The 80,839-nt window shown below is 41.4% G+C and carries 80 protein-coding genes and 3 pseudogenes (1 of these 83 running past the window's edge); 37 read left to right on the top strand and 46 right to left on the bottom strand.

Going from position 1 to position 80,839, the window contains the following annotated elements:
- Window positions 1-901: 901 nt before the first annotated feature.
- Both CDC33_RS28100 and CDC33_RS28095 read left to right on the top strand, forming a co-directional pair.
- Window positions 902-1,318, top strand: a complete 417-nt coding sequence (locus tag CDC33_RS28100; RefSeq protein WP_109011724.1) for a hypothetical protein — start codon at window positions 902-904, stop codon at window positions 1,316-1,318.
- A 214-nt stretch (window positions 1,319-1,532) separates the two neighbouring features.
- Window positions 1,533-1,766, top strand: coding sequence for a DUF3134 domain-containing protein (locus tag CDC33_RS28095; RefSeq protein WP_109011723.1), 234 nt, complete (start codon window positions 1,533-1,535; stop codon window positions 1,764-1,766).
- A gap of 219 nt (window positions 1,767-1,985) precedes the next feature.
- Here CDC33_RS28095 and mltA read toward each other — a convergent pair whose 3' ends face one another.
- Together mltA and CDC33_RS28085 are read right to left on the bottom strand one after the other, a co-directional pair.
- The gene (gene mltA / locus CDC33_RS28090; RefSeq protein ID WP_181374158.1) at window positions 1,986-3,254 is read right to left on the bottom strand and encodes a murein transglycosylase A; all 1,269 of its coding nucleotides are present in this window, start codon (window positions 3,252-3,254) and stop codon (window positions 1,986-1,988) included.
- Window positions 3,255-3,378: 124 nt separating this feature from the next.
- Window positions 3,379-4,725, bottom strand: coding sequence for a proton extrusion protein PcxA (locus CDC33_RS28085; protein WP_109011722.1), 1,347 nt, complete (start codon window positions 4,723-4,725; stop codon window positions 3,379-3,381).
- 87 nt (window positions 4,726-4,812) lie between these two features.
- Between CDC33_RS28085 and CDC33_RS28080 the strand changes: the two genes are divergently transcribed.
- Window positions 4,813-6,969 (top strand): PD-(D/E)XK nuclease family protein, encoded by a 2,157-nt coding sequence (locus CDC33_RS28080; RefSeq protein WP_109011721.1) that lies wholly within the window; start codon window positions 4,813-4,815, stop codon window positions 6,967-6,969.
- Between the two features lie 629 nt (window positions 6,970-7,598).
- Here the strand turns inward: CDC33_RS28080 and CDC33_RS28070 are convergent.
- The 3 genes and pseudogenes from CDC33_RS28070 to CDC33_RS28060 all read right to left on the bottom strand — a co-directional run.
- Window positions 7,599-8,033: pseudogene (locus CDC33_RS28070) on the bottom strand (YidH family protein); the annotation flags it as partial.
- Between the two features lie 139 nt (window positions 8,034-8,172).
- On the bottom strand, window positions 8,173-9,174 hold the full coding sequence (locus CDC33_RS28065; RefSeq protein ID WP_109011718.1) for a hypothetical protein: 1,002 nt from the start codon (window positions 9,172-9,174) through the stop codon (window positions 8,173-8,175).
- 15 nt (window positions 9,175-9,189) lie between these two features.
- Entirely contained in the window at window positions 9,190-10,692 is a 1,503-nt protein-coding gene (locus tag CDC33_RS28060) for an MBOAT family O-acyltransferase (protein WP_109011717.1), read from the bottom strand.
- Window positions 10,693-10,914: 222 nt separating this feature from the next.
- Here CDC33_RS28060 and msrA point away from each other — a divergent pair, with 222 nt between their 5' ends.
- Window positions 10,915-11,583, top strand: a complete 669-nt coding sequence (gene msrA, locus CDC33_RS28055) for a peptide-methionine (S)-S-oxide reductase MsrA (protein WP_109011716.1) — start codon at window positions 10,915-10,917, stop codon at window positions 11,581-11,583.
- Window positions 11,584-11,768: 185 nt separating this feature from the next.
- Here msrA and CDC33_RS28050 read toward each other — a convergent pair whose 3' ends face one another.
- The 5 genes from CDC33_RS28050 to pedR form a co-directional block, all read right to left on the bottom strand.
- Complete coding sequence (locus CDC33_RS28050) at window positions 11,769-12,962, bottom strand: serine/threonine protein kinase (RefSeq protein WP_109011715.1); 1,194 nt, start codon at window positions 12,960-12,962, stop codon at window positions 11,769-11,771.
- 38 nt (window positions 12,963-13,000) lie between these two features.
- A complete protein-coding gene (gene rfbB / locus CDC33_RS28045; protein WP_109011714.1) occupies window positions 13,001-14,095 on the bottom strand; it encodes a dTDP-glucose 4,6-dehydratase in 1,095 nt (364 codons plus the stop codon).
- Window positions 14,096-14,146: 51 nt separating this feature from the next.
- Complete coding sequence (locus CDC33_RS28040) at window positions 14,147-15,142, bottom strand: glycosyltransferase (RefSeq protein WP_109011713.1); 996 nt, start codon at window positions 15,140-15,142, stop codon at window positions 14,147-14,149.
- Between the two features lie 90 nt (window positions 15,143-15,232).
- A complete protein-coding gene (locus CDC33_RS28035) occupies window positions 15,233-15,934 on the bottom strand; it encodes a DUF6391 domain-containing protein (protein WP_109011712.1) in 702 nt (233 codons plus the stop codon).
- A 474-nt stretch (window positions 15,935-16,408) separates the two neighbouring features.
- Window positions 16,409-16,672, bottom strand: a complete 264-nt coding sequence (pedR, locus tag CDC33_RS28030) for a photosynthetic electron transport-dependent transcriptional regulator PedR (protein ID WP_109011711.1) — start codon at window positions 16,670-16,672, stop codon at window positions 16,409-16,411.
- A 364-nt stretch (window positions 16,673-17,036) separates the two neighbouring features.
- Between pedR and CDC33_RS28025 the strand changes: the two genes are divergently transcribed.
- Entirely contained in the window at window positions 17,037-18,014 is a 978-nt protein-coding gene (locus CDC33_RS28025; protein WP_109011710.1) for a carbohydrate kinase family protein, read from the top strand.
- Here the strand turns inward: CDC33_RS28025 and CDC33_RS41735 are convergent.
- The 4 genes from CDC33_RS41735 to CDC33_RS28010 form a co-directional block, all read right to left on the bottom strand.
- Window positions 18,011-18,214 carry a hypothetical protein gene (locus CDC33_RS41735; protein WP_369694366.1) on the bottom strand — a complete coding sequence of 68 codons (204 nt, stop codon included), beginning with the start codon at window positions 18,212-18,214 and terminating at the stop codon, window positions 18,011-18,013. The genes CDC33_RS28025 and CDC33_RS41735 overlap by 4 nt on opposite strands.
- Window positions 18,207-18,695, bottom strand: coding sequence for a hypothetical protein (locus tag CDC33_RS28020; protein WP_369694365.1), 489 nt, complete (start codon window positions 18,693-18,695; stop codon window positions 18,207-18,209). Before CDC33_RS28020 ends, CDC33_RS41735 begins: the two co-directional genes overlap by 8 nt.
- 327 nt (window positions 18,696-19,022) lie before the next feature.
- Window positions 19,023-19,376 (bottom strand): hypothetical protein, encoded by a 354-nt coding sequence (locus CDC33_RS40680; protein ID WP_244919369.1) that lies wholly within the window; start codon window positions 19,374-19,376, stop codon window positions 19,023-19,025.
- Window positions 19,377-19,440: 64 nt separating this feature from the next.
- A complete protein-coding gene (locus tag CDC33_RS28010) occupies window positions 19,441-20,121 on the bottom strand; it encodes a polysaccharide deacetylase family protein (protein ID WP_109011709.1) in 681 nt (226 codons plus the stop codon).
- Between the two features lie 290 nt (window positions 20,122-20,411).
- On the opposite strand from CDC33_RS28010, the gene CDC33_RS28005 reads away from it, so the two are divergent.
- From CDC33_RS28005 to CDC33_RS27995, 3 genes are all read left to right on the top strand, one after another.
- Window positions 20,412-21,314, top strand: coding sequence for an RnfABCDGE type electron transport complex subunit D (locus CDC33_RS28005; RefSeq protein ID WP_109011708.1), 903 nt, complete (start codon window positions 20,412-20,414; stop codon window positions 21,312-21,314).
- Between the two features lie 3 nt (window positions 21,315-21,317).
- Complete coding sequence (locus CDC33_RS28000; protein WP_109011707.1) at window positions 21,318-22,706, top strand: DUF2330 domain-containing protein; 1,389 nt, start codon at window positions 21,318-21,320, stop codon at window positions 22,704-22,706.
- A 168-nt stretch (window positions 22,707-22,874) separates the two neighbouring features.
- Complete coding sequence (locus tag CDC33_RS27995) at window positions 22,875-23,525, top strand: hypothetical protein (protein WP_109011706.1); 651 nt, start codon at window positions 22,875-22,877, stop codon at window positions 23,523-23,525.
- 114 nt (window positions 23,526-23,639) lie between these two features.
- On the opposite strand, the gene CDC33_RS27990 is transcribed toward CDC33_RS27995, so the two are convergent.
- Window positions 23,640-24,578 (bottom strand): alpha/beta fold hydrolase, encoded by a 939-nt coding sequence (locus CDC33_RS27990; protein ID WP_109011705.1) that lies wholly within the window; start codon window positions 24,576-24,578, stop codon window positions 23,640-23,642.
- 107 nt (window positions 24,579-24,685) lie between these two features.
- Between CDC33_RS27990 and CDC33_RS27985 the strand changes: the two genes are divergently transcribed.
- From CDC33_RS27985 to CDC33_RS27970, 4 genes are all read left to right on the top strand, one after another.
- Entirely contained in the window at window positions 24,686-25,570 is an 885-nt protein-coding gene (locus CDC33_RS27985; protein WP_109011704.1) for a shikimate dehydrogenase, read from the top strand.
- A 149-nt stretch (window positions 25,571-25,719) separates the two neighbouring features.
- Entirely contained in the window at window positions 25,720-25,950 is a 231-nt protein-coding gene (locus CDC33_RS27980; protein ID WP_109011703.1) for a DUF433 domain-containing protein, read from the top strand.
- Complete coding sequence (locus CDC33_RS27975; protein WP_181374156.1) at window positions 25,947-26,336, top strand: DUF5615 family PIN-like protein; 390 nt, start codon at window positions 25,947-25,949, stop codon at window positions 26,334-26,336. The genes CDC33_RS27980 and CDC33_RS27975 overlap by 4 nt, the downstream gene beginning before the upstream one ends.
- A gap of 171 nt (window positions 26,337-26,507) precedes the next feature.
- Window positions 26,508-27,710 (top strand): alpha/beta hydrolase, encoded by a 1,203-nt coding sequence (locus CDC33_RS27970; RefSeq protein WP_109011702.1) that lies wholly within the window; start codon window positions 26,508-26,510, stop codon window positions 27,708-27,710.
- Between the two features lie 313 nt (window positions 27,711-28,023).
- Here CDC33_RS27970 and CDC33_RS27965 read toward each other — a convergent pair whose 3' ends face one another.
- Window positions 28,024-28,635: a hypothetical protein gene (locus tag CDC33_RS27965; RefSeq protein ID WP_109011701.1), complete on the bottom strand. Its 612-nt coding sequence runs from the start codon at window positions 28,633-28,635 to the stop codon at window positions 28,024-28,026.
- A gap of 134 nt (window positions 28,636-28,769) precedes the next feature.
- Here CDC33_RS27965 and CDC33_RS27960 point away from each other — a divergent pair, with 134 nt between their 5' ends.
- Together CDC33_RS27960 and CDC33_RS42005 are read left to right on the top strand one after the other, a co-directional pair.
- Window positions 28,770-29,201: a biotin carboxylase gene (locus CDC33_RS27960; RefSeq protein WP_109011700.1), complete on the top strand. Its 432-nt coding sequence runs from the start codon at window positions 28,770-28,772 to the stop codon at window positions 29,199-29,201.
- A 24-nt stretch (window positions 29,202-29,225) separates the two neighbouring features.
- Window positions 29,226-29,285 (top strand): annotated as a pseudogene (locus CDC33_RS42005) (hypothetical protein); the annotation flags it as partial.
- A gap of 65 nt (window positions 29,286-29,350) precedes the next feature.
- Here the strand turns inward: CDC33_RS42005 and ccmS are convergent.
- Both ccmS and CDC33_RS27950 read right to left on the bottom strand, forming a co-directional pair.
- Entirely contained in the window at window positions 29,351-29,779 is a 429-nt protein-coding gene (gene ccmS, locus CDC33_RS27955) for a beta-carboxysome assembly chaperone CcmS (RefSeq protein ID WP_109011699.1), read from the bottom strand.
- Window positions 29,780-29,806: 27 nt separating this feature from the next.
- The gene (locus CDC33_RS27950; RefSeq protein WP_109011698.1) at window positions 29,807-31,615 is read right to left on the bottom strand and encodes an ABC transporter ATP-binding protein; all 1,809 of its coding nucleotides are present in this window, start codon (window positions 31,613-31,615) and stop codon (window positions 29,807-29,809) included.
- 657 nt (window positions 31,616-32,272) lie between these two features.
- Between CDC33_RS27950 and CDC33_RS27945 the strand changes: the two genes are divergently transcribed.
- The 3 genes from CDC33_RS27945 to rbsK all read left to right on the top strand — a co-directional run bounded on the left by CDC33_RS27945 (window position 32,273) and on the right by rbsK (window position 36,526).
- A complete protein-coding gene (locus CDC33_RS27945) occupies window positions 32,273-33,961 on the top strand; it encodes a SulP family inorganic anion transporter (protein ID WP_109011697.1) in 1,689 nt (562 codons plus the stop codon).
- 255 nt (window positions 33,962-34,216) lie between these two features.
- Window positions 34,217-35,524, top strand: coding sequence for an Nramp family divalent metal transporter (locus tag CDC33_RS27940; RefSeq protein WP_109011696.1), 1,308 nt, complete (start codon window positions 34,217-34,219; stop codon window positions 35,522-35,524).
- A gap of 84 nt (window positions 35,525-35,608) precedes the next feature.
- Entirely contained in the window at window positions 35,609-36,526 is a 918-nt protein-coding gene (gene rbsK, locus CDC33_RS27935; RefSeq protein WP_109011695.1) for a ribokinase, read from the top strand.
- Between the two features lie 313 nt (window positions 36,527-36,839).
- Here rbsK and CDC33_RS27930 read toward each other — a convergent pair whose 3' ends face one another.
- Window positions 36,840-37,991 (bottom strand): hypothetical protein, encoded by a 1,152-nt coding sequence (locus CDC33_RS27930; protein WP_109011694.1) that lies wholly within the window; start codon window positions 37,989-37,991, stop codon window positions 36,840-36,842.
- 64 nt (window positions 37,992-38,055) lie between these two features.
- Entirely contained in the window at window positions 38,056-39,543 is a 1,488-nt protein-coding gene (locus CDC33_RS27925; RefSeq protein WP_109011693.1) for a galactose oxidase early set domain-containing protein, read from the bottom strand.
- 780 nt (window positions 39,544-40,323) lie between these two features.
- Here CDC33_RS27925 and CDC33_RS27920 point away from each other — a divergent pair.
- The 4 genes from CDC33_RS27920 to CDC33_RS27905 all read left to right on the top strand — a co-directional run bounded on the left by CDC33_RS27920 (window position 40,324) and on the right by CDC33_RS27905 (window position 44,164).
- Window positions 40,324-41,379, top strand: coding sequence for a glutathione S-transferase family protein (locus tag CDC33_RS27920; protein ID WP_219930069.1), 1,056 nt, complete (start codon window positions 40,324-40,326; stop codon window positions 41,377-41,379).
- Between the two features lie 51 nt (window positions 41,380-41,430).
- On the top strand, window positions 41,431-42,315 hold the full coding sequence (locus CDC33_RS27915; protein WP_109011691.1) for an aspartoacylase: 885 nt from the start codon (window positions 41,431-41,433) through the stop codon (window positions 42,313-42,315).
- Window positions 42,316-42,610: 295 nt separating this feature from the next.
- Window positions 42,611-43,594 (top strand): polysaccharide deacetylase family protein, encoded by a 984-nt coding sequence (locus tag CDC33_RS27910; protein WP_109011690.1) that lies wholly within the window; start codon window positions 42,611-42,613, stop codon window positions 43,592-43,594.
- A gap of 330 nt (window positions 43,595-43,924) precedes the next feature.
- Complete coding sequence (locus CDC33_RS27905; protein WP_109011689.1) at window positions 43,925-44,164, top strand: hypothetical protein; 240 nt, start codon at window positions 43,925-43,927, stop codon at window positions 44,162-44,164.
- 62 nt (window positions 44,165-44,226) lie between these two features.
- Here the strand turns inward: CDC33_RS27905 and CDC33_RS37960 are convergent, their stop codons facing one another.
- The gene (locus tag CDC33_RS37960; RefSeq protein WP_146195865.1) at window positions 44,227-44,421 is read right to left on the bottom strand and encodes a hypothetical protein; all 195 of its coding nucleotides are present in this window, start codon (window positions 44,419-44,421) and stop codon (window positions 44,227-44,229) included.
- Window positions 44,422-44,592: 171 nt separating this feature from the next.
- Here CDC33_RS37960 and CDC33_RS27900 point away from each other — a divergent pair, with 171 nt between their 5' ends.
- The 7 genes from CDC33_RS27900 (at window position 44,593) to CDC33_RS27875 (ending at window position 48,566) form a co-directional block, all read left to right on the top strand.
- The gene (locus tag CDC33_RS27900) at window positions 44,593-44,844 is read left to right on the top strand and encodes a DUF2281 domain-containing protein (protein ID WP_244919368.1); all 252 of its coding nucleotides are present in this window, start codon (window positions 44,593-44,595) and stop codon (window positions 44,842-44,844) included.
- Window positions 44,841-45,263: a type II toxin-antitoxin system VapC family toxin gene (locus CDC33_RS27895; protein ID WP_109011687.1), complete on the top strand. Its 423-nt coding sequence runs from the start codon at window positions 44,841-44,843 to the stop codon at window positions 45,261-45,263. The genes CDC33_RS27900 and CDC33_RS27895 overlap by 4 nt, the downstream gene beginning before the upstream one ends.
- A 284-nt stretch (window positions 45,264-45,547) precedes the next feature.
- Entirely contained in the window at window positions 45,548-45,700 is a 153-nt protein-coding gene (locus CDC33_RS39160; RefSeq protein ID WP_181374154.1) for a hypothetical protein, read from the top strand.
- Between the two features lie 75 nt (window positions 45,701-45,775).
- Window positions 45,776-46,156, top strand: a complete 381-nt coding sequence (locus tag CDC33_RS27890; RefSeq protein ID WP_109011686.1) for a hypothetical protein — start codon at window positions 45,776-45,778, stop codon at window positions 46,154-46,156.
- 121 nt (window positions 46,157-46,277) lie between these two features.
- Window positions 46,278-47,876 (top strand): Hsp70 family protein, encoded by a 1,599-nt coding sequence (locus CDC33_RS27885; protein ID WP_109011685.1) that lies wholly within the window; start codon window positions 46,278-46,280, stop codon window positions 47,874-47,876.
- Window positions 47,877-47,881: 5 nt separating this feature from the next.
- Window positions 47,882-48,181 carry a type II toxin-antitoxin system HigB family toxin gene (locus tag CDC33_RS27880; RefSeq protein ID WP_109011684.1) on the top strand — a complete coding sequence of 100 codons (300 nt, stop codon included), beginning with the start codon at window positions 47,882-47,884 and terminating at the stop codon, window positions 48,179-48,181.
- Window positions 48,165-48,566, top strand: a complete 402-nt coding sequence (locus CDC33_RS27875; RefSeq protein ID WP_109011683.1) for a helix-turn-helix domain-containing protein — start codon at window positions 48,165-48,167, stop codon at window positions 48,564-48,566. The genes CDC33_RS27880 and CDC33_RS27875 overlap by 17 nt, the downstream gene beginning before the upstream one ends.
- Window positions 48,567-48,611: 45 nt before the next feature.
- Here the strand turns inward: CDC33_RS27875 and CDC33_RS27870 are convergent, their stop codons facing one another.
- Entirely contained in the window at window positions 48,612-49,175 is a 564-nt protein-coding gene (locus CDC33_RS27870) for a Uma2 family endonuclease (RefSeq protein ID WP_109012736.1), read from the bottom strand.
- 82 nt (window positions 49,176-49,257) lie between these two features.
- On the opposite strand from CDC33_RS27870, the gene CDC33_RS27865 reads away from it, so the two are divergent.
- Window positions 49,258-49,545 (top strand): recombinase family protein, encoded by a 288-nt coding sequence (locus CDC33_RS27865; protein WP_109011682.1) that lies wholly within the window; start codon window positions 49,258-49,260, stop codon window positions 49,543-49,545.
- Complete coding sequence (locus tag CDC33_RS27860) at window positions 49,478-50,029, top strand: IS200/IS605 family accessory protein TnpB-related protein (protein ID WP_369694400.1); 552 nt, start codon at window positions 49,478-49,480, stop codon at window positions 50,027-50,029. The genes CDC33_RS27865 and CDC33_RS27860 overlap by 68 nt, the downstream gene beginning before the upstream one ends.
- Before the next feature lie 121 nt (window positions 50,030-50,150).
- On the opposite strand, the gene CDC33_RS27855 is transcribed toward CDC33_RS27860, so the two are convergent.
- The 3 genes from CDC33_RS27855 to CDC33_RS27845 form a co-directional block, all read right to left on the bottom strand.
- Window positions 50,151-50,690, bottom strand: coding sequence for a L,D-transpeptidase (locus CDC33_RS27855; RefSeq protein WP_181374153.1), 540 nt, complete (start codon window positions 50,688-50,690; stop codon window positions 50,151-50,153).
- Window positions 50,691-51,246: 556 nt separating this feature from the next.
- Window positions 51,247-51,759, bottom strand: coding sequence for a L,D-transpeptidase (locus CDC33_RS27850; protein ID WP_109011681.1), 513 nt, complete (start codon window positions 51,757-51,759; stop codon window positions 51,247-51,249).
- A gap of 113 nt (window positions 51,760-51,872) precedes the next feature.
- Window positions 51,873-52,505 carry a bifunctional 4-hydroxy-2-oxoglutarate aldolase/2-dehydro-3-deoxy-phosphogluconate aldolase gene (locus CDC33_RS27845; protein ID WP_109011680.1) on the bottom strand — a complete coding sequence of 211 codons (633 nt, stop codon included), beginning with the start codon at window positions 52,503-52,505 and terminating at the stop codon, window positions 51,873-51,875.
- Between the two features lie 531 nt (window positions 52,506-53,036).
- On the opposite strand from CDC33_RS27845, the gene CDC33_RS27840 reads away from it, so the two are divergent.
- Complete coding sequence (locus CDC33_RS27840) at window positions 53,037-53,309, top strand: GlsB/YeaQ/YmgE family stress response membrane protein (protein ID WP_109011679.1); 273 nt, start codon at window positions 53,037-53,039, stop codon at window positions 53,307-53,309.
- A gap of 272 nt (window positions 53,310-53,581) precedes the next feature.
- Here the strand turns inward: CDC33_RS27840 and CDC33_RS27835 are convergent, their stop codons facing one another.
- Window positions 53,582-55,693, bottom strand: coding sequence for a M3 family metallopeptidase (locus CDC33_RS27835; protein ID WP_109011678.1), 2,112 nt, complete (start codon window positions 55,691-55,693; stop codon window positions 53,582-53,584).
- 477 nt (window positions 55,694-56,170) lie between these two features.
- Between CDC33_RS27835 and CDC33_RS27830 the strand changes: the two genes are divergently transcribed.
- Together CDC33_RS27830 and CDC33_RS27825 are read left to right on the top strand one after the other, a co-directional pair.
- Complete coding sequence (locus tag CDC33_RS27830; RefSeq protein WP_109011677.1) at window positions 56,171-57,127, top strand: hypothetical protein; 957 nt, start codon at window positions 56,171-56,173, stop codon at window positions 57,125-57,127.
- Window positions 57,128-57,247: 120 nt separating this feature from the next.
- A pseudogene (locus CDC33_RS27825) lies at window positions 57,248-57,499 on the top strand (DUF4351 domain-containing protein); the annotation flags it as partial.
- A gap of 162 nt (window positions 57,500-57,661) precedes the next feature.
- Here CDC33_RS27825 and CDC33_RS27820 read toward each other — a convergent pair.
- Window positions 57,662-59,482: an ABC transporter ATP-binding protein gene (locus CDC33_RS27820; protein ID WP_109011675.1), complete on the bottom strand. Its 1,821-nt coding sequence runs from the start codon at window positions 59,480-59,482 to the stop codon at window positions 57,662-57,664.
- A gap of 87 nt (window positions 59,483-59,569) precedes the next feature.
- The gene (locus tag CDC33_RS27815) at window positions 59,570-60,370 is read right to left on the bottom strand and encodes a DUF6816 family protein (RefSeq protein ID WP_109011674.1); all 801 of its coding nucleotides are present in this window, start codon (window positions 60,368-60,370) and stop codon (window positions 59,570-59,572) included.
- Window positions 60,371-60,488: 118 nt separating this feature from the next.
- On the opposite strand from CDC33_RS27815, the gene CDC33_RS27810 reads away from it, so the two are divergent.
- A complete protein-coding gene (locus CDC33_RS27810) occupies window positions 60,489-60,827 on the top strand; it encodes a carbon dioxide-concentrating mechanism protein CcmK (RefSeq protein WP_109011673.1) in 339 nt (112 codons plus the stop codon).
- Window positions 60,828-60,829: 2 nt separating this feature from the next.
- Here the strand turns inward: CDC33_RS27810 and CDC33_RS27805 are convergent, their stop codons facing one another.
- The 5 genes from CDC33_RS27805 to ffh all read right to left on the bottom strand — a co-directional run bounded on the left by CDC33_RS27805 (window position 60,830) and on the right by ffh (window position 64,988).
- The gene (locus CDC33_RS27805; protein ID WP_109011672.1) at window positions 60,830-61,234 is read right to left on the bottom strand and encodes a ChuX/HutX family heme-like substrate-binding protein; all 405 of its coding nucleotides are present in this window, start codon (window positions 61,232-61,234) and stop codon (window positions 60,830-60,832) included.
- A 105-nt stretch (window positions 61,235-61,339) separates the two neighbouring features.
- On the bottom strand, window positions 61,340-62,293 hold the full coding sequence (locus tag CDC33_RS27800) for a PhoH family protein (protein ID WP_109011671.1): 954 nt from the start codon (window positions 62,291-62,293) through the stop codon (window positions 61,340-61,342).
- A gap of 434 nt (window positions 62,294-62,727) precedes the next feature.
- Window positions 62,728-63,168: a KH domain-containing protein gene (locus tag CDC33_RS27795; RefSeq protein WP_109011670.1), complete on the bottom strand. Its 441-nt coding sequence runs from the start codon at window positions 63,166-63,168 to the stop codon at window positions 62,728-62,730.
- Entirely contained in the window at window positions 63,125-63,391 is a 267-nt protein-coding gene (rpsP, locus tag CDC33_RS27790) for a 30S ribosomal protein S16 (RefSeq protein ID WP_109011669.1), read from the bottom strand. The genes CDC33_RS27795 and rpsP overlap by 44 nt, the downstream gene beginning before the upstream one ends.
- Window positions 63,392-63,521: 130 nt before the next feature.
- Window positions 63,522-64,988, bottom strand: coding sequence for a signal recognition particle protein (gene ffh / locus CDC33_RS27785; protein WP_109011668.1), 1,467 nt, complete (start codon window positions 64,986-64,988; stop codon window positions 63,522-63,524).
- 215 nt (window positions 64,989-65,203) lie between these two features.
- On the opposite strand from ffh, the gene CDC33_RS27780 reads away from it, so the two are divergent.
- Both CDC33_RS27780 and CDC33_RS27775 read left to right on the top strand, forming a co-directional pair.
- Window positions 65,204-65,833, top strand: a complete 630-nt coding sequence (locus CDC33_RS27780) for a Uma2 family endonuclease (protein ID WP_109011667.1) — start codon at window positions 65,204-65,206, stop codon at window positions 65,831-65,833.
- Between the two features lie 28 nt (window positions 65,834-65,861).
- Window positions 65,862-66,506, top strand: a complete 645-nt coding sequence (locus CDC33_RS27775; RefSeq protein ID WP_109011666.1) for a DsbA family protein — start codon at window positions 65,862-65,864, stop codon at window positions 66,504-66,506.
- 7 nt (window positions 66,507-66,513) lie between these two features.
- Here the strand turns inward: CDC33_RS27775 and CDC33_RS27770 are convergent, their stop codons facing one another.
- From CDC33_RS27770 to CDC33_RS27760, 3 genes are read right to left on the bottom strand one after another with little or no spacing between them, the layout of a single operon-like run.
- Window positions 66,514-66,987, bottom strand: coding sequence for a hypothetical protein (locus tag CDC33_RS27770; RefSeq protein ID WP_181374152.1), 474 nt, complete (start codon window positions 66,985-66,987; stop codon window positions 66,514-66,516).
- 53 nt (window positions 66,988-67,040) lie between these two features.
- A complete protein-coding gene (locus tag CDC33_RS27765; protein WP_109011665.1) occupies window positions 67,041-68,423 on the bottom strand; it encodes an aminopeptidase P family protein in 1,383 nt (460 codons plus the stop codon).
- A gap of 51 nt (window positions 68,424-68,474) precedes the next feature.
- Window positions 68,475-68,726 carry a hypothetical protein gene (locus CDC33_RS27760; protein WP_109011664.1) on the bottom strand — a complete coding sequence of 84 codons (252 nt, stop codon included), beginning with the start codon at window positions 68,724-68,726 and terminating at the stop codon, window positions 68,475-68,477.
- 221 nt (window positions 68,727-68,947) lie between these two features.
- On the opposite strand from CDC33_RS27760, the gene CDC33_RS27755 reads away from it, so the two are divergent.
- Window positions 68,948-69,748: a PhzF family phenazine biosynthesis protein gene (locus CDC33_RS27755; RefSeq protein ID WP_109011663.1), complete on the top strand. Its 801-nt coding sequence runs from the start codon at window positions 68,948-68,950 to the stop codon at window positions 69,746-69,748.
- Between the two features lie 8 nt (window positions 69,749-69,756).
- Here CDC33_RS27755 and CDC33_RS27750 read toward each other — a convergent pair whose 3' ends face one another.
- The 10 genes from CDC33_RS27750 to CDC33_RS27705 all read right to left on the bottom strand — a co-directional run.
- Entirely contained in the window at window positions 69,757-69,936 is a 180-nt protein-coding gene (locus CDC33_RS27750) for a DUF29 domain-containing protein (RefSeq protein WP_146195864.1), read from the bottom strand.
- Between the two features lie 345 nt (window positions 69,937-70,281).
- Window positions 70,282-71,673: a PP2C family protein-serine/threonine phosphatase gene (locus CDC33_RS27745; RefSeq protein WP_109011661.1), complete on the bottom strand. Its 1,392-nt coding sequence runs from the start codon at window positions 71,671-71,673 to the stop codon at window positions 70,282-70,284.
- A gap of 1,038 nt (window positions 71,674-72,711) precedes the next feature.
- Window positions 72,712-74,376, bottom strand: a complete 1,665-nt coding sequence (gene ftsY, locus CDC33_RS27740; RefSeq protein WP_109011660.1) for a signal recognition particle-docking protein FtsY — start codon at window positions 74,374-74,376, stop codon at window positions 72,712-72,714.
- A 169-nt stretch (window positions 74,377-74,545) separates the two neighbouring features.
- Window positions 74,546-75,187, bottom strand: a complete 642-nt coding sequence (gene nusB, locus CDC33_RS27735) for a transcription antitermination factor NusB (protein WP_109011659.1) — start codon at window positions 75,185-75,187, stop codon at window positions 74,546-74,548.
- 181 nt (window positions 75,188-75,368) lie between these two features.
- Window positions 75,369-76,133, bottom strand: a complete 765-nt coding sequence (locus CDC33_RS27730) for a DUF502 domain-containing protein (protein WP_109012733.1) — start codon at window positions 76,131-76,133, stop codon at window positions 75,369-75,371.
- A 493-nt stretch (window positions 76,134-76,626) separates the two neighbouring features.
- Entirely contained in the window at window positions 76,627-77,535 is a 909-nt protein-coding gene (locus CDC33_RS27725; RefSeq protein WP_109011658.1) for a glycosyltransferase family 2 protein, read from the bottom strand.
- Window positions 77,536-77,649: 114 nt separating this feature from the next.
- Window positions 77,650-78,492: a hormogonium polysaccharide biosynthesis protein HpsJ gene (gene hpsJ-B, locus CDC33_RS27720; protein ID WP_109011657.1), complete on the bottom strand. Its 843-nt coding sequence runs from the start codon at window positions 78,490-78,492 to the stop codon at window positions 77,650-77,652.
- Between the two features lie 700 nt (window positions 78,493-79,192).
- Entirely contained in the window at window positions 79,193-79,840 is a 648-nt protein-coding gene (locus CDC33_RS27715; RefSeq protein WP_109011656.1) for a TIGR04282 family arsenosugar biosynthesis glycosyltransferase, read from the bottom strand.
- Window positions 79,841-79,872: 32 nt separating this feature from the next.
- Complete coding sequence (locus CDC33_RS27710) at window positions 79,873-80,439, bottom strand: pilus assembly FimT family protein (RefSeq protein WP_109011655.1); 567 nt, start codon at window positions 80,437-80,439, stop codon at window positions 79,873-79,875.
- Window positions 80,405-80,839, bottom strand: partial view of a glycosyltransferase gene (locus CDC33_RS27705; protein WP_109011654.1) — the 3' portion only. 648 nt of this gene lie beyond the right edge of the window; 435 of the gene's 1,083 nt are visible here — the last part of the coding sequence; its start codon lies beyond the right edge, outside the window; the stop codon is at window positions 80,405-80,407. Before CDC33_RS27705 ends, CDC33_RS27710 begins: the two co-directional genes overlap by 35 nt.

The raw sequence follows: 80,839 nt of genomic DNA, 5'->3' as shown, positions 1-80,839 counted from the left end.
TTTGTTATTTCGGGGTACTCATTTGTTATTTCAGCATGTCCATAACGCACCCTACGAAACTACTAGAATTGAAATACAGTGCTGGTAATACTTGTCTGAACTACCCTAGCCTGCGGGGAGGTTAGCTCAAGCGTAGCTTTGGCGGGGGTGGGGTTTTGCGTATTATGCTTAATTGCCCGAACATTATATTATCTACGATAGGCTTGTCTGCGATAGGCTTTTGCGATCGCAATTAGGACTTACGCAAAAATTGCTAAAAAGCTTAATTTCTCGAACCGCCAAGACGCCAAGAGCGCCGAGAATTCGTAGAGTGTGCGTAAGTCCTAGCAATGACTATATTATCCTTTACATATAAATATACTTAGTAAAATTAAAGATTTTTAATAAGTATATTTACCAAGCTAAAAATCGCAATTGCATACAATTCTGCCGTTATTGGTGACGGAGTATGTATCGATTAGAGGAGTTAAAAAGAGTTCAACGGTCAACTATGTTATGATTAACTATGTTGAGAAATATTTTCGGTCATGTGACTGACTATATAGACGCCTCCCCGAATCTAAATCTCTACACCCTTTGATTCTGGAGGTGTCTACACCATTTCATTCTAAAAGTGTTTTATGTCAGTTTATATTGCTGTATTGGAATACATTGGGTGAAACTGGTATCGCAAGGCGGAAGTCAAAAGTCAAAATGCTTTAATTTTGGGCTTCCTGGCTGTTTGGAATGGTAGGTTTATTTCCGCCGACCTGTATTAGAATGCTACTTATTTAAGCTAAATTTATATCTCCGACTTATTAAAGAAGTTGGGGATGTGGGCAGCAATTTTTACTTAAGTAAGTGGGATTGGACAGTAAAGTGTATCACAAACCCAGACAACATACGAATAATACTTGAACTTATGCCAACGGATATAATTACCCGTCCTGAATCGCTGACAGAAGATTGCTTTTTTACTTATGCCCTTGGGACTGATTTGCATGATACTAATTCGACTGCCCAATATTTACGCAGAATCAGGAAAGAAGATAAACCCTATATCGACATAGCTGTTTCTCCCAGACCGGGTTATCGATTTGAGGTCTGCCTTATCCCTGTTGAAGGGTTCGCTAAAGAAACAATATTAACAAAAGATGGGTTCGCCAAAGCTTTAGCGATTATTTGTGCTGTCTCTAACAAAGCTAGGAAGCGATTCCCCTCAGGAAATGGACAAGAAATTGTCCGGTGTCAATTTAGCAACTTAGCTGATGCAGTCGCTGTAGCGAACAGATTGTCTGCATTACCATCTGATATGTATGAAACTCTCGCCAAGGTATGAAATACCTTGTGAGTTCGCGTCCCCTTGAAGATTTATTATTAGAACTGACGCGCAGACATTTTAATGGTAAGTAATTAGACGGACAAGAGAATAAAAAACTCAATGGTTCGTATTTAATCTGTTGAGAAAAGACCTGTGATACAAGGCTTTTGACCCTAGTGGACAATTTTCCTGTTTTTACACAGTGACCCATAATTCAAAGTGAGTTTTTTTTATGCCTACAAGTCCTTTGCGTGAAGAACCTCGTAACCAGCGAGCGCCTGTAATTCGTACAAGTAATGAGTTTATTCTCTTGGAATGGTTAAAGTCAACTGGTCGTCTAATAGAACGGGAACATCAAGAATCTGAGTATTTAAATGAAGTAGAAGAAATTTCAGAAATGATAGACCTTGACGATATCCCTTACGATCATGACGATGATGATGGTGACATGGATATCGAAGCGTAATTCGTAATTCGTAGTTACCCTAAGCGTTTCATTGATTTGGAATGTGTACTTTATTAAGCCAAAAGGTTAAGAATCCCGACTTCTTTAAAGAAGTTGGGATTTTTAGTATTAAAATGCGAGTGTATTAGACATCTCCAGAAATTAATTATGCGTTACCTGAAACCCTTGTAGAGACGTTGCAATGCAACGTCTCTACAATCATTTTCACCAGATGTCTATTTAATTTTTAGACTTGAGTAATAGATAAAATAATTGTCCATTACTGACTGTAACACCAGCGCGATCGCCTGCTAATTTCCCAGTACCTAAAAAATAATCTACCCTACCTGCACCTTTAATTGCACCTCCGGTATCTTGGTCAAGAACATAGCGACTAACGATGCGCTCCTCCATTTTTCCGGTAGGATTAACGAAGGGAATGGAAGCGCGAATCAACGCTAAAGCACCAGGGGGCATAAGAGATTTATCTGTAGCGATAGAACGCTCTGCTGTTAATGGTACGTTAATAGAACCTTGGGCTGGTTCACCATGATTTTCTTGAAAAAAAACAAAACTGCGATCGCGCGGAATATAAATATTTAATTCTTGGGGATGCTTTTGGAAATAGTCAAGAATAATTGGCATAGTTATACCTTCTAGCGGTAATTTGCCATCATTCACTAATTCTCGCCCAATACTTTTGTAATTATAAGCAGTGTGACCAGCATAGCCGATTGTTGTTTGAGTACCATCAGGAAGCTGAAGTCTGGCTGAACCTTCAATTTGAGCTAGATATGGTTCGAGGCGATCGCGAAACCAAAATAGCTCTAATCCTCGTAATTTTCCTTTTGCGCTTTGTAAACCATCTGCTCCTTCTAGTTCTTCACGGGTAGGATGAGGCTTAGACCAGGAGTTGAAATCAGGAGGTAATCGATAAACAGGATAACGGTATTCTGGTGTGGGGACGCGACTGGCTGGATAAAGCGGTTCATAATAGGCGGTGAATAAAACAGAACCTTTGGTGTCTTTACCAACTGACTGGTAAAGAACAAATTCTCGCTCAATGGCTTGATGTAATTCTGTTGCAGAATTAGTTGTTAGTAGGAGTTCGCGGAATCTTTTCAAGCTTTTGATAACGCGATCGCGCCTAATCTCAGCTACAGGATAGTTTTGATAAGCAGCCGCAGCATTAGCCGTTTGCAGGTATTGGAGACTACGAGCGATCGCACTCATCAGCGCCTTTTTGTCTGGTATTTCTCCATAGAGAACTTCATCCAAACAAGAGGTATCACCTTGACAACAAGTTATTGGTAACCTCTGAATTAATGGTGATTTTTGGTTTTCAGCAGTCAAGGAAACTGGTATATCCCACTTTTTCACGCGACATTCAGGCGGACTAAGTTCCTGATGCGCTAAAGGTTGCATACGCACCAGGAAAAGTGACAAAACTAAGGGTAAGCTGATAGCGATAACTTTATTAAACTTTCCTAACTCAGCAATTGCTTCCATCAAAATTCAAATTTTTCATATTATCCCACTTCCCTCAAACTCAAAAATAAAACCGCAAATCGAGAGTCATTAGTCATTCATTCTCTGTACAATGCCCAATGCCCAATGCCCCATCCCCAATACCTTATTCATTCATATTCCGGTAAGTTGCAACTGCTGAAGGCGATATCCGATTCAAATATCGGAAGATCCAATATTTAAATATAGTATCTAAAATCACTGGAAATGTCGCAATAAATAAGAAGATAAAATCTCGATTTGCTGGTAATCCCCAATGACGCGATACACCTTCTAGAAGTACTTCCCAGCCATGAGGAGAGTGGAAACCTACAAATATATCGGTAAACAAAATAATGATAAATGCTTTAGCACTATCACTAAGTCCATAGACAATCCGATCAAAGAAATCTTTAATCACAGCAATAGAAGACTTGCTGACGAGTAAAAGCCAGATAAAAGCACCCACCGAAAAAATATCTGCAAAAACATTTTTGATAGCATTAGAGCTTTCATAACGGAATTCTTCAGCAAGCTCAACCGCCCTCTTCTTCATTTCAACTTCTATCTGTTCAGGCAACAGTGGCGGGGCATTTCTAATAAAATTTTCAAACTGGAGCTTTTCTTCAAATCTTTGTAATTCTCCAAGGGCTTCCTCTTCCATTTCGGAATTGAGGAATATTTGCATTTGCTCAGTGTTTCTAAACTTCTCAATAAATGGCCCTACTACAAAAGCTTTTGCTATTTGATGCGTCAAAAGTGGTACGATAATTAATAGTAAAATAAACCTAATAGATATTATTGTTCTTCTTTGAGCTTGACGAAAGCTTTGGATTACTTCTTGTTCCGAATTAGGATCTAATTCAACTTGCAAACGAGTGATAGTGCTTAAAATAGAGCGGGGTAAAACCCCTGTTGTATCAATTTTACCCTTTGGTTTTGCTTTTGTCTCCCAATCTTTAGTTGTTATTTTCGGTGGCAACGTTGGATTATTGACGATTAGCGATTTGTCGTCAGATATTACAGATTCAACTGGTAAATTTGGAGGTTGAACCACTAAAACGTTGGAACTTTTTTGAGCGGAAAGTGTTGTGTATTTGGATATAACTTGATCGATAAAGTTAAGCCTTTCCAAAACCAAAGAAGGGCTGAGATACTCTATACCTGTTTTTTCGGCAGCTTTTTGATTCTCTTCATTTAAAAACCAACGGCTTGCTTTCAACTCTGTAAGCCGCATCCTCACAGTTTTTAATAGCTTTTTTAGGTCTGACTCAAAATAATCCATCACGCTATTACTGTACATGGCTGAGTCAATGTCTATTTTATTACCACTGAAATGCTTGTCTTCTATTTCCTTAATCTTTAATGCTGCATCGTAAGCTTGATTTAAAGAACGTTCAGGAGTTTGTAAGTACCATCGGTAAGTATCAAGTAAAAAAGAATAGATTTTTTGGCTAAAAACAGAGTTTTTCATTGGAGACAATCATCCAGCATTATTTGGTAACTATTAACCTTAAGTTAACGCACGAGGTATACTAGCAAATCTACAAGGAGAAAGTTTGTGGTTTCTCATTCGGTTTGGATTGTTGGCACTAGCCGCAGTGGTAAGACAGCTCGCTTGGTAGAGCAATTTTGTAGTTGGGTACAACCTGAGAAGCAATACACTGAATCATTTTATACTAAGAAATCAGGACGTAAAAAAGGCGTTCATACACCCGAATTTTTATATCTTAAACAAACAGAGCCAGGAGTTTTAGTCTTAGCTGCTAATGATGATAATCGTCGAGAATTGGGGGATATAATTATTACATCTACCTTGGGGAAATATCCGGTGCGTGCCAAGACACCGCTAGGTTTTTTTCAGGATGAAGTTATTTTATTTTGGCCATTGCTAATTAACTCTTTGAGCCTGAAGGCACAGTTTCCAGTAAGATTGCGCCCAGAAACGGAGCAAGAGTTAGCAACCAAACTTTGGCGTCCCCAATTAGACGAAGAAATTTTACGTGTTGCAGGAGTGAATGAATCTCGCTTGGTGCGTCGCATTCTAGACTTATTGCAATTAGCAGCTTATAGTGGTATACCTTGCGAAGATATTGCCCAGATTTTGACAAGGGGTCTGGGGGAAAATCCTACAACTTTAGAACCGGAATTTCTCGCCTCTTTGCTTCTAGATTGGCGTAACTGGTGTTTAGAGAGGGGGTTACTAAGTTATGGGATTATTACTGAACTGTATAGTCAGCATTTATTAAGCGATCGCAATTACCAGCAGCACCTAACTAAACGCTATCAGGCGGTATTGGCAGATGATGTAGATGATTATCCTAGCGTAGCGCGTCTTTTGTTTGAGTTACTCTTAGATCAAGGTGCAGTCGGGGCATTTAGTTACAATCCCGATGGTGCAGTCCGATTGGGATTGGGAGCAGATCCCAACTACCTAGAAGGATTAGCAGAACGTTGTCGGGTAGAAATCTTGACCGGGCCCCCTCCAGAGTCCCTTGGTGAGCAAGCTAACCAGATGGTGGAATTACTCACAGAACCAATGGTACTGTTGAGTTTACCAAAAACCGTGCATTCAATTCAAACTACCTCCCGCGCCCAATTATTGCGGCAAACAGCAGAGGTAATTGCTGATGCCATCCAATCACAGCAAATAGAACCAGAAGAAGTGGCGATTATTGCACCAGGTTTAGATGCGATCGCTCGTTATACTCTAGTAGAAATCCTCGTTAAGCAAAACATCCAGGTAGAATCGTTGAATGACCAACGTCCGTTAATTAGTTCACCCGTCATTCGCGCATTACTTACCATGCTGGCACTAGTTTATCCCGGCTTGGGACGCTTAGTAGATCGGGATGCTGTAGCAGAAATGTTGGTTGTGTTGAGTAGGAAACAACAACCATCAGAAGACGCGATGAATCGGGTATATACAAATATTGATCCGGTTCGCGCTGGTTTGATTGCAGATTACTGCTTTGTACCCCATCCCGATCGCCCCAACTTGCTACCAGTGTCAGCCTTCGAGCGCTGGGATAGAATCGGCTATGCAGCAACTACAGCATATAATGAGATATTACAGTGGTTAGAACAGCAGCGATCGCAACAAGAACTGCGGTTAATTCCCAGTCCCATTTCCCTCTTAGACAGGGCAATTCAACGCTTTTTGTGGAATGGTAGTAATCTCCCCTACGAACAACTAGCAGCATTGCGGGAATTATTAGAAACCGCTCAACATTACTGGGAAATTGACACCAGACTACGACAAATTAGCCCAACAGAGACAACACCTCACACAACTCTTATCGAATTCATTCAATTACTGCGACGTGGGACTATTACCGCTAATCCTTATCCTGTGCGTCCCATTGGTGGAGCGAGAAAAGCTGTCACCTTAGCAACTATATTTCAATATCGATCTAGTAGGCGATCGCACCGTTGGCATTTTTGGCTAGATGCTGGTTCACCTCTATGGGCAAAAGGTGGTGCAGCAACTTTGTTCGGTGCGCCGTTTTTCCTGCGAGACAGATTAGGCGAACCTTGGACAGCAGAAGATGAGAAATTGGCAGAAGAACAACGATTGCAAAGAATTTTGACAGATTTACTCTCTCGTGTATCCGAGAGAGTTTATTTGTGTCACAGCGATTTAGCCGTGAATGGACAAGAGCAATTAGGGCCACTATTACCCTTAGTGAATGCTTGTGTAACGCATTCCGTTACATAAAACTTATTTAAAGTTTTCTAAATTCGCATATTCATACGCCAATACGGTTCGGATAAGGTTTTTTGATGACACGCCCTAGATCCAAAGACGCGATAAATCGCCGTCTCTACAAAGGACTGATTCTTGTAAAGACGGCGATTTATCGCGTCTCTTGCCTTAACGGAACCGTATTGATTCATACGCTAATTTAGAAGTTAATTGTTATCTTTTTCGTCCAAAGTTCAATAGTGGGGAACATTTATTATTTCTTTTTTACGACCAAAATTTAAAATTTATTTGTAAGTTAAGATTGACTCAATATCATTTTATCAATCATATCTAATATATCCGTGTTTATAGTCATATCAAACTTGCTGGCAAATAATTTTTCTGAGTTTCTAATTTTATCAAAATCATTTTTTTCTAAAATTTTGGGGTGAAGGGTATTAGCATTAGACCACTCTAGATCCGTCAAGCAAGTGTTAATAATTTTATCTTTAAATGGTGAATTTACAATTAGGATCTGGTAAAACAATTCATCTGGACAATTATCTAATGAGCTATTTCAAAAACAAAAATATTTGTTTATATAGATGTTTATATAGAGTAGTAATTGTCCCCTTGTTAACATTGGCGTTTGGGGTTAATCTTTGCAAATTTCGGGACTGTGGTTGAATTGGAACAGGAGAACGAAAAGGCACATTATCACGCTTTAAGAGCAAAGGAATACTGAGAAGTCCCAAAATAATTACAACTCCGGTCATTATCCAAACCATTAACCTATTTGGTTTATAATCTGCTCGTTCAATTTGCCAGAAAACTTGATTGTATCGCCACGCAGCTAACGCAACAGTCAAAATTCCAAAAATTACCAAAGCCAAACCCAAGTTTTCCGAATTGGATAATGGATTTACCGGAGGTTCTTGTTGAGTAATAGCAATATTCAACTGGCGCAGAAATATACCAAATCGCGCGATCGCAAAACCAAAGCTAATCAAAGCAATAGAAGTGCGTAGCCAAGCAAGAAAAGTGCGTTCGTTTGCTTGATGCTCCCTTTGACGATCAATTTTTGGTATTTTATCCATGAGTATCTTCTGACGCCAATTTATCCTTGAAAAGTATTTATTACATTGATAAATAGCACAGACTAGCGCCAGAACGAAAATCAAGACGTATATGTAAAAGTCAAAACAATCATATTCAAACAAACTCAAACTCTGTTTTTTACCACCGTTTTCCCTGTTTTTGCTTATACAAATACTCTTTTAGCTTACTTTTATGAAACTGCTGATATTCATTTAGATTATATTGATGGATACGAATTCCAGGACTTGATAGCTTTCCTTCAAGAACTTGTGCTATTTGATTATTCACATCTGGATAGTAGTGACTACCATCATAAGTATTATATGTGACTGTGGTCATCTCTGAAGGATATGAGAAATCGTATGTTATGTCGTAACTTTTGGAAGCTTCATAAATTGCCTCTAATTCGCAGTTTAGCAAGCCACGAGCATAGCTTTCATTGAAAAGCTTCCAAACTGATATTGGTGGCACATATCCAATAATTTTAGCATTTGGGAATATATGTCGTATTTGTTTGTAATAAGCAATGCGAGAAAAGTCACATTTCTCTTGAGTTTTTTTATCTATAAACTCAGGTTTGTATTTAGGGGCATTATCAAAAACTTTACCTTGAAAATCTTGATCGTAGAATCTAATCTCTGTATTTAGCCTAAAAATTGTTTTCAAGGACAACTGCAAAGTGTCTAGAGAGAATAGATAAGCCTGATAGGCAGGTTTTGGTTTTGCTACCTCAACGTTATTTTTAAGTGCTGTCTTTTTATCAAAAGTGAAATTGTAAGAGTCTATCCCCACATATATTTTTTGAGGATTAACCCCTTTCTCTTTAACGTATTCGGCATATTTAACAAATTCCTCAGCTGTTCCAGCACTGAAAGAATAATTGAAACAAACATTATTCTTGAGTGCCTTACTATTTAACAGAGTGACACGAGAGCTACCAAAAATGAGGCAATCATACTTTTGCTTATCACTATGCAACAATAGATTAGTTTTGGTCAGCCTTTCATTATAGGGAACATTTATTGGATTTAACTTGTTCCCTTGAGTGTACCAGAGTGGGTCAACAGCTACATTTACTACTCCAATAAAGGAGATAAGTGTACTTACCATTGTCAAGTAGGTTTTTAAATAAGCAAGCATCAGCTTTGATTCTCCCTAGAACTGAAAATACAAAAACTCACTAACTTTGGTAAGGTGCAACAGCGCAATTACAGTTAAAACTGAAACGACTAAGGCATAAGTTTGATTCGGTTGCCACTGTAATCTAGACCAAAAAAGGCTATTAGATGAAAGTTTTTTTAATTTTTCATAATTGAAGACTGGCTCATACTTGCCCATCCATTCCTGAACATTAGGTGTCAACCAGACGATCGCAAGTAAAATAGAAATATCAATTATTGCTTTTTTTAAGCCTGATTCAAGAATTTGAGTAGTGAATAATAAGCCATTTAATCCAATCATGCCTTTGACAATTATGAATGCCGTAGCCATGTTTTCTGCTCTGAAAAATACCCATCCGATGACAACTGCGAGAAATGTTATAAACCAACCTAGTTTTAGACTCAGCCAGTTATCTGTTTTTAAATCATACTTTTTTTGGAAAACATTCCATTCATGATTAATACTTAGATAAGCTCCATGCAATCCACCCCAAAAGACAAATTGCCAACCTTCACCGTGCCAAATTCCTCCCAGCAGCATGGTTATCATTAAATTCAAACTACGTCTAATCTCACCTTTGCGATTACCACCTAAAGGAATGTATAAGTAATCTCGAAGAAAGTTAGAAAGAGTGATGTGCCACCTACGCCAGAAGTCGCTAATACTGGTAGCTTTATAAGGTGAGAAAAAGTTAACTGGTAACTTAATCCCGAACATCCTAGCTATCCCAATCGCCATGTCAGAATAACCAGAAAAATCAAAGTACAGTTGCAACGTGTAGGCTAGCGCACCCACCCAAGATTCTAAAAATGTGGGGAAGATACCAGCAGCAGCAGTATTAAATACTGGGCTTGCATAAGCAGCAATGTTATCTGCAAAAACAACTTTCTTAAATAATCCCAAACTGAAAATGGTAATACCTACTGCCATATTCTCTAAGTTAAACCTACACACAGCTTTGTCAGCGAACTGTGGCATGATCTCTGAGTGGTGAACAATAGGGCCAGAAATTAGTTTAGGAAAAAAGGTGATAAATAAGCAGTAGTCTACAAATTTAGTGTCTTTCGCTTCCTCACGGTAAGAATCAACCAAGTAGGTAATTTGCTGGAAAGTAAAAAAGGATATCCCTAATGGCAGGATAATATTTTGTAAATTAAAGTTTATACCTAATATATCGGCTGCACTTGAAACAAAAAAATTAGCGTACTTGAAGCAACAAAGGATAATTAAATTAGCTGTTATTCCTAAAACAAGCAGTGTCTTTTTTCTGATTGGTGAGTTTAATTGGTTGAGTGTATAACCTATAAAAAAATTTAAGCCTATTGAAACTAGAAGCAATAGTAAGTATCTTGGATTCCACCAACCATAGAAAAATAAAGAAGCAGTCACTAACCAGGTGATTGCTAAACGGTGATAACCATATTTACCAAGAAAGAAAAATATGAAAAGAGTAATTGGCAAAAATAGAAATATAAACTCTAGGCTGTTAAATAACATACATGATTTTTTTGTGGTCGAAGAAAATAATACGATTACATGTATTACCAGCACACAAGTTTTATATATATATTTACTAAAATTAATAAAAAGTTACAAAAAAGCCACCGACAAACAGTTCAGTCAGAATGACTGCGCTGGGAATTCCGAGAAAACCCCAAGCGATCGCGAGAATCTTTACAATAGTAAATAAGGTAAAGATATATATCAGAGTCAAAATCAATGGCACTATTCGGATTTGGCAAAAAGGCAGTTATGCCCACACCTGAGGAAGCTTTGCCAGGAAGGGCACAGTCTATGTCAGTACCCGCAGCTCATTATGTAAATAAGAATCCCTTACAACCTCCTTATCCCGATGGATTAGAGAAGGCAATTTTTGGCTTGGGCTGTTTTTGGGGTGCAGAACGCAAATTCTGGCAACTTAAAGGTGTTTACACCACCGCAGTGGGTTACGCTGCTGGGTTCACACCCAACCCCACTTATGAAGAGGTATGTAGTGGGCGAACCGGCCACAATGAAGTGGTGTTAGTTGTGTTTGATCCCAAAGTAATCAGTTATGCTGAACTACTCAAAATCTTTTGGGAAAGCCACAATCCTACCCAAGGGATGCGCCAAGGTAATGATGCTGGCACTCAATACCGTTCGGGAATTTATGTATATTCCGAAAGTCAAAAACAGCTAGCAGAAGCATCGCGGGAAGCTTATCAGCAAGCCCTCAACGGTGCTGGTTATGGCAAGATTACTACAGAAATCTTGGATGCACCTGAATTTTACTACGCTGAAGCTTACCACCAGCAATACCTGGCTAAAAATCCCAACGGGTATTGTGGTTTAGGAGGAACAAATGTTTCTTGTCCCGTGGGTGTAGTTGAATCGCAAGTTAGTAGTTAGAAGGAGCTAGGGGGAGTGGGGAGTAGGTAGGAGTCACGACATAAGGCGGCTTTGGGCATGGGAAAGAGGACTTGGGGACAAGGAGAATTGGGGACGAGGGGAAAGACTTGTTGGAAGTTCTAAACTTTTGTCACCTTGTCACCTTGTCCCCTTGTCCCCTCTGCTCCCTCATTCCCCATTCCCCACTAAAATGCAGCTTGGAGTAAAGCGATCGCTCGAACCCATAACATAATACTAATCGGCCCTCCAATTACAATACCAGCGATCGCCCAGCCTCTTTGATGCGCTTTGAATTGTTCAATACTGTTCCACCGTCTACTTTTCCAAGCCCATTCATTGCCTTTTGCACCGAATGCGATCGCCAGAAACCACGAAAAGTTTGGTATAAAACAGAACACTCCACACCACACTTGATTCGGCCACATCCACAACCAAGGCATGAGAAATGCGCCCCAGTTCCAACCGAGAATTTCCTCTGGGACTGTTTCATTGTGATTATTTATCCCACATCCAGAATTGTTGATTATTTCTTTTAGCGGAACTAGCTGATTCTTGTTTGCGGATTTAATAGCCAAACGAGATTTGAGAACATTCAGTGCTTCGCGGGCATTAGTAAATCGTTGTTCTGGAGCAGGTTCTATCAACTTTTGTAGCCAATTGAGAAAACTAGGACTCAAGTTAACTCGGTCTGCAAATTGCAACCGCAAATCCTGTTGAGGTAAATCACAAGGGGAAGTTCCTGTTAACAAATGAATCAAAGTTGCTCCCAGTGCATAGAGGTCTGAAGCCGCAACTGCTCGACCACCAAATTGTTCCATTGGGGCATAACCATAAGTACCGACAACAGTGAAAGTAACGCCCTCTCTTGCTGCTTTATCCTGAACTGCACCAAAATCAACTAAATAAATCCGATTATCTTCGCCCCAGATTAAATTACTCGGTTTAATATCTCTATGCAACACCCCTGGATTCAACTCATGTAGATAGATGAGAATATTTAAAACCTCAACAGCAATTTTTCTAGCTCGCTTTTCACTAAACCTTTCGCCAATAGCAAGTTTTTCCTTGAGCGACTCACCAGGAATGTATTCTTGTATTAAGCCAAACCAGAGTGTGCGATCGTCGATACAAAAATAATCTATATATCGAGGGATGCGGGGATGATTTAGCTGTTTAAGAATTTGTGCTTCCCTCTCAAAAAGCTTCAGGTCATCCCACTGGACAGTACCACCAAAGGCCAAAAGTTTGACCACAACGGTCGAATTTTGGTCATCAGAGGCTTGTAAATCCTTGGCTAGCCAAGTTTGACGAATTCCATTGTTGCCAAGTTGGCGTTGGATTTGATAACGGTCTTGTAATATCTGTTCTGGTTGCAGCATTTGACACCTGCTGGCAATTTACTCTGATTCCCTTATATTCAAGGATAGTCATTATTTAGAAAAATTGTGGGAGCCAGATAATTTTTGCGATAGTAAGCTTGATATTCCGCAGACAGCAGAGGTTCCCACCAATCACGATGATTAAGATACCATTCAACTGTTAAACGTAAACCCTCAGCAATTGTTACTGAAGGTGTCCAACCAAGTTGAGTTTTAATCTTGTTTGCATTAATTGCATATCTCCTGTCGTGTCCTGGTCTATCCTTAACAAAAGTAATTAATTGCTCTGCTGGACGCACTGGTAAATTAGGTGCTAATTCATCCATCATCTGACACAAAAGCTGCACCAGGTTGAGATTTTCCACCTCATTGTTGCCACCAATATTGTATGTTTCCCCTGGTTGACCGTGATTGATTACCACATCTAAAGCACGACAATGATCGCCCACATAAAGCCAATCACGCACATTTTTACCATCACCATAAACAGGTAATGGTTTACCTATTAAAGTGTTGATGCACATCAAAGGAATTAGTTTTTCAGGAAACTGATAAGGGCCGTAATTATTAGAACAATTTGTGATAATTGTCGGGAGGTTGTAAGTATGGTAATAAGCACGCACTAAGTGATCGCTACCAGCTTTCGAGGCTGAGTAGGGACTATTGGGAGCGTAAGGTGTCGTTTCACAAAAAGCTGCATCATCTGGGCCCAAACTACCGTAAACTTCATCAGTAGAAACGTGTAGAAAACGATAATCAGATGGCTGTGCTTTTGCTTCCCAATGTTGCCGAAAAGCTTCTAGCAGCGTGAAAGTTCCTACCACATTAGTTTGTACAAAAGCAGCCGGCCCAAGAATTGAACGATCAACATGAGATTCAGCAGCAAAATGGGCGATGGTATCTATATTTTCGGTTAATAATAACTCGTCTATGAGCGTGCGATCGCAAATATCCCCCTCTACAAACCGAAAATTCTTTCTTCCCTCAACCAGCGCCAAATTCAGACGATTTCCCGCGTAGGTAAGCGCATCCAACACCACCACCCGGTCATCTGGATAAACGTGACACCAATGATGCACAAAATTTGCCCCAATAAACCCCGCACCCCCAGTAACTAATAACCGCCGACTCATTCCATTTCCTCTCTTCTCTCTGTGATCTGTGCGTCTCTGCGGTTTTTTCTATTACTTAAAATATTTCTTCTTCAGCTTCCCATATATTTTCTGAGCAAGTAATTTTGCCACACGTATTTTCGTCAAACTCTTAATATTAGATGGCTGCTGTATCTTATGGTCAAAAAACTCATTTAACTCATCCAAAATAACTTGGAAACGCTTAATAATATTTTCAGTTCGATATTCAGCTAAAAATTCTTCAGATAAACTAAAAACTACTGAAGAATCAATCACCTTCAGAATACGTTGGACATCATATTCTTGTGAATATCCAGCAATTTTATAGCAATTAAATCCAGGGTCTAAGTAATCAGCCAGTCCACCGTTTACACTAGAAAATACTTGACAACCACAGGCAAGAGCTTCCATTGGTTGTAGACCAAACCCTTCGCTTACACGCTGTTGCGTCCAGTAATCAGCCGAATCATATAGGTAAACCTTAGCTCGGTTGAATAGTCCAGGTAAATCCTTTATGTATGAATCAACAACCAATACTTTACAACGTTTTTGTAACGCTGGAATCAATTCTTTAATTAAATACTCAGAAGATTTCCGAGTTTGAACTAAAACATCAATATCCCGTTCCAGCCCTAAATTTTGAAACTCGTCAGAAATTTGATTCGGCAAATAATAAATCAGAGAGTTTGGCGATTTTTCTCCCCAATATCCCATTGTATAGCGGCTAACAGTGATGATCGGAATACTTGCGGGTAGCCTAAATGGATAACCTGCACTATGTGCATGGTAAACAACATTGTATTGCTTAAGTTTAGCTACAAGTTGAGCTATATCAAATCCCCAACTGATGACAAAAATTACATCACTTAAATTTTTCTCTTTTAGCAAATCATCAATAAAAAGCTTACCTTTTTCTCGTTGACGGTAAGTTACAACATCAGCACTACAGAACTGCTGAACCAAATTAAGTGCTTTTAATTCAGCCCAAAGACCACCACAGGCAAATTTGCCATCTGTACCAGGGAGTAAGAAGTAAACTTTTCTCATAATTTTTTAAGAGAGTGGGGAGTAGGGAGTGGGGGAGACAAGGGAGAAAATTTTACCCTGTCCCTTTTATCTTCCTTGTCTTCCTCATTCTTACTCTTGCCAGCCCACTTTAACAAAATGTGCATGACGCCCCCAAACGTCGCGTGTACGAATAATATTGTCAATTGTTAGGTTAAAAGGAATGGCTGTTGTTAGGTAACGCTGTGCCATAGAACCTAAATCAGGTGCGAGTTCGGCGGCTGTCGTTGCTGCTAAACCCAAACCAATAAGTTGCTCGATTGGTCGAAATGGTAGTAATAGATGCACACCTACAGCTAGTCCAGCTGTCAAAAGCATTGCTACTGATAAATTTGTCCCGCAACGGGGATGTACAGCCAAATCCCATTCTCCACTGGTGAGGCGATGTCGAGCAAGTATGACCGCACGCCGCAAATCACTAATATTCACCTCACCATAGAGATAGAATCCCTGCTCAGTAGACAAACCGCTTAATAGTTCGTTATCTAGTTGAACGTTAGTAGGTTCACCTTGGGCAGGATAGGCACTTTTTGATTCGCTAAGAACCCAAACAGTAGCGTGTTCTAAGGCGTGAACTTGCCGTATCATCAAAATTTCTTTCAAACCTGGAATAAACGATAGCTGTCTGAGTAAGTCGGCATCTTGTGTGGGTTGCACAAACTCTGAAAATCGGTCTTCAAGACTCGGAATTTTCTCAGATACAGGTGTCGTAAAATCAAAGTTCAAAAATTTAAAGGGAGACGAGCTACCCTCAAAAGAAGCGGAAGTATTCATTGGAACACTGCTCCCAAAGCCGATGGGGCAACATAGATTTCTTTCAAATGTAACGCTTGCACCACTGAATTGTTGCTAATTTTTGTGGATGATTTTTGAGTTTGGGCATGGGGCATTGGGGATTAATAATTCTTCTTCCCCTGCTCCCTCATCTCCCCTGCTCCCTCATCTCCCCTGCTCCCTCATCTCCCCTGCTCCCTCATCTCCCCTGCTCCCTCATCTCCCCTGCTCCCTCATCTCCCCATTCCCCATTTCTACCCTGCTTAATAAGAAATTCTGATCTTTTATAGTTTCCGAGTCCGACGGTCAGCTGGCTCCACTAACATAAACTCCGGCTGAGTGAAGGACTCGGAACTTTTGGTAGAGTGTTCACACTGAAAACTTAGGCGTGAAGAGGGAAATAATCAGTAAACCTTAAGATTGGTTTGTCATTATACCAGACCAAAGCAATTACCTTGCTACTAAATAAATCGTTTATTCGATCTGCTTAGGAAGAGTACAGCAATTGACATCATTCAAACAGACTTTGCCCCACTGTAAAGCCCAGCGAACAAGAGCTACTCGATTTTCTGTCTCGGTCTTGGTAAGAATATTACTGATATGGTTATCAACTGTACGCTTGCTAATCTCCAGTTTTCCTGCAATCTCTTGGTTAGTTAAGCCAGCAGCTACTAAGTCGATAATTTGCAGTTCTCTGTCTGACAGACTAACGGGGGTCTCAGACTTGCCACCAGCCATGACTATTTCTATCCTCCCTTGGTATATGTACTTAATCACTCTTTCTAATTCTAGAAGATTCTTTTGTTGGGAGGGGTTTCAAGTTTTAGCAGTAATCCAATTGTCAATATTTTCTTTGGATTTAAAATTAGCAAAAATATAAATCATATCATTAAATAAGTAACTTATTATACTAATAAAATTATAGCTTCCTGGTGTTAACACTTATGAGATTTAAGCGATATTTATAAGCATATAGATGTTATGGAGTAGTAAAAATTGCCATTTAATTCTATGAAGGGCTGGCGACAGATTAGCGAAAATTGTTGTAGATTTTATACTGTAAATTACTAATCCAAAATCGAAATCTAAAATCTAAAATAAAATGAGCAATCCCCGTGTTTTGTGTCTCGGTGAAGTTTTGTTTGATTGTTTAGCCGATCAATTAGGGCTAAAGCTGGAAGAAGTAAAATCCTGGACTCCGTATCCCGGAGGAGCACCAGCTAACGTAGCCTGTGCTTTAGTCAAGTTAGGGACGCCAGCAGGATTTATCGGAGCCGTTGGTGAAGATGAACCAGGGAATGCACTGGTCAAGCTATTACAAGATATAGGTGTAGAGACGACGGGGGTACAACGCCATCCTACAGCACCAACGCGGCAAGTTTATGTTACACGGGATCTCGCAGGCGATCGCACCTTCGCCGGATTTGGTCAGTATGACACCGCAGAGTTTGCCGATACTCGCCTGCAAGCTAAACAATTGCCAAGTTCGCTGTTTGAAGACGCAGATTTTCTGGTTTTGGGTACTTTGGAATTAGCCTATCCTGAAAGTGAGGTGGCAATTCACCGCGCCCTAGAGTTAGCAGAACATTACGACCTGAAGATTGTGCTGGATGTGAACTGGCGTCCTGTATTTTGGGACGAGCCAAACATCGCTCATCAAAAAATTCCAGAATTATTTAAGCGAGTCGATTTCCTAAAACTCTCTAAAGAAGAAGCTGAATGGTTATTTGAAACCGCAGATCCCGGAGCTATCACTTACCGTCTAGCTTCAATTGAAGGGGTACTAGTAACAGATGGCGAAAACGGTTGCGCCTACTGTCTGGGTGAGAACGAAGGCAAATTACCCTCGTTTTCCATCCCTGTAGTTGATACAACTGGCGCAGGCGATAGCTTTTTAGCAGGATTCATCCACCAGTTGAGTCAGCATGGCATCCACAGCTTAAGGGATGCAGAAACCGCAAAACGTATCGTTACTTATGCCAGTGCTGTTGGGGCGCTAACTACTATTAAACCAGGTGCGATCGCTTCTCAACCAACAGATGCTGAAGTTCAAGCTTTTCTAGCCTCTCATCAACTTTAAGAACTAGCATAAGCCATTGGGATATCAGCCACCAAAGACTGATACTCCCGACTAGAAAATGGACGAAAATCCTCATGCCATTCTGCGGTCATATTGCACAATAAACGTAGTTGAAGTGTTGTGGGTACTGGGTTCACGCGCTCAACTTTTACTTTTAGAAGTTCTGAATTTTTGTTCTTGAGTTTAAAAACATCATCCACAATATACCGGGAAATATAAGAGTTCACCCGTTTGTAATTGATTAATCCGTTCAGTTGCACAAGCAGGAAGGTGTCGCAGTCCATGTGCAAAAAAATGGATATGGTATAAACCATTCTCATCTGGTTCTGGACAGGGGAAAACTTCAAAATAATCTGTTACCTTGCGTCCACCACTCCGAGAAAGAACGCTAATTGGATCGTCTTCTCCTTCTGGAATATTTAGCGATTCAATATAATCTTTGTAGTCAGGGCGAGAACGTCGCATTAATCGATTAGAAAACAAGGGGAATAGTTCAAATGATACGTATTCTTTGTTCAAGTCTGGAAAGGAATATAATAGCTGAAAATTATGTTCAGTTTGAGCTTTAATAGCACCTTGCGTATATACAAACTGATATTTTTTTCCGTCAAATGTTAAGCGACCAATGGGAAGCCAAGCGCGACTTTTAGGATCTTGCCAAGCTAAAAAAAGTGTTTTCATAGTAGGGTGTCCAGCAGCTTAGTTTGATTTAACTCCAATATCTTTTGTGCAAATTCAATTGCTGTTTGCGATATGCGATTAGATGGAATACACTCAAAAAGCTCTAACGTATCATTGCTTGACACACTTGCTAGATTATTTAACCATACCCTGGCTGCATCTGGATACCGTTGTTGCGCTTCACAAAATGCATTAAAAGTCTTGAGAGTTTTTTTATCACCAACTCTAGCATACAACGCAGAATTACATTTTTCTATATACGCTTGGACAGAAAAGCCAGCGTCTTTTGTTGTTAGTCTGTTTTTTCTTTTAGAATCAGGCTCGTTCCTACCGAGACAGGTCTTTAGAATCTTGTGGATAATTAGATACTATCCGAGCCAGAATTTCATTACCAAGGGTCAGGATTCCACCTTTTTGAGATGGTAAAAATGACGGTGAAATGATGCCATTGTCGTCATTGTATACCGCCAGTTCATAATCAGCATGAGGTAGCCCAAGCAATTCGCATAACTCGGCTGCAATCTTCTCTGCCCAATCTTCTCCTGTGTTTGGTCTAGCTTTCTTAAATAGACAACGACCTAGATCCTGATGACGAAACCAAAACTTTTCTTTTGTTCCCAAATCCTCATCAGCCTCTGGGGCATCTAGGGGAACCTCAATGAGAGGAAACTGCTCTGGCATAATTTATGAGAAAGCCTGATTTAGAGCCAATTATTAACTTTATCTATGCTTAAATGTGTAACAATCAATGGTTAGTTTTAGCTTGCTGCCATAGAGTATTAACAGTCACAAACTCATAGCCTTGTTGTAGTAGTTGCGGAATGAGAATTTGAATTGTGGCAGCAACATCTTGTCCACCGCAAGCACCATCATGTAAAACAATCAGCGAACCATTTTTAACCTGCTGCATAATTCGCTCTACTACAGTGGTTACACCTGGTCGCACCCAATCTTCTGGTACAACACTCCACATAACCGGACGGTAATTACACTGAGAGAATAGTTTTAAAGTAGCAGGCGTAAATAAACCATTGGGGGGGCGGACATCTCGCACTTGTTGAGGTTGCAGGTTGCAGGCATTGTAGATGGCAACTTGGGTTTTTTCTAAACTGTCCTTCAGATCATTTGGGGAAAGCATGGCAAAAGAGCGATGATCGTAGCCATGCAATCCGATCCAGTGTCCGCGATCGCTAACGGCTTTGGCAATGGCTGGTGAACGGTTGACACAAACACCCAACCAAAAAAAACTTGCTGTAATCTTGTAACGATCTAACACTGCCAATACTTCCGGTGTGTATTGAGGATGCGGCCCATCATCGAATGTGAGGGCGATCGCTTTTGTATTGGGATTTCCGGCCCAAAGGCAGTTGGGAAAACTCGGCTGGAGAATGCGGTAGAAAATTGGGAACAGGGGAGCTAGTTGCATAAAGTTTTTTCTTTTTTGCGTAATCTTGCATAAAAACACTGATTACTTAATGTTGATAACTGTTAAACATGGGAACCATAGCTTAAATCGCTTATATCTAGAACTTACTGTACAAACAGAGAGTTCCAGATATAAGCTCTCCTTATAGTTTCAACCATCATGATCGCTTGGGTATGGCAATCACTACCCAAAATCATATTTTGTAAAAAATCTCTAAGAGCAATACTTTTTGACCTGGTACTCGTCTAAATTCAGGAAAAATCTATGAATAAACACTGCATGAAAAGTTAATGTTGTTCAAAGATATACGAGATTATCAAATTTCATTTCTGGGCTTGTTCCTAGTCGTGGGAATCAGTACACGAGACTGGACATTGCGACCAGACTTGATTGGGGTATTGATTGCTACTTGTCTATTAACCCAATCGATATTGTCATTTGTCATTAGTCATTGGTCATTGGCTAATAACATAGACGCCCCAGGCAGGTTAGGACAAATTACAAATCTTCGCAGTGCTTTAATTACCTCATTGGGACTCAGTTTACTGTTGCGGGCTGACCACTGGACGACAATGGTAATAGCTGCAATAACTGCGATCGCTAGTAAATTTCTCTTCAAATTCGGTGATAAGCATTTCTTCAACCCTGCTAATTTTGGCATCATTTCCGCCTTAGTTCTCACCTCCGATGCTTGGGTTTCGCCGGGACAGTGGGGTGAGGAGTGGTGGTATGCGCTGTTATTTGCTGGGACTGGCGGCATGGTTTTGCAGCGCATTGGTCGCTGGGACACCACAGCCGCTTTTTTAGGTAGCTATTCCTTACTAGAAGCAATTCGCAATCTCTGGCTGGGTTGGACTTGGGATGTTTACTGGCATCGGTTGATGAGCGGCTCGTTATTGTTGTTCGCTTTATTTATGATTACAGATCCGCGATCGATTCCCAATTCAAGAATTGGGCGGGTAGTTTGGGCAGCTTGCATCGCTGGATTAACTTTCATCCTGCGGAATTATTTCTTTATTCCTACCGCAGTCTTCTGGGCACTATTTATCCTTGCCCCATTGAGCATTCTGCTAGATATTCTCTGGTTAGCCCCTCAATTTTCTTGGCAAGAGAGAAAAACAAGTGTAGAGACGTTGCATTGCAACGTCTCTACAGACATCATCGACCTCAAGATTAAAAATATAGAGGTATAAAAAATGAAGATTTTTCGCTTTTTAACGCCATTACTGTTGACAATTGTCGCAGTATTTTGTTTTGCACCCGCAGCTTGGGCATTTTGTGGATTTTATGTAGCCAAAGCTGATACGAAGCTGTATAACAAAGCTTCTCAAGTAGTGATAGCACGGAATGGCGATCGCACCGTCCTAACAATGGCAAATGACTATCAAGGGGAAGTCAAAGATTTTGCGATCGTAGTACCAGTACCAACGGTGCTGCAAAAAGACCAAGTTCGCGTTGCCCTACCCAGCATTATCGAGCGCCTAGATGCTTTTAGTGCACCGCGATTGGTAGAATATTTTGACCCAGATCCTTGTGCCCCGCTACCACTATTTAATAGAGGCCTATCTTTAAATGTACAAACAGCAGCAATAAATAAGGCGGCACCTCAGATAAGCGATCGCAGTTTGGGTGTGACGGTAGAAGCGCGTTTCAATGTGGGCGAATACGACATCGTGATCCTCAGTGCAAAAGAATCTGGGGGACTGGAAACTTGGCTGACACAAAATGGCTACAAAATCCCTCAAGGAGCAAAACAATTACTTCAGCCCTATATCCGTTCCTCAATGAAATTCTTTGTTGCTAAAGTCAACTTGGATAAATTCGAGGAATCAGGCTACCAACTCCTGCGTCCGCTACAAATTTCTTATCAATCACCCAAGTTCATGCTGCCAATTCGTTTAGGCATGATTAATGCTACGACAGAGCAGGATTTAATTGTCTATATCCTCTCACCTCAAGGAGAGGCACAAATCACTAACTATCGGACGGTGAAAATCCCCTCCAACGTCAATCTTCCCGTGTTTATCAAAAATGAATTTGGTGAATTCTACAAATCCCTGTTCCAAACCGCTTACACCAAAGAAGGCAAGAGAGTCGGCTTTTTGGAATATGCTTGGGACATGGGTAGTTGCGATCCTTGTTCTGCCGATCCCCTTACCCAAGAGGAACTCACGGAAGCAGGCGTATTTTGGCTAAATGATAATTCTCTAACTAAGCAAACTAAGGTTACACCAATCCGCAGGTTTGTTCCTCCCCCTTTTAACAGTAACGTCTTCATCTCCCGTCTGCATGTCCGCTACACCCGCGACACATTCCCTGAAGACTTGATGTTCCTATCAACTGCCAACCGGGAATTATTCCAAGGGCGTTATGTTTTGCAATATCCATTTGAAGGGGAACTGAAGTGTGAAGCAGGTAAGAAGTACAAACAGTCTTTGCCCAAGCGTTTTGAAGAAGAAGCGCAGACTCTAGCTAGGTTAACCAACGGGAATATCCAAGATATTCGCAAAAAAATGAAGCTGAGTGTTGGAGACCTCACATACACCTGGTTGGAAAATGTCCAGTCCTGGTTTGGATTAGATTGAGAGGAGTAGGGAACGGGGAATGAGGGAACAGGGGAAGAAGAACTATGATTATTGACCAATGCCCAATGCCCCATGCCCCATTCCCAATGAATAAATCTTGACGAAAATTCTTTAGACTGTTGTTATACGCAATACTAAGATATTCTTGCTTTCTTCGCCAAGATTCTCATGGTTCAATTCGATGAACAGCTACGCTACTTGGTTAGCGAAGCCTGTGAACACCCATCTGGAAGTCCTCAGCGTCAAAAGCTGCTCACGCAAATTATTCGCTTGAGTGCAAGTAGACTCTGGAGAGAAAGTACCCCTTATTATCAAGATGCACTACAACAAACTTGGTTGTATTTTTGCCGTAATGTTTGTGAAGGTTTGACAGGTCAAACCTATGACCCCACCTATGGGAGTGTTATCACCTGGCTAAATGCTTACTTAAAACGGAGACTACAAGACTTTTACATTAACCAGAACCGGGAACAAGCCATAACAATCCCTCTTTGGGTTCGTCAGTCAACATCGGGTGGAACAAGTGAAACCATTGATCCTGTAGATAACCTCCCTGCTACCCCCCAACTACCTCCCATTCTGGAAGACTTGGAGATATGGGCTAAGACAGATTCTGAAGGAGAACTGTGCGGTACTTACATTAAAGGGCGTCCAGATGTGAATTGTCAGGTATTAATTCTCAAACGCTTACCCCCAGAAGTTAGCTGGAAAGAATTATCTGAAGAATTTGGGCTGTCAATTCCGACATTAAGCAGTTTTTATCAGCGCCAGTGTTTACCACGTTTGCGAAAATTCGCCGAATTACAGGGATTGTTATAAAAATACGTTGTTTCAGGCTTTTCTTAATTATCCGGCGATGCCTACGGCGGTAAACTACGCAAATAGACCATTTTGTAAGGGCACAGCATTGCTGCACCCTTACCAAAGATGTAGTCACTTAGTAATAGACAAAACCCAATCGCCTAAAAGTTGGTTTACTTTATCGGGTATTTCATCATGGGGACAATGACCGGCTGTTAGGAAATGTTCTCTAAGTTCAGGATAATATTGACGAAACTTCTGGGAACGTTCTCTAGCATTCATCCAAGGGTCAGCTTCTCCCCACAACATCAGTAATGGACAAGTTAATTGCTTTAGTAGCAGATCAACTTTTTCCCCTTGAGGAGTGCTAAAGACTGACACAAATACTTCCATTGCACCAGGATCGTAAGCAGGGCGAGCAATTTCTTCTACTAACTGATCTGTAATGGCACTTTTGTCAAGATAAACTTTTTCTAGAGTTTGGCGAATTACCCAACCTTGGCGCACGTATTGAAATAACAAAAACTGGGCTAAAGGTTGTTGAAAAATCCACTTAGTGCCGTCACCAAGAAGTTTCTGCAAAGTAGCGGGTTGTTTGGGAGGCTGAATTTCTGATTGTAAAGCTTCCGGCTCAGATGTCGCCTGGTTTTCGCTAAAAGGCCCTGCACTATTGAGCAAAACTAAACCAGCCGCACTGTCGGGACGTTGTGCTGCGACACACAAGCAAGCATAGCCACCAAGGGAATTACCTGCTAATACTGCTTTTTGACCAATTACTTCACTGATAAAATCATGGAGTTGGTCGCGCCATAAGTCGGCACTATACTGCAATTTCGGTTTTGCCGATCGCCCAAATCCTAAAAGGTCGATCGCAAATACTTCAAAATCTTGACACAATCCTGTGATATTCTTGCGCCAGTGGTCTGTGGAAGCACCAAATCCATGTACCAAAAGCAAGGGCGGACGTTGCGCTTGCTTCTCTCCCACACGCACGTAGTAAACGTTGTGCCCGCGCCACTGCCAATATTTACCAGGAATTGGGGTTGTAGAGGGGGCTGTAGTTGCCTGCATGATTCAAAGAATTGTTAAGTAGCTTTTAATAATTGTAGGCTAGTCCAAGGAGTGGGGGAGCAGGGGAAACTGGGGGGAAATCACTAATGACTAATAACTAATAACTAATGACTAAAGAAAGATTAATTACAGGCAAAACTAAGCTATTAGGGGTAATTGGACATCCGGTGGAGCATTCGCTCTCGCCAGCAATGCATAATGCTGCGATCGCTCATTTAGGATTAGATTATGTTTATCTTCCCTTTCCTATAGCACCAGAGAATTTAGAAATAGCGATCGCAGGTTTCGCAGCTATTGGTATTGTCGGTTTTAATGTGACAATACCTCATAAACAGGCAATTATGCCTTTGCTGTCAGAAATTACCCCTGTTGCTCAAGCTATAGGCGCAGTGAATACTGTTAGTCGCCAAAATAATCAATGGGTGGGGACAAACACAGATATAGAAGGATTTATCGCTCCTTTGCAGACAACGTATCAGCAAGATTGGAGTCAAAAGGTAGCAGTGATTTTAGGCAATGGTGGCGCAGCGAGAGCAGTTGTAGTAGGTTGTCACCAACTAGGTTTGGCGAAAATTCATGTTGTCGGGCGTAATGTGCAGAGATTACAGGAATTTGGCAACAGTTGGAATAATTCACCCATAAGTGAAAATCTACAAGTTCATCAATGGGAAGAATTGCCAAAGCTAATTCCCCAAGCTAATCTGCTGGTAAACACAACCCCTATAGGTATGTATCCCAAGGTTAATGAGTCGCCTTTGAGTGTAGAGGAAATAACGAATTTACCAAAGGGTGCGATCGCTTACGATTTAATATATATTCCGAAACCGACGCAATTTCTAAAGCAGGCTCAAAAACAAGGTGCAATTGCGATCGATGGATTAGAAATGCTAGTTCAACAAGGAGTAGCAGCATTAAAAATTTGGTTGCAGCAGGAAATAGTGCCTGTAGAAGTGATGCGCGAAGCGTTGCAAAACCACTTAGGTTTAGGTTGATGGATAAATAATTATCCTGAGCTTGTCAGGTCAAATTCGATTGGCAGTCAGTCAGCCTGGAAGGTGGAGAAAGTTCGATAATGAATTTGATTGAAGCAGTCATTTTTGGTTTCTCAATCCAATAAAATAGTTCCCGCTCTTTAACAGCCATGCAAAATCTCACCAGAATTACCCGCAATCCACAAGTGATGGGAGGCAAACCCTGCATCCGTGGAATGCGTGTTACCGTTGGTACTCTTGTCGGCTTAATGGCATCTGGACACAGTAATAGCGACATCCTCAAGGCATATCCTTACCTCGAAGAAGCCGATATTTATGAAGCGCTTGCCTATGCTGCATGGCGAGTTGAAGAGATTGAAGTCCCGCTCCAAAGTGCATGAAAATTTTGATTGATATGAATCTTTCCCCTGATTGGGTTGGGGTTTTTGAGAAGTACAATATCTCCTCTATGCACTGGTCTTGTGTTGGCGACCCTCGTGAGAAAGATTCGGTAATTATGGAGTGGGCAAGAACTAATGGTTATATCGTATTTACCCATGATTTAGATTTCGGCTCCCTGCTAGCTGCAACAGGTGCTGATACTCCAAGTGTCATTCAGGTTCGCACCCAGGATATTTTACCGAACAGGATCGAACAGTTAGTCATTTCAGCCCTGAACCAGTTTCAGTCCTTACTGGAGTCAGGCGCATTTAGGACTTACGCAAAAATTGCTAAAAAGCTTAATTTCTCGAACCGCCAAGACGCCAAGAGCGCCGAGAATTCGTAGAGTGTGCGTAAGTCCTAGCATTGATCACTGTTGACCAAGCTCAATCTAGGGTACGTATTTTACCGATTAGACGTGGATAGCTGAGTGCTTTGAGTTGGGAATATATAAGTTTTTCTCAATTTAGTTTGAGTGATGATGAGGGATTTATTTATGTATTAGGTCAATTCATATATGTTTCTTAAACCCAAAATAGTTTTCTCATGGCTTGTATTATTACTCAGTTTTGCAAGCCTATTTCTCAGTTCTTGGATTCTTCTTCCGGCTCCAAATATGTTTTTACTCACCCTAGCAGTAGGAGCGCCAGAAGTCAGTCCTTGGTTATTGTTATTAAATTTTTTCTCTTTATCACTTGCTTTCTTCTACATCCGTCGCCGTAAATTACAACGTTTAGCTTGTATTTTCAGCTTAATAGGATTGCTAATTTGTGCATGGGTGCTAGTGAATATCCCACAAACTCAAATGCAGATGGCTAAAGCGATGAAGCAAGGGTTGGGAGCAAATTATCTAGAGCAAATTCCAGCCCAAGTAACGGTAAAGATGCAAAGGCATCCCTTTGATTTAGTTAATTCCTTCCGGGGTATTGCACTAGCTAAAACGCGTCATCAAAAAGATATTGTCTTTGCTTCTCCTGCGGGAGTGCCTTTAAAAATGGAAGTTTACCAACCCTCAGAGGTAGGGAAATATCCAGCAGTAGTAGTAATTTATGGTGGAGCTTGGCAATATGGCAACCCTCACGCCAATTCCGAGTTTAATCAGTATATCGCTCATCAGGGATATACGGTATTTGCGATCGCTTATCGACATGCACCTAAATATCGGTTTCCAGTTCAGTTAGATGATGTGCGTACAGCCCTAAATTTTATTCGCAAACATGCAGCAGAATATGAAGCTGATCCAGAACGGATGGTACTTTTAGGGCGTTCTGCGGGAGCGCACTTAGCAATGTTAGCGGCTTATCAACCAGATGCACCACCCATTCGTGGTGTGGTGAGCTATTACGGGCCTGTTAATTTAACGGAGGGATACAAAACACCACCAAATCCCGATCCTATTAACACCCGCGCTGTTTTAAAAGCATTTCTCGGTGGTTCTTTAGAAGAGTTACCTAATCAATATGAAATTGCTTCACCGATAAATTATCTGACGCACCCTTTACCACCAACTTTATTAATTTACGGCAGTCGCGATCATTTAGTAGAAGCACGATTTGGTAGACAAATGTATGAACGTTTACATAATTCTGGTAATACTGCGGTTTTTCTAGAAATTCCTTGGGCAGAACACGCTTTTGATGCCGTTTTCAATGGTGTGAGCAATCAATTAGCGTTATATTATACTGAGAGGTTTTTGGCGTGGGCGTTGTTTAAGCAATAAAATTGGTCGAAGTTCATTAAACATTTTCATTACATCTCATCCTTGCAAAACTAGTTAAGTAATTTTTTCCTTCTCTTTCTTCTCTCTGCGTCCTCTGCGCCTTGGCGGTTCGTTAAAAAATTGACTTGGATAACAGAGTTTTAGCTTTAACTGAACCGTATTGCCTCCTGCTTTGCCTTTAGTGGCTTGACGAGAAGTGGAACCTCTTAGAATACGTTCGGCTGGGAACAAGGTAACATAAACCTTTGCACTTTATAAGCGTGCCATTCGGCTCATTAATGGAGTTCAAAGACTCCTAACTCCTAACTCCTCACTATTTCTGCGGCCAGCGCCAGTTATAGCGATTCCATTCGTAAATGCCTTGAATTTCATACTCAGAGCCGTTGAAGAAGCGGACGACACAGTTAGTAGAGGTATCATCACCGTTGCTAATTTCCTCGACCTTGATCACCATACAGGGAAACCATTCGCGCTTACAAGGCCCATCTTCTTGCACCCATTCCCATAGTGCATTGGAAACTTCAATGCGATCGCCTATTCTTAGCTTTAGTGCATCCTCAAAATAAGAATACTTATCAAAATGATATGACTCTACACGATTGAGCCACTGTAAACCATAGCGTTGCCGAATAAATTGTACTGTTCCAGAGTCATTTTGCAATAGCCAGTCGTTGAGTAATTGCACTTTCCAAGTGCGGTTGCGTTGTTCTTCATCCTTAACAAATTGTAAAAATGCTTCTAACTCCTCTGGGGTAAGTTCGTCTAAGGGATTAGCAATAGCTGATGCTCTAGAGGTAGAATTTCCCTGAATTTGCTCCACGACTTGCAGTAATATCTGTTTCTGCGTGTCAGTGAGAGGACAGCTTGCTGCATCACAATCATTAAAGGCTGCGAGCATAGATGCTTCAATCTCATCTGGAGTCATAAGTTAATAGCAATTGAGGGGTATTTCCCTAATTATTACAAACATTAAATTAAAGTCTTCAATTCCTTGTAGTGAAATTCAGGTAAGCTGAGATTATAAGTTACATATTGTTAGATTAAGTCACGGAGTCTTTTATGCGCTTGCGCTCACTCACGGTCGTTTTCATTTCCTGTCTCATCACCTTTCTATCGTGGGTGAGCATTCCCCCTGCTATAGCACTGACACAGATTAGATTGTTTGATGTTTCCTATAAAGATTGTCCACCAGAACTTGCACAAGGGGCTGTTATCAGTAGTGGTAGCGCGGCTGCTAATTGTTTTCTTGTCTTTGGCAAAGCAGAAAATGGCACTTATAAAACAGTCTACGACGCAGATATTTTTGGACGCATTTATGATGCCAACAATGACTCGGTAATGCAAAACCGCACTCGCTTAGGTTCTATTGCTGAGGTTCCACCAGGTATTAGCGATTTTGAATTGAGAATTTCTGTACCTGCGAATCAGCCTACTCCGTTAAAGCTGAAGCAGTTTAAAGCAGCCGGATTTAGCGGCCAAGTGCGTAAGTAATACCAATATTAGATTTCAGACTGACTTATCTGGCATTGTGCCCAAAATCTAACTTACCCAGATTTCCACAAAGCAATCAACTAAACAACAAGCGCAGACTTCTTATCTTCCTTTGCGCTCCTCTGCGCTTCCCTTTACGTTCCTCTGCGTTAAAAAACAATCTCCTCCCTCATCCTCTCTTCCAGCACATCCAACAACCCATCCACATCCTTCCCAACTTCTTCAAAACAAATCGGTGGCGCTGGTTCCGGTGCAAACTGAATTAACTTAATTTCCCCCTTACCAATCCCAATCATCACAACCTCCACTTCCGGCTTGTGATTCTCAACAATTCCCAAAATTTCTTGCAGCCGATTTTCAACTCTAATATTTAAATTCTCTATCTGCTCTTTCGGACAATAAACAAAATGCGGCGTTGGTTGCAAATCAATACCAACAGTACCTTGACTGTCACCATTTGCTAACCACAATCCCCAAAACAGCGCCGCCAATTCCTGCTGATTTGCTTTCACAAATTTATCCAACTGGCGACGCCACTTAGTATCACCTGATTCTGGTTGACTATTACCAAAAAACATAAATAATTCGTAATGAAGACACAAAACTTATCTCAAACCTGACTGTACACGCCAGAGACCGGAATAAATACCGTCTTTCTCTAGCAGTTGCTCATGGGTTCCCGACTCTACTAATTTTCCATGTTCCATGACATAAATGCAATCGGCATTGCGGATAGTGGAAAGACGATGAGCGATCGCAATTGTCGTTCTATCTACTGTAATCCGTTCGAGCGATCGCTGGATAGCCGCTTCTGTCTCATTATCCACTGCTGAGGTCGCTTCATCTAAAATCAGAATGGGCGGATTCTTTAAGACTGCACGAGCGATCGCAATTCGTTGTCTTTGTCCACCCGATAACTTTTGTCCTCTTTCCCCGACAATTGTCTCATAACCTTGGGGCAGATCAATAATAAATTCGTGCGCCTCGGCTATCTTCGCCGCCGTGATAATTTCTTGCTCTGTATTCTCAAAGCTACCATAAGCAATATTCTCTGCTACAGTGCCATGAAATAGAAAGACATCTTGACTCACTAAACCAATACAGCGCCGTAAATCTTGTAAATTCAAACTTTGCAAATCAATGCCATCGAGAGTAATGCTTCCCGTTTGCACTTCGTATAACCGCAACAAAAGTTTGACTAAAGTGCTTTTACCAGAACCAGTTGAACCGACAATTGCAATGGTTTTCCCCGCCGGAATATCTAAAGACAGATTTTTAATAACTGGAAATCTATCTTTATAGGCAAAATAAACATTTTTAAATTGCACTTCACCGCGCACCTCATTCACAGGTAACGATACATCACCTGTATGAATAGCGATGGGAGTATCCAACAAATTCATGACTCGATTAGTAGAAGCCATTGCTCGTTGATATTGGTCAAATGTTTCGCCTAATCTAGTTAAAGGCCACAGCAATCGCTGGATTAAAAATACTAATACGCTGTAAGTACCTACAGACATTTTTCCAGAAACTGCTGCCATCCCGCCATATAAAAGCAATGCTGTGAAACCGACTAAAATCAGCATCCGAATTAACGGGACAAAAGCAGCAGAAAGAGTAATTGCTTTAGAGTTACTCCGGCGATAAGCTTCACTATCTAATTCCAGACGATAAGCTTCATAAGCTTCGGCGGTGAAACTTTTAATAGTAGTAATTCCGCTAATATTGTTTGACAAACGCGAATTGAGGAAACCTACTTTTTCGCGCACATCGGCGTAGCGAGGTGCTAGGAGTCGTTGATAAGCAAAGGAACCCCAGAGGATAAATGGCATCGGTGACAAAGCCATCCACGCTACACTTGGAGCCAAAATGAAAAAAGCACCGCCAATAATTAGAACAGTTGCGGAAACTTGGATAATATCATTCGCTCCTCCATCCAAAAACCGCTCTAATTGGTTAATATCATCACTCAAGATAGACATTAAACCGCCAGTGCTGCGTTCTTCAAAATAAGCCAATTCCAACTCTTGCAAATGTTTGTATGCATCCAAACGCAAGTCATGCTGAATATTTTGAGCCAAATTCCGCCAAAGTCGAGCGTAGGCGTACTCAAAAACAGATTCTAGTATCCAAATGATGACGGTGAGGAAGGAAATAATCAAAAATTGTTGAAAGACATCGCGTACCCCTAACTGGGCAATTATAGAATCCTGTTGCTTGACTACCACATCCACTGCGACGCCAATTAAGCCGGGTGGTGCTAAGTCGAAAAATTTATTGAGGGTAGAATAAGTAGTCGCCAGCCAAATTTGTTTACGATACTGGTGTCCATACTCTAGCAATCGTTGTAGAGGATGCGTTGAGTGTTTACGCCTTTTTGATGCCCGATGAGATTTTAATACAGTAGCCACGGCTTTTTGCGGTTTCGTGCAACTGATATTACCACGGAAAAAAGTTTTAAGTCTTGAGTCTAAAGATGGGCAATTACCTACGGTACGCTACGCGATCGCAATTATAGTTCTATAGGATTACTATTTGATTTTTGAACGAAATTAGGTATTGTAGTGGCGTGTCTAGACTAATTTTGTGCATTAACGAACCGCAGAGGCAAAGAGTTGCCAGTGCGCCCTTGCGGGTTCCCCGACTTGTAGCAACTGGCGCAACACAGAGATATTAGAGGAAATCTATTGCATTATTTTAGCCTTGACACGCTAGTAGAGTGTGTTAGAACGGAGTTCGTAACGCACTATGAGCAAGAGTTTGATGCGTTACGCTGTCGCTAACACATCCTACAGCTATTTTCTCCAAAGCAAACCGGATTCCTATATCTGCTGTAATTTGTTCGAGCGATCGCTAGATTGCTGCCTATGTCTAATTATTTATCCACTGCTGAGATAGCTTCATCTAAAACCCAAGTGGGCAGATTCTTCAAGACTGCACACTAGAAGTTAATCAGAAATAATTTTGACTTTTTTGCAAGATGTCTATAATAAAGGAGATTTTACCCGCATATCATATCACATGTATGTATGCATCAAAAAATTGTGTATTAAGAGTCAAAACTAAATATGGCAATATCTGATATCGTCGAAGAACCACAGCTTATGCGTCTACGTCGCTGGTTTAGTGGACTGCGTGGTGATTTCACGGGAGGATTAACAGCAGCAGTGGTGGCATTGCCCTTAGCTTTAGCCTTCGCGGTAGCGAGTGGGGTAGAACCAAAGGCAGGACTTTATACCGCTATTGTGGCGGGAATTGTCGCGGCAATTTTTGGTGGTTCTCCAGTACAAATTACAGGGCCGACAGGGGCAATGGCTGTAGTTTTGGTGGGAATTGTCGCCAAATACGGACTTGAGAAAGTTTGGATTGCTGGGGTGATGGCTGGGATTATCCAAATTGCTTTAGGGGTTGCCAAACTTGGACAGCTAGTAAAGTTTATTCCCTATCCAGTGACAGCAGGCTTTACCAATGGTATTGCCGTGATTATATTTTGTGGTCAATTAAATAATTTCTTTGGTTTACATTTACCACGTAGCGAACATTTTTTGCCGGGACTTTGGCAAAGTTTAACTCATATAGAAGCTCTAAATTGGGATGCTGTTGGGTTGGCAATGGTGGTGATGGCAGTCAATATTTTATGGCCCAAAATTAATACAACAATACCCGGTTCTTTGGTAGGGTTGGTGTTGGCAACGGGGATAGCAACTTATTTTCATCTGGATGTACCGACAATTGGCAGCATTCCCCAATCTTTACCGATGCCCCAAGGTATTCCCCACTGGAATGATTTTAGTGTGATTCGAGAACTGATTAATCCGGCTTTGGCTTTGGCGGCACTGGGAAGTATTGAATCGTTACTGTCGGCGGTTGTGGCTGATGGGATGACAGTGAGCGAAAAACACAATAGCGATCGCGAATTAATTGGTCAAGGATTGGCAAATATTATTATCCCATTTTTTGGCGGCATTCCGGCAACAGGTGCGATCGCTCGGACAGCTGTCAATGTCCGTTCGGGCGGCAAAACCCGACTATCTGGAGTAATTCACGGCGTTGCCTTAGCCATTATCGTTTTAACTTTAGCACCCCTAGCAGCACAGATTCCTTTAGCCGCACTTGCTGGCATTCTGATGGTGGTTAGCCTGCGGATGGTTGAGTGGGAAGCCATTGGTTTATTGATGCGTGCTACCTACTCTGACTTTGCGGTGATGATTCTCACTTGGTTAGTGACAATCTTATTTGATTTAGTTCTCGCCGTAGAAGTAGGATTGATGGCAGCCGGAGCATTATTCATCAAACGGATGAGCGATTTAAGCTTAGTTAAAATACCTGAAACCGAAGTATTTCCCCCTGGTACTCCTCTGGAATTAGGTAAAGAAATTGCCGTTTATCGCGTAGATGGCCCCGTATTTTTTGGTGCTGCTGAAAGATTTGCTACTTTTCTCCGAGATGAACCGGAAGTAAAATATTTAATTCTTCGGTTGCGGTTTGTGCCAAATATGGACACAACTGGGTTAGTAGCTTTAGAGGATATTTACCACGACTTAAAACGGCACAATTGCCGTTTAATTCTCACAGGTTTACAACCCGAAGTCAAACAACTATTAGAACGAACCGGATTGTTAGAAACAATTGGATTATCAAATTGTTTTGAAACAACGACAGATGCGATTTGCTCTATCTCTCCTCAAATTCGAGAATGTTCTCAACCTGTAGCGGCTACTTTGAAGACAAAAGAATTGATGGAATTAAATGACTGAGAAGATTTTGCCATTAACAGAACAAAATCGACATTTGTAATCAAAACTAAAACCTAATAGTTTCAGAATTTACACACTGAAAAACTGAAATTTAGATACCCTCTAATCGCTGTTTGTAAGGAGATTAGGGGGTATATTCTCAGACAAAAAATTCCTAACTAAAGTAATTTATCCATACTCACCTAAAGATTGATGTTTATTCTATATTTTATGAGATTATGAAAACAATATGAGAAGGAATTAACGGTCAAGTAAATGACTCCCCCAGAAAACAAACCTAGCTTACCAGAAGTTCACCGTAGTATTAGAATCCCTACCAGCAGCAGCTTTTGGCGTAAGATGATGGCTTATACAGGGCCAGGGTATCTGGTTTCAGTGGGATACATTGATCCGGGAAATTGGGCAACAGACATCGCTGGAGGGTCAAAGTTTGGCTACACTTTATTAACAGTGATTCTGTTGTCGAACCTGATGGCGATATTACTCCAATCGTTATGTGTACGTTTGGGAGTTGCTACGGGGCGAGATTTAGCACAGGCTTGTCGGGACTATTTTAGCCCAAGGGTAAGCTTTTGTTTGTGGGTGCTGTGTGAAATTGCGATCGCAGCTTGTGACTTAGCAGAACTATTAGGAAGTGCGATCGCACTACAACTTTTATTTGGTATTCCCTTAGTGTGGGGTGTTTGCATCACAGCATTGGATGTTCTGGTATTGTTATTCCTACAAAATAAAGGCTTTCGCTATACAGAAACTTTGGTAATAATGCTGGTAGCAACAGTAGGCATCTGTTTTACAACAGAAATTCTGTTTTCCCGTCCTGATATGGGGGGGATTTTGCTGGGATATCTGCCTAAGAAAGAGATTTTACAGAATTCAGAAATGCTCTACATTGCTATCGGCATTTTAGGGGCAACAGTGATGCCTCACAACTTATATTTACACTCTTCAATTGTCCAAACTCGTAATTGGCAACCTAATACTAAAAAAAGATGGGAAGCAATTAAGTTTGGTACAATAGATTCAACTTTTGCTTTATCACTAGCACTGTTTATAAATTCAGCAATTTTAATTGTGTCTGCTGCAACATTTCATTTTTCTGGTAATCAAAACGTGGCAGAAATTCAAGATGCTTATAAATTACTTACACCATTGTTAGGAGTGAGTGCTGCTAGTGCTGTTTTTGGCATTGCTTTACTTGCTTCTGGGCAAAGTTCAACGCTGACTGCAACTTTGGCAGGACAAATTGTTATGGAAGGCTTTTTGCAATTTCGCTTTCCGTCTTGGTTACGCCGTTTAATAACCCGTTTGCTTGCCATTATTCCAGCGTTAATTACAATCATTATTTTTGGTGAAAATAGTACAAGCAAACTCATAGTTTTTAGTCAAGTTATCCTCAGCTTACAGTTACCATTTGCGGTGATTCCATTGGTGATGTTTACGAGTAATCGCCGTTTGATGGGTGAGTTTGTAAATCCCTTATGGTTGAAATCTTTAGCCTGGTTAGTTGCTATTATTATCGTTGGCTTAAATATTTGGTTGCTATTACAAAGTATCTTGGGATAACTAGTAGCGTAAAATGGAAGTCAAAAGTCAAGTTGCGATCGCTTGCTGTAGTATTAGCCTAAATGACTTTAAAGATCAAGAAAAATGAGCATTATCGTCTTCGGCAGCATAAATATAGATTTGGTAGCAACAGCACCCCGCTTACCAGTCGCCGGAGAAACGTTGCTAGGAGAAGAATTTTTTAAAGTTTCGGGAGGAAAAGGAGCGAATCAAGCGGTAGCATTAGCAAAATTGGGAATTCCTACGCAAATGGTGGGGCGTGTAGGTAAAGACGATTTTGGTGGGGAACTTATTAATAATTTACAAGCATCTGGTGTGCAGATTGAGAATATTGTCGTGGATGAGACTGTTAGTTCTGGAGTCGCCATCATCGCCGTGAATCATGCTGGTGAAAATCAAATTATTGTAATTCCTGGCGCAAATGGTTGTATCAATCAAGAAGATGTAGAACGATTGTCTCATTTATTACCAACAGCAACAGCATTGCTTTTACAATTAGAAATTCCGATTAATGCCGTGGTTGCAGCAGCTAAAGCCGCAAGAAAAACTAAAATAACGGTAATTCTCGACCCTGCACCCGCACAATCTAATTTGCCAGATGAATTTTACCCATTAGTGGACATTATTACACCAAATGAAGTTGAAGCAGCACAGTTAGTGGGTTTTGCTGTGGATGGAGAAGAACTTGCAGCCAAAGCAGCTGAAGTTTTATTACAACGAGGTGTGAAATGTGCGATCGTTAAACTGGGTGCTAAAGGTGTTTTTTGTGCCACTGCTGAGGAAAAGTTTTTTGTACCCGCTTTTCCAGTTCATGCAGTTGACACAGTAGCTGCTGGCGATGCTTTTAATGGCGGCTTGACTGCAGCACTTTTTGAAGGACTTTCTTTACATCAGGCAGTTGTTTGGGGTGCAGCAGCCGGTGCTTTGGCGACGACAAAACCAGGCGCACAAACTTCGTTACCAGATAGGTTTACGTTTGATGCGTTTCTTAAAGAAAGCTAAAAAGCCCTCATCTTACCTTGAGGGCTTGGCATTTGGAAGCATCCACTTCTAGCATATTGACTTTTTTAGACCAACCATACAGCAGAGTTTTTGGCATCAAACAATTATGTTTCTTCCAAAGATGGATGCTCCTAGCTTTTTTTGCTATGTTACTCCGATTTGATTTTTGAAATCCATGTAGGGTGTGTTAGCCCACGAAAGTATATACAATTCCAGTTTTTTGGAGCATTACGCTCCGTTAACACACCCTACAAGAATACTTAACTTTTTTCCAAACAATTTACGATTTCCATAGATATCAACTCAATCCCTTCTAGCTACGAGCAAGGGTAATTTGGGCAGCGTCAAAGTCTTGTAGCCGAGTCATGTTTCCACTATTCTTATCTATGCTATATACAGCATTTGGTGTCTCATACCTCTGCGCTCCAAATGCTAGGAGTTGACCTGCTCCAGAGCAAACCAAGCTTTGTAAGCCATTATTCCATGCTCTACCATTAAGTTTCAATTGTGCCAGTCGGATCGGGCTTTTTTGATTTGAGTCTAGTTGCACCAAAGTTGTATCACCATTTAATCCAACTAAAGAGGTATAGAGTTTTCCATCTGGGCACTGTGCTAGATTACTGGCTCGCTCATCGCTGGGGAATCTAACCCTACTAATAGTACTGATCTCTCCTGTTTGAACGTCAATATCTACCAATGTGATTGGTGGTGTACCGTTCTTTTTACCTACTAAACCGATGAGTCGCCCATCATTAGTCCCTAGCAAGCTCCCAAGCTGTTGATCCTGTCTAAGTCCTGAGATTATTAAAGTTTTTACAGGCGTACTCAAAAATGTAATGCGAGTAGGTGTCGCCTGTTTACTACCAATGGTAACAGGAGTAGCAGCTACAACAAGTGTGCCATCGCTTAAAGAAGTAAAGCCACTCAATGTCTCATTAGTCTCTACTAAAGGTGTAACCTGATTGGAAGCCTGGTTGGGAGCCTGATTGAGAACTACGCCATTGGTTAAAGAACCGAGGCTACTCAATATATCATCTACCTTTCCTAAAGCTGTACCGATCTGGGCAATTGTGCCATCGCTTAAAACAGCGAAGCTAGTCAATGTCTCATTAGACTGTACTAAAGCTGTACCGCGCTCGGCAAGTATTTGAGTAACTACTGGACTTAGAAGCTGAACCCTTCCTGTATTTAAGGATTGCAAAATAAAAGATTCTAAAACAAGTCCTAGCCCTACAGGCTTAATATTTGTCGGTATAACGTTTGCGGTAATGCTATTTAATTCAGTGGTATCTACCTCTGGACTAACAGTTTGGTCATTAGTAATGATAGAGCCAGAACCTATACCTACAATTTTGAAACTTGGTGTTTGCGCCAAAGTTTTACTGCTTAGATAACTAAGCCCAGACACTATAGTTCCACCAAGTACCAACTGGCCAAACTGCCGACGTGATAGCTTGAAGCTCATATTTCCACTCCTAGAATTAATGACTTTTATTAAGTAGCAATGTATCGAACGTAGACAAGTAAAATTATGATATTCGCGTCCAGGTTGCTACTGAAGGTGTTCCATTGTTGTCACTAATAAAAAGCATGTACCAGCCTGGTACTGCTATGTTTCGATTGGTTGCTAGCGTGACATTGAGAGAAGTAGAGTTCCTAAAATTAATCCGCACATCCACTAACCTTTGTTCTGTATCGCAGGAATGAGTGGTTGCCATTGGTTTAATCAGACTAACCCATTTAATATTCCCAGCTTGGGGTGTTTGAATTGTAAATTGCTGTCCGTAGGTCAATACGTCAGGAGCGCTCTGAATAATTGGGCGCGATCGCGACATATACGCAGGACTGTAAATTTCTAATCGCAGTTCATTGATCCTCCGGTCAGGGTTACCTCCTGCTGTAACTACCCTACCATCTGGTAAAAGTAAGGCCACTGAGTGATATACACGGGGGACATTTTGTTTAGCTACTACTGTCCAGGTATCTGTAGCTGGATCGTAGATTTCTGCTGGTAGCATTGATTGCTTTGTGTCTTCATCCATTTTGCTACCATTGCAAACAAACACTGTGCGATCGGGCAACAAAACTGCACTCAGATGCATCCGAGCATAGTTTAGAGGCTTTGCTGCTACATAAGTTGGGTTAGTAGCTTTTAAATCTACAATATTGACCCTGTTTGTTGCCGTACCAGCCCTACCACCACCGATAATCATCACTTTTTGGTCTTGTGCAGGTGGTAAAAGCACACTAGTAGCTTGATTTCCGAAGGCTGGGTCTTGCAGCCCTGGCACCACTTGTTCTGTAATTGATTCTGTAAATGTCTCTGGCAGGGTTAGTATAGTTGGCGCTACTCCATTGTTACCGCCCATCTGGGCACCTGAATAAAAAAGCTTTCCACTATCGAGTAGAAACAGATTTGCGTATGCCGGATAGGGACGAGTTATTGGAAAAGCATTCCAACCATTTGAAAAGAAATATGAATAAATTTCTGGTTGTCTGTTGAGCTTGCCATCTTTATCCGGCCCAGATATTGCAAAGACCCGACCGCTACCTAGTGTTACCAAAGTAGGATACCAACGCCCATTATTCATTGGTAGTATCTTGAACCATTTCTCGCCAATAGGATCAAATATCAGAGCAGAGGGTGAACCATAAAATGGGTCATAGCGCAAAGTTCCACCCGCCACTAATAACCCACCATCAGGACGGAAGGACTGACCGGCGCAAAAAATATCAATAGGCTGATTATTACTATCTAATGGAGCCTTTTGACGGGTAAAGGTTCCTTCGTTCACATTCCAAACCACGCTGTCATAGGGAGTATTTAATTGACTGGGATCATTACCTGAACCGCAGAAAAAGAATACTTTACCAGTACGAAGTAAAGCGGCATGTATAGGCAGGATCGGGGCACTATACGGCAATACTTCCCATTTATCTGTGGTACTAGCCTGAGCGATGAAAGTCCCTAAATCCGTTTCCTCTAGAAGGTTAGGGTTGTTATGAGATTGAGTCACTTTATTTACAATTATTCCTACGTAGGTTTGATGTTTTTGTTCTTTGTTTCAGTAGCTTATTCTTAAAATTATATCTATACTTTGTGGACTTCTCTAATGTTAAGATGTGATGTTTTTTATAACAAGATTAGATAAATACCGATTTTTTATTAGTAATTACGCTGTCAATTTTAGCTGTCATTGAGTATCTAATTAAGCCTTGCACTGTGTTTTTTCGGAAATAATGAATCACGCTTTTAAATTTGACGTGGATATCCTTCAGGGCTTGGCATTGAGCATCATTGACTAAAAAATTGTGTTTTTGACCTTTGATTTGTAACTAGTTTTGCATGCTCAAGTGTCGCACATTTAATTTGCCCAACTAGGACGCGCAAAATGCCTACCCCACAGGAGATTGGTTTATTGAAGGACGCCAATTAAAATATTTTTAGGTTATTTTGTATTAAAAGAAAAATGATTAGCTAAAATGCAAGTTACAAGTATAATACAACACTTAATACATAGTTAATAGAATTAAGAGGATCACAACCGATCGCTATGAGGTGTGATACATTTCCTGCAAAACGCTACGCGTAGCTTGCTTCCCCTTAGGGGTACAGTGGGCTTTGCCTACGCAAATTTGAGACAATTAGCTGAGAGATTTTAGCCATGAGCATGATACAAAGTACAATCAAAGCGTAGTAAAGTAAAGTAGTAAAGCTCAGAGTGGGTTGTAAAAATCGAAACCTACTTAGTAGAAACAGTGGTAACGTCAATCGCTCTTAAAGCAAGATTGTCGCCATGAGCAACTCAACTTCAATGAATGACGAGAAAAATCTTTCCAAGAAAAAGGGCAGGACACTACCTCCCAAGCTGATCATCTGGCTGGGGAAGTTTGTCTGGACGACTATGTGGCGGATCATGATGTCAAAGCTGGCTCCTAGCAATCAGTCGGGAGCTTATATTCGTCCTAATAGCCAGTTTCGGAAGTTCATTGGCACAGAAGAAGGAAATCTCCACCCACCAGCAGCTGGGCGCTACAAACTCTATGTTGGGCTGGGGTGTCCTTGGGCGCACCGAACCCTAGTTGTGCGATCGCTCAAAAAACTCGAAGCGGTAATATCAGTATGTATCGTCTCTCCTTCTCCCATTGAAGGCGGTTGGATATTCAACGAGGAAGAAGAAGGTTGTCGCACACTGGCTGAATTTTATCAGTTGGCAGAACCTGGTTACAGTGGACGCTCTACAGTTCCAATACTATGGGATAACCAAACAAAAACCATCGTCAATAATGAGAGTTCAGAGATTATCGTCATGCTAAACTCTGAGTTTAACGAGTTCGCCAACAATCCCACGCTGGATCTTTATCCAGAAACACTCAAAGAAAAGATTGACTGGTGGAATGAAAAGATTTATCACGCCGTAAATAACGGTGTGTATCGCTGCGGCTTTGCCCAAAGCCAAGAAGCATACAGTCAAGCTTGTAATGAACTGTTCGCAACTCTTGATGAAATTGACATTGCATTACAAACTAGTCGATATCTGTGTGGGGATAATCTCACCCTAGCAGATGTCCGTTTATTCACAACGTTATTTCGGTTTGATAGTGCCTACTATGGGTTGTTTAAGTGCAATAGGCAGCGAATTCGAGACTATCAGAACTTGGGAGCTTATTTACGTGATTTATATCAGCTTCCAGGTGTAGCTGACACCTGCGATGTAGAAAGTGTGAAGCGGGACTACTACGGGAACTTATTCCCACTCAATCCGGGCGGGATAATTCCCGATGGGCCTGATATGGCTTATCTTTATCAACCATCTGGGCGCGATCGCATTGGTAAAGTGAATGCTTCATAAGGTAGATTGAGAACTAATACCTCGATAGCTGCATTCTGGAGTTGATGAATTGTGAACCAGATTAATCGAGTTGCAATTGTCGGTGGAACTCATGGCAATGAGTTTACAGGAGCCTACCTGATCCAGAAATTTTCCCAGTTTCCCAACTTGATTACTAGACAAAGTTTTGAGACAGTGACTCTGTTAGCAAATCCTAATGCTTTTGCGGCGGGGAGGCGATATGTAGAAAAAGATTTAAATCGTTGTTTTCTCAAGCAAGATTTACAAGATCCGACTCTGAGCAGTTACGAAGAATTGCAAGCTAAATCAATCCAGCAGACTCTAGCATCAAACAAAGATAAGCAAGCAGATTTTATCTTAGACTTACACAGCAGTACAGCTAATATGGGTTTGACAATTATTTTGGTAAACAGTCATCCCTTAAACTTGAAATTGGCTGCTTATCTGAGCCAGATTAATCCTTTAGTTAGGGTTTATCGCTGCTCTTTTAAATCAATTGAAGAAAACCCATTTGTAAATTCTCTGTGCGAATTAGGCTTTGCGATCGAGGTTGGCCCTATTGCCCAAGGACTCTTAAAAGCGACGCTATTTCAACAAACAGAAGAACTTGTTTATGCGATTCTAGACTATCTAGAACGGTTTAACCAGGGGGAAATTCCATCAGCTAACGAAACGTTGATTCTATATGACCATTTATCAGTTGTGGATTATCCAAAACAACAGGATGACACAATCTTTGGGATGATTCACCCAGAGCTTCAAGATAAGGATTATCAAGCCTTAAACCCAGGAGACCCAATTTTTATAACCTTTGATAATAAAATAATTATTTATGAGGGAGCATCTACCGTTTGGCCGATTTTTATTAATGAGGCAGCTTATTACGAAAAGAGAATTGCAATGTGTTTTACCCAGAGGCAGCAAATCAATATCTAGATGTGTAGAGGATTTTTTGGGCGTAGTTTACCACGGTAGGCATCGCTTTTTATTGCAATTAATGATAAAAGAGCATCCAAATCATCAATTATTTATATATATAAAGCATTGCTAAAACTTACTTATACGTTTAATATTTCTTGGTTATGATATATTGATGACCAGCAATTATTATATATCAGGGTAAAAAGTTGTCCGAAAGGCTGATCAAGTCGAGATTAAAGGAGCGCTGAGTCGAGGTACAAAACTTGATCAATAAAACCCAAATCTAACATTATATTTACGCTTAAAAATAATGAATATCAAGCGGCAAGGAAACAAACCAATAGCCAGTCTTTCTTTAGACTTGGATAATGTTTGGTCTTTTCTAAAAAATCAGGGCGCTCCGGGTTGGGAGACTTTTCCCTCTTACTTGGATATTGCAGTCCCTCGTTTCTTAGATATTTTTCAGCAATGGGATTTGACAATCACAGTCTTCATTGTCGGTCAAGATGCAGCACTGGAAAAAAACACTAAGGCATTACAAGCGATCGCCACTGCCGGTCACGAAATAGGCAATCATTCATTTTACCACGATCCTTGGCTACATCTCTATTCAGAGGATGAGATTGAACAAGAGGTGGCCTTAGCTGAACAACATATCAAACGCGTCACTCATCAACATCCTATTGGCTTCCGGGGACCTGGATACAGTTTCTCTCCTGCGGTATTGAAAGTCTTAGCAAGACGGGGATATGAGTATGATGCTTCGACTTTTCCCACATTTTTGGGGCCTATCGCGCGAGCATATTATTTAATGACTTGTAAACTAAGCAAAGAAGAACGCAAGAAACGAGAAGCCCTTTTTGGTGGTTTCAAAGAGGGTTTACAGCCTCTAAAACCTTACCAGTGGAAGATGGGTAAGGATAGACTCACAGAAATTCCTGTTACCACCATGCCAATTTTTAAAGTACCAATTCACTTTAGTTACATAATGTATCTAAGTACATTTTCTTCGGAAGTGGCGTTACTCTACCTGCGAATTGCCCTGTGGCTGTGTAAACTGACGCGTGTACAGCCTTCTTTGCTCTTCCATCCTACAGACTTTGTAAGTCAAGAGGATGTGCCAGAGCTATCATTCTTCCCTGGAATGAGCCTTCCCACTTATAAAAAACTGGCAATAGTCAACAAAAGTTTGGAACTTATATCCAGTCAGTTTAATGTTTTGACTGTTGGAGAACACGCCAAATCTGTAGCAGGTGCCCGTCAGTTGCCTGTATTAGTACCTCAAAAAAGGTAAAAATATGAGCTATGCGATTGATAAGTGTAATTTGTATCCTTAATTACAAATAGAATTAACTTTAATCTGTTTTTGAAAAGGAGAAATAGTGTTGGCAAAAAGATAAATTTATTTTTATAATAGTTCCCTATTCCAATGTATTTATTAAAAACTTCTGGTGATATCCCTTCCCCAGAGGTTATTTTTTATTCGATTTCTAATCAGATTTTTTAATCGTTATGTAAGTTTTGATAGGAGCAAATTATCTTGAAACCAGCTGACATTTGCTAGCAAGTATGTGTAAAGTAATTGAGAGTGAATCACTATCTCTAATTTTTGACACATCTATCTATGGTTAGAAAAACGCAACGTCTTTTGCTGCTAGTTGTTTGCTGTAGTATAACTGGTGTAATTTTAGGAGGTACTGCTGCTTGGGCAGAAAGCAGCCTCTGCTTGGAAGACAGTAAGCTTACAAGTGAGTGTCTAACCCAAGATCCGATCCAAAAAACTATCCAAGGAATGAGTACTGGATTATTAGCTGGGGCTGGGGCCGCTTGCGGTGCAGCATGGCAGTTACGGCATGAAGATTGAGTGTAAACTACCACTAGCCCGGAGTTCCGGGTTAGACCCAACTTCTGTACTAAAATCCTGATTTATGTAGGTTTGGAAGAATATCGGTCTATTAATACACGAGCAAATTTCTGGTGTTGTTCAGCTAGACGTTGAGGATAGATGAACTGAGCATTTTCCATGAAGCGGTACACGCAGCGACAAAACTCCTCTAGCGATCGCTCAGGAAGTTTAACAATATAATCTATGTAAGTAGGTTTGCTATGTGTCTTATTCATAAGTCTGGGTTAATCGCCTGGATTAGTGAACGAAATAATCAGCTTTTTGGTCACTTACGTTGTTTTATTGACAAAAGCTAGTCATCTCAAAATTTTTAACCTTCTGCTGGTTTCTGTGTAACTGAGGCAGTTGAATTTAGACTTGAAGTGATGGGACTGGAGGAAAGACTGGTGACGAAAGCAATTGGTCTAGAGCAAATTATTGCCCAAAAGGTTCTTACCTTATCAAAGGAACAACAGCAGCAAGTACTTGACTTTATAGAATTTCTGCAATTGAAATCACTAACAGTGGAGTTTAAACACCATGATGGCACGCCAATGTCTGCTTTAGAAGCAGCAGGAGACTTGGTTGGCTGCGTGGATTCTGGGCCTGGGGATCTCTCGACAAACAAGGAGTACCTTAAAAGACCATTAACAGAATGAAGCAAGCGGTACTGCTAGATACAGGGCCATTAGTAGCTTTAGTCAACCGGAGAGAGCAGTTTCATAAATGGGTGACAAATCAGTTTGGACAGATTGAACCACCTTTGTTAACTTGTGAAGCGGTAGTTACAGAGGCTTGTTTTCTCTTACAGAATGTTTATGGAGGAGAAGCAGCAGTAATTTCTTTTGTACAAAAGGGAATTATTCATCTCCCGTTGAGCTTGAGTGAAGAAGCTGGGGCGGTTTATGAGTTGATGCTGCGTTATCAGTCTGTACCGATGTCGTTAGCGGATGCCTGTTTGGTGAGGATGGCAGAACTATATCCTACTCGTGAATTGCTCACATTTGATAGTGATTTTAGGATTTATAGGAAGAATCGGAATCAATTAATTTCTGTGATTATGCCAGAAGAACTGTGAGCCTACAAATTTCAATCCCTAATAGGGATTTTGGTTAATCGCAAGGCATTGTTGGGATTAAAGCTTGCTGTAGAAGGATTCTAGTAGGGTTTTTAATTAAAAGTGATCGCACCTAAACTAGTTTTGGTGGCGTGGTGACTGTGGCTTGGCATTGGGCGTTGCCGCGCTCTCTTTTGCACTCGCCACGGAGAGCGGGTTAGGGCGTTGGGAAGCGGTTTATACTGATGTTTTTTTGATATTTTAAATGCCACATTTATTAGACGTTTATATTATTGGTGAATGAAATGGCAAAACGAGATCATTTTTTTAAAGATTTTAACAAAACTAAGCTAGAAAAACACATTCAGGAATTACTAAAAAACTATGATTTCAATCAGGAATTTGAGTCAGAGTTGATTAGTGATTTGATTACTGAAAAGCATTTTAATCATAAATGAGTTTCATGAGAAGTAAAGTAATTAATTTAGCTGATTGGGTGAGTACACAATGAAAAAGCTTTTACAGATAAAACAGTGTTAAAACTAATAGCATTATTTTCAGGTTTGGCTTTGTTAGGCGCTGCTGGTGGGTATTTAGCTGTCAAATATCAAGAAGATGATATCAAGATTTTTGAGTCTTTAATTACTCCCAAGCCTACCATGTCGTCAGAAGTGGTTAATGATAACAGTGGATTAATTAAAGAGTCAGAACACCAAAAAACTATCAGGGAACAGGTGAAAGCTGAGGTATTAGCTGAATTGGAAAATCAGCGTGTTGTAATTGCAAACCAACAAGAAGTACAAAAACAGGCTATTTTACAGCAACAGAAGGAGATTTATCTAAAACAGCAGGCAGAATTGGAGCAAGCCAATTGTCTAACTGTGCTAACACTTCGCTGCAACAGACTGAATTGATATCTGGGTTGGGATACAAAGAAGTAAGCGTCTGGGCGCATTTGCATTCTTGGTAGCTTATAGAGAATAATCACAGATAAAGCAGCTTTGGCCTCTTCGTGCGAGATAATAAATATAAAATATGGCGATCGCAATCGATTTTGGTACTAGCAACACAGTCATTGCTCGTTGGAACCCCGTAACCCAACAGCCAGAAACCCTGAATCTACCAGGTTTATCAATTAAACAAAGCCTCAATCCGCCACTGATTCCTAGTTTGGTTTATGTTGAAGACGCAATAAAAAATCAAGTCTTAGTAGGGCAACAAGTACGCGATCGCGGTCTTGACCTCAAAGGCGAAACTCGATTTTTCCGCAGCTTCAAGCGGGGTATCGGTGCAGATATCCAAGGTTTCTTACCCGAACTAGATGGACAAATTGTCACCTTTGAACAAGTAGGGCAATGGTTCCTCACAAAAGTAATTGAAGAACTAGCTCCCTTGGAAGGGGGGTTAGATTCTCTTGTGTTAACCGTACCTGTAGATAGTTTTGAAGCTTATCGTCACTGGTTGGGGACAGTTTGTCAAGCCCTCCCCGTCGAACAAGTACGGATGCTGGATGAACCTACAGCAGCCGCCTTGGGTTATGGCTTGGCAGATCAAGAAATTCTCTTGGTAATTGACTTTGGCGGCGGCACTTTGGATTTATCCCTTGTCCGGTTAGATCAAGGTGTACAAGCAACCACAAAGCCGCTCGGATTTCTCCTCAAGTGGGGTAATAAGTCTCTGGCTGAAGATTCAAAACAAAAAGTTAAAACTGCCCGTGTCCTGGCAAAAGCTGGGCAAAATTTGGGCGGTACTGATATTGATAATTGGTTGGTAGATTACTTTGCCAAAACTCAAGAATTGGCGATAAGTCCTTTGACAACAAGATTGGCAGAACGGGTAAAAATTCAGCTATCAACTCAAAACCAAGCTAGTGAAGTTTATTTTGATGATGAGACATTTGAAAGCTATGAACTGGAGCTAAACCGCGACACTTTTGACGATATCCTCAAAGAACACGCATTTTTTGAGTTACTCGATGATTCTATGACCACACTGTTGCAGCAAGCAAGACGGCAAGGAATAGAACTTCCAGATATTAATGCAGTTTTGTTAGTTGGTGGGACAGTGCAATTACCCGCAGTGCAGACATGGATCAAACAGTATTTTGAGCCAGAAAAAATCCGTTGCGAACGTCCCTTTGAAGCGATCGCTCAAGGTGCATTACAGTTAGCACAAGGGATACAAATCAAAGATTTTCTGTATCATAGTTATGGTATCCGCTACTGGGATCGTCGCAATCAGCGTCACAAATGGCATTCTCTGATTAAAGCTGGACAAGCATACCCAATGACTCAGCCAGTGGAATTAGTCTTAGGCGCTTCAGTAGAAAATCAGCCCAGCATTGAACTAATTATGGGAGAATTGGGAGCAGATACGGGTAGTACTGAAGTTTATTTTGATGGCGATCGCTTGATTACGCGCCGTATGGACAATAGTGAAACCAGTGTCAAACCTCTCAACGATCAAGAAGGCGCAAGGACAATTGCTAAACTTACACCAGCCGGATATCCTGGAAGCGATCGGATAAAAATTCTCTTTCAAGTTGATGAACAACGCTTTTTGCGAATCACCGTTGAAGACTTGTTAACGAATGATACGCTGTTGGAAAATCAACTTGTGGCACAGTTGAGTTAGATATAATGCATATCATCAGTCGTAAAAAGCTGCGCGAATTTTGCCAAAATTATGCTGATTCCTGTGATGCACTTAAAAACTGGTACAAAGCTGCCAATAAAGCTACATGGGATAATCTTACCCAAGTGCAAGAAGTTTATCCTCAAGCAGAAGCTGTTGGTAATTTCACTGTTTTTAATATCAAAGGCAACAAATATCGTCTGATAGTTGATTTGGTTTATAGTGACCAAATAATTTATCTTAAATACATTTTGACGCACGCAGAATACGATAAGGATAAATGGAAAAATGACCCTTACTTTTAACCGTGAAACTTATGCTAGTTTGCTTGTTAAATATCAACCCAAGATTATTAAAACAGATGAGGAAAATGAGCAAGCTATTACACTAGCTGAGGAACTGTCTCATCGAGTTAACCGAACTTTGGAAGAGTCAGCATTATTAGACCTGTTGATCGCTCTGATAGAAAAATATGAGGATGAGCATTATCCAATGGGAGAATCAACAGCAAACTCAATGTTTCTCCATCTGATCGATGCTCAGAATGTTAAGGAAGCTGAGTTAGTAGCAATTCTTGGTTCAACAGAGGTTGTTTCTCAAGTTATGAGTGGAAAACAAGAAATTACTCAAGAGATGGCTAAGGTCTTAGGGAATTTTTTTCACGTTGATAGTAGTTTGTTTGAGAACTAAGCGATGTCTACGATGGGTTACGCCTACGCACTTTATAAGTTATTTCTAACCGCCCATTTTTAACCATCCAAAAACTTGATTGACGGTTAGTGCAAGTTGAATTTCTGGTAACACAGGCAAAAAATCTTCTCCCTGGAGTAACACTGGTTGTTGCTCTGGTAGAAATGCCAAAATACTGAAATCATCAGGATCAAGAAACCATCCAAGACGGCTACCATACTTTAGACAGTAGAGAATGTTGCCAATTACTTTGTTGGGTTTTTGTTCTGGCGAAAGAATCTCAATCGTCCAGTCTGGTGGAAGTTCAAAATTATCAGGTACTTCATTATCAACAGTGAACGGTATGCGTCCCCACTGAAATACAGCTACATCAGGTACAATTGAGCGATCGCCAAAACTACACCGTAATTCGGGAAATGCATAGGCAATTTTCTGAGTCTCTGTAACTTCATTAACAACAGCGCCGAGTTTCCCTTGCAAGCGGCTGTATCTCCCTTTCGGCATTGGTTTAGAAATAATCTCACCATTAATATATTCACTCGCAGGCTTTGTTTCTGGGAGCTTCAGAAATTCCTCCAAGGTAAATAGTTGAGTAGTTGAGTAGCTCATAGCTCCTAAATCCCTCAAAGATGTGTTGTAAATATTCATTGATTTTATACCCATATATACCCAATAACTGTAATATGGGTATATGAAATTATCTGATTACGCAAAGAAAGTTGGAGTAAGCTATAAAACAGCACATCGTTGGTGGAAAGCTGGGCAACTAAATGGTTATCAAATCCCATCGACAGGGACGATTATTATTGAGTCTGATAATCCAACAGAAAAAGAGCAAATCGCTCTAATTTATGCCAGGGTTTCATCGGCAGAAGCAAAACCAAATCTAGATCGCCAAGCCATTAGATTAACTGATTATTCTATCGCAAGAGGTTATCGTATTTACAAAGTCGATTCGGCTCAATGCTTTAACTTGTAAGCGCAACAACCGAATTGATAATTACTTACACAATGCCAGTAGATGGATCATTAACCATTTGGTTGGTGAGAAAATTGGAACATTGGTTATTGGGAAAAATCACCAATGGAAACAAGAAATTAATCTTGGGACAAAGACTAACCAGAACTTTGTTAGTATTCCTCATTCACGGTTTATTGAGCAATTGCAATATAAAGCCGAACTGGTTGGGATAACCGTTTTGATTAATGAGGAATCCTATACCTCAGCCTCGTCGTTTCTCGATTTAGACCCAATTCCTGTTTACAAAAAGGGTGAAAAACACACATTCAGTGGTAAGCGAATAAAGAGGGCTTGGTATAAATCCAGTAATGGCAAACTTATTCATGCAGATATAAATGCCAGCCTGAATATTACAAGAAAGGTAGTCCCAGCGACGTATAGTTTAGGGATAGAGGATATTGCAGTTTATCCATTTTGCGTAACACCGGGAAAAGTTGCTTGAGGACATTTGTCCATAAAGTTACTAACTGTTTTTAGTCTAGCAGTATGTATGGACAGGTGCGTTCACGGAGTTAAGCACCTGTCCATACATCAAAGACAGAATTGCAACTCTTAATTACGAATTATTTCCGCACCACTACTAAAGTTCCGGTTGAAGCCCATCTGTAAAGATTGCGAGCTTGCTTAACAGGTAAATTTACGCAACCGTGGCTAACTGGAGTTCCAAACCGATTATGCCAGTAAGCACCGTGGATAGCATAGCCTCTGTAAAAATACATTGTGTAAGGAACATCAGGAATATTGTAGTCCCTGCCTCGCATCCGGTGAGTACGATATTTAGAATTAATCCGAAATCTACCTATGGGTGTGGGGGTCGATCGCTTGCCTCCAGAAATGCGGTATGAATAAACAAGTCTTTTACCTTCCCATGCACGTAAGCGTTGCTCTGACAAGTCAATTTCAATCCAGCGAGGTTGGGATGTTTGCCTGATATTAGATGCAGTGATGCTGTTTTCATCCACTGACGCGGCTGTTGCTGTAGTAAAGTTGGGTGTACCTGCTAAAGGTGATGACCAAGAAAATAGAGTTGCCACCATCAGCGCCACGCCTGTACAAAAAGTTCCTGAAGAACGAATCCTATCACTGCGAATCCAAGATTGCATTATGCCTCACCTTCTAAACTACGCAAAAATTATGAAGCGAAGTAATTTTCCAGAAAGCTAAAATTTCCAGATAGACTACTCGCTTCCTATTGAGGATTTACGCAATTCATCCGCTAATGCTTTTCAAAACAAGTCCTAAGCTAATCTGCATCCAATTTGCACATTTGTCATTTGTCCTTAATTAAATGATGAGTTCTAATTAATGACTAATACTTCTCTACCAGAGGCTGCGCTGTTGGCACCCCTTAGTACAAATGACCAATGAACTAATGACTAATTACAAAGGACTCCTTTACAAAAAATCTGTCATTGAAATGCCTAAATACAAACTTTCCCAAAACTTATATTTGCATTTTTAATTTCACACGGCAATTGTCAGGATTTACGCTTATTTTCTGGGGCAAATCGTTAAATGCCCTCTTCTATATTTTATTCCAAATTCAGTAATTCCGACTCCGAAGATTCCCAGCATCAAATATTGCTGGGAATCACTCAATTGTCTTGATTTGTTGTTATTAATTATTTTCTCTAAATTGCCTTTTGGTTGCTTCACCTACTATTTCTGGATAACTACTGGTGTCCCTACCGATGCCCACTCAAATAGCCATTTAGCATGTTTAGGTGGGAGATTTACACAGCCGTGGCTCACTGGAGTGCCAAACCTTTTATGCCAGTAAGCTCCGTGAATACCGTAATTACCTTGGTAAAACATCGCATAAGGAACGTTGGGAACATCGTAGTTTTCCCCCTGCATCCGCGTAGTTTTGAACTTGGATTGAATTTTAAAAGTACCAATAAGAGTGGGAGTACCTTTTTTGCCAGAGGAAATGGCACTTCCATAAACCACTCTGTCACCTTGCCAAGCTATTAACCGTTGCTTTGAAAGATCAATTTGAATCCAACGCTGATCTGATTGTTGTAATGTCTGGATTTTTTGGGCAATCACTTGATCTTTAGTATTTGCCCAAACTTCACTCGTTCCAGTAGTAGTAAAAACACTTAAGGACAGTGCTGTACCAGTAAGGAGTATTTTTAAGTGACGCACCCAGTCAGGATACAGTTTTTTCATTTTAGATACACTCACACTCAAATCATGGGGTCTTGAGAAACTTATCAGTTTTCACCTTTATTTCTCTATCTATTACTTTAATAGACGTGAACTTTTGATGATTTGATTCTAAGTTAACTTAACTGTTGTATCAGCTTTCTTGCCCCAGATGCGATCGCTTCCCAATTCCCCTCTGTGACAAGCTTTTTCGGAAATAATTCCCCGCTCAAACCGACAGCGATCGCTCCGGCTTGTAAAAATTCTTTGGCATTTTCTAAAGTCACGCCGCCAGTAGGAATTAAGGGAATCTGACCTAGTGGCCCTTGCAAACTTTTGATATAATCTACCCCTCCCACTGCTTGTACAGGAAACACTTTTACACAACTAGCGCCCTGACTCCAGGCGGTAACAATTTCTGTAGGAGTCATAGCTCCTGGGATGATCGGCACATTTTTTTCTTGTGCTGCTTGAATCATTGCGGAGTCAACGTGGGGTGTGAAGAGGAATTGCGCCCCAGATGCGATCGCTTCTTCTAACTGTTGCACATTAAATAGCGTACCAGTGCCAATAGTACAGGCTGGTAATTCTGAACGTAGTTGAGTGATTAATTCCCCAGCCTGCGAGCTATTCCACGTAATCTCAATTAAATGCATTCCCCCAGATGCTACAGCCATTGCCATTTGCTGTCCCACTTCGATTTTAGGGGCGCGGATGACTGCGATCGCCCGATGTTTTTGCAATTGTGATAACCAAATTTGATTAGGCATTTTGACTGGAAATTAGGAATGGGGGATTAAGGATTATGGATTGGGCTAATGCAAATTTTCCCACTCACCAGTCCCCATTCCCCAATACAAGCGTGACGGTGATGTTGCTAACCTTGGTGAGTCTGATTTTCCTAAGTATGCATTGGTCTTATCGCAGACTGTCTCCATTTCTCAGCCATCGAGTCATTGACTAGGCTCGTTCTATACATCGCCTAATTTTGCTTCCTTTACATTACTTTAGTAACAGTCTTTAAAAACTCAGCTTAATTCTTCTAGTAGAGGAGAGAGTTAATTAAAAATGCATATACTGCAATTACCAAGCAATAGTTTGATAAGCCCCTAGTTGAAGACCTACTAGGAGCTTTTTTTTAATTGATTATCTAGCTCAATGGAGGTATATACGAAAAAACCTAGTTACAATTCAACTCTTCCTTCTGGTGATTAATGATTAATTCTGATGGTAGATGGAACAAAAGATGAGGATTGATAATATGAATTTGTGAGTAAAAAACGTTTATCCAATTAATAACAATGAATATTCTTGCTTGGATTGTTTTAGGTCTAATTGCTGGTGCGATCGCTAAGGCTATCTACCCCGGTCATCAAGGTGGCGGTATTCTGGGAACAATCTTACTAGGAATCATCGGTGCTTTTGTTGGCGGTAGCTTAGGCGTATTCTTCAGTACAGGGGTGTTAACTTTAGCACCTGCTGGTTTTAGTATTCCTGGTATTGCGCTAGCAGTTCTTGGTGCAATTGTTGCGGTTTTCCTGTGGAACTTAATTACACGTAGCAGTGCTGTATAAAAGCAAAAGTGCAGACAAGAAGTGAGGGGAACTTAAAAAATTAATTTAACTATTGTCAATTAAATCCAAAAAATAGCGCCAGCCTTAATTAAGGTGGTGCTATTTTTTGGATTAATTTTCTTAAAATTTGTTAGGGTGCGTTAGGAAATTAGTCCATAACGCACCGAAAATCTAAGATGGTACGTTAGCCTACGGCATAACCCACATTACAGCTTTTCCGCAGGTTGGCGATCGCTAATTGAGGATTAATTTCATGCCAGTAGGGACGTTATTTAGTTTACAGCAGCACTGACTAAACCATTGTGCCTGAGCAAAGCGATCGTACTCGGTTCACGACCCCGGAAAGTTTTAAACACCTCCATTGGATGCTGACCACCACCAAGTGCCAGCACTGTATCTCGATAACGCCGACCTGTAGCTTTTATAGCCTCTTCATCTTCTAGCCCCGCTTCTTCAAAAGCGGCAAAAGCATCAGCACTTAGTACCTCAGCCCATTTGTAACTGTAATAGCCTGCTGCATAACCACCCTCAAAAATATGTCCAAAAGCACATAAAATTGAATCTTCTGGAAGTGGCGGTAAAACAGTAGTAGTCTTGGCTATGCGATGACGCACATCTGAGGGAGTTTCATTACTACCAGGTTGATAGCGGTAGTGGAGTTCTAAATCAAGGCTGCTTAGATGGATCTGCCGCAACGTCGAAGATCCACTCATATAATTACGCGCCGCTAGCAGCTTTTGATAATAATGCTCCGGTAAGGCTTCACCAGTTTCGTAATGCTTCGCCATTCCAAAGAAAGTGGTTCGCTCATAACACCAGTTTTCCATAAACTGACTAGGTAGTTCCACTGCATCCCACTCCACATTATTGATGCCTGCGGCTCCGGTATAGTCAACCTTAGTGAGCATGTGGTGCAATCCATGACCAAATTCGTGGAACAAAGTTTCTACTTCATAGAAAGTCATTAAACTAGGTTTACCATCTACGGGAGGACTTTGATTACACACCAAATAAGCTACAGGTAAGCGGATAGCAGTAACACCATTTTCAGTGATTTTGGCTCGATTGATGCACACATCCATCCAAGCACCACCGCGTTTCTCGGCTGGACGGCTGTAAGGGTCTAAGTAGAAGTAGGCTATGGGGGAACCAGTTTCGTCAGCAATTTGGAAATAACGGACATCTTCATGCCATACTGGCGCTTGACCATCGGCAGAGGTGACAGTAACGCCAAACAGCCGCTTAACTAGTCCAAATAAGCCGTCTAAAACTTGGGGAAGAGGAAAGTAGGGACGCAATTCTTCAGAAGTAAAGGCGAATTTTGCTTCTCGTTGGCGTTCTGCCCAAAAGCTGATATCCCAGTGTTTTAAATCCTCAGCTTCTGCTGCTCCCTGTGCTGCTGCAAAAGCTTTGAGTTCTGCCAAGTCTTTGACAGCAGCATCATAACTAGCGCGGCGTAGTTCTTCTAATAGGGCGTTGACTGCCTCAACATTGGGAGCCATCTTACTAGCTAGGCTCAATTGAGCAAAACTTTTAAAGCCTAGTATATCTGCGAGTTCTTGGCGCAACTTCAAAATGCGCTCAATTAAAGGGTTGTTATCCAAATCGCCACTAGAAGCGCGGGTGATATGAGCTTTGTAAAGCTTTTCGCGCAAATCTCGACGGGTACTGTGCTGCATGAAAGGGCCATAGCTGGGGAAGTCCAAAGTAATCCGCCAGGGGCCATTTTCTGGTGTAGCATTGCTTTCGCCAGCAGCACGAGCCGCTTGAGCGGCTAAACTTACTAAGCTTGGTGGTAAACCGTCAATTTCAGCTTGTGTTGTTAGGGTTAAGCTGAAGGCTTTAGTGGCATCAAGTACATGGTTAGAGAATTTGGTAGAAAGTTCTGCTAACTCCATTTGTATGGCGTTGAAACGCTCTCTTGCCTCTCCTTCTAAGCCAACACCAGAAAGTTCTGCATCTCGAATAGCCGCTTCTACAATGCGCTGTTGGGCTAATTCTAAAGTTGCCCAAGTATCACTGGTGCGGAGTGCCTTAAAAGCATTATAGATAGGTTTGCTTTGACCAAGCTTGTTGATAAATTGTACAACTAGTGGCTGTACGATTTCATGAGCTTCGCGCAGTTCTGGGCTATTTTTAACACCCATTAAATGATTCACTACCCCCCAACTCCAGGTAAGCCGTTCTGTCAGCTTTTCTAAGGGTTCTACTAAACCACTCCAAGTAGGCTGTACATTAGATTCTAAGGTGGCAAGCTGCTGCTCAAGTTCTGCCAGCAACTGATTGAAGGCTGGTACTACTCGCTCTGGTTTAATCTCTGCAAAGGCAGGTAAACCAGTGCCTTGAAGTAGGGGATTGTCGGAAATAAGGGTACTTGCACTCATGGTTTTGTGTGAACTGCGGATGAATAAAAATCAACAATGGTTTTGATTTATATATTTCTAATGTAGCGATCGCAGCACGAGTTAGTCTTGCCATTATGACAAAAAGGCGAAAAAAGCGAGAATTCCTCACAAAAATATCCCGATACAGCAATTTTGTTTAGTTTGTGAACAATATCTGACAACTTTACCAAAGGCGATGCCTATGGCGGGCTACGCCTACGCAAAAAGACATCATTAATGTACTATGTCAAACAGGTAGCGCGTCCGCCAGCATGGGCGTTATCCTGAAAACGCAGTTTCAGCCCAAGAATCCTACACTTTCAAGGCGTAGAAGTGTCAAATTAACTTAATGCGATCAATCATCCTTGCCGAACCGAAAAGGTAGGCTGTATATTTATGATTTTATTTGGCAACTCATCTTTTTACTCGTAAAATCGAAAACAAGATCAAGGTAAGTAGAAAATAGTCCCTAAATTAATGAATACGTTAATCAGTCAGGGTGGAAGAGCTATCACTAAATTTCAGGTGGTAGACCGGATAAATGATATCGTTTGGCAAGCTCACCAAGGTAGCGTTGCTGCCATTATTCAACTATTGAACGAAAAGCTAGCCAAGTCTGGTGTCAGAACTAGAGCCATATTTTCTGATGGTGTCTTACAACTTCTGTGCGAGGCGGCTAGAATAGAGCAACTTGAGCAATCTCCCCTCGTAGAACAAATCCAGCAAATTCTTGATTCCATCGCGCCGCGTCACATTCGGCGAGTCAATATCAACAGTCGGATTGTTCGAGAACAACAATTATTGTGGTTAAAGGAAATAGATAGCGATCGCGACAACCAATTGCTTTGGTCACAGGAAATTACGTTAATTCAGCCTAATCTTGTAAAGCAATTAATTGCAGATTTCACAGAAGCTAAAGCTGAACTAGGAAAGCCAAATTTTCCTAGAACTCAAGTTTCTCGTCCTTTGGTACTTATTAACAAAGAAAAACACAAAAATAAGCCTAAAAAAAAGATATTAGCTGCGGCTGGTTTATGCTCACTGTTGTTGCTTAGTTGGGTTGTTTATGCCCAGTTAGGTAATAATCTGAGCAACCTAATGCAATTACAAACTTCTAAATCTATAACTCCAGAAAATACGAGCCAGAAGAAAGTTCAAACACCACTTAGTCCTGCTAAGAATAACATTTCTGACCCGTCTGATGATCAATTTTCCACAGCCGTGAGAATTGCTAACCAAGCTTCTGCATCTGGTAAAACAGCCACAGTCTCAACTCAGTGGTTAGAGATAGCTGCTAAGTGGCAACGAGCCTCAGATTTAATGAGTACGGTACCAAAAAACCACAGCCGTTATCAGGAGGCAAAAATTAGGACTCAACTATATAAAAAATATAGTGAGGCGGCGCAGAAAGAAGCAGATAAGATTAAATCTTAATTTTTTGTTGGAATACTTCGATTACTGATTAATATTCTCGCAGTGGGAAATTGATTATTTTCTTTACTTCTTGTAACTCCCCCAAGCAATCAATAAAATCAGGTACAATAATCATTCCGGGAGGAACTTATGCAAGAATCAGTAATTTATCAAGATATTTTGCATCAGGGAGAACAGAGGGGAGAACAGAAGGAAGCGTTGAAATATACAAAACGTCTTTTAAACAGACGCTTTGGTGAGATAGATTCATTAATAATTGAACGTCTCCAAGTCTTATCTACTGAAAAATTGGAAGGATTGGGCGAAGAATTTTTAGATTTTTCAAATGTATCTGATTTAGTCGCTTGGCTTGAGCAAAATACAAGCGACTAAATCTATCTCTATGTGTAGATTCACTTAAGGACTTCCAAGAAATAAATTACTCAATAAAAATCAAAAGCCACATTTTAATAATAATCAATTTTTTGGAAGTTCCTAAGTAACTGTTCACATGAGGGGTCAAAAAAATGTCCGATATTAAATCTTATAAGTCCTCTAATTCAGGAGTTCTCCTGTTTCTTGCAGGGAGTGCAAGCGGTGGTAAATACCTTCGTGATGCAAGAGTTCTTCGTGGCTACCGACTTCTACAATCTTTCCTTGCTCAAGAACCACAATTTTATCAGCTTCCCGCACTGTACTTAGACGGTGAGCAATAACAATGGTGGTGCAAGTACCCTGAATTGATCGCATCGCTAGTTGAATTGAACGCTCAGACTCATAATCTAAACTAGAGGTGGCTTCGTCAAAAATCAGCACGTCTGGTTCTACTAACAACGCCCTAGCAATTCCTAACCGTTGTCTTTGTCCTCCAGATAGCCTGACACCTCGTTCTCCCACGACGGTGTAATAACCTTTGGGTAAGTGCTGCACTACTTCATCGACTCTGGCAATTCTACAGGCTTCTTGAACCTGCTCTAAACTAGCATTTGGTCTGCCGTAGGTGAGGTTATCTAATATAGTACCGTTAAAAACGTCTACTTCTTGGTGAACGATCGCTAGCCTTCGTCTATACTTACCCACATCCAAAGTGCGAATATCTTGACCATCAATCAGAATTTGACCTTCTTGAGGCTCAAAATATCGCAACAGCAATTTCACTAAAGTAGACTTACCAGAACCGGAACGCCCCACTAATGCCACTGTTTGGTATGGCTCAATCAACAAGTTAATATCTTGTAAAACTTGACGCTTGGCATCATATCCAAAAGTCAGGTGGGACAACTCAACTTTTCCAGTAAATTTATAAGGAGATTCTGTCTGGTTGCTCTCTTCTAAAAGACTAGCTGAATCAGATGCAGTTGGCTCTTGCAGAAATTCGTGAAACCGCAGCATGGGAGAATAACGACGGGCAAAAACTTCTGCCAAGGCACTAATAGGTTCTAATTCAGCATAAGCCATGCTAGAAAGAGTTAAGGTCATGACAAAGTGACCAAGAGAAATTCTCCCATCTAATGTTGCTGCTAAAGTCAAACCCAGAATTGTAAATACACAAAACTGAATTACAGTTCTTTGCCAAGTAGTCAGTATCGTATAACCTTTGTGGATGCGACTCTCAACCACCGTTAGTTCACGATCTAAACGTTGCTTTTGCCGTTTCAGTTCCCTAGCTTCTCTAGCAAATGCTTTCACCGTTTTGATATTAGTAATCAATTCGGAAGTACGGCTTTCGGTGTCTTCACCGTATTTATCTAGAATAGTTTCGTGCCCAATCAACCGTTGTAAATCCTTCAAAGTTAAGCCAAGGATAACTACAAAGGAGATTAGATATAGAACTGCAATTCGCCATTCAATCACCAAAATAAACAAGAAGATTCCTAGTACACGAGCTAGTTTAGGAATCAACTGTCCGGCAACTTCAGGGTAACTAAAAGTGTGATTAGAAATACCTCTTGCTATTCTTCCAGCAATACGTCCGGGGTTATTTTCATCATAAAATTCCAGTGGGAGAGTCAGAATTTTTTCTATGGCTGTTTGGGCTTTCTCCCGACGCACCCTTAAAGCTATATCCCAATGAAACCAATTGGTTAACCAGGGTTGTGTGGGCGCTCTCACTACGGTGACAACGAATATTAAACCCAGTAAGACACCTAAAGATAGAGTTTTATTGACTGGGTAATTGGTGATGTTTGAAAAAGTTGCGATCGCACTTTGAAGTGGTTTATCCAAAGGTTGATTAGACAAAACGTTTAAAATCTGCCCAATCGCGTAAGGGACAACTAAATCAATAACTTCGTAAATGCTAGATGCTGTAATACTGAAAACACTCTGCTTCCAGTAAGAGTGAAAGTAATTGACAATATCTTGAAATTTGGCCATGATGCACACCGTCCAAGAGCGCGATCGTAAACTTGGAATTTATATACTACATTCGTATTACAAACTAGTCAAGTGCTATGGATTAAATCACTCCTTTGGAGTATTAGACAATTGTGCAGGGATAAATTCTAGGCGATAGCGATAGAGAGCAACTGGTCGAGAACCAGTTTTAAAGTAATCTGGATCTTGGGGTGAAAGGTAGACAGCAGTAACTTGATCTGCCTCAATTGCCGGATTAGCTGTTGGAAGTTTATGATAAGCCGTGGTAGATTCTACAGAGTTTAAATAAGGGCGTGAACCGCCTTTGAATAGTTGTTGAAACACTTCCGTAGTGATGAATTTGTCATCAGGGGTAGTTTCTGTAGCCCGTGCAGTCACAATGGAAACTAGTTGACGGCTGCTACGCAAGAACGTAATCTGACGATTAGGTGAATCTGGATCTACTTTGACTAATAACACAGCTTCATTCCCTAAATAAGCTCTTGCCAAATTCAAGCTATTAAACGCTCTATCTGCTACTAAAATTGGGGATTTTTTCTTTATCTGAGGTAATATCTTTAACCCAGTAATAGATGGTTGCTCTTTGACAAATCTTACTACAAAACTCACAGGCTGATTTAATTGTCGGCGATTACCTTCAAATCCTGGAGTTACGATTTCTGGTGCTAAAGGTGCAGCTAAATCTACTAAAGTACTTGTAACTTGCCAAGTACCAGCCATCCATTCAGGATAAACCAAATCTCCTGAAGCCGGTTGTACGGAAGTTAATTTTTCCCATTGGGGAAAATTTGCTAACCGTTCAGACAACTCTCCTGCAAAAGCATCGCCACCCCACAAAAGGAATAAAAGCAGCAAGCAAAAACTCCAAATCGCCTTTATTGTAAGCATTAGCAGTTTTGTATTTAACGTTGATTATTTATCGATTAAAAATTAAGTAAGTTTGTGTAAAAAATTAAAACTTTGTAGTAAGATATTTTACCTTACAATCCCAAACTATGGTGACAGCATGACATTGGCACTAGGCATGATTGAAGTTTATGGCGTTCCCACAGCAGTGGAAGTGGGAGATGCTATGTGTAAAGCTGCCCGTGTAACCCTTGTTGGTTATGAAAATACTGATTTGGGACGGATTACCGTGTTAATTAGGGGAGTTGTGGGCGAGGTAAATGTGGCGGTGACAGCAGGACTAAAGGCGGTGCTGCGAGTTAACGGCGGTGAGGTGATTTCTTATCATATTATTCCCCGTCCTCACGAAAATTTAGAATATGTTTTACCGATTCATCGCAGCATTAATGTGGAACAATTCGGTGCAGATATCCGATTTCCTGCACCCCTATCAGTTTAGCTTTAAATTTCTGCTGGTAAAGGCTGCCAAACTTCACCATACTTCTCTTTTAAAGTCTGCCAAGCTTCTACCTGTCCGGGTTCATATTCGCCAGGTTTACCCCATTGTAAAAATAGGCTTAAAGCAGGCTCTTGTTTATCATCTAAAAACCGAATAGCATAGGTTGTAAAATTTCCCCTCTTCGCTTCACCTGTTTCAAATTTCACCTGAGTGATTTTGTCCATATTCAAGTGAAACTCAAAGCCTTCAGTATGCATATTCGCATATTTACCTTTGGGTAATTCTGCATAAAATAACTTTTCTATTTTGCCTCGTGCTTCTAATACAGCAGCACTGCTAGTAACAATTAAACGCAAAGTTCCTAAAGTCTCACAAGCTTCTAAAAATTCTTTCAATGTTGTGGCCATTTGTCATTTGTCCTTTGTCATTTGTTATTTGTCGTTAGTTAAACGATGAGTCCTAATTAATGCCCCATGCCCCATGCCCCATGCCCCATGCCCAATTCCCAATCCCTATTTTTCATATTGTTCATAAGCAGCAACAATGCGCTGAACCAAAGGATGGCGCACAACATCTTTTTGGGAAAATTCGCAAAAGGCAATGCCTTCAACGTGTTTTAAAATTTGTAAAGCCACTCCTAAACCCGATTGTTGATGAAGTGGTAAATCAGTTTGTGTCATGTCGCCTGTAATTACCATCCGAGAACGGAAACCCAAACGAGTCAAAACCATTTTCATTTGAGCGGGTGTAGTATTTTGCGCTTCATCCACAATTACAAAAGCGTTATTGAGAGTGCGTCCCCGCATATAAGCGAGTGGTGCGACTTCAATTACACCGCGTTCCATTAAGCTGGGCACTTTTTCGGGGTCGATAAATTCATAAATAGCATCGTAAAGTGGGCGAAGATAGGGATTAACTTTCTGCTGTAAGTCTCCAGGCAAAAAACCAAGTTTTTCACCAGCTTCGACGGCAGGGCGAGTTAAAATTAGCTTTTCAAACTCGTTAGCAAGGAGTGCTTGCACGGCGACAACAACAGCGAGATAAGTCTTACCAGTACCAGCAGGCCCAATACCAAAGGTGAGATCGCGTCTACGGAGTGCATCGATATACTGACGCTGGCGGAAGGTTTTGGCACGGACTTCTTCGCCCCGGCGACTTTTGGCGAGGACGTTTCGCTGTAAATCTTGCAGTTCCCCTTGCCGATCGCTATCTATGGCTTGACGAGCTGTTAAAATATCGGCACTGGAGATAGTATTGCCTTTAATCCAGAGGTCTTCAAGCGATCGCACTAATCGAGAAGCCAGGTCAATTTGCCCTTCGGTACCAGAAATCACTAATTCCTGTCCGCGTAGCACTAAAGTGGCTCCTGTTTGCCGAGATAGCATTTTGAGATTTTCTTCTCCATCTCCCCCAAGAGCGATCGCACTGGTAATATTGGGCAGCTGAATTGTTAAGGCACCTGCCATAGTATTTCTTAATTCGTGAGGATCTGTGTTTGACAAAGGTTAATGTTTTTTCGCCCTTAGCGAAATTACGTTTTTATTATTTACATTTTGAAAAAATCTTTGCAATAAATTAATTGGCTGTAGGGGCGTACAGCTTTGTGCCCCTACAGGTCAAAAAGAGGAAAAGGGGGAAGGGCGGGGAGCTGTCGGGAATTCCCATACATGAATGTATTGGATCTGAAGTAAGGACGTATTATTTCTCGTGTTACACATCTCGAAATAAATACTTTTACTTTTTGCATAAATAAATTTATTTGCTCTCTAACCCTTGTGGCAGGGTAATTCCAGTATTTTTCTCCCTGCCCCCTGCCCCCTGCTCCCCTGCCTCTTAGGTCTTTACAAAAATTCTGAGCGGAGGTAACTACAACCGCTCAGACTTGCTCTCTAGTTTGAAACTAGCGGAGGCGGGGTTTAACAATGGGTTTAGGCCCATCATTTCCACGCGGTTCTCTCCTAGTCGGTGGTGGCGATCGCTCTTCTGTCTCTTCATCAAAAGACATGCCTTCGCGCCCCGGCGTAGTGCTGCCGTAGATATCCAGATATACTGATTGCCCAGTAGCGGCGGCGGCGGCGGCAATTACTGTACGAATCGCCTGAATATTGCGTCCCCCTCGACCAAACACTTTCCCTTTATCCGTGCTTTCAAAAGCGATGCGAATCCAAGCCCGGTTGAGGGCCTGAGAAATTTCACAATCGACGCTTAAAGTCTCTGGAGATTCCAAAAACGGTTGCACTAAAAACCGAACCAGCCCAACATAGTTGGGACTAGCTGTTGGGGATATTGTTCTCGAATTATGATGCGGCTGTAGCTGTGGCACTGACCTGTTCAAAAACATTGGCTTTTACTAAAATGCGACGGACGGTGTCAGTGGGTTGAGCGCCTTGTTGTAGTCGCTTGACGATACCGGGAACGTCTAGTCGCACTTCATCGGTTCTAGGGTTGTAGAATCCCAACTCTTCTAGGGGACGACCATCGCGGCGAGCGAGGTTGTTAATGGCGATAATGCGGTAACTTGCTTCCCGCTTTTTACCGTATCGCTTTAAGCGCAGTTTAATCATGGTTGAAGAATCTATTCTCCTAATTGGTTAAGTATGCCGAAATGCTAATTTTAGCACTGGTCTAGCATTTGGTGCTATTAGTCATTTGTCATTAGTCATTTGTCATTAGCAAATTACCAATGCCCAATAACTAAAGATTGCCAAAGCCTTTTTTCTTTTTATCTTTGGGTTTTTTCTTTTTCGTGGCTGGGGCACCGCCATCATAACCTCGCCATCCAGGGGCTGGGGGACGATTGCCTGCGCCTGCGAAGGCGTTGCCCATGCCGCCACCGCCGAACATTCCTGGCATTCCAGGGAAGCCACCTTGACCCATTTGCTGCATGAGCGATCGCATTTTTTGGAAATCACCCACTAGTTTAGTCACATCTGACTCTCTATAGCCAGAGCCAGCAGCAATCCGCCGCCGCCGACTGGGAGAACTGGCTAATAAATCGGGGTCATGGCGTTCTTGGCGAGTCATGGAGTTAATCATCGCCTCACAGCGTTTGAGCTGGGTTTCTCCTTGCTTGAGCTGATCGTCTGAGAGCTTGTTCATCCCTGGAATCATCTTGATGAAGCCTCCCAGAGAACCCATGTTCTTTAGCATCCGCAACTGCTTGAGAAAGTCAGTAAAGTCAAACTTCGCTGACAAAATTTTCTCTTGCATTTTCTCAGCGTCTGCTAAGTCAAACTCTTCCTGGGCCTTTTCTACCAGGGTCAGCACATCGCCCATTCCCAGAATTCGGGATGCCATGCGATCGGGATAAAACGGTTGCAGTGCCTCGACTTTCTCTCCTACACCAACAAACTTAATCGGCGCTCCCGAAATCTTTCGCACCGAAAGTGCTGCACCACCACGGCTATCACCATCCATCTTGGTAAGAATCGCGCCAGTAATTCCGATCTGCTCATGGAAGGTACTGGTAAGATTAGCTGCCTCTTGACCAGTCATCGCGTCCACCACTAACAGAGTTTCATGGGGTTGGACTGTTGCTTTGATGCGGGCTAATTCCGCCATCATATCTTCGTCAATTTGCAAACGACCAGCAGTATCAATAATTACTGTATTTACACCTTCTGCTCTTGCGCGTTCTACACCTTGTCGAGCAATTTCTACGGGATCGGCATTGCTTCCTAGTTCAAATACTGGTACGTCAATTTGCTTACCTAACGTCACCAGCTGGTCGATCGCTGCTGGGCGATATACGTCTGTCGCCACCAATAAACAGCTACGATCTAATTTTCTCAAATGTAAGGCTAACTTAGCGGTAGCTGTGGTTTTACCAGTACCTTGCAACCCAGCCATTAACACAATAGTAGGCTGTTCCTGGGCTTCTGCGATGGGAACATTTTCTTCTCCCATCACCTGCACCAATTCATCGTGAACAATTTTGATGAACTGTTGGTCAGGTCGCACGCCAGTAATCACCTCGGCTCCCTGTGCCTTAGCTTCGACTTCGCTAATAAAATCTTTGACTACCTGGAGATTGACATCTGCTTCCAACAAGGCGCGGCGCACTTCGCGCAATGCATCTTGAATGTTGGATTGAGAAATTTTGTCCTGTCCCCGCAGTTTTTTCCAGGCGGCTTCTAAACGGTCAGATAGAGCATCAAACATAATGTAATTACAGGTAGTTCGCCAATGAGGAATTTTGAACCGCCGATGAATGCGATTCCGAATTTCCGTTAAAGTTTAAACGTGCTATCTACCAGCTTAGTATTTTTCACCCCGACTGTAGCAACCAGATACCTACCTTTATAGAAGATTGAGCTTAAAGTACAATGAGGGCAAGAAGGGCTATTGTACAGCGAGAACCTACACCACATATCGCTATGACTAGCAACACACTGCTTCAACCCACAGAAATCATCCACCTATCGGGTATCAGTTGGCAAACTTATGAAAACTTGCTAACTGAACTTAGTGCTAGTCGCCGCCTCCGGCTTACTTACAATCGAGGTACTTTAGAAATCATGGTTCCTTCACCTGAACATGAAAGTTATAAAAAAATTGTGGGTCGATTTGTTGAAACTTTAGCGGAAGAACTAGAAGTTAAGATTCAGCCCCTTGGTTCTACTACTTTCAAACGTCCAGAGCTGAGTGGTGCAGAACCAGACGAATGCTTTTATATTAAAAATGTCAAGTTTATTAAGGGCAAAAAAAGAATTAATTTGCAACAAGATCCGCCGCCAGATTTGGTAGTAGAAATCGATATTACTAGCAGTTCTAAAAATCGCTTTGAAGTCTATGCTGATATGGGTGTGCCCGAAATCTGGCGATATGATGGCAATTCTTTTAGTATTAACGTTTTACAAAATCAGCAATATCTATCTGTTGAACAGAGTTTAGCATTTCCCAATTTGCCATTAACAGAGATTTCTAGGTTTTTAGAGCAGGTGGGAGAAAAAGATTATTTAGAATTAGTTAAAGAATTTCGTCAATGGGTTAGAAGCCACATTTAATACTAAAATTGCGAGTGAATTTAGACAGATGTCGCAGCGAATCAAAGTATATTCATACTCGATATACCACTCGGCAAATTCATACATTGGTGTTGCTCTTGCCAAAAAAGCATTGGAAGGCTTACCTGTTGATATTGAACGAAGACCAATCTATATACCAAAAGAGCGAGGTATAAAGGTAGCTGATTTACAAGGACGAAGTGAAAGCGCTTTGTTATCGTCGTATCACACAGAAGATTGTTTGCGGTGGGCGAAAAAGTACGGCATTGAAATTCGGCTCAAGGAACTTGAAGAATTTGGTAGGTGGGTCAAGCGTTGGGAGAAAATGAAATTTGGTCGGGAAGAACTTCCTGCGAGAGCGTATTATGCTGCTTGTGGAACTGGGAAGGAGCATCTGCTGGATGAAGCTTTTTTTCGAGCGACGTATATCGACCTTCTTGATGTTAACGATGAGTCTGTGATTAGGAAAGTTGCAAATGATGTTGGGTTGAATGGCGATCGCATTCTTGAATTGATCCACGGGGAAGAAGCAAAACTTGCAGCAGTCGTAGCCTTAGCAGAATACGAACAGTTTGGCTGTCCCGGAGTCCCGACTTGGGTAGTTGAAGGCGAGAGATTTTGGGGAAAAGATCGCGTTGATTGGGTTGTCGAAAAGGTAAAGCAATTATCTTAACTCTTCCTCAACGAGTCGTTGGTTTTGAACGTTGTTGTTGGTAAAAACGGACAACTTTTTGCACATACTCAGCAGTGAAGCCTTTGTTACAACCTGTATAGCTACCAGTCATCCACCAACAAGCTGCACCACGCACAGATGCAATTTCATTATTGTTCGTGGCGGCAAACTGATTAGTTAATTCACGGCGCGTGATACAGGATACAACTTGGCGAGCGATCGCAGGGCTGTTTTCAAACTGCGTCGGTGTCAGTTCTCGTTTGAGACAAGTTCTTGACCAGCCTTTGAGGGTTTCTGGTTTAACTTGCCATTGGCTGTAATATCCATCGTTGGGATTTTTGGTCTGTGGTGCAGCTTGTCGCAATGCCTCTACCATCGCCGCAACTTGGGTATCAGAAATCGGCTGCTGTGCTTGAGCTGGCAATAGTCCGAAGGTGACAATAACTCCGTTGAGTAGTAATCCTATGGGTTTTTTGATCATAAGATAACATCCTATGTGTTTACGCTATCAATTAGCAAGGCATGATGTACAAATTAGGAACCTACTAAATTTTCTATGGTATCGGCATCATTTGGTAATGCGGCTGTTAAAACTTCGCTACCTTCTGCGGTAACTAAAACATCATCTTCGATGCGGATTCCGCGCACATCAGCAAATTCAGATAAACGCTGCCAATTCACTACATTTTGATATTTTGAGCGAACATTGGCATCATTTAAAATTGCTGGTACTTGATAAAAACCAGGTTCAATTGTGACTAACATTCCTGTACGCAAAGGACGATTTAAACGGAGGTAGCCTAAGCCAAAGCGATCGCTCCGAGAACGTCCCTCTTCATACCCTGCTAAATCACCCAAATCTTCCATATCATGAACATCTAAACCTAGTAGATGACCGATACCATGAGGGAAAAACAGCGCATGGGCATCCATTTCTACTAAATCTTGAGGGTTTCCTTGTAAAATGCCTAACTCTACTAAACCTTCAGCTATAACCGTAGCAGCTAGCAAATGAATATCCCCATACTCTGCGCCAGGGTGGATTTTGGCAATGCAAGCATCATGGGCTGCCAGCACAACATTATAAATATCTCTCTGGGTAGATGAAAACTTACCAGAAACTGGCCAAGTTCGAGTTACATCGCCTGCCCAACCCGTCTCAGTTTCAGCACCAACATCAGCAAGTAATAAGTCACCTGGTTGTAGGGGATGGTGATACTGTTCATTATGCAAAACTTCACCGTGAACGGTGACAATACTGTTATAGGAAGTTGTCATATTGTGGGCAATAATTACCCCTTCCATCGCTGCCCGAACTTCTGCTTCTAGCTTGGCTTTAGGTGTTGCTGCCATACCAGCTTTGTGTGCTTCAACTGTGACAGCAGCAGCTTTTTGCAACTCGGTTAATGCAGCTTCATCATGAGTGAGGCGCAGAGAAACGATCGCCTTAGCTAACTCCAAGTCAATTCCTTGGGGAGGACTTTGTGGTAATACCCATCTATTTAATAGCTGCGATTGTTGCGTCCAAGTAGCTGCATCTTGTACAGCAAGTGTGGCAGCATCTTCTACCCAAGACTCTAATTCTGCCATTGGCCCTGCCACATCCGCTCCAATCTTCTGAGCTATTTCTTCCCGCGTTGGCATTTTTCCATGCCAAAGAGCGCTGCTGGGTGATGGATCGTCGATAAATAGTTCTAGTTTGCCGCCTTCTAAACGAATTGCTGCATTTGATAATGGCAGTCCAGCAAAATAGAGGAAATGACTGCTAGCGCGAAACGGAAAGAGATTTGCAGGAAAGTTGCGCGGACTGTTGCTACCTGACCACAGAATTGCTGGAAAATCAATGAGGTTGGCTAATTGTTGCCGTCGGTGGCGTAAAGTATCGACGAGGGAAGTGGAAGTTTGTTGAATTAGCATAAATAGAAACTCAAAGAGAAGGATAAAGGTTATATATAGTTTTGCCTTTATTTAGTCGTTATCATCTTTATCGTCTTTATCGTCATCGTGTTTATCATTCTTGCGATCGCTATCTTTGTCGTCGTCATCTTCATCGTCGTTCTGCTTTATCTGGTTAGGCTGTTCGTTAGGTTGTACGGCTGGTTTTTGTTGCTCAGGTGGAGCAGATGGCTGCGGTACCTCAACAACACAACTAACTAATCCTCCAGAAATTAGCGCTAAGTTGACAGCAGCAAAGATGCTTCTGAAGATTTTTATGGTCATGTTTCCGTTTTGCTTTGACATTGACCCCAGTTTTTGGAGATTGTATTCCTAATTTATCAGGTACTGTATATGACGGTTCTCATTTGGATGTAACACGCGTGCTAGCACAACTGTGCTACACTACAAATGATGCACCGCCTAATAATAATGATAAATAAAGGCATAAATATCTAATGCACTTCTAATAAATATAATGCTGTCTAATTTTCAAGGTGACTCTAATGGGACAAACCATTACTCAGGTTGATGCTTTTACCAATATACCTTTTGCAGGTAATCCTGCTGCTGTCTGTGTTTTGCCTACTCCCCAAGAGGAACGCTGGATGCAGAATGTAGCGCAGGAGATGAATTTATCTGAAACAGCTTTTCTAATTAGACAGGATGATGGCTTTAACCTGCGTTGGTTTACGCCTACGGTAGAAGTACCGCTTTGTGGTCATGCAACTTTAGCTAGTGCCCATGTACTTTGGTCAGAGGGACATTTGTCACCTAATGAAGTTGCGCGTTTCCACACTAAAAGCGGAGTGCTGATTGCTAAGTTGCAAGGTGAGTGGATTGAGTTAGATTTTCCTGCGAATCATTCACAAGAAACAGTCGCACCGCAAGAACTCAAGGCTGCTTTGGGTATCCCATACAAATCTGTTTTCTTGAATTCCTTGGGCTATTTAGTGGAATTGGAATCTGAAGATTTGGTACGGCAAATACAGCCAAATTTCCAAATACTGAAAACATTGCCTACTTCGGAGATCATTGTCACCAGCCTCACCCACCCTGATTCTGAATATGATTTCGTCTCTCGCTTCTTTGCACCAGGTTTAGGGATTGATGAAGACCCTGTAACTGGGGCGGCTCATTGCTGTCTCGCTCCCTTCTGGCGCGATCGCTTGCACAAAGATAAATTATTGGCTTATCAAGCATCCAGTCGCGGTGGCGTGGTGAAGGTAGATTATAACGGAGGCGATCGCGTCTTTCTGAGCGGACAAGCGGTAACTGTTATGCGAGGCGAGTTAATTACCGCATAAACCTAATATTACAAATCAATCGCATCTGCTAAAAACTCAGCATCAAGAATTTGGGCAATGTAATAAGGACACTCCACTGGAAACGTATTTATTGGTAAAGCAAAACTCCGTCGTAGCTGTTGTGAACTTGCTACGGCGGAGAAAGGAAAAATTAAAACGCTAAGAGTGAGCAGGCTAAATGCTTGCATCACAAGGATAGAAAGAAAGCAAAAATGAAGAAGTAAATTTACCTTTTACTTTTTACCTTGTACATTTTACCTAGTCTCTCTCGGCGTTTCCTACTGTGCTAGATGTGCAAAATATATAGTTTTTACTTGAACAGAAAAGTATTATAAGGATCATTTTTTATGTATTATCTTAAAGGCTAAATACAAACAATTCACTAAAAAAGGTTGATGTGCGACCATTTAGGCGATCGCTACGGAAATTCAAATAAAAAATAAATAAAAAATTAAATTTAGTAGAATTACTCTAGTGAATCCCCAGTCGCCATCGGTTTAATCATGACTTGATCAACCAAAATTGGCTAATAACTATAAAATTTGCATAACAACTAGTGTCATATCATCAGTGTTTTGCTTATCAGCACCAATGAATTGCTCAACTTGGTCAAATAGGTAATCCACAATCTCCTCTGGGCCATTGCAATACTTGCAAGCCGTATTAAAGCCAGCGACAAAGTTATCTTCATCGAAGCGATCGCCACTAGCAGCAGCAGCATCAGTCAAACCATCTGTATAGTAAATAATTGTATCCCCAGGCTCTAACTGTGCCTGGGCATCTTCATATTGGCTGTTAGCATCCAAACCGATTAACATTCCTAGAGTATCTAAACGGCTGACAGTTTTCGTGGCTGCGTGCCACCACAAGGGAGGATTGTGCGCCGCATTGCTATAAGACAAAATTCGGCTGTGGGGATTATATTCTGAATAAAATAGCGTTATAAAGCGGTGGGAATTTTCTAAATCCGCATACATAACTCTATTTAAGTTTTGTAGAATTCCGGCAGGGGAATTACCATGTAGTACTTCTCCCCGTAACATTCCCCGCATCATCGTCATAATCAGCCCAGCTGGGACACCTTTACCCATGACATCTCCAATAACCAAACCCCAGCGACTATTTTCCGTGCTGCCTTTGGTCTTGGGCTGAATCTTATTGTGATTGGTAGCAATAAAGTCATAGTAATCTCCGCCGACGCGATTGGCAGGTTTACAACGTGCCGCTAAAACTGCACCAGGGATTGTGGGACATTGACGTGGCAAAAGTCGCCGTTGAATTTCTGCGCCAATTTCTAGTTCTTGGTCTAGACGTTCTTTTTTTCTTAGTTCTACAGCTAGTTCATCGTTTTCGATCGCAACAGCTGTTTGGTCTGCTACCAACCTAACTAACTTTTGCCTGGTTTCTGTCCAACTATATTCTGGATCGCGGCTCAATACGTAGAGCCATCCCCGTTCTGTATGCTTCACTAGAATCGCCGTACCAAAGATTTGTACATCTGGCCCCAGATAGCGATGCATCTGATCATCTAAAATCCCCGTGGCATTGGCTAAAGGCGCAGCATTGGGCAGAAGCGTGATTTGACTGCTGGCTATTTCTAGCGCTTTGCGGATATTTTTTCGCTGGCCACTATCTTGCCAATGTAACTGCTCTAATCTTACTTGACCATTAGGTTTGTAGAGAAACAGAGCGCTGCCGTCTGCATCTGTCACTCTAGTTGCCATCAGGGGGATCAGTTCCAAAAACTGATTTAAATTATTGAAACTTCTTAGGGCAAATCCTAAAGAACTGAGCAAATCTTGAATTTTGTTCTGTTCCCGGTGCAACCTTGCCACGAGTTCTTTTAGTGCTACGACTGGTGTGACATCTGTCGCGGCACTACTATTGTTGTCAATGGGTTGAGAGGGCAGTTGAGACACAGGCACAGGTACTATTGCACTTTATATTGGCAGATTTTAGATTACTTATAAATCTTTTGGCTTTGGCATTGCTAAACCATATTTAGATAAGACTTGTCACTTTAGCAAGAGTATAAAGACGTAACAAGCAACTTTTATCAGTATTTTATTTGCTTATTGTATTTCTGATGGAATATTTGTGATTTCAAATCATGTATTTTTAGCCAAAAACCAATCCGTAAAAATTACTAGTTTCATTGAGAGTTAAGAAAGCTTTTTATTTTTTCATAACTTAATTACCAAAGCATATCTCTAAAGTCATAAAAATACTTTATTCAAAGAATAATTTATAACGCTTTCAGAGTAATTGTTTGGGCAGAGGCAACTAGGAGAGGAGAATTTTTTTGAGTGAAAACCCGGATTACTAGAGAAAATATTTGTAGATACTTTCGCAAGTAAGAGATGAGAATACACCTGGAAGTGTTGAACCAGCTTACTTACAGCAATTCGCTTTTTGAGTCCACAGTGGACGATTTTGCGAAGTTCTGATGGTCGGAAGCTGTCCTTTTTCTAATGTCGGCATTGGGCAAACAGATGATGCTCGTACTTTTACTCTTAAGTAAGTTACGTGCAGTGTGCAGTTCTGCCAACTCGCTAACGCAGTTCCTTCGATCTAAGAATACAAGTTACCATAGCCAACACCAATCACCTGCAAAGGTAAACCCCCACAGTGCTGAACTTTGTGCTGGCTCCCCAACGCACTACTCACCGTTCTGCTGTCCATCTTGCAATAGTTTTATTTGCGGGGATGAGCGTCTCGCTTGCCCTTTAAACACCTTGCTGCAAGATGGAAGCTTCGGAGGTTTTGTGTGTTGCGTTTATGCCCATTCAAAGCGTGAAAAAAGGCACTAGCTTGAAATTTTAGCAAAAGTTATCCATTTATTGCGACAAACTTATGATTTACAAGAATTGATCTGTTTCTAATGAGTTCAAGTGATAATACCAGATCAGTAATCCCTAAATTTATCAGTTGTCAAGAAAAATATTGAACTCCAAAATTTTCAGTTAGCCGCTCAAGAGAGCTTCGACAAACTCATAGCTAGAAAAGGGGCGCAGGTCTTCAATTCCTTCACCAGCACCAATAAAGCGAATGGGTAAACCTAGCTGTTGCACAACGGCAAGGGCAACACCACCTTTGGCTGTACCATCGAGCTTGGTTAAGACAACGCCACTCAGTTGGGCAGCTTGGGAGAAAACTTCGGCTTGCCGCAGTCCATTTTGCCCTAAAGTGGCATCTAGAACCAAAAGAGATTCTACTTTGGCATTTGGGGCTTTTTTGTCGATAATTCGCCGGATTTTGCTAAGTTCGTCCATTAAATTTTTCTTGTTTTGCAGACGCCCAGCTGTATCTACCAGAAGTAATTCGGTTTGACGTGCTTGGGCGGCTGCGATCGCATCAAACACAACTGCTGCCGGATCTGTATTCTTTCCCGGATTGGAAATTACTTCTACACCACTTCTACTACCCCAAACCTTCACCTGCTCCACGGCGGCGGCGCGAAAGGTGTCTGCTGCCCCAATCAAGCATTTATAACCAGATTTTTGTCCCAGATGGGCAATTTTGCCAATGGTGGTGGTTTTACCGGCACCATTCACGCCAGTGATTAACCAAATATTTAAGGTTTCTTTTTCTGGGGTAAAGATAGTTTTGTGGGATGCCATGCTTGGTGCATCCAACATATCCCGGAGAATCTTTTTCAGATAAGCGATCGCTTCTTCAGGTGCAGTAACTTCTTCTCGAAGTTTTGTCTGTAGGGCATTGATAATAAAGTCTGTTGCTTCTACACCCACATCAGCTTGCAGGAGCAATGCCTCAATTTCTGTTACAGCAGCTTGGTTTAGCGGCCCTTGACCAACGATCGCCTTCAGTTGGTTAAGAATGCTACGACGAGTTTTATCTAACCCTTGCCGGAGCTTTTTGAGCCAAGTAATTTCTTCAATAGAAACGTCTTCTGGACTTCTACCTTGAGCTGCTAAAACTTTCGCCGACCAGACAAACCCATCATCAAATACCAGTCCAGGAATTTCCTCTCCTGTCTCTGAAGTTGCAGCTACTGGCTGTACTACCTCTGGTTCTGGAACTTCAATGGCGGTGGCCATTAGTTGTTCCAGCTTGGCTTGCCGTTCTGCCGCCGCCCGTTCTAAGAAAGATAGTCCTGTTGGCTGTGTTGCCTCTGACGTAGCTACTGGTTCGGTGGGCGTTGGTTCAGCTTCATTTGCCGTGAGTTCTGGGCTGGAGACATCTGGCTCTTGGGCAATTGCTGCTACTGAGGAATTTTCAGTACTTTCTTCCTCAGTAGTAGCTTGGATAACTTCTGGCTGTGCTGTTTCTATGGTTGTACTAACAGGCTCCTCAATTGCTTCTGGTTCGGTAATTTCCGCAATTGTTGTTTCTGCGGTTTCCGGTTGTGCTGATACTGATGAGGCTTCTGCTGAATCAGCCGGGGTTTCTACTACCTCTGCTTGTTGTTTTTGCTGAATATTTTTGTAAGCAGCTTTAGCAAACGCTAACAAGTCTGTTGTTGTGTCTGGAGCAGTTTCAGCAGTTGCTGTTAATGTTTCGGCTGGCTCTGGCTGAGGTTCTTGTGCAGGAGAAGTTTCTTCCTGTTTTTTATCAGAGGGAGTGTCAGAGGAATCGTTATATTTACGACGGAACCAATTAAAAACCATTGCAGCAGTATTGGTTATATGAGTTATAAGTTATAAGTTATGAGTTTAATTTAACTTGGGGCATTGGGCATCGGGCATTGGGCATTGGTTTAAGTTAATTCCCCTGCCTCCCCTACTTCCCCTGCTCCCCCTGCTCCCTCATCCCCCTCACTTTGGCAAGTCAAAAAAGCTATGCTGTCTTTTTCTGCTCAGTGACTCGGCGCAGAACACCGTTAATAAACCGATGACCATCGTCTCCACTGTAGCGTTTGGCTAGTTCCACAGCTTCGTTAATGGCGATACTGTCTGCAACTCCTAAGAACTTCATTTCAGCCACAGCGATTTGCAAGATATCGCGGTCAATTTGGGCGAGGCGAGTTACTTGCCAATCTACTAAGGCAGCAGAAAGGAGTTCATCTATAATTTGTCGATTTTCGTTGACGGTAATTACAAGCTCTTTAGCGTAATTACGGACTCCCTTATCTTGATTAGCTAACTGAATCAATACTGGAAAATCAACTGCCGTACCCAATTGATTGATTGCTGTCTGGGTGCAGGCGATCGCTTCTTGAAGCATTGTTCTAGCAGTATTAAGATCGGAGGCGCGAGTTTGGCTACTTAAAAGGCGATCGTTACTGCGTTGCAGTTCACCTGCGGCATTATCGAGGGTATCTTGCACTTCTGAGGTCAAAGTACGTACTGCTCCTAGCACCAACTTGGATACTAGTTGATCGTCTTCCAACTGATCTAATTTTTTTGGGTTGACTGGCAATTGGCTAAGGCTTAGAAGTGCCAATTCACGAGCAATTTGCTGGGGTTTACGAGGTTGCATAAAACTGAGGGGTGATTAGGTAAGAACTGATTAACTATACGGGGCAAACTTACAATTATATCAACTTTGGTACAGTCAAATAACAAGATTACTCTAATAAGGTACTGGGTACTAGGAAAGAAATTATTTTAAGATTTGTTTAAGGTATGAATCCCCATATTCATCTTCCCCAGTCCCGAATTTAACTTTCTTCAACGGGAATAACCTGCTGCTTGATTTCGTTGTGTTTCCCTTCTAGCGTGGACTCTTTGGGGAAAACCAAGGGCGTATTGGGGGCGACGATGCCACCTGATACAACTATTTTAAAGGCGTCTTCAATGGACATGGAGAGGTTTACTACTTCATCTTCAGGAACTACTGCGTACCATCCGGTAGTCGGATTGGGCGTAGTCGGTATAAAAACACTTAGCACGGGGCGAGGCATCTGGGCTTGGATATCACTGCTGATTACACCAGTAACAAAGGCGATCGCCCAAATTCCTCGACGGGGATACTCTACCAAAATTACCCGGCGAAACTTGCCATTAGAATCTTTTAATATTGTTTCTAAAAGCTGTTTAAGGGTTTTGTATACCTGTCCTGCTAAAGGAATTGCTTGTAATAATCGCTCACCAAAATCTAACAACCACCGCCCAGCAATATTGCGAGCCATCAAGCCCATCAATAAGATACTTAGTAGTGGTACAGCCAATCCTACTAATAAATTCAGTAAATTTACTACAATTGGGTTTAACCCATCAAAGGGATTCAGTTGTTTGGGAATTTGGGTGAGGAAGTTGATTACCCAAGTGGCAATGGTAATCGTTAGCCAGATAGTAGTTGCTAGGGGAATTACTACCAACAAACCAGCGATCAGGTCGTTTTTTAAGTCCTGTTTTAGGCGATCGATTACCAAGCCCCGATTCTCCTGTTTTAAGCTAGAGGAACTTTTGTTATTGGTATTCATACCAGCAGATTTGTCAAATTCCGAAGACTTTAACTTTAGGCAGTTTCTACCGCAAGTAACTGTCCAAAACGCTAGCAGCTTGGCTGCTGACGCAAAAACAAGTACTTGTTGCTGAAAATCAGCTATTTTCCTACAAGCATACACATAGACATTAACCAATCTGATACCGACTGGTTATTTTAAAAGGATGTTACTTTTCTTTGTAAGACTTGTAAACGATTGTTGCAAGTCCTTAGGTATTACTAATCTACCGCGCTCAATCAAAAGCTGCTCATGATTGTGAAAGTACGAGCGGGTAAACAGAGGAATTATTTTATCTGGTCAGTTGAGCAGGAGAGGCTTTTATGAAAATGTTCTGGTAAAAATATTAATTTATAATTATGGAAGTTTTTGTTTAAATGTAAGACCGCCTATAGTATTACATCTGTGCTACCATACTTCTGAATTTTGCGATCGCTTACCTGTTCGTCGTGGGCGATCGCTGCTTCAAATTTTACGCTACATCAGCCTGTGTCGTTTCAGAATCCACGCACTGTAACTGTTGTGTACTTTCCTGTGCCAGAATTTCTGTTGCGTCTAAATTAGGTTTTGGTAAATACTTCATTTCCCAGACTTTGAGCAAAATCAGATATTCGTAGAATGCCTGCAATGTACACCAAGCAAATCCGGCGCGTCCATCTAAACATCCGCCTAAAATAAAATACATATATACAAACCGTAGTAACGGCCTGGCGGGTAAACGCAAAGACAAATCTTTCAAGGCGCGGCGTCTTTCTACTTCCGATTTGCCAAAGAATAAATCTTGCCAGTTGACCTTTCCCTGTTCTAGTTGATATAGCGTTTCTTGAGCTTCGTCTGTAGAATAACGGTTATGCTTGTCAATCCAGCGACTCAACCCTTTGCTACAAGTGTAGTGTGGGTATGTCTCTTTTAAAAAGCTAGTTGCACCCTCACAAACTTCCCGTTCAGTATGACCATAATCTGTAAACCAGACCTTACCGTGGCGAAAGAGGCGCATTTGGTAACGGGGATACTGGGTGCTGTAGCGAATCCAACGATTCATGAACATGACACGTTCAGCCACGTAGTAACCGATGTAGTCAAGACTCTGACTTGCCTTTTCGCATTCAGCGAACAGTTCTGGTGTCATGCGCTCGTCAGCTTCGAGAATGTAAACCCATTCGTGCTTCGGAGGGATAGACTCTAACATCCAGGTGCGTTGGCGACCGTGGCTTTCAAAAGCGTGTTGAATGACGCGGATGGGATAGCGACTAGCGATTTCCACAGTGCGATCGCTACTGCATGAATCCACAACAATGATGTCATCCGATAGCATCGCCGATTCGATACAAGCAGCAATATCTAACTCTTCGTTATATGTCAGTATGTAAATTGAGAACATTACCTAAGTTTTATAGCGATTTTACTGAGTAATAATTGCGTTTTTATTGTTATTAGCTATTAGGCGTATGGCAGTATAAGCCTTTAAACGTCCTACTGCCATACCGATAATGGATTAGCGTGCAGCCGCTCTAGGTTTACCACCTTGTACAGCACCGCTACCTTTTAAACCTGTCCAGCCGATGATAATGTAACCAATGGACAACAGTAAACTGCTAATCCCAATTCGCAGTCCAGACTTCCAAGCAGTATCTTTAGCTTGTTTCTCTGCTTCGTCTCTGCGCTGGCGAACTTGGCTTAGTTGTTGAGTTCGCAGCGTCTGAATATCTGTTTGTTGTTCAATAGCTTTGTCAAGTACTTGGGGATTTGTTTTAGCCTTCGTTAGCAACTCTTTAATATTTGCAGGAATTTGAGGGCTTTCAATCGCTTGCTTATATTTTTGGTCATCTTTGAGGATTTCACTAAACTGAGCTTTGGTTTGGGTTCGCAGTTGATCTAGTTGAGCTTTTCCTTGCTCAGTATTCAGTTGTGCTTGCAATTGCGAAAACCGATTGTTCAGTTGAGTTTCTGCCTGATCTCCTTCTTGGGCAATGCGGTTAAGTGTTTGAGCCTTAGCTTGATTGACGTTATTGAGGTGCAGGGGAAAAATCAGCAAGAACATCAACCCTAAAATACTTGAAAGGATCACAGCAGGAAATCTTAAATCGATACCTTGGGGGCGATCGCTTGCTGCATCAGCACTGTCAATCCAATAGGCAGCAAACAGCAGCCCCAAACCGACTAGAGGCACAATTCCCCGATCAACTAGCGCTGTTGCCAAGTTAATTTGCCATACTCGATCAGTCGGTTGAAAGGGTAACAACAGAATCAAAAAGTCAACAAAAAACGACAAAATGCAAATTATTCCAACTACCTTAAGTGTGAGGGCAGTACTCACGGAAGTAAAACGGTTAACCATAGTTTTTGGAACTGGCGGTGAATACGAGTGATTTTCATATTTCAAGCTACTTGAATATTGTGCCTATGACCGTGACTATTGTATAGAAACACAAAGCAGATTCAATATTGCTAAAGGCTATCTGCCTCTTGGTTTTCAACTAGGCCAGAGTAACATTTGTTATGTACAGTGTCTTCAGAAAATTATAGTATTTTAAAATACAAACGTGATGCGGTTCTGTAAGAAAAGACTGATTAATTACCCGATTTACCTTATTACAGTTCTTAATCGGTCATAATATACGTATTTTGTAGGAATACACACATGTGCATTTTTATCAACTTAAGGTAAAAGTTATGTCCCGCAAGGAACTGAACTTCCTTGCTAATAGCAAAAGTCATCTCTTGATGACTAAAATATACCCAAAAATCTTTAGTCTACTTGAGTAGACTTTAGCTATTAGCCTTGGAATTTATTCCCAGGCGGGTGAGGAAGCAATACGGTTCAGTTAACAAAGTTATCTTTTGAGGCAAGCAGTTCTTGAGCAGGGGGAGTAGAGTTGCAGGGGAAGAGAAATTGCTACTTTCTTTCCTCCCCTGCTTATCCGAACCGTATTGGGTGACGAAGCCAACAGTTAAGCTATTTCTAGCTTCAATTGACACCAATGATAAATGTGCGCCCCTAGTGGCTTTTGCATCCATATAAAAATCGCTATACTCCCTTATTTTTCCATCTCCCTTGCAAAAGCTTGTTCCCAAATTGGCAGATCCTCCGGTCGGTCAACATCAGCTAAAGACAACAAGTTCACGTATGATAAATTAAGTTTCTCAGCAATTTCCACAGTTTTCTGGAATACTTGAGCAGTTCCCCACTCGATGTTAACGAATAACTCCGGGATGGGTTGGCGCAACCCAATTAAGTAATATCCACCGTCGATCGCAGGCCCAAGTACTAAGTCAAAGCTGTGTAACTTTTCAAAGGCTGTCTCTAAAATCTGAGCATTGACTCCAGGACAATCTGTACCGATGATAATTACTTTTGTGGCATCAGATTCAAAAGCCTCGAAAAGCGATCGCGCCATCCGCGAACCTAAATCGCCTTCACCTTGAGACTGGTAAACCAAATCCAACCCCAGCCAGTCTTGCATAAGTTGCGAATCCCCACCTGTAAATCTCACTTCTACAGATATGGCAATGGCTTTTTGCAATTCTTGAACCTGAAATATTGTATGTTCAGTCATTTCCCGTTGAAGATTGGCAGCACCAACAGTTCCCAAAGCAGGTATTAGTCTAGTTTTAGTCTTCCCTGGTTCTGGATAACGAGTGAAAATAATCAGGTGCTGTTTTGAGATTGTTGGTAAGTTCAGCACACAATACCTTATTTGAATAAACTAAAAATATCTTAATAGCAATACTTACCGTTTTCGGCTGTGGTATGGTCTTTTTCCATTCGCATTGCTCCTAAAATCGTAGAAACAACAACACAACGTTTAGCTTTACCACCATACTTGCTTGATAGTGTTATCCGTCCTAATGGCGGTTGTCTGACATTACCTCTGTGATCAAATTGGATTTGTCTGATGCCATTTGACTCTGATAGGGTTGTTTCTGCATCTAAGCGCACATTGAAATTGAGATTATTCCAGTTAGCGTTAGATGGGTTGACTGTGGCAGGATGAACCGCCCATTGAAGAATACTGTTTTGTTCCCGAAAGCTGGCTTGCCAAGGCAATTTTTCCTTAGTAGCTTGGCTTTGGGCTTGGCGCATAGCATAATAAACCTCGTTTTGGGCAGAGTTGAGGTGGCGATTCTGCACAAAGCCTAGCCAGTTGGGTATTGCCAGCGTGGCTAATATACCAATTAATAAAACAACTACTAAAGTTTCTAGTAGGGTAAAACCACTGCTGGAGTTTTTATTCAACAGATTTTTAGAATTAACTAGAAACAGTAACTGCACTCTGATATCCATTTTTGTTTTCTGATCGCTTTTCAATTACCCAACCGTTGAGCAATGTTTCAACTTCTTGCCTTCTTACTTCGCGCTGGTTAGTAATATTGTCTAACAAGCTAGGCATTATAAGGATTATGACTATTTTCAGTAATAGTTTTAAAGTGAAATTTATATTCTGAAGTTTTAAAGGGTCATGAAGAAAATACTTCCATAAAAATATAGCGGCTGCTAGACCTTTTTTGTTGTTCAACGGCTTTTGTAGCGCTTTACAGGTCAAGTATTTGTATAAATTTGCTAGGCTTGTATTCCAATTATGCTTTAGTGTTGAACGTGCAGAAGCATCTCGTAGATAAGAACTTTGCTTGTAAGCTCTTTTAAGTACTTGCAGGCAGGATTTTTCCTGTCTGACAAGATTAGA

The sequence above is a fragment of the Nostoc commune NIES-4072 genome (assembly GCF_003113895.1).
Lineage (GTDB): Bacteria > Cyanobacteriota > Cyanobacteriia > Cyanobacteriales > Nostocaceae > Nostoc > Nostoc commune.
Note: the sequence above shows the minus strand (reverse complement) of the source record. Positions and strands in the feature narration are given on the sequence as shown.

Coding starts and splice junctions, on each gene's coding strand:
- CDC33_RS27865 (WP_109011682.1), top strand. CDS start 49,258: ATGAAATTATCTGATTACGCAAAGAAAGTTGGAGTAAGCTATAAAACA.
- mltA (WP_181374158.1), bottom strand. CDS start 3,254: ATGGAAGCAATTGCTGAGTTAGGAAAGTTTAATAAAGTTATCGCTATC.
- CDC33_RS27850 (WP_109011681.1), bottom strand. CDS start 51,759: ATGAAAAAACTGTATCCTGACTGGGTGCGTCACTTAAAAATACTCCTT.
- hpsJ-B (WP_109011657.1), bottom strand. CDS start 78,492: ATGGTTAACCGTTTTACTTCCGTGAGTACTGCCCTCACACTTAAGGTA.
- CDC33_RS27910 (WP_109011690.1), top strand. CDS start 42,611: ATGAATATCAAGCGGCAAGGAAACAAACCAATAGCCAGTCTTTCTTTA.
- CDC33_RS27840 (WP_109011679.1), top strand. CDS start 53,037: ATGAATATTCTTGCTTGGATTGTTTTAGGTCTAATTGCTGGTGCGATC.
- msrA (WP_109011716.1), top strand. CDS start 10,915: ATGGCACTATTCGGATTTGGCAAAAAGGCAGTTATGCCCACACCTGAG.
- CDC33_RS27870 (WP_109012736.1), bottom strand. CDS start 49,175: ATGAGCTACTCAACTACTCAACTATTTACCTTGGAGGAATTTCTGAAG.
- CDC33_RS27810 (WP_109011673.1), top strand. CDS start 60,489: ATGACATTGGCACTAGGCATGATTGAAGTTTATGGCGTTCCCACAGCA.
- CDC33_RS27755 (WP_109011663.1), top strand. CDS start 68,948: ATGGGACAAACCATTACTCAGGTTGATGCTTTTACCAATATACCTTTT.
- CDC33_RS27980 (WP_109011703.1), top strand. CDS start 25,720: ATGCAAAATCTCACCAGAATTACCCGCAATCCACAAGTGATGGGAGGC.
- CDC33_RS27970 (WP_109011702.1), top strand. CDS start 26,508: ATGTTTCTTAAACCCAAAATAGTTTTCTCATGGCTTGTATTATTACTC.
- CDC33_RS28050 (WP_109011715.1), bottom strand. CDS start 12,962: ATGCTGCAACCAGAACAGATATTACAAGACCGTTATCAAATCCAACGC.
- rfbB (WP_109011714.1), bottom strand. CDS start 14,095: ATGAGTCGGCGGTTATTAGTTACTGGGGGTGCGGGGTTTATTGGGGCA.
- ftsY (WP_109011660.1), bottom strand. CDS start 74,376: ATGGTTTTTAATTGGTTCCGTCGTAAATATAACGATTCCTCTGACACT.
- ffh (WP_109011668.1), bottom strand. CDS start 64,988: ATGTTTGATGCTCTATCTGACCGTTTAGAAGCCGCCTGGAAAAAACTG.
- rpsP (WP_109011669.1), bottom strand. CDS start 63,391: ATGATTAAACTGCGCTTAAAGCGATACGGTAAAAAGCGGGAAGCAAGT.
- CDC33_RS27875 (WP_109011683.1), top strand. CDS start 48,165: ATGACCCTTACTTTTAACCGTGAAACTTATGCTAGTTTGCTTGTTAAA.
- CDC33_RS27750 (WP_146195864.1), bottom strand. CDS start 69,936: ATGCAAGCATTTAGCCTGCTCACTCTTAGCGTTTTAATTTTTCCTTTC.
- ccmS (WP_109011699.1), bottom strand. CDS start 29,779: ATGTTTTTTGGTAATAGTCAACCAGAATCAGGTGATACTAAGTGGCGT.
- CDC33_RS37960 (WP_146195865.1), bottom strand. CDS start 44,421: ATGAATAAGACACATAGCAAACCTACTTACATAGATTATATTGTTAAA.
- CDC33_RS27985 (WP_109011704.1), top strand. CDS start 24,686: ATGACTAAAGAAAGATTAATTACAGGCAAAACTAAGCTATTAGGGGTA.
- CDC33_RS28010 (WP_109011709.1), bottom strand. CDS start 20,121: ATGCAACTAGCTCCCCTGTTCCCAATTTTCTACCGCATTCTCCAGCCG.
- CDC33_RS27710 (WP_109011655.1), bottom strand. CDS start 80,439: ATGGATATCAGAGTGCAGTTACTGTTTCTAGTTAATTCTAAAAATCTG.
- CDC33_RS27920 (WP_219930069.1), top strand. CDS start 40,324: ATGAGCAACTCAACTTCAATGAATGACGAGAAAAATCTTTCCAAGAAA.
- CDC33_RS27795 (WP_109011670.1), bottom strand. CDS start 63,168: ATGTTTTTGAACAGGTCAGTGCCACAGCTACAGCCGCATCATAATTCG.
- CDC33_RS27905 (WP_109011689.1), top strand. CDS start 43,925: ATGGTTAGAAAAACGCAACGTCTTTTGCTGCTAGTTGTTTGCTGTAGT.
- CDC33_RS27880 (WP_109011684.1), top strand. CDS start 47,882: ATGCATATCATCAGTCGTAAAAAGCTGCGCGAATTTTGCCAAAATTAT.
- CDC33_RS28100 (WP_109011724.1), top strand. CDS start 902: ATGCCAACGGATATAATTACCCGTCCTGAATCGCTGACAGAAGATTGC.
- CDC33_RS28060 (WP_109011717.1), bottom strand. CDS start 10,692: ATGTTATTTAACAGCCTAGAGTTTATATTTCTATTTTTGCCAATTACT.
- nusB (WP_109011659.1), bottom strand. CDS start 75,187: ATGCAACCTCGTAAACCCCAGCAAATTGCTCGTGAATTGGCACTTCTA.
- CDC33_RS27975 (WP_181374156.1), top strand. CDS start 25,947: ATGAAAATTTTGATTGATATGAATCTTTCCCCTGATTGGGTTGGGGTT.
- CDC33_RS28095 (WP_109011723.1), top strand. CDS start 1,533: ATGCCTACAAGTCCTTTGCGTGAAGAACCTCGTAACCAGCGAGCGCCT.
- CDC33_RS28005 (WP_109011708.1), top strand. CDS start 20,412: ATGTTGTTCAAAGATATACGAGATTATCAAATTTCATTTCTGGGCTTG.
- CDC33_RS27760 (WP_109011664.1), bottom strand. CDS start 68,726: ATGACCATAAAAATCTTCAGAAGCATCTTTGCTGCTGTCAACTTAGCG.
- CDC33_RS27770 (WP_181374152.1), bottom strand. CDS start 66,987: ATGATCAAAAAACCCATAGGATTACTACTCAACGGAGTTATTGTCACC.
- CDC33_RS27780 (WP_109011667.1), top strand. CDS start 65,204: ATGACTAGCAACACACTGCTTCAACCCACAGAAATCATCCACCTATCG.
- CDC33_RS27960 (WP_109011700.1), top strand. CDS start 28,770: ATGCGCTTGCGCTCACTCACGGTCGTTTTCATTTCCTGTCTCATCACC.
- CDC33_RS27765 (WP_109011665.1), bottom strand. CDS start 68,423: ATGCTAATTCAACAAACTTCCACTTCCCTCGTCGATACTTTACGCCAC.
- CDC33_RS40680 (WP_244919369.1), bottom strand. CDS start 19,376: ATGCCAGAGCAGTTTCCTCTCATTGAGGTTCCCCTAGATGCCCCAGAG.
- rbsK (WP_109011695.1), top strand. CDS start 35,609: ATGAGCATTATCGTCTTCGGCAGCATAAATATAGATTTGGTAGCAACA.
- CDC33_RS27730 (WP_109012733.1), bottom strand. CDS start 76,133: ATGAATACCAATAACAAAAGTTCCTCTAGCTTAAAACAGGAGAATCGG.
- CDC33_RS28025 (WP_109011710.1), top strand. CDS start 17,037: ATGAGCAATCCCCGTGTTTTGTGTCTCGGTGAAGTTTTGTTTGATTGT.
- CDC33_RS27805 (WP_109011672.1), bottom strand. CDS start 61,234: ATGGCCACAACATTGAAAGAATTTTTAGAAGCTTGTGAGACTTTAGGA.
- CDC33_RS27725 (WP_109011658.1), bottom strand. CDS start 77,535: ATGTTCTCAATTTACATACTGACATATAACGAAGAGTTAGATATTGCT.
- CDC33_RS27895 (WP_109011687.1), top strand. CDS start 44,841: ATGAAGCAAGCGGTACTGCTAGATACAGGGCCATTAGTAGCTTTAGTC.
- CDC33_RS27775 (WP_109011666.1), top strand. CDS start 65,862: ATGTCGCAGCGAATCAAAGTATATTCATACTCGATATACCACTCGGCA.
- CDC33_RS27835 (WP_109011678.1), bottom strand. CDS start 55,693: ATGAGTGCAAGTACCCTTATTTCCGACAATCCCCTACTTCAAGGCACT.
- CDC33_RS28065 (WP_109011718.1), bottom strand. CDS start 9,174: ATGCTTGCTTATTTAAAAACCTACTTGACAATGGTAAGTACACTTATC.
- CDC33_RS27815 (WP_109011674.1), bottom strand. CDS start 60,370: ATGCTTACAATAAAGGCGATTTGGAGTTTTTGCTTGCTGCTTTTATTC.
- CDC33_RS27940 (WP_109011696.1), top strand. CDS start 34,217: ATGACTCCCCCAGAAAACAAACCTAGCTTACCAGAAGTTCACCGTAGT.
- CDC33_RS27800 (WP_109011671.1), bottom strand. CDS start 62,293: ATGGCAGGTGCCTTAACAATTCAGCTGCCCAATATTACCAGTGCGATC.
- CDC33_RS28000 (WP_109011707.1), top strand. CDS start 21,318: ATGAAGATTTTTCGCTTTTTAACGCCATTACTGTTGACAATTGTCGCA.
- CDC33_RS28040 (WP_109011713.1), bottom strand. CDS start 15,142: ATGAGAAAAGTTTACTTCTTACTCCCTGGTACAGATGGCAAATTTGCC.
- CDC33_RS27830 (WP_109011677.1), top strand. CDS start 56,171: ATGAATACGTTAATCAGTCAGGGTGGAAGAGCTATCACTAAATTTCAG.
- CDC33_RS39160 (WP_181374154.1), top strand. CDS start 45,548: ATGGCAAAACGAGATCATTTTTTTAAAGATTTTAACAAAACTAAGCTA.
- CDC33_RS28020 (WP_369694365.1), bottom strand. CDS start 18,695: ATGAAAACACTTTTTTTAGCTTGGCAAGATCCTAAAAGTCGCGCTTGG.
- CDC33_RS27965 (WP_109011701.1), bottom strand. CDS start 28,635: ATGACTCCAGATGAGATTGAAGCATCTATGCTCGCAGCCTTTAATGAT.
- CDC33_RS27930 (WP_109011694.1), bottom strand. CDS start 37,991: ATGAGCTTCAAGCTATCACGTCGGCAGTTTGGCCAGTTGGTACTTGGT.
- CDC33_RS27855 (WP_181374153.1), bottom strand. CDS start 50,690: ATGCAATCTTGGATTCGCAGTGATAGGATTCGTTCTTCAGGAACTTTT.
- CDC33_RS27945 (WP_109011697.1), top strand. CDS start 32,273: ATGGCAATATCTGATATCGTCGAAGAACCACAGCTTATGCGTCTACGT.
- CDC33_RS27885 (WP_109011685.1), top strand. CDS start 46,278: ATGGCGATCGCAATCGATTTTGGTACTAGCAACACAGTCATTGCTCGT.
- CDC33_RS27990 (WP_109011705.1), bottom strand. CDS start 24,578: ATGCAGGCAACTACAGCCCCCTCTACAACCCCAATTCCTGGTAAATAT.
- CDC33_RS27820 (WP_109011675.1), bottom strand. CDS start 59,482: ATGGCCAAATTTCAAGATATTGTCAATTACTTTCACTCTTACTGGAAG.
- CDC33_RS27845 (WP_109011680.1), bottom strand. CDS start 52,505: ATGCCTAATCAAATTTGGTTATCACAATTGCAAAAACATCGGGCGATC.
- CDC33_RS27995 (WP_109011706.1), top strand. CDS start 22,875: ATGGTTCAATTCGATGAACAGCTACGCTACTTGGTTAGCGAAGCCTGT.
- CDC33_RS28035 (WP_109011712.1), bottom strand. CDS start 15,934: ATGAATACTTCCGCTTCTTTTGAGGGTAGCTCGTCTCCCTTTAAATTT.
- pedR (WP_109011711.1), bottom strand. CDS start 16,672: ATGGCTGGTGGCAAGTCTGAGACCCCCGTTAGTCTGTCAGACAGAGAA.
- CDC33_RS28085 (WP_109011722.1), bottom strand. CDS start 4,725: ATGAAAAACTCTGTTTTTAGCCAAAAAATCTATTCTTTTTTACTTGAT.